Annotated in this window: 96 protein-coding genes and 4 pseudogenes (1 of these 100 running past the window's edge); 57 read left to right on the top strand and 43 right to left on the bottom strand. The window is 74.8% G+C overall.

Going from position 1 to position 113,279, the window contains the following annotated elements; all coding sequences use genetic code 11:
- From IH80_RS46850 to IH80_RS44635, 4 genes are all read left to right on the top strand, one after another.
- Positions 1 to 3,019, top strand: the 3' portion of a protein-coding gene (locus tag IH80_RS46850) for a S8 family serine peptidase (RefSeq protein WP_030959517.1). It extends 590 nt beyond the left edge of the window; the window shows 3,019 of its 3,609 coding nt (coding positions 591-3,609); the start codon falls outside the window, past its left edge; its stop codon occupies positions 3,017 to 3,019.
- Between the two features lie 291 nt (positions 3,020 to 3,310).
- Positions 3,311 to 4,129 (top strand): hypothetical protein, encoded by an 819-nt coding sequence (locus tag IH80_RS0110540; RefSeq protein ID WP_030959516.1) that lies wholly within the window; start codon positions 3,311 to 3,313, stop codon positions 4,127 to 4,129.
- 88 nt (positions 4,130 to 4,217) lie between these two features.
- Entirely contained in the window at positions 4,218 to 5,843 is a 1,626-nt protein-coding gene (locus IH80_RS40715) for a cytochrome P450 (protein WP_051809051.1), read from the top strand.
- Between the two features lie 136 nt (positions 5,844 to 5,979).
- Entirely contained in the window at positions 5,980 to 6,942 is a 963-nt protein-coding gene (locus IH80_RS44635; RefSeq protein WP_051809049.1) for a hypothetical protein, read from the top strand.
- Between the two features lie 30 nt (positions 6,943 to 6,972).
- On the opposite strand, the pseudogene IH80_RS42100 reads toward IH80_RS44635, so the two are convergent.
- Together IH80_RS42100 and IH80_RS0110520 are read right to left on the bottom strand one after the other, a co-directional pair.
- Positions 6,973 to 7,308, bottom strand: a pseudogene (locus IH80_RS42100) (gluconate transporter); the annotation flags it as partial.
- Positions 7,309 to 7,409: 101 nt separating this feature from the next.
- Positions 7,410 to 7,931, bottom strand: coding sequence for a gluconokinase (locus IH80_RS0110520; RefSeq protein WP_030959510.1), 522 nt, complete (start codon positions 7,929 to 7,931; stop codon positions 7,410 to 7,412).
- Between the two features lie 131 nt (positions 7,932 to 8,062).
- Here IH80_RS0110520 and IH80_RS0110515 point away from each other — a divergent pair, with 131 nt between their 5' ends.
- On the top strand, positions 8,063 to 8,797 hold the full coding sequence (locus IH80_RS0110515; protein WP_030959509.1) for a FadR/GntR family transcriptional regulator: 735 nt from the start codon (positions 8,063 to 8,065) through the stop codon (positions 8,795 to 8,797).
- Positions 8,798 to 8,804: 7 nt separating this feature from the next.
- Here IH80_RS0110515 and IH80_RS0110510 read toward each other — a convergent pair whose 3' ends face one another.
- A complete protein-coding gene (locus IH80_RS0110510) occupies positions 8,805 to 10,040 on the bottom strand; it encodes a hypothetical protein (protein ID WP_051809048.1) in 1,236 nt (411 codons plus the stop codon).
- An 85-nt stretch (positions 10,041 to 10,125) separates the two neighbouring features.
- Positions 10,126 to 10,254: a hypothetical protein gene (locus IH80_RS46845; RefSeq protein WP_267883517.1), complete on the bottom strand. Its 129-nt coding sequence runs from the start codon at positions 10,252 to 10,254 to the stop codon at positions 10,126 to 10,128.
- Between the two features lie 240 nt (positions 10,255 to 10,494).
- On the opposite strand from IH80_RS46845, the gene IH80_RS0110500 reads away from it, so the two are divergent.
- The gene (locus IH80_RS0110500) at positions 10,495 to 10,842 is read left to right on the top strand and encodes a hypothetical protein (protein ID WP_030959504.1); all 348 of its coding nucleotides are present in this window, start codon (positions 10,495 to 10,497) and stop codon (positions 10,840 to 10,842) included.
- A gap of 78 nt (positions 10,843 to 10,920) precedes the next feature.
- Here the strand turns inward: IH80_RS0110500 and IH80_RS0110495 are convergent, their stop codons facing one another.
- Entirely contained in the window at positions 10,921 to 11,307 is a 387-nt protein-coding gene (locus IH80_RS0110495; protein WP_030959502.1) for a VOC family protein, read from the bottom strand.
- Positions 11,308 to 11,314: 7 nt separating this feature from the next.
- Complete coding sequence (locus IH80_RS0110490) at positions 11,315 to 13,228, bottom strand: ABC transporter ATP-binding protein (RefSeq protein ID WP_030959500.1); 1,914 nt, start codon at positions 13,226 to 13,228, stop codon at positions 11,315 to 11,317.
- Between the two features lie 135 nt (positions 13,229 to 13,363).
- Between IH80_RS0110490 and IH80_RS0110485 the strand changes: the two genes are divergently transcribed.
- Positions 13,364 to 15,427: an AMP-binding protein gene (locus tag IH80_RS0110485; protein WP_030959498.1), complete on the top strand. Its 2,064-nt coding sequence runs from the start codon at positions 13,364 to 13,366 to the stop codon at positions 15,425 to 15,427.
- 39 nt (positions 15,428 to 15,466) lie between these two features.
- On the opposite strand, the gene IH80_RS46840 is transcribed toward IH80_RS0110485, so the two are convergent.
- Entirely contained in the window at positions 15,467 to 17,278 is a 1,812-nt protein-coding gene (locus tag IH80_RS46840) for a GNAT family N-acetyltransferase (RefSeq protein ID WP_051809046.1), read from the bottom strand.
- A 94-nt stretch (positions 17,279 to 17,372) separates the two neighbouring features.
- Here IH80_RS46840 and IH80_RS0110475 point away from each other — a divergent pair, with 94 nt between their 5' ends.
- Positions 17,373 to 17,795 carry a DUF350 domain-containing protein gene (locus IH80_RS0110475; protein ID WP_030959496.1) on the top strand — a complete coding sequence of 141 codons (423 nt, stop codon included), beginning with the start codon at positions 17,373 to 17,375 and terminating at the stop codon, positions 17,793 to 17,795.
- A gap of 88 nt (positions 17,796 to 17,883) precedes the next feature.
- Here IH80_RS0110475 and IH80_RS0110470 read toward each other — a convergent pair whose 3' ends face one another.
- From IH80_RS0110470 to IH80_RS0110455, 4 genes are all read right to left on the bottom strand, one after another.
- Positions 17,884 to 19,113 (bottom strand): acyltransferase family protein, encoded by a 1,230-nt coding sequence (locus IH80_RS0110470; protein ID WP_030959493.1) that lies wholly within the window; start codon positions 19,111 to 19,113, stop codon positions 17,884 to 17,886.
- Complete coding sequence (locus IH80_RS0110465) at positions 19,110 to 20,213, bottom strand: alpha/beta hydrolase (protein ID WP_030959492.1); 1,104 nt, start codon at positions 20,211 to 20,213, stop codon at positions 19,110 to 19,112. Before IH80_RS0110465 ends, IH80_RS0110470 begins: the two co-directional genes overlap by 4 nt.
- A gap of 394 nt (positions 20,214 to 20,607) precedes the next feature.
- Positions 20,608 to 21,288, bottom strand: a complete 681-nt coding sequence (locus tag IH80_RS0110460; protein ID WP_030959491.1) for a response regulator — start codon at positions 21,286 to 21,288, stop codon at positions 20,608 to 20,610.
- Positions 21,285 to 22,691 (bottom strand): sensor histidine kinase, encoded by a 1,407-nt coding sequence (locus tag IH80_RS0110455; protein WP_051809043.1) that lies wholly within the window; start codon positions 22,689 to 22,691, stop codon positions 21,285 to 21,287. The genes IH80_RS0110460 and IH80_RS0110455 overlap by 4 nt, the downstream gene beginning before the upstream one ends.
- Positions 22,692 to 22,774: 83 nt before the next feature.
- Here IH80_RS0110455 and IH80_RS0110450 point away from each other — a divergent pair, with 83 nt between their 5' ends.
- Entirely contained in the window at positions 22,775 to 23,719 is a 945-nt protein-coding gene (locus IH80_RS0110450; protein WP_030959488.1) for an AEC family transporter, read from the top strand.
- A gap of 270 nt (positions 23,720 to 23,989) precedes the next feature.
- Positions 23,990 to 24,382 carry a hypothetical protein gene (locus IH80_RS0110445; RefSeq protein ID WP_051809041.1) on the top strand — a complete coding sequence of 131 codons (393 nt, stop codon included), beginning with the start codon at positions 23,990 to 23,992 and terminating at the stop codon, positions 24,380 to 24,382.
- Here IH80_RS0110445 and IH80_RS40700 read toward each other — a convergent pair.
- Both IH80_RS40700 and IH80_RS0110435 read right to left on the bottom strand, forming a co-directional pair.
- A complete protein-coding gene (locus IH80_RS40700; protein ID WP_078906418.1) occupies positions 24,336 to 25,592 on the bottom strand; it encodes a trypsin-like peptidase domain-containing protein in 1,257 nt (418 codons plus the stop codon). The genes IH80_RS0110445 and IH80_RS40700 overlap by 47 nt on opposite strands.
- Before the next feature lie 12 nt (positions 25,593 to 25,604).
- Entirely contained in the window at positions 25,605 to 27,149 is a 1,545-nt protein-coding gene (locus IH80_RS0110435) for an FAD-binding oxidoreductase (protein ID WP_051809038.1), read from the bottom strand.
- Between the two features lie 192 nt (positions 27,150 to 27,341).
- On the opposite strand from IH80_RS0110435, the gene IH80_RS0110430 reads away from it, so the two are divergent.
- Positions 27,342 to 28,541 (top strand): cytochrome P450 family protein, encoded by a 1,200-nt coding sequence (locus tag IH80_RS0110430; protein WP_030959482.1) that lies wholly within the window; start codon positions 27,342 to 27,344, stop codon positions 28,539 to 28,541.
- Here the strand turns inward: IH80_RS0110430 and IH80_RS42090 are convergent.
- From IH80_RS42090 to IH80_RS0110415, 4 genes are all read right to left on the bottom strand, one after another.
- Positions 28,431 to 28,958, bottom strand: a complete 528-nt coding sequence (locus IH80_RS42090) for a contact-dependent growth inhibition system immunity protein (protein ID WP_158943399.1) — start codon at positions 28,956 to 28,958, stop codon at positions 28,431 to 28,433. The two genes, IH80_RS0110430 and IH80_RS42090, sit on opposite strands and share 111 nt — an antisense overlap.
- A gap of 98 nt (positions 28,959 to 29,056) precedes the next feature.
- Positions 29,057 to 29,455, bottom strand: coding sequence for a VOC family protein (locus tag IH80_RS0110425; protein ID WP_030959480.1), 399 nt, complete (start codon positions 29,453 to 29,455; stop codon positions 29,057 to 29,059).
- Between the two features lie 499 nt (positions 29,456 to 29,954).
- The gene (locus IH80_RS0110420) at positions 29,955 to 30,608 is read right to left on the bottom strand and encodes a class I SAM-dependent methyltransferase (protein ID WP_030959479.1); all 654 of its coding nucleotides are present in this window, start codon (positions 30,606 to 30,608) and stop codon (positions 29,955 to 29,957) included.
- A 33-nt stretch (positions 30,609 to 30,641) separates the two neighbouring features.
- A complete protein-coding gene (locus IH80_RS0110415; protein ID WP_030959478.1) occupies positions 30,642 to 32,156 on the bottom strand; it encodes an IucA/IucC family protein in 1,515 nt (504 codons plus the stop codon).
- Between the two features lie 130 nt (positions 32,157 to 32,286).
- On the opposite strand from IH80_RS0110415, the gene IH80_RS0110410 reads away from it, so the two are divergent.
- The 4 genes from IH80_RS0110410 (at position 32,287) to IH80_RS0110395 (ending at position 37,912) form a co-directional block, all read left to right on the top strand.
- Entirely contained in the window at positions 32,287 to 33,870 is a 1,584-nt protein-coding gene (locus IH80_RS0110410) for an IucA/IucC family protein (RefSeq protein ID WP_030959476.1), read from the top strand.
- Positions 33,871 to 34,017: 147 nt separating this feature from the next.
- Positions 34,018 to 34,797: a GntR family transcriptional regulator gene (locus IH80_RS40695; RefSeq protein ID WP_051809036.1), complete on the top strand. Its 780-nt coding sequence runs from the start codon at positions 34,018 to 34,020 to the stop codon at positions 34,795 to 34,797.
- 260 nt (positions 34,798 to 35,057) lie between these two features.
- Positions 35,058 to 36,119, top strand: coding sequence for a quaternary amine ABC transporter ATP-binding protein (locus IH80_RS0110400; protein ID WP_037879452.1), 1,062 nt, complete (start codon positions 35,058 to 35,060; stop codon positions 36,117 to 36,119).
- Positions 36,119 to 37,912: an ABC transporter permease/substrate binding protein gene (locus IH80_RS0110395; RefSeq protein WP_030959472.1), complete on the top strand. Its 1,794-nt coding sequence runs from the start codon at positions 36,119 to 36,121 to the stop codon at positions 37,910 to 37,912. The genes IH80_RS0110400 and IH80_RS0110395 overlap by 1 nt, the downstream gene beginning before the upstream one ends.
- Before the next feature lie 95 nt (positions 37,913 to 38,007).
- Here the strand turns inward: IH80_RS0110395 and IH80_RS0110390 are convergent, their stop codons facing one another.
- Positions 38,008 to 40,209, bottom strand: a complete 2,202-nt coding sequence (locus IH80_RS0110390; protein ID WP_030959471.1) for an MMPL family transporter — start codon at positions 40,207 to 40,209, stop codon at positions 38,008 to 38,010.
- Positions 40,210 to 40,478: 269 nt separating this feature from the next.
- Here IH80_RS0110390 and IH80_RS0110385 point away from each other — a divergent pair, with 269 nt between their 5' ends.
- From IH80_RS0110385 to IH80_RS0110375, 3 genes are all read left to right on the top strand, one after another.
- Positions 40,479 to 41,648, top strand: a complete 1,170-nt coding sequence (locus IH80_RS0110385) for a sensor histidine kinase (RefSeq protein WP_051809034.1) — start codon at positions 40,479 to 40,481, stop codon at positions 41,646 to 41,648.
- Positions 41,645 to 42,313 (top strand): response regulator, encoded by a 669-nt coding sequence (locus tag IH80_RS0110380; RefSeq protein WP_030959467.1) that lies wholly within the window; start codon positions 41,645 to 41,647, stop codon positions 42,311 to 42,313. Before IH80_RS0110385 ends, IH80_RS0110380 begins: the two co-directional genes overlap by 4 nt.
- Before the next feature lie 143 nt (positions 42,314 to 42,456).
- Positions 42,457 to 42,693, top strand: a complete 237-nt coding sequence (locus IH80_RS0110375) for a hypothetical protein (protein WP_030959466.1) — start codon at positions 42,457 to 42,459, stop codon at positions 42,691 to 42,693.
- Positions 42,694 to 42,821: 128 nt separating this feature from the next.
- On the opposite strand, the gene helR is transcribed toward IH80_RS0110375, so the two are convergent.
- On the bottom strand, positions 42,822 to 45,032 hold the full coding sequence (gene helR, locus IH80_RS0110370; protein WP_420708771.1) for an RNA polymerase recycling motor ATPase HelR: 2,211 nt from the start codon (positions 45,030 to 45,032) through the stop codon (positions 42,822 to 42,824).
- 491 nt (positions 45,033 to 45,523) lie between these two features.
- Between helR and IH80_RS0110365 the strand changes: the two genes are divergently transcribed.
- On the top strand, positions 45,524 to 47,953 hold the full coding sequence (locus tag IH80_RS0110365; protein WP_234432191.1) for a TIM-barrel domain-containing protein: 2,430 nt from the start codon (positions 45,524 to 45,526) through the stop codon (positions 47,951 to 47,953).
- A 3-nt stretch (positions 47,954 to 47,956) separates the two neighbouring features.
- Here the strand turns inward: IH80_RS0110365 and IH80_RS0110360 are convergent, their stop codons facing one another.
- Positions 47,957 to 48,490 (bottom strand): DUF6817 domain-containing protein, encoded by a 534-nt coding sequence (locus IH80_RS0110360; RefSeq protein WP_030959461.1) that lies wholly within the window; start codon positions 48,488 to 48,490, stop codon positions 47,957 to 47,959.
- A gap of 183 nt (positions 48,491 to 48,673) precedes the next feature.
- Here IH80_RS0110360 and IH80_RS0110355 point away from each other — a divergent pair, with 183 nt between their 5' ends.
- The 4 genes from IH80_RS0110355 (at position 48,674) to IH80_RS46830 (ending at position 52,438) form a co-directional block, all read left to right on the top strand.
- Positions 48,674 to 49,582, top strand: coding sequence for a LysR family transcriptional regulator (locus IH80_RS0110355; RefSeq protein WP_030959460.1), 909 nt, complete (start codon positions 48,674 to 48,676; stop codon positions 49,580 to 49,582).
- Between the two features lie 291 nt (positions 49,583 to 49,873).
- Positions 49,874 to 50,119, top strand: coding sequence for a DUF6158 family protein (locus IH80_RS0110350; RefSeq protein ID WP_030959459.1), 246 nt, complete (start codon positions 49,874 to 49,876; stop codon positions 50,117 to 50,119).
- A 175-nt stretch (positions 50,120 to 50,294) separates the two neighbouring features.
- Positions 50,295 to 50,876: a TetR/AcrR family transcriptional regulator gene (locus IH80_RS46835; RefSeq protein ID WP_030959458.1), complete on the top strand. Its 582-nt coding sequence runs from the start codon at positions 50,295 to 50,297 to the stop codon at positions 50,874 to 50,876.
- 38 nt (positions 50,877 to 50,914) lie between these two features.
- On the top strand, positions 50,915 to 52,438 hold the full coding sequence (locus tag IH80_RS46830; RefSeq protein WP_030959456.1) for an MFS transporter: 1,524 nt from the start codon (positions 50,915 to 50,917) through the stop codon (positions 52,436 to 52,438).
- On the opposite strand, the gene IH80_RS0110335 is transcribed toward IH80_RS46830, so the two are convergent.
- On the bottom strand, positions 52,401 to 53,777 hold the full coding sequence (locus IH80_RS0110335; protein ID WP_051809032.1) for a helix-turn-helix domain-containing protein: 1,377 nt from the start codon (positions 53,775 to 53,777) through the stop codon (positions 52,401 to 52,403). The genes IH80_RS46830 and IH80_RS0110335 overlap by 38 nt on opposite strands.
- Positions 53,778 to 54,007: 230 nt before the next feature.
- On the opposite strand from IH80_RS0110335, the gene IH80_RS0110330 reads away from it, so the two are divergent.
- Positions 54,008 to 55,309, top strand: coding sequence for a M64 family metallopeptidase (locus IH80_RS0110330; RefSeq protein WP_030959451.1), 1,302 nt, complete (start codon positions 54,008 to 54,010; stop codon positions 55,307 to 55,309).
- A 698-nt stretch (positions 55,310 to 56,007) separates the two neighbouring features.
- Here IH80_RS0110330 and IH80_RS0110320 read toward each other — a convergent pair.
- On the bottom strand, positions 56,008 to 56,595 hold the full coding sequence (locus IH80_RS0110320; protein ID WP_030959449.1) for a TIGR03086 family metal-binding protein: 588 nt from the start codon (positions 56,593 to 56,595) through the stop codon (positions 56,008 to 56,010).
- A gap of 400 nt (positions 56,596 to 56,995) precedes the next feature.
- Here IH80_RS0110320 and IH80_RS0110315 point away from each other — a divergent pair, with 400 nt between their 5' ends.
- Genes IH80_RS0110315 through IH80_RS0110305 form a run of 3 tightly spaced genes read left to right on the top strand, consistent with a single transcriptional unit; the run spans position 56,996 to position 58,606 of the window.
- Positions 56,996 to 57,460, top strand: coding sequence for a hypothetical protein (locus IH80_RS0110315; RefSeq protein WP_030959448.1), 465 nt, complete (start codon positions 56,996 to 56,998; stop codon positions 57,458 to 57,460).
- Positions 57,461 to 57,499: 39 nt separating this feature from the next.
- Entirely contained in the window at positions 57,500 to 58,162 is a 663-nt protein-coding gene (locus IH80_RS0110310; RefSeq protein WP_030959447.1) for a hypothetical protein, read from the top strand.
- Between the two features lie 9 nt (positions 58,163 to 58,171).
- A complete protein-coding gene (locus IH80_RS0110305; RefSeq protein WP_030959445.1) occupies positions 58,172 to 58,606 on the top strand; it encodes an SMI1/KNR4 family protein in 435 nt (144 codons plus the stop codon).
- 93 nt (positions 58,607 to 58,699) lie between these two features.
- Here IH80_RS0110305 and IH80_RS0110300 read toward each other — a convergent pair whose 3' ends face one another.
- Positions 58,700 to 58,888 carry a DUF6381 family protein gene (locus IH80_RS0110300; protein ID WP_030959443.1) on the bottom strand — a complete coding sequence of 63 codons (189 nt, stop codon included), beginning with the start codon at positions 58,886 to 58,888 and terminating at the stop codon, positions 58,700 to 58,702.
- A gap of 147 nt (positions 58,889 to 59,035) precedes the next feature.
- Between IH80_RS0110300 and IH80_RS0110295 the strand changes: the two genes are divergently transcribed.
- The 3 genes from IH80_RS0110295 (at position 59,036) to IH80_RS0110285 (ending at position 62,956) form a co-directional block, all read left to right on the top strand.
- Complete coding sequence (locus IH80_RS0110295) at positions 59,036 to 59,674, top strand: 2Fe-2S iron-sulfur cluster-binding protein (RefSeq protein ID WP_063757276.1); 639 nt, start codon at positions 59,036 to 59,038, stop codon at positions 59,672 to 59,674.
- Entirely contained in the window at positions 59,671 to 60,729 is a 1,059-nt protein-coding gene (locus tag IH80_RS0110290; RefSeq protein ID WP_030959440.1) for an FAD binding domain-containing protein, read from the top strand. The genes IH80_RS0110295 and IH80_RS0110290 overlap by 4 nt, the downstream gene beginning before the upstream one ends.
- A gap of 139 nt (positions 60,730 to 60,868) precedes the next feature.
- Positions 60,869 to 62,956 (top strand): xanthine dehydrogenase family protein molybdopterin-binding subunit, encoded by a 2,088-nt coding sequence (locus tag IH80_RS0110285; protein WP_030959439.1) that lies wholly within the window; start codon positions 60,869 to 60,871, stop codon positions 62,954 to 62,956.
- Between the two features lie 54 nt (positions 62,957 to 63,010).
- Here IH80_RS0110285 and IH80_RS0110280 read toward each other — a convergent pair whose 3' ends face one another.
- On the bottom strand, positions 63,011 to 63,784 hold the full coding sequence (locus IH80_RS0110280) for a glyoxalase/bleomycin resistance/extradiol dioxygenase family protein (protein WP_051809098.1): 774 nt from the start codon (positions 63,782 to 63,784) through the stop codon (positions 63,011 to 63,013).
- Positions 63,785 to 64,024: 240 nt separating this feature from the next.
- On the opposite strand from IH80_RS0110280, the gene IH80_RS0110275 reads away from it, so the two are divergent.
- Both IH80_RS0110275 and IH80_RS0110270 read left to right on the top strand, forming a co-directional pair.
- Positions 64,025 to 65,011, top strand: coding sequence for an isopenicillin N synthase family dioxygenase (locus tag IH80_RS0110275; RefSeq protein WP_030959436.1), 987 nt, complete (start codon positions 64,025 to 64,027; stop codon positions 65,009 to 65,011).
- Positions 65,012 to 65,100: 89 nt separating this feature from the next.
- On the top strand, positions 65,101 to 66,261 hold the full coding sequence (locus IH80_RS0110270; protein WP_030959435.1) for an alpha/beta hydrolase family protein: 1,161 nt from the start codon (positions 65,101 to 65,103) through the stop codon (positions 66,259 to 66,261).
- A gap of 13 nt (positions 66,262 to 66,274) precedes the next feature.
- Here IH80_RS0110270 and IH80_RS0110265 read toward each other — a convergent pair whose 3' ends face one another.
- The gene (locus IH80_RS0110265) at positions 66,275 to 67,552 is read right to left on the bottom strand and encodes a sulfite oxidase (protein ID WP_030959433.1); all 1,278 of its coding nucleotides are present in this window, start codon (positions 67,550 to 67,552) and stop codon (positions 66,275 to 66,277) included.
- Between the two features lie 151 nt (positions 67,553 to 67,703).
- Between IH80_RS0110265 and IH80_RS0110260 the strand changes: the two genes are divergently transcribed.
- Complete coding sequence (locus IH80_RS0110260; protein ID WP_030959431.1) at positions 67,704 to 68,237, top strand: GNAT family N-acetyltransferase; 534 nt, start codon at positions 67,704 to 67,706, stop codon at positions 68,235 to 68,237.
- 308 nt (positions 68,238 to 68,545) lie between these two features.
- Here the strand turns inward: IH80_RS0110260 and IH80_RS0110250 are convergent, their stop codons facing one another.
- Together IH80_RS0110250 and IH80_RS0110245 are read right to left on the bottom strand one after the other, a co-directional pair.
- A complete protein-coding gene (locus IH80_RS0110250) occupies positions 68,546 to 68,827 on the bottom strand; it encodes a hypothetical protein (RefSeq protein WP_030959429.1) in 282 nt (93 codons plus the stop codon).
- Positions 68,824 to 69,558 (bottom strand): GmrSD restriction endonuclease domain-containing protein, encoded by a 735-nt coding sequence (locus tag IH80_RS0110245; protein ID WP_234432190.1) that lies wholly within the window; start codon positions 69,556 to 69,558, stop codon positions 68,824 to 68,826. Before IH80_RS0110245 ends, IH80_RS0110250 begins: the two co-directional genes overlap by 4 nt.
- Positions 69,559 to 69,759: 201 nt before the next feature.
- On the opposite strand from IH80_RS0110245, the gene IH80_RS0110240 reads away from it, so the two are divergent.
- The 5 genes and pseudogenes from IH80_RS0110240 (at position 69,760) to IH80_RS0110220 (ending at position 82,384) form a co-directional block, all read left to right on the top strand.
- The gene (locus IH80_RS0110240) at positions 69,760 to 70,632 is read left to right on the top strand and encodes a DUF4132 domain-containing protein (RefSeq protein WP_030959426.1); all 873 of its coding nucleotides are present in this window, start codon (positions 69,760 to 69,762) and stop codon (positions 70,630 to 70,632) included.
- Positions 70,629 to 75,533: pseudogene (locus IH80_RS42075) on the top strand (DNA-binding protein); the annotation flags it as partial. The gene IH80_RS0110240 and the pseudogene IH80_RS42075, both read left to right, overlap by 4 nt.
- 34 nt (positions 75,534 to 75,567) lie before the next feature.
- On the top strand, positions 75,568 to 76,728 hold the full coding sequence (locus IH80_RS0110230) for an ATP-binding protein (RefSeq protein WP_030959422.1): 1,161 nt from the start codon (positions 75,568 to 75,570) through the stop codon (positions 76,726 to 76,728).
- Positions 76,725 to 80,477, top strand: a complete 3,753-nt coding sequence (locus IH80_RS0110225; protein ID WP_030959420.1) for a vWA domain-containing protein — start codon at positions 76,725 to 76,727, stop codon at positions 80,475 to 80,477. Before IH80_RS0110230 ends, IH80_RS0110225 begins: the two co-directional genes overlap by 4 nt.
- On the top strand, positions 80,474 to 82,384 hold the full coding sequence (locus IH80_RS0110220) for a hypothetical protein (RefSeq protein ID WP_030959419.1): 1,911 nt from the start codon (positions 80,474 to 80,476) through the stop codon (positions 82,382 to 82,384). Before IH80_RS0110225 ends, IH80_RS0110220 begins: the two co-directional genes overlap by 4 nt.
- Here IH80_RS0110220 and IH80_RS0110215 read toward each other — a convergent pair.
- Entirely contained in the window at positions 82,350 to 82,829 is a 480-nt protein-coding gene (locus tag IH80_RS0110215; RefSeq protein ID WP_030959418.1) for an HAD domain-containing protein, read from the bottom strand. The genes IH80_RS0110220 and IH80_RS0110215 overlap by 35 nt on opposite strands.
- Here IH80_RS0110215 and IH80_RS47130 point away from each other — a divergent pair.
- The 3 genes and pseudogenes from IH80_RS47130 to IH80_RS0110205 all read left to right on the top strand — a co-directional run.
- Positions 82,731 to 82,979 (top strand): annotated as a pseudogene (locus IH80_RS47130) (hypothetical protein); the annotation flags it as partial. The gene IH80_RS0110215 and the pseudogene IH80_RS47130 overlap by 99 nt on opposite strands.
- 326 nt (positions 82,980 to 83,305) lie before the next feature.
- The gene (locus tag IH80_RS45840; protein ID WP_234432189.1) at positions 83,306 to 83,599 is read left to right on the top strand and encodes an MOSC domain-containing protein; all 294 of its coding nucleotides are present in this window, start codon (positions 83,306 to 83,308) and stop codon (positions 83,597 to 83,599) included.
- Between the two features lie 60 nt (positions 83,600 to 83,659).
- Positions 83,660 to 84,319, top strand: coding sequence for a hypothetical protein (locus tag IH80_RS0110205; RefSeq protein ID WP_030959416.1), 660 nt, complete (start codon positions 83,660 to 83,662; stop codon positions 84,317 to 84,319).
- Here IH80_RS0110205 and IH80_RS0110200 read toward each other — a convergent pair.
- Positions 84,303 to 85,910, bottom strand: a complete 1,608-nt coding sequence (locus tag IH80_RS0110200; RefSeq protein WP_078906436.1) for a carboxylesterase/lipase family protein — start codon at positions 85,908 to 85,910, stop codon at positions 84,303 to 84,305. The two genes, IH80_RS0110205 and IH80_RS0110200, sit on opposite strands and share 17 nt — an antisense overlap.
- A 172-nt stretch (positions 85,911 to 86,082) precedes the next feature.
- On the opposite strand from IH80_RS0110200, the gene IH80_RS0110195 reads away from it, so the two are divergent.
- Complete coding sequence (locus tag IH80_RS0110195) at positions 86,083 to 87,135, top strand: hypothetical protein (protein WP_030959412.1); 1,053 nt, start codon at positions 86,083 to 86,085, stop codon at positions 87,133 to 87,135.
- A gap of 72 nt (positions 87,136 to 87,207) precedes the next feature.
- On the opposite strand, the gene IH80_RS0110190 is transcribed toward IH80_RS0110195, so the two are convergent.
- The 3 genes from IH80_RS0110190 to IH80_RS0110180 are packed head-to-tail and all read right to left on the bottom strand — an operon-like array spanning position 87,208 to position 89,880.
- Complete coding sequence (locus tag IH80_RS0110190) at positions 87,208 to 88,233, bottom strand: NAD(P)/FAD-dependent oxidoreductase (protein WP_030959411.1); 1,026 nt, start codon at positions 88,231 to 88,233, stop codon at positions 87,208 to 87,210.
- A complete protein-coding gene (locus IH80_RS0110185) occupies positions 88,230 to 88,817 on the bottom strand; it encodes an isoprenylcysteine carboxyl methyltransferase family protein (RefSeq protein WP_051809030.1) in 588 nt (195 codons plus the stop codon). The genes IH80_RS0110190 and IH80_RS0110185 overlap by 4 nt, the downstream gene beginning before the upstream one ends.
- 4 nt (positions 88,818 to 88,821) lie before the next feature.
- Positions 88,822 to 89,880 (bottom strand): type III polyketide synthase, encoded by a 1,059-nt coding sequence (locus IH80_RS0110180; protein ID WP_030959408.1) that lies wholly within the window; start codon positions 89,878 to 89,880, stop codon positions 88,822 to 88,824.
- Between the two features lie 220 nt (positions 89,881 to 90,100).
- Here IH80_RS0110180 and IH80_RS0110175 point away from each other — a divergent pair, with 220 nt between their 5' ends.
- Positions 90,101 to 90,862, top strand: coding sequence for a UbiA family prenyltransferase (locus IH80_RS0110175; protein ID WP_234432188.1), 762 nt, complete (start codon positions 90,101 to 90,103; stop codon positions 90,860 to 90,862).
- 61 nt (positions 90,863 to 90,923) lie between these two features.
- On the opposite strand, the gene IH80_RS0110170 is transcribed toward IH80_RS0110175, so the two are convergent.
- Together IH80_RS0110170 and IH80_RS0110165 are read right to left on the bottom strand one after the other, a co-directional pair.
- A complete protein-coding gene (locus IH80_RS0110170; protein WP_030959405.1) occupies positions 90,924 to 91,958 on the bottom strand; it encodes a PHP domain-containing protein in 1,035 nt (344 codons plus the stop codon).
- A gap of 52 nt (positions 91,959 to 92,010) precedes the next feature.
- Positions 92,011 to 92,499 carry a MarR family winged helix-turn-helix transcriptional regulator gene (locus IH80_RS0110165; RefSeq protein WP_030959404.1) on the bottom strand — a complete coding sequence of 163 codons (489 nt, stop codon included), beginning with the start codon at positions 92,497 to 92,499 and terminating at the stop codon, positions 92,011 to 92,013.
- A gap of 128 nt (positions 92,500 to 92,627) precedes the next feature.
- Between IH80_RS0110165 and IH80_RS0110160 the strand changes: the two genes are divergently transcribed.
- Positions 92,628 to 93,038, top strand: a complete 411-nt coding sequence (locus tag IH80_RS0110160) for an organic hydroperoxide resistance protein (protein WP_030959402.1) — start codon at positions 92,628 to 92,630, stop codon at positions 93,036 to 93,038.
- A gap of 95 nt (positions 93,039 to 93,133) precedes the next feature.
- The gene (locus IH80_RS0110155) at positions 93,134 to 94,774 is read left to right on the top strand and encodes an FAD-dependent monooxygenase (protein ID WP_030959400.1); all 1,641 of its coding nucleotides are present in this window, start codon (positions 93,134 to 93,136) and stop codon (positions 94,772 to 94,774) included.
- Positions 94,775 to 94,837: 63 nt separating this feature from the next.
- On the opposite strand, the gene IH80_RS0110150 is transcribed toward IH80_RS0110155, so the two are convergent.
- Entirely contained in the window at positions 94,838 to 95,203 is a 366-nt protein-coding gene (locus tag IH80_RS0110150; protein WP_030959398.1) for a DUF6204 family protein, read from the bottom strand.
- Between the two features lie 104 nt (positions 95,204 to 95,307).
- On the opposite strand from IH80_RS0110150, the gene IH80_RS0110145 reads away from it, so the two are divergent.
- From IH80_RS0110145 to IH80_RS0110135, 3 genes are all read left to right on the top strand, one after another.
- Complete coding sequence (locus tag IH80_RS0110145; protein WP_030959396.1) at positions 95,308 to 96,591, top strand: VWA domain-containing protein; 1,284 nt, start codon at positions 95,308 to 95,310, stop codon at positions 96,589 to 96,591.
- On the top strand, positions 96,591 to 97,397 hold the full coding sequence (locus tag IH80_RS0110140; RefSeq protein WP_030959395.1) for a hypothetical protein: 807 nt from the start codon (positions 96,591 to 96,593) through the stop codon (positions 97,395 to 97,397). Before IH80_RS0110145 ends, IH80_RS0110140 begins: the two co-directional genes overlap by 1 nt.
- 273 nt (positions 97,398 to 97,670) lie before the next feature.
- The gene (locus tag IH80_RS0110135; RefSeq protein ID WP_030959394.1) at positions 97,671 to 98,861 is read left to right on the top strand and encodes a S8 family peptidase; all 1,191 of its coding nucleotides are present in this window, start codon (positions 97,671 to 97,673) and stop codon (positions 98,859 to 98,861) included.
- A 52-nt stretch (positions 98,862 to 98,913) separates the two neighbouring features.
- Here IH80_RS0110135 and IH80_RS45835 read toward each other — a convergent pair whose 3' ends face one another.
- Positions 98,914 to 101,337, bottom strand: coding sequence for a D-alanyl-D-alanine carboxypeptidase family protein (locus tag IH80_RS45835; RefSeq protein WP_234432187.1), 2,424 nt, complete (start codon positions 101,335 to 101,337; stop codon positions 98,914 to 98,916).
- A 223-nt stretch (positions 101,338 to 101,560) separates the two neighbouring features.
- On the opposite strand from IH80_RS45835, the gene IH80_RS0110125 reads away from it, so the two are divergent.
- A complete protein-coding gene (locus IH80_RS0110125) occupies positions 101,561 to 102,226 on the top strand; it encodes a lysophospholipid acyltransferase family protein (RefSeq protein ID WP_030959391.1) in 666 nt (221 codons plus the stop codon).
- A gap of 28 nt (positions 102,227 to 102,254) precedes the next feature.
- Here the strand turns inward: IH80_RS0110125 and IH80_RS0110120 are convergent, their stop codons facing one another.
- Positions 102,255 to 102,686: a GNAT family N-acetyltransferase gene (locus tag IH80_RS0110120; RefSeq protein WP_030959389.1), complete on the bottom strand. Its 432-nt coding sequence runs from the start codon at positions 102,684 to 102,686 to the stop codon at positions 102,255 to 102,257.
- Between the two features lie 139 nt (positions 102,687 to 102,825).
- Here IH80_RS0110120 and IH80_RS0110115 point away from each other — a divergent pair, with 139 nt between their 5' ends.
- The 4 genes from IH80_RS0110115 (at position 102,826) to IH80_RS0110100 (ending at position 105,401) form a co-directional block, all read left to right on the top strand.
- Positions 102,826 to 103,242, top strand: coding sequence for a YciI family protein (locus tag IH80_RS0110115; protein ID WP_030959387.1), 417 nt, complete (start codon positions 102,826 to 102,828; stop codon positions 103,240 to 103,242).
- Entirely contained in the window at positions 103,242 to 104,558 is a 1,317-nt protein-coding gene (locus tag IH80_RS0110110) for an RNA polymerase sigma factor (protein ID WP_051809028.1), read from the top strand. The genes IH80_RS0110115 and IH80_RS0110110 overlap by 1 nt, the downstream gene beginning before the upstream one ends.
- 78 nt (positions 104,559 to 104,636) lie before the next feature.
- Positions 104,637 to 104,816 (top strand): hypothetical protein, encoded by a 180-nt coding sequence (locus tag IH80_RS0110105; protein WP_030959384.1) that lies wholly within the window; start codon positions 104,637 to 104,639, stop codon positions 104,814 to 104,816.
- Between the two features lie 57 nt (positions 104,817 to 104,873).
- A complete protein-coding gene (locus tag IH80_RS0110100) occupies positions 104,874 to 105,401 on the top strand; it encodes a hypothetical protein (protein WP_037879447.1) in 528 nt (175 codons plus the stop codon).
- 30 nt (positions 105,402 to 105,431) lie between these two features.
- Here the strand turns inward: IH80_RS0110100 and IH80_RS0110095 are convergent, their stop codons facing one another.
- Positions 105,432 to 106,469 carry an alpha/beta hydrolase gene (locus IH80_RS0110095; protein WP_051809025.1) on the bottom strand — a complete coding sequence of 346 codons (1,038 nt, stop codon included), beginning with the start codon at positions 106,467 to 106,469 and terminating at the stop codon, positions 105,432 to 105,434.
- An 8-nt stretch (positions 106,470 to 106,477) separates the two neighbouring features.
- Positions 106,478 to 107,989 carry an AMP-binding protein gene (locus IH80_RS0110090; RefSeq protein ID WP_234432186.1) on the bottom strand — a complete coding sequence of 504 codons (1,512 nt, stop codon included), beginning with the start codon at positions 107,987 to 107,989 and terminating at the stop codon, positions 106,478 to 106,480.
- Positions 107,990 to 108,107: 118 nt separating this feature from the next.
- On the opposite strand from IH80_RS0110090, the gene IH80_RS0110085 reads away from it, so the two are divergent.
- Both IH80_RS0110085 and IH80_RS0110080 read left to right on the top strand, forming a co-directional pair.
- Positions 108,108 to 108,845, top strand: coding sequence for a class I SAM-dependent methyltransferase (locus tag IH80_RS0110085; protein ID WP_030959379.1), 738 nt, complete (start codon positions 108,108 to 108,110; stop codon positions 108,843 to 108,845).
- 109 nt (positions 108,846 to 108,954) lie between these two features.
- Entirely contained in the window at positions 108,955 to 109,302 is a 348-nt protein-coding gene (locus IH80_RS0110080) for a rodlin (protein WP_030959377.1), read from the top strand.
- 203 nt (positions 109,303 to 109,505) lie between these two features.
- On the opposite strand, the pseudogene IH80_RS45830 reads toward IH80_RS0110080, so the two are convergent.
- Positions 109,506 to 109,719: pseudogene (locus IH80_RS45830) on the bottom strand (cyanate hydratase); the annotation flags it as partial.
- Between the two features lie 244 nt (positions 109,720 to 109,963).
- On the opposite strand from IH80_RS45830, the gene IH80_RS0110075 reads away from it, so the two are divergent.
- A complete protein-coding gene (locus IH80_RS0110075) occupies positions 109,964 to 110,251 on the top strand; it encodes a hypothetical protein (protein WP_037879445.1) in 288 nt (95 codons plus the stop codon).
- Positions 110,252 to 110,455: 204 nt separating this feature from the next.
- Complete coding sequence (locus IH80_RS0110070; protein ID WP_030959374.1) at positions 110,456 to 110,755, top strand: hypothetical protein; 300 nt, start codon at positions 110,456 to 110,458, stop codon at positions 110,753 to 110,755.
- Here IH80_RS0110070 and IH80_RS0110065 read toward each other — a convergent pair.
- The 3 genes from IH80_RS0110065 to IH80_RS0110055 form a co-directional block, all read right to left on the bottom strand.
- Positions 110,709 to 111,539: a class I SAM-dependent methyltransferase gene (locus IH80_RS0110065; protein WP_030959373.1), complete on the bottom strand. Its 831-nt coding sequence runs from the start codon at positions 111,537 to 111,539 to the stop codon at positions 110,709 to 110,711. The two genes, IH80_RS0110070 and IH80_RS0110065, sit on opposite strands and share 47 nt — an antisense overlap.
- A 108-nt stretch (positions 111,540 to 111,647) precedes the next feature.
- A complete protein-coding gene (locus IH80_RS0110060) occupies positions 111,648 to 111,878 on the bottom strand; it encodes a hypothetical protein (protein WP_030959371.1) in 231 nt (76 codons plus the stop codon).
- Between the two features lie 71 nt (positions 111,879 to 111,949).
- The gene (locus IH80_RS0110055; RefSeq protein WP_030959369.1) at positions 111,950 to 113,185 is read right to left on the bottom strand and encodes a mannosyltransferase family protein; all 1,236 of its coding nucleotides are present in this window, start codon (positions 113,183 to 113,185) and stop codon (positions 111,950 to 111,952) included.
- Between the last annotated feature and the right edge of the window lie 94 nt (positions 113,186 to 113,279).

Raw genomic sequence — 113,279 nt, 5'->3', positions numbered from 1 at the left:
GGACCGGATCGGCGTCCGCGGCGAGGGCATCGTCGTCGCCAACATCGACAGCGGCGTCGACTTCACGCACCCGGCCGTGGCCCACCAGTACCGCGGCAAGAACGCGGACGGCAGCTACTCCCACGCCTACAACTGGTTCGACCCGGCGGGCGTCTGCGCCGGCGCCGCACCGTGCGACAACAACGACCACGGCACCCACACCATGGGCACGATGGTCGGCGACGACGGCGGCGCCAACAAGATCGGTGTCGCCCCCGGCGCCCAGTGGATCGCGGCCAAGGGATGCGAGTCCAACTCCTGCTCCGAGGCCTCGCTGCTCGCCTCCGGCCAGTGGATCGTCGCCCCGACGGACCTGAACGGCCAGAACCCGCGTCCCGACCTCGCCCCCCACATCGTCAACAACTCCTGGGGCGGCACGGGCGGCGACAGCTGGTACCAGCAGATCGTCGACACGTGGCGGGCCGCCGGCATCTTCCCGGCCTTCTCCAACGGCAACGCCGGACCAGGCTGCAACACCAGCGGCTCACCCGGTGACTACGCGAGCTCCTACAGCTCCGGCGCCTTCGACATCAACAACGCCATCGCGTCCTTCTCCTCGCGGGGCGCCGGTCCCGGGGGCATCGTCAAGCCGAACATCTCCGCGCCGGGCGTGAACGTCCGCTCCTCCGTCCCCGGCGGCGCGTACGAGGCCTTCTCCGGCACCTCCATGGCTTCGCCGCACACCGCGGCCGCCGTGGCCCTGCTGTGGTCCGCCGCCCCGTCCCTCGAGGGCGACATCGCGCAGACCGAGTCGCTCCTGGACGGCACCGCCCTGGACACCGACAGCGGCCAGTGCGGTGGCAACACCGCCGACAACAACGTCTTCGGCGAGGGCCGGCTCGACGTCCTCGCCGCCGTGGACGCCGCCCCGCGCGGCGCGCTCGGCGCCCTCGGCGGCACCGTCCGCTCCGGCGGCCAGCCCCTCGCGGGCGTGAAGGTCACCGCCGACGGCCCGATCGACCGCACCGCCACCACGGCCGCCGACGGCAGCTACTCCTTCCCGGCCCTCTCGGTGGGCGAGTACACCCTGACCGCGGCCAAGTTCGGCTACGGGCAGCAGACCGCGACCGCCACCGTCACCGAGAACGCCACCGCCACCGGCGACTTCACCCTCACCCGGGCCCCCTCCGGCACGGTCACCGGAACCGTGGCCTCGGCCTCCGGCCCCGCCGCCGGGGCCGCCGTCACCATCGCGGACACCCCGGTGACCGCCACCGCCGACGCACAGGGCCGCTTCGAGGTCACCCTGCCGCACGGCACCTACCGGGTGAACGCCACCCACACCTCCCGCTGCCTCAGCCCGGGCACCGCCGAGGTCGCCGTCGGCGGAGACACCACCGTCGCGGTGAACCTGCCCGAGCGCACGGACGGCTACGGCTACGCCTGCGCCACCGCCGGCGACCGGCCGTACCTGGAGGGCAGCCGGCAGCTCGCCCTGACCGGCGACAACACCACCGAACGGGTCGACCTGCCCTTCCCGCTGCCGCTGTACGGCAAGACGTACGCCCAGGCCTGGATCGGTACCAACGGCACGGTCAGCTTCGGCGGCAACCACACCGGTGACATCAACGGCGACCTGCCGAGCACGGCCACGCCCAACGCGGCCCTCTACCCCTTCTGGGACGACCTGGTCGTCGGCGCGGCGGGCAGCGGCTCGGGCGTCTTCACCGCGGTCACCGGCACCGCCCCGCACCGCAGCTACGTGATCGAGTGGCGCGAGGTGTCCCACTGGTCGGCGCAGGCCGACAAGTTCTCCTTCTCCGCGGCGATCGGCGAGGACGGCACCGTCACGTACTCCTACAAGGGCACGGGCGGCACCGGTATCAAGGGCGGCTCCACGGCCACCGTCGGCGTGGAGAACGCCACCGGAACCGACGCCTTCAAGTACTCCTTCAACACCCCGGTCATCACGGGCGGCCTGTCCATCGCCTTCCGCACCACCAAGAGCGGCGTCGTGGCGGGCCGGGTGCTCGACGCCAATGACGGCAACGGCGTGGCGGGCGCCACGGTGACCGTGGGCACCGGCGACACCGCGGTGTCGGCGACCACGGCGGCCGACGGCGGGTACGTCGTCCAGAGCCCCTCCGGCTCGCGGAGCGTCTCCCTCGCGGCGCCGCAGTACCAGTCCGCCACGGCGACGGTGGACGTCAAGGCCGCCGACGTCACGACGGTGACGCAGTCGCTGCGCACCGGAAAGGTGACGGCGTCCCGGCCGGCGCTGGAGGTCGTGCTCCCGGCCGGCCAGCAGCGCACGCGGACCCTGGACCTCACCAACCCGGGCCTCGGCACGGCGTTCACGGTGTCCGAGGACGCGGCCTGGCTGACCGCCACACCGGCGAGCGGTGACCTGCCGACCGGCGCCAAGGTCCCGCTCACCCTCTCGGTGGACACGACCGGGCTGGCTCCCGGCACGGTCCTCACCGCCGACCTGAAGATCGCCTCGGCGAGCGGCCGCACCCCGGTCCTCACCGTCCCGGTCAAGGTCGTCGTCCCCCGCTACCAGGTCGCCCTGGACGCGGGGTCCGGCTACGGCAGCACCGACGCCCTCGGCGACGCCTGGTCCCCGGACCGCAAGTACACGGCGGGCTCGTACGGCTACCAGGGCAACGGCACCGTGCACTCCACCGGCCGCACCATCGCCGGCACGGACGAACAGCGGCTCTTCCGCAACGCCCGCGAGGGCATGTACGAGTACCGCTTCGACAACGTGCCGAACGGCACCTACACGGTGGAGCTCGGCTTCGCGGAACTCTCCTCCACCAAGCCGAACAAGCGCGTCTTCGACGTCCTGGCCGAGGGCACACAGGTCCTGCCCTCCCTCGACATCGCGCTGGAGGCGGGCACCTACACGGCCCTGACCCGCACGTACACAGTCACGGTCACGGACGGCGTCCTCAACGTCCGCTTCGTGACGCACTCCGGATTCGGCAAGCCCCTGCTGAACACCCTCCGGGTGACCGACCGGCCCGACAAGGGCTGACCGGCTGACACGGTGAGGGGGCGGGGCGCCCGCCGGCCCCGCCCCCTCCTTCCGGATCCGGGCCGGTTCCTTCCGTCCCGGGTCCGGGCCGGTTACTCCCGGATCGGGGCCCGGTGTCTTCCGGACCCGGGCCGGTTCCTCCCGCCCCGGGTCCGGGCCGGTTACTCCCGGATCCGGGCCCGGTGTCTTCCGGTCCGGGCCCGGTGCCTTCCGGCCCATTCGGGTGGCGGGAGCGGCGGATCCGCGCGACCTGCCCCGGCCCCGCGGCGCCGGTGGCTAGCGTGAACGACCATGACGCTCCTGAGCGACCAGGCAGACGCCGTCCGGGCCCTCGTGGAGTCCGCCGATCCCGGGGCGGTGTGGGCCGTCGGCGGACCGGACGGCCCACACGCCGGTTCGGACGGCGCGGACGACCTCGACGTCGGCGGCCTCACCGCCGTCCTCGCCCTGTGGCCGGCGGTCGGGACCCTCGTCGACGACGGCGCGCTGAGCCTGCACACCCCCCTGGCCGCGTACGGGGACGAGGCCGCGGCCGGCACCCCCGCCGGAACCACCGCCCACCAGCTCCTCACGCAGCCCGGCGGCACGGCCGCCCTCACCCGCCTCGTCGAACACCTCTCCGGCAGCACCCTCGCCGAACTCGCGGCGGTACGCGTCTGGAGCCCGCTGGGCATGACCCGCACCCGCCTTGCCGACGGCACCCTCCGCGCGCCGCTCGCCGACCTCGTCCTCTTCCTGCGGAACCTCCTGCACCCGGGCGGCCCCGGCGGGCCCGGTGGTCCGGCCGACCCGAGCGCTCCCGCTGCTCGCGGCGACGCGTGCGGCTCCGCACCCCTCACCCGCGCCTGGACGGCCGAGTCCCTCCGCATCCGCACGGGCGAACTCACCCCCGCCCGCGGGCTCCTCTGGCACCCCGCGCCCCACGGCGTCTGGACGCACCACGCCCCGGCCGAGCCGGGCCCCGCCGTCTGGATCTCCCCGCGCCACCACCGCTGGGCCGTCCTCGTCCCCGCCGCCCGCAGCACGCTGCGCACCACCTTCCGCGAGGCCGTCTTCACCCCGGCCGCATCCGTGCGGAGCAGCCGGCCGGACGGGATCCCCCGGGCGTAGCGCTCGGAGCGCGCACTGCGCGGGCGGGACGTACGGTGATGCCGATGTCACCGGCCGTTGTCGTCGTTCCCGTCGCGGAGGTACACGGATGCGTACGGTCCAAGGGGCCGCCCTCGACGGGCTCAAGGCCCGGGTACGGGCCCTCGCGGAACGGACCGGGCTGCCGGTACGGTCCACGCGGGGCGAACCGCGGACACCCGGCGGACCGGCGGTCCGGCCGCGCCCCGCGCAGCGACCGGCCCGCACGCCCCGGGGCCACGTGCCCCTCGCGGACCCCGGACCGGCCGCGCAGCCGCCGGGCACGGACAGCCCCGCCCGGCGGGCATCCATGAGCACCCCGTTCCGACGGCAGCCCGCCGCGCCCGCCCGTACCGCCGCCCTTATGGCGCCCGCCGCGTCCCCCGCGGCCGCGACCACCGTGTTCGCCGCCCTCGGCGCCCTGCTCTCCGGCACCGGACGGCCGCGCACCATCCGCCGGCGGCCCGACGACGTGCGCGCCTCCGCCTCCGCCGCCGCCCTGCGCGCCCTGCGCGCACGCCACGGGGACGCGCCCGCACTCGTACGCACCCGGTCCGGGAAGACACTCCTGGTCCTGCTCGACCCGCGGGACCTGCGCCGCTTCTACGCCGAGCCGGTCACCGTCCTCGCGGCCGACCCGCCGCGCAAGTGCCGGGGCCTGAGCACGCACGAGCCCGACCACGAGGGGGACGGCACCGGCTGCGCCCGCGGTGAACACCGCGCCGAGCGGCGGCGGATGAACGCCGACGTGCTGGCCCCGGGACAGCCCGTGCACCCTGCGGCCGGGCCGATCCTCACGGTCGTGTCGGAAGAGGCCCGGCACCTGACCGCCGCGGGGACCCTCGAACTCGCCCGCGCCCGGCACGCCGCGAGCCGGGCCGCCCGTCGGATCGTGCTCGGCGACCCGGCCGCCGAGGACGACGAGCTCGCCGGATGGCTCACCCAACTGCGCGCCGAGGACAAGCGGCTGCGCGGCGGCCCGAGGCGCGCCGCGCGCTCGGTCCACGACAAGGCCCGCGCCCGCATCCGGGAGTACGTCCGCCGCGCGGGCGAGGACACCCTCGCCGCCCGCGCCGCCCGCCTGGCCGACCCTGCCGGTACCGACGGCGCAGCCGATCCCGGCGACGAGTCCCGCCTCTGGCTCCTGGCCATGGACGCCGTGCCCGACACCCTGCTGCGCACCCTGCTCCTGCTCGGCGCGCACCCCTGCGAACAGGACGCCGCCGCGGCCGAAGCGGCCGCCGAGGTCGCCGCCGGTCCGGCCCGCGGCGAACTGCCCAGGCTGCGGGCCTGTGTCCGGGAATCGCTGCGCCTGTACCCGGTGGTGCCCGACCTGATCCGCGTCACCCGCGCCGAGACCGAATGGCGGGGCGTACGCCACCCGGCCGGCACCTCGGTGCTCCTGCCCGCCGCGTTCCACCAGCGCGACCCCGAGCGGGTACCGGCCGCCCACGTCTTCGTACCGGGCCGCTGGAAGAACCCGGGTGCCGACCAGGACATCCGGATGGCGCCCTTCAGCCACGGCCGCGGCCGCTGCCCCGGCGACCAGCTGGGACTGATGATCACCGCCGCCTTCTGCGCCGAGGTGCTGCGCGGCCACCGGATCACCGCCACCCGGCCGGTCCTGGACCCCGTAGGACCCCTGCCCGTGACGCTCGACCCGCACGGCGTCCGGCTCACCCTCACCCGCCGCTGACGACGTCGCACCGCCGCCGCCGCAGCCGGAGCTGGAGCCGGAGCCGGCCGCACAGGTCCCGCCCGGCTCCACCCGCCCCACCCGTCCCGCCTGCTCCGTACGCCTTCAGATCCCTGCCGAAACCCACGAGGAACCCATGTCCGACGCCGCGACCTCCGCGTCCACCGCCCCGGACGCCGACCAGATCGACGCACCCTGCCGCGCACTTGCCGAGGCCGCCGACGCGGTCGGCGAGGCCGCCCGCTACGCCTCCGGCCTGGCCTTCGGCGCCCGCCTGCCCGCGGCGGCGCTCGCCCGGGGCGGCCGCAGCAGACGCGGCTGGCGCACCCTGCTGCGCACCCTCACCGACCCGGCGGGCCTCGGCTGGGCGGCGCGCGGGCGGGGCGCGGCCCGCGCCGGGCGGCTCGCCGGGGTGCTGGCCGGCCGGGAGAGCCTCGCCATCAGCATCGCCGTCTGCGGACTGAAGGCCAGGATCCGGGCCGCGAGCGCCGGCCGCCCCGAACTCCTGGAGGACCCCGGCTCCGCGGCGGTCCTGCGGGCCGCCGCAGCCGGCCGCCAGGCCGAGGCCGTCCGGCTGTTCCGCGACATCGTGCGCGAGCGGGGCGACGAGCACGCGTTCTCCCTGCTGGCACCGTCGTTCGCCGACATCCTCGCCTGGAACGCCCTCACCGACGCCAACCCCTTCAACGACCACGCCGGCTGGCAGGTCGCCACCTGCCGGGCCGAGCCGGCACCACCGCTCCTCGGCCTCGGAGCCGCCCTGCGGGCCTTCTGCGACCGCGGCCCCGGCCTGCCCGTTCGGCCCCCGGCGGGACCGGCACCCGATCGTGGTGCCGTCCGGCGCCGTGCGACGGCCGGGCCGCCCCAGCGGCCCCGTCCGCTCCGGCCGGCGCCGTGGCCCGCGGGCGGCAACCTCCGCGACCATGCGGCCGCGCTGCGCGCGCACGCGGTCCGGCTGCGCGGGGCCGCGGCCTGGTCGCCGGGATGGCAGGGCCGGGAGACCGCGGCACTGCGCGCCGAGGTCGAGCACCTCGCGGCGCGCTGTGCGACGGCGGCGGGCGGTCTGGCCCTCGCCGCCGCCCAACTGCAGGACCCGTGACGGCTGCAGGACCGCGGTCGGCAGGAACCAGAGCACGAGGGACAGCAGGAGGACGCAGCCCAGGCCGACCACCGAGATGACCGTCTCCATGACGGACCAGGTCTTCACGGTCTGCCCGACGGTCATCCCGAAGCACTCCTTGACCAGCCAGAAACCGGCGTCGTTGACGTGGCTGAAGAAGAGCGAGCCGGCGCCGACGGAGAGGACCAGCAGCGAGGTCCCGGTGGTGACCGTGTCCGCGGCGAGCGGGGCCACCAGACCGGCCGCCGAGATGGTGGCCACGGTCGCCGAGCCCGTGGCCGGCCGGATCGCCACGGCGATCAACCAGGCCAGGAGCAGGGTCGGGACGGCCCAGTCCTTCGACAGGTGGCGATCCCGAGCTGCGTGTTGCCCGAGGAGGTGATCGGCCCGGTGCCGGCGGCGGCCGCCAGGGCCGGGAGGCTGAGACTGGTCACGGTGACGTTGCCTCAGTTCTCGGAGGTGATGAGCCGGCGCAGTGCGGCCAGGGCCCGTTCGGTGACGTCCTCCGGGGGACCGGAAACGTCGATCTCAACCCCGAGCTCGTCGTCCTGGAGCGGCTCCAGCGCGGCGAACTGCGATTCCAGCAGGGTGGTGGGCATGAAGTGGCCCCGGCGTGCCGCCATCCGCTCCTCGACCAGCGGGCGTTCACCGGTGAGGTGTACGAACACGGCCCGGGGGGCCGCGGCGCGCAGCCGGTCGCGGTAGACGCGCTTGAGCGAGGACGCCGCGATCACGCCTCCGCAGGTCCCGGCCCGGTTGCGGATCCACTCGCCGACGGCGTCCAGCCAGGGCCACCGGTCCGCGTCGTCCAGGGGATGGCCGGCCGCCATCTTGGCGACGTTGGCCGCCGGGTGGAAGGCGTCGCCCTCCGCGTAGGGAAGGCCGAGCCGTTCCGCGAGCAGCCGGCCCACGGTCGTCTTGCCCGTGCCGGCCACGCCCATCACCACAATGACGCGCTGGGTGCTCACGTCTACCTCGCTGTCCTCGTCGACATCGGTTCGTGCGGCACCACTGAAGCCCATTAAGTACTACGTATTCAAGACCCCGGTCGAAAACATCACATCTTTTACCCGAGGAGGCGTCACCGTACCCTTGCGCCATGACCACCGAAGGCGCCGGAGGCGGTACCGCAAGCACCGCCGGCCAGGGGCTCCACTCCCACGTACTGGACACCATCGGCCTCGCGATCGCCGCCGGGGAGTATCCGCCGGGCAGCGTCCTGCGCACGGACGAGATCGCCGAACGCTTCGACGCCTCGCGCACGGTGGTCCGCGAGGTCGTCCGGGTCCTGGAGTCGATGCACCTGGTCGAGTCCCGCCGCCGGGTCGGCGTCACGGTGCGGCCGACCGGCGCGTGGAACGTCTACGACCCGCGGGTGATCCGCTGGCGGCTGGCCGGCCCCGACCGGCCCCGGCAGCTGCGCTCCCTCACCGTGCTGCGTTCCGCCGTCGAACCGGTGGCGGCCGGGCTCGCCGCGACCCTGGCCACGCCGCAGCACTGCGCCGACCTCACCGCCGCGGCCCTCGGCATGGTCCGCACCTCGCGCGGCCACCGGCTCGAGGACTACCTGCACCACGACATCGCCTTCCACCGGGTCGTGCTGAACGCCTCCGGGAACGAGATGTTCGCCCGGCTCGGGGACGTCGTCGCCGAGGTCCTGACGGGGCGTACCGAACACGAGGTGATGTTCCACGACCCCGACCCCGCCGCCGTCACCCTGCACGTCCAGGTGGCTGAGGTGGTGCGCGAGGGGGACGCCGCCCGCGCCGAGGCGCTGACCCGGCGGATTGCGGTGGGCGCGCTGGAGGAACTGGACGTCCTCCTGGCCCCCTGAGCCGCGGTCACCCGCAGCCGCAGCCGCCGCACCCCCCACCACCGCAGCCGCCTCCGCAGCCGCCCGCCGGGGTGTCGGAGCCCCGGGACTCCTTGCGCCGCCGTTCCTCCTCCGCCCGCCGTTCCCGGTCGCGCCGCTCCTGCTCCCGCACGGTGCGTCGGAACGAATGGTCCGACGGGCTCCAGGGGCGCAGCCCGTGGCGGCGGCGCGCGAGCAGCGGGGCGGCGGTGACGTGCGCCACGAGCCGGGTGTCGCCCTCGTATACGGCGCATTCGACGACGACTTCGGCCCCCTCGTACACGGGCCCGTACAGGACTGCCTCGACCGGTTCGGTACCGCGGTGGACGTCGCGGTGCGTGGTGCGCAGGGTGTGCTCGGTGGCCGTCAGCAGCAGCCGCTGCCCGGCGCGGGAGTTCCGGGACAGCGCCGAGTACGCGATGAGCGGCGTACCCGTGCGGCCGACGGCGTCCGGGTACAGCCAGACGTGGCCCGACGGGGCGGACCGTACGCCCACCAGCAGCGCGGGCTGCGGCCCGGCGTGCAGGCGCCGCGCCGCCAGGCGGCGGCCCACGCCCCGGCCGAGCAGCGCCGAACCGGCGACCAGCAGGGCGCCGGCGAACACCCACGGGCCGGACGGGGCGTACGGGTCCGGGCCCGCGTCCGTCTCCACGAGGACCCGGGCCCCCGCGGCGCAGCACAGGGAGCCGAGCACGATGCCCGCCAGCCCGCGGCGCCGGTGTGCCGCCGGGAGCGGGGACGGCAGCGCGAACCGGGCCGGTCCGGCCGCGTCGAGGGACAGCCGGCGCTGGCGGCGGCGGGCGCGCAGGCGCAGCAACGCCCCGGTGAACGCCCACGCACAGCCGACGACGGCCAGGGTCCGGCCGGTCCTGCCCGCGGCGCTCGGGACGCGGGTCGCGGCGAGGGCGGCGTCCGCGGCGAGGAGGGGAGCGGAGGCGACGACGGCCGCGGGCAGGTACCGGAACCACACGGGCAGGGCGGCCAGCAGGACGACGAAGGCGTAACCGCGCAGGCCGCCGCCCTGGTCGGCGGCCCGCGTGCCGTTCCAGGCGGTCAGTACGAGGGAGAGGGCGAGGAGGAGGCCGAGGAGCCGGGCTCCGGCGACGGGTGCGAAGGCGGCCGGGACCCGCGCGCCGAGCCAGCGCCGGGCGTCGTCGGTGTCCCAGAACCGGACCGCGCCCTCGGGTGTCGACGCCTCGGGCAGGTGCTTGACGAAGTCGGTCACGGCGCCAGTATGGGATCGCCGTGCCGGGCCCAGAAGGGGCGGCCGCGGCACGGAATCGCTACGGCCGCTTGCGCGGGCGGCGGGCTCAGGCGTCGAGCCCGGCCGGCTCCGTCCCGGCGAGGCGGTCCCGCTCCGCCACGACGTCGATTCCGGGGATCAGGTCGTCCTGGACCGTGAACTCCACTACCGGGAACAGCCGTCCGGGCGGAGCCATCGCGCGTCCGACCGTGTCGCCCACCAGAGCCGGCTGCGTGGACCGCGCCCGCCGCATCGCGCCCCATGGCCCCCTTGGCGCCCGGGAGTCCTCGCAACAGGACGCGCGCGAGCGCGGCCCGCCGCGTAGTGGATCTTCAAAATGCGTCACGGGGAGGTCACTTCGGCATAATGACCGCGAACGGCAGAAGCAGTGGAGACGCCGGGGCACCTGGTGGTCCGGCAGGAGAGGGAGCCCCCGATGGACGTGCAGCACTTCGAGCGGATCACCGCTTTCATCGAGGCGCGGCTCACCCCGCTGTTCGACGAGGCGACGGGCAGCGAGCACGGCTTCGCGATGGACGACACCTCCCGTGCGCTGCGCGCACTGCGCAACTCCGTCCTGGAGGCCTCGGCCGTCAAGGGCCTCATCGAGAAGCGGGAATCCGCCGAACCGGCAACGCGCCGCGTCATCGACCAGTCCGTGGAGCACAACTGGGACGTGCTGCGCGGCATCGCCCGCCAGTGGGAGGACCACGACGACTTCCGCCACGAGTTCAAGCACCACGCCTGGGAGCTCGACCACCACCACGCCGCAGCGGAGGCCTGAGCCCCAGGGACGCCGCCGCACGGTGCTCCCCGCACCGCGCGGCGCCCCCCGCGCGCCGGCGGCCGAAGCCGCCGGACGTCACGCGGCGGGTTCCGCCGATGTGCGCGGCGTCGTCTGCTGGACCGCCCAGCCGTTGCCGTCCGGGTCCGAGAAGTAGACGAAGGAGCCCCACGGCAGGTCCTGGATCTCCGTCACCTCGACCCCCCGGCCGCGCAGGTCCTCGTACGCCTCCTCGATGTCGGTCACGACGACCTGCATGTTGTCGAGGGATCCCGGGGTCATCCGGGTGAGGCCCCGGCCGATCGCGATCGAGCAGGCCGACCCCGGCGGGGTCAGCTGCACGAAGCGGATGTCCTCGCTGACGGTGACGTCGTGGTCGGCGTTGAAGCCGAGCTTCTCGTAGAAGGCCTTGGCCCGGTCCACATCGGTGACGGGGACGGCGACGAGTTCCAGTTTGATGTCCATCACAGCATCATGAGCCCCGCACCGGTGCCACGCCGTCGGATTCCGTACCGGCGGGCGTGTCCGCCGGGGCGAACTGCGTGCGGTACAGCTCCTCGTAGCGGCCGCCCGCCGCCAGCAGAGCGGTGTGCGTGCCCCGTTCCACGATCCGGCCGTCCTCGACCACCAGGATCAGGTCCGCCGCCTGCACCGTCGACAGCCGGTGCGCGATCACCACCGCCGTCCGGCCCGCCAGGGCCTCGCCCAGGGCCTCCTGCACCGCCGCCTCCGAGGTCGAGTCCAGGTGCGCGGTGGCCTCGTCGAGGACCACGACCCGTTGCCGGGCCAGCAGCAGCCGGGCGATCGTCAGCCGCTGCCGCTCGCCGCCCGACAGCCGGTAGCCGCGCTCCCCGACCACCGTGTCCAGACCGTCCGGCAGCGAGGCGACCAGACCGTCCAGCCGGGACCGGCGCAGGGCCTCCCAGATCTCCTCCTCGGTGGCTTCCGGCCGGGCCAGCAGCAGGTTCGCCCGGACCGACTCGTGGAAGAGGTGTCCGTCCTGGGTGACCATGCCGAGCGTCTCGCGGATCGAGTCGGCGGTCAGGTCGCGTACGTCGATCCCGCCGAGCCGGACCGCGCCGGCGTCGGCGTCGTACAGCCGCGGCAGCAACTGCGCGATGGTCGACTTGCCGGCGCCGGACGAGCCCACCAGGGCGATCATCTGCCCCGGTTCGGCGCGGAAGGACACCTCGTGCAGGACCTGCGTACCGCCCCGGGCATCGAGGGCGGCGACCTCCTCCAGGGAGGCGAGCGAGACCTTGTCGGCGGCCGGGTAGCCGAAGGACACCCGGTCGAACTCCACGGTCACCGGCCCCTCCGGCACCCGGCGGGCGTCCGGCTTCTGCGCGATGAGGGGCTGCAGGTCGAGGATCTCGAAGACCCGCTCGAAGCTCACCATCGCGCTCATCACCTCGACGCGGGCCCCGGCGAGCGCGGTCAGCGGGGCGTACAGCCGGGTCAGGAGCAGGGCCAGGGCGACGACGGAACCGGCGTCCAGGGTCCCGCGCAGCGCGTAGTAACCGCCGAGGCCGTAGACCAGAGCGAGGGCCAGCGCCGAGACCAGGGTGAGGGCCGTGATGAAGGCCGACTGGGCCATCGCCGTACGGATCCCGATGTCCCGTACGCGCGCCGCCCGGACCGCGAACTCCGCGGACTCGTCGGCGGGCCGCCCGAACAGCTTGACCAGCGTCGCGCCCGGAGCCGAGAACCGCTCGGTCATCTGCGTGCCCATCGCGGCGTTCAGCGCCGAGGCCTCCCGTTGCATCGCCGCCATCCGCGCACCCATCCGGCGGGCCGGCAGGACGAACACGGGCAGCAGCACCAGCGCCAGCAGCGTGATCTGCCAGGAGATGCTCAGCATCACCGTGAGGGTCAGCAACAGCGTCACGGTGTTCGCGACCACTCCCGACAGGGTGTTGGCGAAGGCCCGCTGCGCGCCGATGACGTCGTTGTTGAGGCGGCTGACGAGGGCGCCGGTTCGGGTCCGGGTGAAGAAGGCGACCGGCATCCGCTGCACGTGGTCGAAGACCGCCGTCCGCAGATCCAGGATCAGCCCCTCGCCGAGCGTGGCGGAGAGCCGGCGGGCCAGCAGCCCGAGTCCGGCCTCCGCGAGCGCGATCAGCGCGATCAGCAGGGCGAGCCGGGTCACCACCCCGCCGTCCCGGCCGTCCACGATGGCGGTGACGACCCGGCTGGCGAGCACCGGCGTGGCCACCGCCAGCAGGGCGGTCACCACGCTCAGCAGCAGGAAGGAGACGAGCCCGCGGCGGTGCGGGCGGGCGAAGGCGGCCACGCGGCGCAGACCCGCGCGGGAGAGCGGGCGACGGTCCTGCTGGGCGTTGATCGCGCTGTGCAGCGATGTCCAAGCGGTGACTTCCATGTCCATGACCCGAACGCTAGGACCTCGACCAAGCTTGAGGTCAAGGATTCGGCTCCGGACCCCTCGACCGGAGCAACTGCGGTCGACGGAAGGTGACTTCGGGGCTCCTCCGGTGTCGGTGCCCGGTGGCATCATCGGTCCATGACGCAGGGATCCGAGTCCGTCCGGTTCACCGAGGACACCACCGATACCGTCCTGCTCCACTTCGAACGCTGGGCGCGGGACACGCCCGAGGCCCCCGCCCTCATCGCCGCGCCGAAGTACCAGCTCCCGTACGGGGTGCTCGACGCCCGCGCCAACCGGCTGGCGCACCACCTGCTGGCCCGAGGCCTGCCACCCGGCGGCCTCGTCGCCATCGGCACCACCCGGCACGACGAACGCCTCGTCGGTGTCCTCGCCGTCCTCAAAGCCGGCGGGGTCTACGCCGTCGTCGACGCCGAGACGCCCCGCACCGGCCGGCAACAGCTCGCCGCGCTCCAGCCCTTGGACCCCTTCGCCCTGCTCACCCACTCGCCCCACCGGGCCGCCCTCGACACCGCGACGGGCCTGCGCACGATCCGGACCGACGACGACGCCACCGAGATCGCCGCCCGGCCCGGCTACGCACCGGACCTCGCGGAGGCGGCGGACGGCCGCCCCACGCCGGTCGCCGGCGGCGCGGCCGTCCTGTTCACGGCGAGCGCCCGACCGCGCCCCGTGCCCGTCGGCCACGCCGTGCTGCTCGCCGCCCACGCGGGATGGACCGAGCTGGCCCGGCCGACCCCGCAGGACCGGCACCTCATCACCGCCCGCCCGGACGTCACCGCCTTCGCCGCCGGCTGGACCCGGGTCCTGTGCACCGGCGGCGCCCTCGTCCTGCCCCCGGACGCCTCCTGGCGCACCGGGCACCCGCACCAGATCCGCACGGCCGTCGAGGCCCAGAAGGTCACCGTCCTGCACACCGATCCCGCCGGTATCGCCGCGCTGGTGGTCGACGGCCCCCGGCCCGCCGCCGCGGCCGACCGCAGGACCGGCCCCCGGCCGTTGCGCTCGCTGCGGCTGGCCACCGTCACCGGCGACCGCCTCCACCTCGACGAACTGGACGCCCTGCACACCCGGTTGCGTCCCGGCGTACGGATCCTCGACGTCTACGGCCTCACCGAGACCGCCGGATCGGGCACCTGCTTCGAACTCCGCGACCTGCCCGCGCCCGTCGCCGAACCGGAACGGCTCTGCCTGCTCGGCACCCCCTTCGCCGGATGCCAGGTCCACGTGCGGGGCGGGGAGATACACCTCACCCCGCCCGGCGGCGGTGACGCGATACCCACCGGCGACCTCGGCGTGCTCCGTCCCGACGGCCTGCTGGAGTACGCGGGCCGGCTCCGGGACCGGATCTCCGTCCGGGGCGGCTCCTTCGACCCCCACTCCGTCGAGTCGGCGATCCGCACCCACCCGGGCATCGGCGCCGCCCTCGTCGCGGCGGTCGACAAGGACGGGGAGCAGCGGCTCGTCGCCTACGTGGCCCCGCCGCCCGGCGACCCGGCCTGGGACGCCTCCGTGCCGCTGCCCGAGATCCACGGCCTGCGCAACCACCTGTCCGGTACCGTCCTGAAGGAGCAGTCGCCGACCATCCTCGTCCGGCTCCGGGCCCTGCCGCGGGGGCGGGGCGGCCAGGAGGACCGCTCGGCCCTGCCGCTGCCCACGCAACCCGTCTCCGAGCGGCCCGCCGTCCACGGGAGCAAGTTCGCCCGGGCTGCCGCCGGCACCGGCGACCCGGACGGCGGGCGCGTCATCGCCGCCGGCTGCCTGACCGTCGTCCTCTCCTTCCTCGCCTTCGCCCTGACCGACGTCGTGTGGCCCGGCTCCACCGATCTCTCCGCCGTGCCCGGCCCGTGGGCGGCCCTGTTCTTCCTGCTCTACCTCGCCGAAAGCCTGTCCTTCGGAGCGGGCCTCGCGTTCCTGTTCACCGGATACCGGCTGATGGCGCGCCGGGAACGCGGCCGGCCCCCGGGCCGCATCAGGGCCGTCCACCTCGCCGCGAGCTACCTGCTGCTCGCCTGGTGGCCGCAGGACAACGCCTACCGGCTGGCGGCCAAACAGGACTGGCCCCTCCAGGCCCTCCTCGTCTACGCCTTCAACATCCCCCTGATGATCGCGGGCCTCATCGTGGCCGTCCACCTGGCCCGCAGGCCGGACTCGCCCTTCGACTACGAGGACAGGACCTGACCCGACCCCCTCACCGGGGTACCGCACCCGGCGGTCCGGTCAGCGTTCGGCGGCCGACGGGGCGTCGAACAGGGCGCCGACAGCCGCCGCCCGGGACCGGACCAGGGCCTCGGCCGCGTCCAGGGTCTCCGGGCTGTGCGCGGCCACCAGGACCCCCAGCCAGGGCGCCGGATCGAAGGCGCCCGTCGGGATCGCGGGCACGAACACCGCCCCGATCTCCGCGCACGCCCGGGCCAGGTCCGCGCACAGCTCGTCCGCCTGCGCCTCGGGCAGCCGCGCGCCGAGCTCCACCCGGTCGGCGATCCGTACGAGGTGACCCGCGCCCCGCAGCGCGTCGAGCCGGGCCGCCACCATGAAGGCGATCGCCGGCCCGGTCAGCCGCAGGTTCGTCTCGGTCGGCGCGAGTCGCCCCTCGGCGTCCACGACGAAGTCCACGTCGAACCAGCCCCGGTAGCCGGACGCCGCCAGCTCCCGGCCCACCGCCGCACCGAAGGCGAGCAGCGGCTCCTCCGCCCACTCCGGCACCGCTCCGGGGCCCACCGTGGCCCCCCGGTAGGCACCCTCCGTCACGTCCATCAGCGCCGCGCCGACCTCGTGCACCGCACCGCCCCGGTCCACGAAACCGTCGTACGTCAGGTCCCGGACGGCCCCCGGATCCGTCGGCCCCTCGACGAACTCCTCCACCAGCAGCGGCCCCCGCGGCAGCCGCCGCAGGACGGCGCGGGCGCCGCCCTCGGCCCGGACCTGTCCGGCCGTGACCACGGTGGTGCCCGAACCCCCGACCCCGTGCTCCGATTTCAGAACGGTGGCCTTCCCCGCCCGCGCCCGTGCGGCCAGCAGCCGCGCGGCCGCCCACCGGGTGGCGGCCCGTACCTGCGAGGGGAGCACGACCCCGGGATGCCCGCCGCCCGCCAGGATCCGCTCGAACAGGCCGTGCGCCGCGGCCTTCGACTCGTAGCGCAGCTCCCCGGGCCGCCACGGACGCCCCGTCAGCAGACCGAACGGCCGGGTGAGCCCCCACGGTACGAGCGGCTCCCCGGCCCCTGTCAGCCGCGCGGCGAGCGCCGGCCGGGCCCGTACCGCGTCGGCGAGCCCGGACCCCCGCTCCACCAGGCCGTCGTACACCTCCACCCCGGTCCAGCCCAGCTGCCGGCAGACCAGGTCGGTCCAGCCGCCGGGCACTGCCCGGGGCAGGACCAGGGCGGACGGGAGGGGGCTGTAGAAGGCGGCCAGGCAGGAGTAGTGGTGCGCGGCTGCCTGCTCCCGGTCGAGGGAGGAGTCGGCGAACTGCGCGTTGAACTCGGCGACGTTCCCGACGTGCACGGCCCGCCCGCCGCCCGTCCAGGCACGTGCCCAGCCGGCGAGCGGGGCCGGGGCCGCCTCGAACCGCACCAGGGACCCCGGCCGCCCGGCCGCCGTCGCGGCCGGCCCGGGCGTCGCGCTCCGCCCGGCTGGCGGCACCGCGACCGCGCCCATCGCCCGGTAGAAGCCGGCCGCGTGCGGATCCGAGTCGATGACCAGCCTGCGCACCCCCTGCTCCACGGCCCGCCGCAGCACGTCCCGGTACAGGAGCCGTCCCACGCCCGTCCCGATGGCGGCGGGTTCCACGAAGAGCAGCCCCAGCGTCGCCAGCGGGGCGGCGCCCTCCAGGGAGGCGACCCCGAGGACCGCCCCCTGCGGGTCCTCGGCGACCACGATCCTGCGCGCCGTCACCTCGTCGGGCCGGATCCGCAGTTCCGCAGCGCACGCGGCCAGGAATCCGGCGTCGTACCCCCAGTGCGCCTTGGACCGCATCACCAGCCCGGTCAGGGCCTCCGCCTCGGCCGCCCGCGCGGCCCTGACCTCTACCATTCGCCGACCTCCCCATGGTCTGCGGGAGGGCCGTGCGATAGATTCGGCCTCCCCACGGCAGGTATTTTCCCACCCATCGGAGACAGGCTTCTCAATGAGCGACATCATCAACGGACTTGGCCGCACCAGCGCCTACGGCGCCCTGGGCCTGGTCCTGCTGATCCTCGGCATCGTCCTCGTGGACGTGCTGACGCCCGGGAAGCTCCCGAAGCAGATCTGGGAGGAGCGCAACCGCAATGCGGCCCTCTTCCTCAGCTCCGCTCTCCTGGGCATCGGCGGCATCGTCTTCACCTCGATCTGGACCACCTACGACGACTTCGGCAAGGGCCTGGCGTCGACGGCGGCCTTCGGGCTCCTCGGCCTGATCCTGATGGCACTGGCCTTCCTGGTGCTCGACCTGGTGACGCCGGGCAAGCTCGGCGCCATAGTGGTCGACCCGCAGCCCCACCCGGCGGTCTGGGTCTCCTGCGCCTGCAACCTCGCCGTCGCCGCCATCGTCGCCGCCTCGATCGCCTGACGCACCGGCACCCGTACGCGCCGAGAGCGCCGCTCCGTCAGGGGAGCGGCGCTCTCGGCGTACCCGGCCCCTCCGCGGGCACCACGGGCTATGCCAGGCCCAGGGCGAACGCCCCGAAGCCCACCGCCAGCAGCCCCGCCACCGCACGCCGCACCGCTCCCGCCCGGCGGCCCTCCACCGGCGGTGCCTCGAACCGCCGCGCGTACCGGGCGATCCCCACCAGCAGCGCCGCGAACACCGGCATCCACGCCACCCGCGCCGCGACCCAGGCCAGGCTGTCGGGTGCGGTCGTCAGCCCGGCCACCCCACCCGCGAACGAGGCGGGCACGGCCGCGGCCAGCATGGCCGTCTGGTGCCAGCACAGGATCGTCATCGCGCACAGGTTGATCACCACCACCGGGGCCCACAGCGCCGGCCGGTCCAGCAGCCGCGCCAGCCGGTCCCGCAGCAGGATCGCCGCACCCGACTGCGCCGCGGCCAGGGCGAGCACCAGCAGCGACGGCGGGTGAGAGTTGGTCCGGGCCGCACCCGGCACCCCCACCATCGACGCCGGATAGTGGAACACCACCAGCAGCGCCGCGAACAGCAGCGCCCCGCCGGCCAGCAGCAGCCAGGCCCCGCGGCGGCCGATCCGGCGCTCGCCCCAGGCCACGCCCAGCTGGTACGCGAACAGCCAGCCCGGCAGGATGTTCAGCAGCGCCAGCCAGGACGGCACGGACTCCGCGAGCGGCCCGTAGCGCAGGAGGTCCACCACCGCGACCGAGGCGAGCAGCGGGGCCGCCGCCCAGCCGCCGAACCGCCGCGCGGCCCGCACGCAGTACGGGGTCAGGGCGGTGACCACCACGTACACCCCGACGAACCACAACGGCTGGACGACCAGCTTCGCGCCGGTCCGCAGCGACGCCTCCGGCACCCCGGCCGCGTGCAGCACCGGCGCGGCCAGCGCCCACACCGCCGTCACCCCGAGCACGGGCCGCCCGAGGCGTACGACCCGGCCCTTCAGCCACGCGCCCGCCGACCCCGGCCGGCGCCGGTAGGAGAGCGCCGAGGCGTAGCCGCCGACGAGGAAGAAGACGCCCAGCATCTGGAGCACCCAGCCGGCCGGTGCCAGGGCGCCGAGGGACGACAGCGGACTGGCGTTGTGCAGACCGCCGTCGGCGTCGAGCGTGAAGCCGCCGAGCAGCCAGTGGCCGGTCGGTACGGCCAGCAGCGCCAGCGCGCGCAGCCCGTCGACCGCCCGGTCGCGATGGGCGGGAGTCCGCCGGTCGATCCGCTCGGCGGCTTCGCGCAGCGGGGCCAGGACGGTGGACGCGCTCATCGGGCCTCTCCCTTCGCGATCGCGGCGAACGCCGCGAGGGACTGCGTACCGGGGGCGAAGTAGCCCGTGTGGCCCCGTACGTCGGCGGCGGGCACCCGGCGGGCGCCGAACGCCGCGGAAGTGGGGTCGGCGCCGTGACCGAGCCCGGCGAAGCTGACGTTCGGGACGTCCGCGATCCAGTCCGAGGGGCCCCGGGCGGCCCAGACGCGCGCCCCGGTGCGCAGGCCGTCCGCGGTGTCCGCCCGCATGCCGGGAGACCCGAGAGCGACGAGGTCGGTCGCGTCGGTGTGCCGGGCCGCCAGTCCGCAGACCACGGAGCCGTAGCTGTGGCAGAACAGCACCGGGTCGGCCGCGCCGGCCGCGTCGAGGCCGGCGGTGAAGCGCGCCAGGCGGGTCGCCCCGGCCGCGGCCAGCCGACCGTCGGCGGCATCGAGGCCGACGCCGACCGGAGTGGTGTACCCGGTCCACGCGATGACGGCCACCGGCTCGCCGGGCGCCGGGCCCGCGGCCACCGGCCCACCGGCCACGGCGCCTTCGGCCGCCGGGCCGCCGGTCGCCGCGCGCAGCGCCCGGGCCATTCCGGCCGGGCCGGAGTGCGGCGTGCGCCGGGAGTCGTACGAGGCGGCGTCGTTGTCGTTGCCGGGCACGATCACCGCCACGTGCGCGGCGTGCTCCAGGTCCCCGAAGACCTCGGCGACCTGGCCCCGGCCGCGCGGGTCGAAGGCCAGGATCCGCCGGTCCGGCGCGGCCAGGGACGCGTACCGCGCCTCACCCGTGGCGGCGACGGCGAGCCGGTTGGCCTCATACCGCAGGGGCAGGGGCGCCCCGTCGAGGTTGCCCACCACCAGCGGGTGGGACCGTACGAGCGCCGCGCGGTGCGCGTCGTCCAGCCCGGCGAAGAACCGGGCCACCTCGGACGGCTCCGCCGTCGCCGGATCGGGCAGCGTCCGGCCGTACGCCGTGTCGGCCCGCCAGGCCGCGGTCCCCGGCGGCGGCCCGGTGACGGCCGCCTGGCTCCCGCTCGAGGCCCATCCGGCGGTCCCCCCGACGACGGCCACCGCCAGCGCGGCCGTGACCAGCGTCCTTCCGAAGCGGCGCATGCCCCTTCTCCTCTCCTCGTGACGAGGGGGAAGGTAGGAAGACGGCACCACCGCGGACGTCGGACCGTGGAGCCAAGTCCGGTGTCATACCCCGGTAGGGGGTGGAGGAGGACCCCCGTCATCCGTGAGCCCGCCGAGGGGAAATGCCGCCGCGGGGCCACCGGACCGCCCTGACCGCGTACGGATCCCGCTGCTACGACGAGTGGCGTCGAGGAGTACCTGCTCGTCGACCTCGATACCGGAGCTCTGCTCCGCCGGGCCGACGTCCGGCCGGACCGCGGCCGACGGCCGGGGGTGCTGCTGCGCGGCGCCGGCCCGGCGGACGCTCCCGCCGGCCTTCCGCCGACCACCGCCGCTGCGGTCCGGACCGGCCGCCCCTGGCCGGTCCGTCGGCTCAGGCGGTGTCGCCCGGGCGTACCAGCCCGGCCTCGTAGGCGAAGATGACGGCCTGGGCCCGGTCCCGCAGGTCGAGTTTGGCCAGCACCCGCCCTAGGTGCGTCTTCACCGTCTGCTCCGCCAGCACCAGATGGGCCGCGATCTCCTGGTTCGACAGCCCGCGCGCGATCAGCTCCAGCACCTCGGTCTCGCGCGGCGTCAGACCGTTCAGCCGCAGCGCCGGGTCCTTGCGCGGCGCCGGCCGCTGCTGGACGAAGTCCGCGATCAGGCGCCGCGTCACCGAAGGTGCCAGCAGCGCCTCGCCCGAGGCGACGACCCGCACCGCAGCGATCAGGTCCGCCGGAGGGGCGTCCTTGAGCAGGAAGCCCGATGCCCCGGCGCGCAGCGCCTCGTACACGTAGTCGTCGATGTCGAAGGTGGTCAGCATCAGCACCCGAGGCCGGTGCACCACGCCGGGCGGCGGGCCGAGGATCTCCCGGGCCGCCGTCAGCCCGTCCATCTCGGGCATCCGTACGTCCATCAGCACCACGTCGGGATGCGTGGAGCGGGCCACCTGCACCCCCTGGCGCCCGTCGGGCGCCTCGCCCACCACGTCGATGTCGGCCTGCGCGGACAGCAGCGCGGCGAATCCCGCCCGCACCATGGCCTGGTCGTCGACGATGACCACGCGGATGGTCAACTGCGCTCCTCGTTGGTGTCGTTCGTGCCGTGCGGATCGCCGGCCGCGCCGCCGGAGTCCAGCGGCAGGCGCGCGGCGACCCGGAACCCCCCGTCGGGCAGCGGCCCGGTGTCCAGCGTTCCGCCGGTCAACCGTACGCGCTCCCGCATCCCCACGAGACCGTGCCCCGTGCCCGGACCGTCCGGCTCCACCACCGCGTCCCGGGCCGCCGGACCGTTCACGACCAGGACCAGCACCTCGTCGTCGTCGACCGTCACCGAGACCCGGGTGGGTGCGCCCGGAGCGTGCCGCACCACGTTGGCGAGCGCCTCCTGCACGATCCGGTACGCCGACAGGTCCACCGCGGGCGGCGCGGCCTCCGCGGCGTCGGCCGCCAGCGACAGCACCACCGGCTGCCCGGCCCGTACGGTCGCCTCCACCAGTTGCTGGAGCCGGCCGATCCCCGGCTGCGGAGCCCGTACGCCACCGGCACCGCCGTCGCCCGCGCCGTCACCCGCTCCGTCCGGGGCCCGCAGGACGGTCAGCAGCCGCCGCATCTCGCCGAGGGACTCCCGGGCACTGGCCGCGATCGCCGCGAACTCCTCCCGCACCGGCTCCGGCATGCCCGGCAGCCGGTAGGGCGCGGAATCGGCCTGCACGGTGATCACCGACATGTGGTGGGCCACCACGTCGTGCAACTCGCGCGCGATGCGGGCGCGTTCCTCCAGCAGGGTGCGCCGGGACCGCTCGGCCTCGCTGATGCTCTCCTGCTCGGCGATCCGCTGACGGGCGTCGCCCAGCCCTCGCAGCGCGCCCGTCAGGGCCAGCACGACGCCACCGAGCACGAAGAGCAGAGCGGCGGTGTTCATGGTGTCCGCGGGCTGGAAGAAGCCCAGCACCGCACCGAGCGCGCCGGTCACCAGCCACACCGCGACCAGGGTCCGGACGGACTCGCGCAGCCCCAGGCAGGCCATCAGCACCAGGTTGCCTACGATGACCATCGGCGTCCACGGCCAGGGGTGTCCGGCCACCTTGTCGGCCTGGGTCAGCAGGATCGCCCCGACGGTGTTCGCGACCGTGACGAGCAGCCACGCGGGCACCGGCCGCGTCACCGCCAGGAGCAGCGGCACGGTCTGCGCCACCCCGAGCGACCCCGACCAGCCGCCGTCCATCCCGTAGTCGTCTGCCAGCACCGCGATGGTCGTCGGCAGCAGGGAGACCACGAAGAGGCCGACCACGACGTACGGGAGCGCCCGCTGCCAGGCCTTGGGAGCCTGGGCGAACAGGGGCTGGGCCGCAGCGGCGGGAGTGCGCAGGGCCGCGGCGAGCTGTGCCGGGGGGCGGGGCTGCGGGGTGCCGGCCGTGCGGGCGGCGCCCTTGGCCGGGGTCCGTCCTCCGGTCCGTTCGCGGGCTTCGTCGCTCATGATCGCACCAGCCTATGCTCCGCCGGGCCCGCACGGGCCCAGGGGTAGGGTGCACACCAGTCGATCATGGGGGAGATGTTCGCATGGGCGGGGCGGCCGCGCTGGAGAAGCTGGTGCCGGTGCTGCTGGCCTTCGGCGGCGGGGTCCTCCTCGCACGCCGCAAGGTGGTTCCGGCCGAGGCCTCCAAGGCCTTCTCCGACTACGCGTTCCTCTTCGCCGTGCCCTGCTACCTCTTCGGCAACATCTACGCCAGCGACCTCGCGGCCCTGTTCGACCGGCGGGCGATCGGCGGATACGCCGCGGCCGCGGCGGTCGCCGTGGCCGTCGTCGCCGTGGCGGCGGTCGCCCGGGGCCTGCGGGAGCCCCGCGAGGTGGCACTGCGCGTGATGGCCGGAGTCCAGGTGAACACCGCCTACTTCGCCGTCCCCGTGTTCATCACCGTCTTCGGGACGGCCGCGCCGATCTTCCCGATCCTGCTCTTCCAGGTCTGCGTGCTCTCCCTGGTCGTCATCGCCCTCATGGAGCTGGGCCGCGCCGGCCCCGGCGGCGGCCGGGGCCGGCGCCTGTCCCGGGCGGTCGGGGCCTCGCTCGTCACTCCGCTGGTCCTCGCCTGCAACGCGGGGATCCTGCTCAACCTGCTCTCGGTGCGGGTCCCCGCCGTCGTCCTGGACGGAGCCGCCTTCGTCGGCGACAGCGCCTCGCCGGTGGCCCTGTTCGCCCTCGGCCTCCACCTCGGCGGCGTCGGCCTCCACCTGCGGGGCACCACGCGCGAGGAGGTGGCCCTCATCGGCTTCAAGTGCCTGGTGTTCCCGCTGCTGACCTGGGTGGTGTGCGGGCTGTTCTTCGGTGTGCGGGGCGACTGGCTGGCGTACCTCGTGCTGATCGCCGCGATGCCGACCCCGCAGAACCTGTTCATCTTCGCCCAGCGCTACGACGTCGGCGTCGACCTCTCCGCCGCGGTCGTGATCAAGACCTCGCTCGTCTCGCTGCTGCTGCTGCCGCTCTGGCTGCAGACGGTCGCCACCTGAGCAGCCGCCCCCTCGGCGGGCGCCGGCCCGGCGGGCCGACGTCGGCGTCTGGCGCCGCCGTGGCCGCCGCCGTGCGACCGTTTCCGAGCGGCAGCGTCAGGACGACCACCCCGCCGGGGCCGGTCGCAGGTCCGTGCGCGTCCCGTTCCTGCCCCCGGCGTGGCCGACGTCGGAGCCGCACGGCCCTGGTCGGGCGGACGGCAGAGCCGGACGCGGGGACCCGCATCAACGCTCACGTACCCCCGGGCGGGACCGGCTCGTTGAACCGGCATGGAACTGCCGACCATCGCGGCGCCGGGCGTCGGGGAACGGGCCGACGCCGCGGCCGATGCCGCCTGCCACCTCTACGACACCGTCGCACCCTGGGGGCCCGGAGCACCCGGAGGGTGGAGCCGGACCGCCGCCGAGGACGCCGCGGAGGCGATCGAGACCACCGCTTACGCCCTCGCGACCGCGGCCCCGGGCGCCGAGGTCGTCCTGGCGCCCGTCCACGCGGCCCTGGCCGACCTGCGCCGCCGCCTCGGCCTCGCCCCCGCCGAGCCGCTGACCGGCGACGGGCTCCCGGCGACCCCGCGGACGGTGGGCAACCCGCGCCGGACCCGGTGGGTACGGGCCCTCACGGCGCCTTCGCCCCGGCAACCGCCTTCTCGTACAACTTTCTGATGTCCGCGCCGAAGTACGAGCTGTAGGAGACGTCGGGCTTGTCCCCGCCCGTCTTCCAGCCGCCGATCACGCCCACCACGTCGCCGGTCCCGGTGCGGCCGTCCAGGCGGAGCAGGAACGGGCCCCCGCTGGTGCCGCCCGGGTAGCCGGTGCAGGCGATGCGCAGGAACGAGCCCGGGATCCGGGAGTCGGTGCTGGTGTACTTCGTCGTCCGGTTCACGCACAGGCGCGGCCGTGCGGCGGCGGACGGGTGCCCGATCAGCGTGGCCCGCGCGTGTGCATAACCGGCTCCGGTGACCAGTCGGTTGCCGCCCACCACGTCCTGGACGCGGAACCCCTTCGGGCCGGGCCCGACCTGCGCGAAGGCCACGTCGAGGGCGGCCGCGCGGTTCACGCCCTGGGTGCGGTAGCGCTGGTCGATCCAGATCTTGGAGCGTCCGGCCGCGGTGCGCAGGACCGGGAACATGCCGAACGGCCGCGGCTTGGCCCGCGTGTACTGCGGTACGAAGGCCACCTGCTGGGTGTCCGCGCCGGTCAGGCAGTGGGCGGCGCTGATGATGAGGTTGCGGCCGGGGGAGGCGACCACGCTCGCGGTGCAGAAGTAGGAGCCGCCGCCCTTGACGAGGAACATCCGGCCGACGACCGGGAGACCGCCGAAGTCCTGCCCGACGCCGGGGCCGGCGGCGGGAATCCGGGGGAGGGCCGGACGTACGGGGGCGGGCGCCGGGAGGGTGACCGGCGTCGGGAGGGTGACGGGCGTCGGCGTGGGCGTGGGCGTGGGCGTCGGTGCGGTGGGGGCGGCGGACGGGGAAGGAGTCGCGTCCGGGCCCGGGTCCACGGGGCGGACCGGCTCGTCCGGCTCGTCCGGCCCGCCGGTTCCTCCCGGCTCACCCGCCTCGTCCGGCGGCGGGAGAGGTGGTACGGGTGCCCAGGGATCTGGGGGATCCAAGGGATCCACGGGGGCCACGGGATCGACGGGCGGTACCGGGGCGACCGGGTCCTGCGGTGCCGCGGCCCGCCGCTCCGGAGGGCCGGGCGGCAGCGGGCGGGCCGAGGCCATCCGCTCGGGCGTCCAGAAGGACTCCGCCTCGCGCGTGCCCCAGCGGCCCGCGGCCACCGGAACCGCGCCCCCCGCCTCGGCCACGGGCAGCGGCCCCGCGGACACCAGCAGGGCGGCCGCCGCCGCGGCCACCGTCAACGTACGTCGCATGCCGGACACTCCCTAAACGGCTTGGGGGAAACGGAAGAGCCGGTCCGGATCGTGGGTACGCCGGACCTCCTCCAGCCGGGCGAGGTTCGGGCCGTAATAGGCCTCGCGCCAGCCGCTGAGCTTCGGGTCGATGTAGTTCTGGTACGCGCGGCCGCTCGCCCAGGGACGCAGGTCCTGCCACAGCCCGTCGAGCCAGGCCTCGTGCCGGGCCACGTCGGCGGCCGGCGCGGATTCGGGCCAGTGGACGAGGTACTGGCCGAGGAAGGCGCTGTCGCGGTGCACGAAGGCGGTGTCGCCGGCCGCGACCCGGTTGACGGCACCGCCGCAGACCCCGTCGAACTGCACCACGCCGAGCCCGCCCCGGGGAGCCTCGGCCCCGTACCGCCGGACGGCGTCCAGGACGGCGTCGATCGCCGCGTCCGGCAGTCCCGCACCGGCCCAGAAGTCGGAGCGGGCGGCGTAGGAGTCCCTGCCGAGCCGTCCCCGCGGGTCCCGGCCCGGCAGCGTGCCCGGCAGCCGGCACTCCGCGGCGCTCAGGTCCAGGCACCCGGACATGGCCCGCAGGGTGTCGCCGTGGCTGCGTACGACGATCCAGCTGTCCCGGGGCGCGGCGCCGACCAGGTCGGACAGCCGTGTCAACTGCCGTTCCAGTTCCGGGCGCCCGTCGAGGCACACCACCCGGAGCGAAGGCACCGTGGCGGCCGTGTCGCCGGGCCCGGGGAAACGCCCGGGTCCGGGGCCGGCCTCGACGGTGAACTCCACCTGGCTCCAGAACGGGTCCGGCAGCCCGGTCAGCCAGCGCTGCCAGCCGCGCAGGACGTCCGCAGAACCGGCGGCCGGCCAGTGCAGTTCGGCGAAGGCGCAGTCGCCGACCGTGTGCGTCCGGAAGCGGAACTCGGTCACCACACCGAAGTTGCCGCCGCCACCGCCGCGCAGGGCCCAGAAGAGATCGGGGTCCCGGTCGGCGGAGACCTCTCGGACGGTCCCGTCGGCGGTGACCGCCTGCGCCCCGGTCAGCCGGTCCGCGGTGGTGCCGTACGCCCGCGAGGCCAGGCCGAGCCCGCCGCCCAGCGTGAGGCCCGCGATGCCGACGGAGGGACACAGCCCGGTAGGGACGGACAGGCCCCGCCCGGCGAGGGCAGCGTGCACGTCACCGAGCCGGGCGCCCGCGCCGATACGGACGCCGTCCCCCTCGACCGTCACCGCGGCCATCGCCCCGGTGTCGAGGACCAGGGCGCCGGCCCGCGTGGACCAGCCGGCGTAGCTGTGCCCGCCGCCGCGGGGCACCACGGCCACGGCTTCGCGCCGGGCGAAGTCCAGGCAGACGGCGACGTCCCCCGCATGCGCGGGATAGGCGACCGCGGCCGGCACGACGGCGTCGTAGCGGGGCTGGAACAGCCTCCCGGCCTCCGGGTGGTCGCGGTCCCCGGGAAGCACCAGCCGCCCGTCGATCCCGCGTGCCAGCGCGCCGTAGTCCGGGCCCCGGGCCGCCGCGCCGACGGTGGCGAGGACGGCCGCGGCCGCACCGCCGAGGACCTGGCGCCGATCGAGGCTCATACCTCCTTCCTGCCACCGTCCCTCCGGATCCCCGTGCAGGCGGGTCCCACGCGCACCGCGCTGACCCCCGAACGGCGCATTGCCCAAGGGGTTCGACTCGTCCTGTGGAAGGACCGCGGCGGCGGGCATCCGGCCCCGCGACCACGCCCGAACCGGCCCCCGCCCGGCGAACCGCCGCCGTACGCTGCCCCCATGACTCTTGTGGATCTCACCGCGCACGCCGAGGAGTTCAACGCCGACCCGTATCCCTTCTACGAGGCCCTGCGCGCCTCCGGCCCCGTCCACCGGCTGGTGCTGGGCGGCGAACGCGCATGGCTCGTCGTCGGCCACCAGGAGGCCAGAGAGGCCCTCAGCCACCCGGGCCTGTCGAAGAACTGGCTCGGATCGGAGCCGTACGAGGTCACGCAGGTCCACGCCGTCGCCAGGAACATGCTGGACACGGACCCGCCGCACCACACCCGGCTACGGCGCCTGGTGGCCCGCGAGTTCACCACCCGCCGCGTCGAGGCCCTGCGCCCCCGCGTGCAGCAGATCACCGACGGACTGCTGGACGCGATGGAGGCCCTGCCCGAACGCCGGGCCGACCTGATCCGCTCCTTCGCCGTACCACTGCCCATGACCCTGATCTGCGAGCTGCTGGGCGTGCCCGACCTGGACCGGGCCCGGTTCCGCTACTGGTCGGGCGAGATCGTCGCCCCCCTCGACGGCGTCGGCGCGGACCCCCGGGTCCTGCAGGAGATGACCGCGTACCTCTCCGAACTCGTCGCGGCCAAGGCCGGGGCACGGGGCGACGACCTGCTCAGCGCACTCATCCGCACCCGGGACGAGGACGGCGACCGGCTCTCCCCGGACGAACTGATCGGGATGGCCTTCCTGCTGCTGGTCGCGGGCCACGAGACCACCGTCAACCTGATCGGCAACGGCGTACGGGCCCTGCTCGGGCACCCGGACCAGCTCGCCGCGCTGCGCGCCGACCCCGACGGGCTGATCGGCGGTGCGGTGGAGGAGATGCTGCGCTACGACGGCCCGGTGCAGCACGCCACGTACCGCTTCGCCGACACCGATCTGGAACTGGGCGGTGTCCCCATCGAGGCCGGGTCCTCCGTCATGGTCGCCCTCGCCGCGGCCGACCGTGATCCGGCGCGCTTCACCGGGCCGGGCCCCGGGCCGGAGGAGTTCGACATCCGCCGCACCGGCCCGGGCCATCTGGCCTTCGGCCACGGCATCCACCACTGCCTCGGCGCGCCGCTCGCCCGGCTGGAGGGCCGCATTGCCGTCCGCTCACTGCTGGAACGTTTCCCCACCCTGGCCGAGGATCCGGACGCGGGACCGCCCGACTGGCTCCCGGGCACCCTGATGCGCGGCGTGACGAAGCTCCCCCTGCGCTGGTGACCCCGCGCGGCGGAACCAGCCCCGCGCGGCGGAGCGTGCCGGGTCCGCGTCACTCCCACGCGGCAGTTCCCGTACCGCCGCCCCGGGCAGCCCCGCGGCGACGCCGCGCAGCCGCCGCCTCCAGCTCCGGGAGCGGGCCGCCCGGGCCCCCTCGGTGACCGTGACGCTCGCGAGCAGCAGGTCCCCCGCGGAGAAGGAGCCGTCCAGCAGCGGTTGTTCGGCCGACAGGCGCACCGCGAGGAGGACGAACGGGAGCGCCCCCTGCTGCGCGGGGACGGGGCGCAGGTCGGCGGGCCGCACTGCGCCGAGCGGGACCCGGCGCAGGCCGTGCACCGTGCGGGCCAGCCGGGTCGCGTCGGCGGGCGCGGCCTCCCGGCGCGGCGGGGCGAGCTCGCCGAGCGTGCGGTCGAGGTGCAGCGGACGGTCCGTGGGTGCCCTTGTCGGCCCGGTTCGCGTGGAGGTGGAGGGCCGCTCCCAGCCGTACGGCTCACGGACGGTCGGGCCGCCCCACGTCCTCAGGGGGTCGGTGGGGCCAGCGGTTCGAGGCGGCGGCGGAGGAGACAGAACTCGTTGCCCTCCGGGTCGGACAGGACGTGCCAGTCCTCCGTGCCGTCCTGGCCGATGTCGACGGGCCGGGCGCCGAGGGCGAGCAGTCGTTCCAGCTCGGCGGCCTGGTCCCGGTCGGTGGCGTTGACGTCGATGTGCAGGCGCAGCTTGCCGGTCCGCGGGGCGCCTCCGGGGCTCAGGACGAGCGTGGGCTGCGGGCCGCCGAAGCCCGCGTCGGGCGGCCCGATCTCGATGCTGCCGTCGTCCTCGCGGCCGAGTTCGACGTAGCCGAGGACCTTGCTCCAGAACTCGGCGAGCCGTTCCGGCTCGGCACAGTCCAGGACCAGCTCACTGATGCGGCATGCCATGCCGGTCAGTCTACGGAACGAGTTCTGGCTGCACGGGGAGATGCAGACGATGTCCGGGGACGCCACGAACGCGAGCCTCGACCACCTCGGCCGCCTCGACACCGGGGTATCACCGCCCCCCTCAGGCCCCCATGCCGACCCGGGAACCCGACACCCCCGGCGTCCTGGTCACCCGCATCGATCCCGCCGCGATCCGGACCGCACTCCAACAGGCGTCATGAAAGCGGAGTTCCAGCGCAGCGCCGACACCACCAGCCTCAGTCTCCTCGACGACACCTGGGGACCTCCCCCGGGCCCGGTACGACGCCCGGTACGCCGACGAGGCTGATCTTGGCCGTCGGCGAACCGCCGAGGCCAGGGCCTCCGTCGAACGACCCGGCGCCGGGAACGTGCTCGCCCCCTGCCGCCCGCTGGGTTCGCTCACCCACCCGTCCTGAGGCCCCCCGCCCGGCCGATCCCCGAGCCGCCCGACCGGGCGGTGGCCCGGCCCGGTACGCCGTCAGCCCTTGCGGGCCAGCAGGAAGCCCTGCTGCGAGCCCTCGTGCGGGGTCGGCCCGCGGAGCAGGCGGGCCGCCTCGGCCAGTCCGGCCCCGGCCAGCAGGGCGGCGATCCGGTCGGGCGGTATCCGGTACACGTCGAGGTCCACGGGGTGCCCGTACGCGTGGTCCAGCCGGACCCGTTCGTCCCCGGCCTCGAAGGCGACCAGGGCGTGACCGCCCGGCGCCAGCACCCGGGCGAACTCCGCGAACACGCCGGGCAGTTCCGACGGCGGCGTGTGCACGGTCGAGTACCAGGCGAGGACCCCGCCCAGCACTCCGTCGGCCACGTCCAGCGCGGCCATCGACCCCACCTCGAACCGCAGCCCCGGATACGTACGGCGGGCCACCGCCACCATGGCCGGGGACAGGTCCACCCCGAAGGTCCGTACGCCGAGGCCGTCCAGATGCGCCGTCACCCGGCCCGGCCCGCAGCCCAGGTCGGCCACCGCCCGGCCGGGACCGCCCTGTTCTCCGCGCACGCACTCGGCGAAGGCGCCCAGCATGGCCCGGTCCAGCGGCTTCCCGGCCAGATCCGTGCCCAGCAGCCGCGCACAGTCGACGGCGACGGCGTCGTAGGACGCACGGACGGAGTGCAGGTACGAGGAAGCTGTCATGCCCCTGAACAGTAGCCCGCCCGGCGCTCCGGATCATCCTCCGGCCAGCGGATTGGGCAGCTCCGCCCACTGGTCGCCCGGGACGCCCGGGCTCAGCCGCATGAGGGTGAGCGCCTTCGTGGGCAGCCGGCCCGTCAGCAGGGCCTCGGTGTCGGCGGTGGACGGCAGGGCGGTCACCTCCGCGAGGGCTTCGGCGAAGGCTCCGGACGAGCCCGCGGTGGCGCCGAGCGCGCCCGTCAGCAGGGACCCGAAGAGCTTGCGGCGCAGGACCGTCACGTCGTCCGTGACCAGCCTGCCCGACAGCGGCGGCACCGGCAGCCCGTGCGCCCGCAGCCGGGCCGGGCTGATCCGGATGTCGGCGAGGTCGCGGTAGACCAGCCGCAGCGGCTCGCCGGCGGGGGAGAGGACGACCAGGAGGTTCTGCCCGTGGGCCTCCAGGGCCACCCCGAGCTCCAGTACCCGCAGGCACACCCCCAGGGCGAGGCGGGCGAACCGCGTCCGCCAGGCCGCCGAACGGGCCGGCGGGTACGAGGCCAGCGCGGCCACCGGCAGCACCCGCTCACCGGCGGCGGCGTCCGCGTACACCTCCGGCGGCTCGCGCAGCACGGCCGCGAGGTCCGGGCTGTGCGCGGTGGCGGCGCCCAGGGTGCGGGTGATGTGCAGCCGCCCGTCGAGCCGCTCGGCGAGGCCCTGGGCGAAGGCGGACACGGCCGCCGCGGTCTCGATGGAGTAGACCGAGATGTCCCGGACGGAGGAGGTCAGCCGGGCGCTGAGCGCGGTCTTCACGTGCGCGCCGCCGTCGTCGGGCGCCAGCGTGCGCAGGGCCATCAGCGGGTGCGCCGCGAAACCGGTCCGCACCCGATCGTGCTTGAGCACGTGCGCCGCCTGCCACGGGTGCACGGGGACCAGGATCCGCCCGGCGTCACGCAGCCGCGCCGGCCAGTCGCCGGTGACCAGGCACTCCTCCGCGCGTACGGAGACCAGGCCGAGTTCCACCACGGGCCGGTGCTCGGGCGCGTACGCCAGCTCCTCGGCGACCGAGAAACCGGGCCGGGAACGGCAGTTGGGGTGGTACGGATGGCCGTCGACCACCCGCTGCTCCCACTCCCACGCGGCCCGCGCCGGGTGGTCCTCCCCGGCGGGCGGCTGTCCGGCGCGGGAGAGGGCGAGAGAGGCCGTACTGGCGTCCAGCTCGACGGCGAAGTCCTCCCCGTGCGGGACCCCGAGGGCCCTGACGAGCTGCCCGGCCCGGCGATGGGCCCGCCCGTCGAGCAGCAGTTCGTCCACGTAGGGCCGCGTCGCGTACGGGTCCGCGGGCGGGCCCTCCAGCCGCCCGCCGCCCGCCAGCAGCAGCGCCAGACCGTCCGGCGTCGCCTCCCGGCCCACGACCCACGGCAGGGGTTCGACGGCCAGGGCCCGCCACAGCCGGGTGAGCACGGCCGCCCGGGATCCGGTCAGCGCGGCGGTGTACGGGGTGGCGAGCGCGGGCCGTACGGCGGCCAGTCCGGCGGCGACGGCTTCTTCGGCCGCGGAGGGGGGAAGGTGCATGCTGGGCTCCGCCTTCGGAATGTCGCTTCGAGTTCCGCTTCGAATGTGGCTTCACGGGATGATCAAGTAATCATTGCGGATACCGACGATCACGGCTGGTGGTTCCCCCCGCGGACCTCCTGCCCACCGGATGGACCGAATGGAACCAGTGGACCTCAACGCCGCCGCAGACGCGTACGCCGCAGCCCCGCTCCTGAACTGCCTGCTCCGGGAGGCGGCCGACCCGGCGGGGCCGGACGGCCCCGCCGGGTCGGCCGTCCACCGGCTGCGGGGCAGCGGGCGGCTGCTCCGGGTGCGCGGCGGCCGCCGGCCGGAGCGCCCCGAACTGCGGACCGCCAACGGCTGGCACCCCCTCAGCCACACCGAACTGGTCAAACTCGTCTCCGACGAGCTCGGCCGGTTCACCGGTGTCACCAACGACGAACTCCCCGTCGAGATCACCGACAGCCGCGACGCGCTCGTCGCGCTGCTGGCCGCCCGCGCCGCCGCCGAGCCCCCGGCGGACCCGTACATGCTCTCCGAGCAGTCCCTGGTGACGGGCCACCCGCACCACCCCGCCCCCAAGGCCCGCGGCGGTGCGCCGGCCGGCAGCTGGCTGCCGTACGCGCCCGAGGCACACGCCCGCTTCCCGCTGGTTTTCCTGGGCGTGCGCGAGGACCAGGGCGCCGAGGAGGGCGGGCGGGCGGTCGCCGAGGCGATCGACTCCCTCGCCGGCCTCCTCGACGGGCCGCGCCCGCCCGCGGGCTACCGGCTGCTGCCCGCCCACCCCTGGCAGCTCGACCTGGTGGCGGACCGGCCCGCGGTGCGCGAGGCGTTCGCCGACCGGCGACTCCTGCGGCTGGGCGAGAGCCGGCGGCCGGTCTGGCCCACCGCGTCCATCCGGACCGTCCACGTTCCCGGTGCTGCTCCCGTTCCCGGTGCCGCTCCCGCGGCGGACCTCTTCGTGAAGTTCAGCCTCGACGTGCGGATCACCAACGACGTGCGCCGCCTGTGGCGGCACGACCTGCTCGCGCTGCGCCGCGCCGACGCGGCCGTCGAGGCCGGCTTCGCCGCACTGCGCGCGACCGGCTCGGACGCGGCCTGGCTCGCCGACCGCGGCTACCGCACCGCCGCCTTCGCGTTCGAGGAACTCGCGGTCCTGGTCCGGGACGGACTGCGCGCCCACACCCTGCCCGGGGCCACCCCGCTGCTCGCCGCCGCGCTCGCCGAGGGCGCTCCCGGGAGCCCCCGGGCGGGTGCCGCCGACCCCCTCGCGTGGTGGCGGGCGTACCTGCTCCAGGTCGTGCCACCGGTACTCGAACTCTTCGCCCGGCACGGTGTCGTGCTGGAGGCCCACCTCCAGAACACCCTCGTCGCGGTCGACGCGGCGGGCATGCCCGTGCAGGCCCTCTTCCGGGACGCGGAGGGGGTCAAGCTCCTGCCGGACGTGTCGCGGGCGGATGCCTGGGAGCGCCTGGTGTACTGCCTGGTGGTCAACAACCTGTCCGGGATCGCGGGCGCGCTGGCCGATCGGTATCCGGACATCTCGCCGCTCCTGTGGCCGGCCGTACGGGAGGAGTTGCTGCGCTACGCGGCCCGGCGCGGGCTCCCCGAGATCGCCGCGCTCCTGGCCGCCCCCGCGCTGCCCGCGAAGACCAACCTGCTGCTGCGCTGGACCCGGGCCGACGGCGCGGACGCCCGCTACCGTCCGCTGCCGAACCCCCTGCGCGGGTAGGCGGGAGGCGTCCCCGTCAGGGCCCGGGGTGGGGAACCGGCCAAGCTGGGCGGGCTGCCCCGATCTCCTCTCACCCAGAGGTATAGACCAATGCTAGGTTGGTCGGGCAGACCGCGCAGTCCTTGACCACCCGTCAGAGGAGAAGCCATGCCCTCCCCTTCGCGGGGCGGCGGCCCGGCCGCCATGCCCAAGTACCATCGGATCGCCGCAGCGTTGCGCCGCGATCTCGAGCGCGCCGCGCACACCCCCGGCGGGAGACTGCCCTCCGAACGCAGTCTGGCCGCCCGCTACCAGGTCAACCGGCAGACCATCAGGGCCGCCCTCCAGCGCCTGCGGGAGGACGGCCTGGTCGTGACCGGGCGCCGCGGCTCCCGCCCCGCCGTCACTGCCGAGGTCGTTCCCGCCGCGGCCGACCCGGTCGCCTTCGGGCCGGCGTCCCCGGCGCCCGCCCTCACCCGTAGCTGGGTCACGGTGGTCACCGTCCCGCCCTCGCTCGCCGTGCCGCTCGGCATGACCGGCGGGGACCGCACCCTGGTCCATCACCACCGCGAGCGGGGACGGACCGGTGAGACGCTCCGGCACGCCGTCACGTACTTCAGCCCGGACGCCGTCGCCCGCAGCCCCGAACTCGCTGCGTGCCGCAGCCGGGCGGGGCGGGCCCAGGACCAGGACCAGGACCTGACGCCCCTCCGGGACTGGCTGGAGCGGGCCGCGGCGGGCGGCCGGGTCGCCGAGACCATCACCATGACCCGTACCACCCGCCCGCCCGCCTCCGCCTCCGCCTGCGGCCTGACCGTGCGCCGCACCGTGCACGCCCCGTCCGGTCTCCTGCTGGCCGTCACCGACCTGGCCTTCCCCACCTGGGACCACCTGACCTTCCACCGTGACCGCCGTCACCCCGCCACCACCGCGTTCCACATCGGTTAGCGCCCGTCCGTACCCCGTGCCGCGGTGCCCGCCACACCGCGCACGGGTCCGGGCCCGGCCGCACCACCGCGTCCCCGCGTGAGGTGGACCACTCGTGCGTTTGCCGGAGCGAACGCCGGGCATCGGCGCAGCTGGAGCGGAACCTCGCCCTCCGCGCACCGTGCCGGAGACGGGGCGCACGCGGGCGGATCCCGTCCCGCTCCACGGCCGCGCCGTCCCGACCCGCGCGCGCCGTACCCGGTACGACCCGCGAGGTGTATGTGTCCACGCTCCAGGCCGAGCACGTCTACAAGGTGTTCGGCAACCGGCCCGACGACGCCGTGCGCGCACTCGAAGGCGGCGGCGACCGCGCCGAGCTGCGCGCCGACGGAGCCACGGCCGCGGTCATCGACGTCTCCTTCGAGGTCGATCCCGGCCAGATCTTCGTCGTGATGGGGCTGTCGGGATCCGGCAAGTCCACTCTGCTGCGCATGCTGAACGGCCTGCTCGAACCCACCGCGGGACGCATCCTCTTCGACGGCCAGGACCTCACCGCGCTCAGCGCGCGCGAGCTGCGCCGCGTGCGGTCCACGAAGATCTCCATGGTCTTCCAGCACTTCGCCCTCTTCCCGCACCGCAACGTCCTGGAGAACGCCGGCTACGGGCTGGAGGTGCAGGGCGTCCCCCGCGCCGACCGCGAGCGCCGGGCCGCGGAGGCACTGGCCCTGTGCGGGCTCGAAGGCTGGGAGATGGCCTGGCCCGACGAGCTCTCCGGCGGCATGCAGCAGAGAGTGGGCCTCGCACGGGCCCTGGCCACGGACGCCGACCTCCTGCTGATGGACGAGTCCTTCAGCGCGCTGGACCCGCTCATCCGCCGCGACATGCAGGACCAGCTCCTCGAACTCCAGCGCACCCTGAAGAAGACCATCGTCTTCATCACCCACGACCTCAACGAGGCCATGCGCCTCGGCGACGGCATCGCCGTCATGCGCGACGGCCGCGTCGTCCAGCAGGGCACCGCCGAGGACATCCTCACCCGCCCCGCCGACGACTACGTCGCCTCCTTCGTCCAGGACGTCGACCGCTCCCGCGTGCTGACCGCCGACGCCGTGATGACGACGACCCGTCCGCACCGCCCCGGTGCGGACTCCTGCGGCTGCCCGACCGTCACCGCCGACACCCCGCTCGCCGACCTGTGCGCGATCAGCGCGCGCGTCCCCCACCCGGTCACCGTGACCGGCACCGACGGCGCCGTCGTCGGCTCCGTGCCCCAGGACCGTCTCGTCGCCTTCATCGGCGACGAGCAGCGGGCCCCTGTGCGCTGCGCGGAGGTGGCCGCCTGATGCCCCGCATGCCCCTCGGCGCCTGGGTCGACAGCGGAGTCGACTTCCTCCAGAGTCGGCTGTCCTGGCTGTTCGACGCCATCAGCGCACTCGTGACCGGGCTCTACGACGGCCTCGTCGCCGTGCTCTCCGCGCCCGCCCCGCTGCTGTTCGCGGGCATCCTCGCCGTCGCGGCCTGGTGGCTGCGCGGCCTGCTCGCGGGCCTGCTCGCCCTCGCCGGTTTCGCACTCGTCGACTCCGTCGGGCTCTGGTCCGACGCCATGTCCACGCTGTCGCTGGTCCTGGTCGCCACCCTCGTCACGCTGGTGTTCGCGATCCCGCTGGGCATCTGGGCGGCCCGGTCCGACCGGGTCAGTGCCGTCCTGCGGCCGGTCCTCGACTTCATGCAGACCATGCCGGCCATGGTCTACCTCATCCCCGGCATCATCTTCTTCGGGGTCGGCGTGGTGCCCGGCATCATCGCGACGATCGTCTTCTCCCTGCCGCCGGGCGTACGGATGACCGAACTCGGCATCCGCCAGGTCGACGCCGAACTCGTCGAGGCCGCCGAGGCCTTCGGCACCACCCCGCGCGACACCCTCGTGCGCGTCCAGCTGCCGCTGGCCCTGCCCACCCTCATGGCGGGCGTCAACCAGGTCATCATGCTCGGCCTGTCCATGGTCGTCATCGCCGGCATGGTCGGCGGCGGCGGACTCGGCGGCGCCGTCTACCGTGCCATCGGCAACGTCGACATCGGCCTCGGCTTCGAGGCGGGCCTCTCCATCGTCATCCTCGCCATGTACCTCGACCGGATGACCGGAGCCCTCGGCCGCCAGGTCTCCCCGCTGGGCCGGCGCACCCTCGCCAGGACCCGGGCGGCCGTCACCGGCGCCGCCCGCGTGTGGAACCACCGCCCCCGGCCCGCGTACGCCGTCACCGGCGCCGTCGTGCTGGCCCTGGTCGCGGGCGGCCTGAGCGCCTTCGGCGGCTCCGGCGGCGAGGACGGACCGGAGGGCGCCGAGAACATCGGCAAGGGCCGCACCGTGTCCATCGGCTACATCCCGTGGGACGAGGGCATCGCCTCCACCTTCCTCTGGAAGGAACTCCTGGAACGGCGCGGCTTCGAGGTCGACACCCGCCAGCTGGAGGCGGGCGCGCTCTACACCGGTCTGGCCGGCGGCGGCCTCGACTTCCAGACCGACGCCTGGCTGCCCGTCACCCACGCCCAGTACTGGGAGAAGTACGGCAACAAGCTGGAGGACCTCGGCTCCTGGTACGCCCCGACCTCCATCGAGCTCGCCGTGCCCTCGTACGTGAAGGACGTCCGCTCGCTCGCCGACCTCAAGGGCAAGGCCGGGCAGTTCAAGGGCCGCATCATCGGCATCGAGCCGAGCGCCGGCGCCATGGCCCTCCTGAAGGACAAGGTCATGGAGGAGTACGGACTGGAGGGCGAGTACCAGGTCGTCGACGGCTCCACACCCGGCATGCTCGCCGAGCTCAAGCGCGCCTACGACAAGAAGGAGCCGGTGGTCACCGTCCTGTGGTCGCCGCACTGGGCGTACTCCTCCTACGAGCTGACCAAGCTGGAGGACCCCAAGGGCGTCTGGGGCAAGGGCGACGGCATCCACACCCTGGCCCGCAAGGGCTTCGCCGACGACGAGCCCGAGGTGGCCGCCTGGCTGCGCGACTTCAAGCTCACCGAGGAACAGCTCACGGGCCTGGAGGCACGGATCCAGCAGACCGGCAAGGGCAAGGAGCAGCAGGCGGTCCGCGCCTGGCTCCAGGAGCACCCCGAGGTCGGCGCGCTGACCTGACACGCGGCACACCGTGAGGAGCGGCGCAGGCGCCGGGCGCGCGGATCCCGTACGGGAACCCGCGCGCCCGGCGCCTGCACGCGCACCGGCCCGGCTCAGGGCACCAGCACGCGTTCCGGTGCCCCGGCCCCCGGGGCCGGCAGGGGTTCCGCCGGCCGCGGTCGCAAGGGCCACCAGAGGGACCGCCCCAGGAGCACCGCGCACGCCGGCACCAGGACGATCGACAGGACGAAGGCGGAGAGCAGGATCCCTAGCGCCGTCGCGAAGCCGATCTGCTGCGTGGCCGCGACCGGGTTGACCGCCAGGCTGCCGAACGAGGCGGCGAGCACCAGCCCGGCCGTCGCCACGGCCGGAACGGTGTGCCGCACCGCCCGGGCCACCGCCTCCCGGGCCGGACCGGGCCGCTCCATCTCCTCCCGGATCCGGTCGGTCACCAGGATGTTGTAGTCGGTGCCCAGCGCGACCACGAACAGGAACAGCACCAGCGGCAGCGTGAACGCCACCCCGGGCTGGTCCAGGCCGTGCTGGAAGACGAGCGCCGCGGCACCCAGCGTGGCCGCGAACCCCAGCCCCACCGTGAGCATCAGGATCAGCGGGGCGAGCAGGCTGCGCAGCAGCAGGAAGAGGATGAGCGCGATCAGGGCCGCCGCAACCGGGAACACCAGGCGAAGGTCCTCGCCCACGGCCGTCGAGACATCGGCGAACACCGCCGCGGTACCGCCCACATGCGCCTCGGTGCCGGCCGGCTTGTGCGCCGACACCGTGTCACGGACCGGGCCCGACGCCAGGTCGCGGGCCTCCTGGCCGTTCGGGTCCGCGTTCGGGAACAGGTCGATGCGCGCCGCCAGCCGGTCCTCGCTCAGCACCGTCGGGGCGACCTGCCCCACCCCCTTCACCCGGGCGAGCGTTGCGGAGAGGGCGTCGGTCCGGCCGGTGGTGAGCGGGGCGCCGTCCGACGCGGTCACGTAGACGCTGATCGGGTCCGACACCCCGGCTGGCATCGCCCTGGAGATCTCGGCGGCGGTGGCCGCTGCGGCCGTACGCTCACCGTCCGCGCCGCCGGACCCGTAGTCCATCCGTATGCCGGCCGTGCCCGCGGCGAGCGCGCCCAGCAGCACCACGGAGCCGAGGGCCGCCGTGAGGGGCCGCTTGACCAGCCAGGTGCTCAGCCGTCCGGCCGAGCCGCCGCTGCCCTCGCGCTGGTGGGCCCGCGAGGGCCAGAACATCCTGCGCCCGGTGACGGCGAGCAGGGCCGGCATGAAGGTGAGGCTGCCGAACAGCATCACCAGCACGGACACCGCGATGGCCGGACCGAGCACGCGGAACTGCCCGAAGGAGGCCACTCCGAGCGTGGCGAACGCCGCGACGATAGTGAGCGCCGCCGAGGTCACGGCCGTACCCACGCGGCCCGACACCTCGGCCGCGGCGGCCCGCCCCGGCTGCCCGGGCTGCCGGCGCAGCTGCTCGCGGAACCGGAACAGCAGGAACAGGAAGTAGTCGATGCCGATGCCGACCAGGACGACGCTGATCAGCTGCGGGGTGGAGGGGTCGAGGGTGACCCCGGTCAGCAGCGCTACGCCGACCACCGTACCCGTCGCGGCGCCGCCGATGACGGACACGACGATCAGCGGGAGCAGCGCGGCGAGCACGCTGCGGAACACCAGCACGTGCAGCAGCACGATCACGCCGAGCATCACGATGCCGATCACCCGTGCCCGGGTCTCCTCGGCGTCGATGCCGTCCACGGTGGTGGCGAGCCCGCCCGTGTAGCCGGTCCGGAACCCGGCCTCGGCGAACCCGGCCCGGGACTGCTCGCGGAAGGCCCGGTAGGTGTCCTGGAGCCCGGGGTCCTGGGGGTTGCCCTTCAGCTCAACGGACAACAGCCGGAAGGTGCGGTCGGGAGCCGTCATGGCCGGGGCGACCCTCGGGGTCTGCGAGTGGTCCCGGGCGAACGGCGTCTCCTCCTCGGGCTTCGGCATGGCCACCCGGTGCCGGCTCAGCTGCGCGGCCTCCTCGTCGATGTGCCGTTCGTCGGCACCGCTCAGCGGCCCGCCGTCCGACCGGGCGACCAGCACGGTCAGCGTGTTGGCGTCCGGCTTCACCCCGAACCGCTCCTCGGCGACCTTCAGGGCCGCCGCCGAGTCGTAGGAAGGGGGCAGGAAATCGCCGGTGCTGCTCTGGGTGGCGCGGAAGACGAGCGCCTGCCCGGCGATCGTCAGGGCGATGCCGAGCACGGCCCACAGGGCGATCACCTTCCACGGATTCCTCGTCGAGAACCCGGTCAGGGCGCGGATCACGTGACTCCTCAGGTCGATGGGGCGGACCGGGGTTCCCGGCCCGACTCCAGACCATCAGCCGGGGGCCGCGCGATCGTCGGCGTACGGGAGGAAACGCACCCGGGAGCAGGGTCCGTGCCGCAGTCCCGACCAGGACCCTGGTCCTGGTCCGCGACCGGTCCCCGGGACGACGGCGCCGGCCGGCCGGACTGTCAGAATGGAACGACAGGAACCGGCACGAACCGTCCCCGCACCGTGGGGAGCAGGCCGGCGGGGGAGGACCGTCAAGGATGAACAGGGGCGCCGACCGGCTGCGCTGGACGCGCAACGACGCACTGGTGGCCATCGGGGCCGCCGCCGTGGACCTGCTCGGCTTCTCGGTCGGCACCCGCACCGAGGGCATGACTCTCACCCTGTCCGCCGTCTGCGCACTCATGGCCGCCGCCGCGTGCCTGCTGGCCCGCCGCAGCCGGCCCGTCCCGGTGCTCGCCGCGGTGCTGCTCCTGGGGATCGTGCCCAACGTCGCGATCCCGGACGTCACACCGCACTTCCCGGCAGGCCTCGCCGTCGCCCTCTACTCGGTGGTCCGGTTCTGCCAGCCCGTCGTCGCCGCGGCGGCCGTCGCCCTGACCGTCCCGCTGGCCTCGGCGGGCCAAGGCGCGACGCCGGTCCCCTCCGGCTGGTCCCTCGTCGCCAACGCGGCGGCCGCGGCCCTGGTCGCCGGCGCGGCCCTGGTCATCAACCGCTGGCAGCGGGAGGTCGCGGCCAACCAGGCCCTCCAGGCCGAGCGCGCGGTCGCCGAGGAACGCCGCCGCATCGCCCGGGAACTCCACGACATCGTCGCCCACCACATCACCGCCATGCAGCTGATGGCGGGCGGCGCCCGGGCCAACCTGGCCCACGACACCGAGGCGGCCCGCGGGGCCCTCGTCACCCTGGAGGACTCCGGCCGCATCGCCCTGCGCGAGATGCGGCAACTCCTCGACGTCCTACGGGCCGGAGACGAACCGGACGAAACACCTCCGGCGCCCCAGCCCGGTGCCGCCGACCTGGAGCGCATCGTCACCGAGTCGCGCCTGGCCGGAACGGAGACGGAGTTCACCGTCGACGGACCCGTCCGCCCCCTGCCGCCCAGCGTCGGCCTCACCCTCTTCCGCATCGTGCAGGAGGCGCTGACCAACACCCGCAAGCACGCGGGGCGGGCGCGGGCCGAGGTACGGCTGACCTACCGCCCCGACGAGGTCTCGGTGGAGGTCTGCGACGACGGGGCCGGTGCCCCGCCGCCGCTCGCCCGGCCCGCCACGGGCACCGGGTACGGTCTGATCGGAATGCACGAACGCGTAGCCCTCCAGGGCGGAACCATGGAGGCGGCCGCACGCGACGGCGGCGGATTCCGGGTGGCGGCACGCCTCCCTGTCCCGGCCGGGCGGGGCGGCGAGGGAGGGGAACCACACCGATGATCCGTGTGCTCATAGCCGACGACCAGCCGCTGGTCCGGCGGGGACTCGCCCTGATCCTCGGCCCGGACCCGGAGTTCGAGGTGGTGGGGGAAGCCGAGGACGGTGCCCGCGCCATCGCCCTCGCCCACGAACTGCGGCCCGACGTGGTCGTCATGGACATCCGGATGCCCGTCCTCGACGGCGTCCGGGCCACCGAGGAGCTGGCCCGCACCCTCCCCGAGGTCCGCGTCCTGGCGCTCAGCACCTTCGACATGGACGAGTACGTGGTGGCCGCCCTGCGCGCCGGGGCGTACGGCTTCCTCCCGAAGGACGTCTCCCCGGAGGAACTCGGCGCCGCGGTCCGCATCGTGCACGGCGGCGAGGCGGCCGTCGCACCCCGGCTGCTCACCCGGCTGCTCTCCGCCTACGTACGGACCCCCGCGCCGGCCCGCCCGGCCGCCGCCGCGGTCCCGCCCGACATGACCCCGCGCGAGCGGGAGATCTGGCAGCTCCTGGCCACCGGTCTCGACAACGCGGAGATCGCCGCGGAACTGGAGATCAGCGTCTCCACGGTCAAGAACCACATCACCGGCATCTTCGGCAAGCTGGGCGTCCGGGACCGCGCCCAGGCGGTGATCGCGGCCTACGAATCGGGCCTGGTGGAAGCCGGTTGCGGGAGCGGTTGATCACGAAGTGCCCGCAAGAGGACCGGAATCCCCCTGGTGACCGTACCTCTGACCAGCCGGAACACTGGATGATTCGCCCGTGCGGACGAGGCCCGGGCCATGGCACAGTGCGATCGGTCCAACCGCACGATCAGGGAGCCTCCATGCGCGATCCGCACGTCACGCCGCTCGCGGCCGCCCCCGCGTGCCCGCCGGAGCCCGGCCCGCTGCCCTGCTGCCCGCAGTGTGCCGGGGTGCCGGAACGCATCTCCTGGCGCCAGCTCCCGGGACAGCCCGTGCTGTTGGACTTCGAGCCCTGCGGCCACCGCTGGAGCACCCCGGCGCCGCCCGTCCTCGCGGTCACCCCGCCACGGGCGCACGGTCACGCCGACGCCGGCTGAAACGGCGCCGGCGCGTCCGGCCAGCTGGTGGACACCTGCACGATCCGGTCGCCGTCGACCGCGACGCCCGTCTTCGTCAGGCGAGCCGTCGGAGCCCGTGGGGCTGGCGGCGAACGCCGCCCCCACCCTCAGGAGCTGGTGAGGACGACGAGCTGCCGGGTCGCGCGGGTCATCGCGACGTAGCGGTCGACCGCCCCCTCGACGCCCTCACCGAACCGGTCCGGGTCGACGAGCACCACCAGGTCGAATTCGAGCCCCTTCGACAGCGTCGGCGTCAGTGACCGGACCCGGGGCGTCGGCCGGAAGGCGGGATCGCCGATGACGCACGCGATCCCGTCGTCGTGCGCGGCGAGCCACGTGTCCAGGACCGACTGCAGGTCGGCGACGGATCCGTGCGCGACGGGGATGCCGCTGCTGCGGATCGACGTCGGCACGTTGGCGTCGGGGAGCGCCGCACGGATGGCCGGCTCGGCCGCCGTCATGACCTCCTCCGGCGTGCGGTAGTTGATGCTGAGCGAGGCCACCGTGATCCGGTCCAGGCCGACGCGTTCGAGCCGTTCCCGCCAGGGCTCCGTGAACCCGTGCCGGGCCTGGGCCCGGTCGCCGACGATCGTGAAGCTCCGCGACGGGCAGCGGGCCAGCAGCATCTGCCATTCGGCGTCGGTCAGTTCCTGGGCCTCGTCCACGATGACGTGGGCGAACGGGCCGGCCAGGAGGTCCGGCTCGGCGCCCGGCAGCACGCTCTCGTCGATCAGGCTGTCCTGGAGGTCCCGGCCGTGCAGCATCCCCATCGCACCTTCGCTCTCGTCGATGACGACGTTCTGCAGCAGGCTGTCGATGGCGTCGGCCCGGCGGGCGCGCTCGGCGGCGACGGCGGCGGCGTGCCGTCGGGCACAGACCGAGGCCTCGGCGTCGCCGAGCCGCTGCCGGGCCGCGTCCAGGAGCGGCAGGTCGGACACCGTCCAGGCCTGGGCGTCGGCCCGCTGCAGCCTGGCCACGTCCTCGGGGCCCAGCCAGGGCGCGCACTTGCGCAGGTAGGCGGGGACCGACCACAGGTCACCGACGAGGTCGGTGGCCTCCAGCATCGGCCACGCCCGGTCGAGGGTCCTGATCAGCTCCCGGTCCTGCAGCAGTGAGCGCCGCAGCAGTTCGGGCGGGACGTCGTGCCCGTCGCCGCCGTCCTCGTGCCTGTCCATGAGGACGGCGAGCAGTTCCTCCCGGATCTGGTCGCGGGCCTCGTTGTGCGGGGTCCCCGGTTCCACCGCCTCGAACGCCGCCGCCCAGTCGTCGGCGCTCAGCCAGACGTCGGACCAGTGGCTGGAGACCGTCATCCCGCGGGTGGGCGGCTCCTCGTAGATGCGGACGGCCGCGTCGACCGCTCTGACCAGGTCTGCGGACGACTTCAGCCGGGCCACCTCGGGGTCGCGCTCCTCCGTCGCTCCGGCGCCCTCCGCCACGAGGTCGCGCAGTGTGCAGGTCCGGACGCCCTCCTCGCCGAGGCTCGGCAGCACGTCGGCGACGTAGGCCAGGTAGGGCTGGTGCGGGCCGACGAACAGGACGCCGCCGCGGCGGTGGCCGAGACGGGGGTCGGAGTAGAGCAGGTGGGCCGCGCGGTGCAGGGCGACGACGGTCTTGCCGGTACCGGGGCCGCCGTCGACGACGAGGGCGCCGCGGGACCCCGCCCGGATGACGGCGTCCTGGTCGGCCTGGATGGTGGAGAGGACGTCGCGCATCCGGGCGGAGCGGTTGCCGCCGAGGCTCGCGATGAACGCGGACTGGTCGTCGAGCGCGGCGTGCCCTTCGAGGGCGTCGGCGCTGAAGACCTCGTCCCAGTAGTCGCTGATCCTGCCCCCGTTCCAGCGGTACCTGCGCCGGCTCGCCACGCCCATCGGGCTGGCGTGGGTCGCCGCGAAGAACGGCTCGGCCGCGGGGGAGCGCCAGTCGAGCAGCAGCCTGCGGCCCGTGCTGTCGGTGAGGCCGAGCCGTCCCACGTACACGGGTTCGTCACCGTCGGCAGGGACGATGCGTCCCAGGCACAGATCCAGGCCGAAGCGGCGCAGGGTGCGGAGGCGGGCGGTCAGGCGGTGGATCTCGGCGTCCCGGTCCATCGCCTCCCGGCCGATGCCGCCGGGTGCCCGGCGGGTGGCGTCGAGGCGGTCGGAGAGTTCTGCGATCGACTGCGCGAGGCTCTCCGAGATGGCCGCGAAATGCCGCTCGTCGTCGTCGATCAGGGCCGGGTCGGCCTTGGGGGAGAGGTGGTCGGGAAGGTCGAACGCGCTGCGGGCCCGCGGCGCGTCCACGACGGGCTCGACGTCACCGCGCAATTCGTGAACCGGCAAAAACGCATGCACTTCGTGGATCTCCCATTTCTGCAGCTTCTGGCTTCGGTCCGCGATTTTGCCCCAGCATGAGGGCCTTGCCGCAAGCCCCCCGGTGCGCTATAAGTTGAGAGTGGCAAGGAGTGGGTTTTTCCTCCTTGCCTTTCTCGTCCCCTCCGGACGTACTCCTCTCCCGCGCATCGACGACCGGCGTGTACGGCGCTTCCGTCGGCCGCAAGCGTCTCCCGTGATGTGCTCGCCCTCCCGGTCGCCAGCGGCTTTCGCGTGCCGATAGGTACCTGTCGGTTGTTCAAAGGTGCGCGGTTCACGGCCAGTTCGAACAGCATCCTTCAAAGATGGGCCACCGAGGCGCTATCTTGCCGGGTGCATGCCAAAGAGCTGTGTCCGTTCTCCGGACCCGCACGAGGAGCTGCCCCATGAGACTGCCCAGCATCCGCAGGAGCCGACGGGCCCGCTTGTCCGGAGGGGCCCGCTTATCGGGACGGGCCCCTTTGTCCGGACGGGCCCGCCTGTCCGGGCGGGCCCGCACGCAGCGGCGGAGGCGCCTGCGTGCCCCGTGCGCCGCCCTGCTCGCCGCCGCCCTCACCGTCGTGGGTCTGGCCGCCGCCGGACCGCTCGTCGCACCCGCCACCGCGGCCCCCTCCGGGGCCGCCGCCACAGCGGGCGACGTCACCGGCGTCACCCGGTCCGGGAACACCTTCACGGTCACGACCTCCAGCGGCGCCCGGGCCCGCGTGGTCGTCGCCCGCGCCGACATCTTCCGCCTCTGGCTCTCGCCCGCCGGAACCTTCACCGACGACCCGGCCGGCTCCGACCTCGCCGTCACCACCGACTTCGGCTCCGTGCCCACGACACACACCGACGCCGGCACGTACCACCGGATCACGACGGGCTCCCTGTCGATCCGGGTCAACAAGCGGCCGCTGCGCTTCTCCGTCTACCGCGCGGACGACACCACCCCCGTCTGGCAGGAGACCCGGCCCACGAGCTGGACCGGCAACCGCACCACGCAGTACCTCGCCCGCGGCGCGGACGAGCAGTTCTACGGCACCGGCCTGCGCCTCGGCGCATGGGCGCTGCGCGACAGGACGGTCCCCATCGCCATCGACAACAAGTGGCGCGAGAACGACAACGCCAGCCCCGCCCCCTTCTACATGTCCACCAACGGCTACGGCGTGATGCGCAACACCTGGGCGCCGGGCTCCTACGGATTCAACGCCCCCACCACCCTCACCCACGACGAGAAGCGCTTCGACGCCTGGTACTTCACCGGCGATTCCCTGAAATCCGTGCTCGACGCCTACACCGACGTCAGCGGAAAGCCGTTCATGGCGCCGATGTGGGGATTCGAACTCGGCAACGCCGACTGTTTCAACGCCTCCAACCCCGACTACCAGGGCGACCACGACCGTCCCCGCCACCGGACCACGCCCGACGTCGTCGGCTACGCCGCCGACGCCCGCGCCGCCGACATGCCCTCGGGCTGGTTCCTGCCCAACGACGGCTACGGCTGCGGCTACACCGCGCCCCTGAAACAGACCGTCGACGCCCTGCGGGCCAAGGGCTTCCAGACCGGCCTGTGGACCTCGACCGGCCTCGGTTCCATCGCCGACGAGGTGGGCACCGCCGGCAGCCGCGCCGTGAAGACCGACGTGGCATGGATCGGCAGCGGGTACAAGTACGCCTTCGACGGCGTACGGCAGGCCGTCGAAGGCATCGAGAAGAACTCCGACGCCCGCCGCTTCGTCTGGACCGTCGACGGCTGGGCGGGCACCCAGCGCAACGCCGTCGTGTGGACCGGCGACACCTACGGCACCTGGGACGACATGCGCTGGCACGTCCCCGCCATCACCGGCGCGGGCCTCTCCGCGCTCAACTACGCCGCCGGCGACGTCGACGGGATCTTCGGCGGCAGCCCGAAGACGTACACCCGCGACCTCCAGTGGAAGGCCTTCACCCCCGCCTTCATGACCATGTCGGGCTGGGGCGCCGTCAACCCCGCCGCCGGCTACCACGACAAGCAGCCCTGGCGTTTCGCCGAGCCGTACCTCTCCATCAACCGCAAGTACCTGCAGCTGAAGATGCGTCTGATGCCCTACCTCTACACGATGAGCCGCGTCGCCCACGAGACGGGCGTGCCCAGCACCCGGGCCATGGTCCTGGAATACCCCGACGACCCGGTGGCCCGCGGCAACGCCACCAGCGGACAGTTCATGGCGGGCGACTCCCTCCTCGTCGCGCCCGTCGTGTCCGACACCACGGTCCGGGACGGCATCCACCTGCCCGCCGGCACCTGGACGGACTACTGGACGGGCCGCACCTACGCGGGCCCCGGCCGCCTCGACGGATACCGGGCGCCCCTGGACACCCTCCCGCTGTTCGTCAAGGGCGGCGGCATCGTGCCGATGTGGCCGCAGATGAACCACACGGGGGAGAAGCCGGTCTCCACCCTCACCTACGACATCCACCCGCGCGGCGCCTCCTCCTTCAGCCTCTACGAGGACGACGGCCGCACCCGCGCCCACGAGTCCGGCGCCTACGCCCGCCAGCGTGTCGACGTCACCGCCCCCACGTCCGGCACCGGCACGGTCACCGTCTCCGTGGGCGCCCCCACCGGCGGCTACGCCGGCAAACCGGCCTCCCGCGGCTACGAATTCACCCTCCACGTGGCCTCCGCGCCCACCGCCCTCACGGTGGACGGAGTCGCTGTGCCGCGCCTGACCTCCAAGGCCGCCTACGACTCCGCGACGACCGGCTGGTTCTTCGACCCGGCCGACCGCTCCGGGATCCTCTGGGCCAAGACCGGTGCGAAGGCGGGCGCGTTCACGCTCTCGGCCACCGGCGCCGCCGTCCCCGCCGCCGAACCCCTGCCCTCGGTCCCGACCGCCGTACCCCCGGCCCGGGACGCCGCCGCCCGCTGATTCCTACCCGTCGCCGAGCACGGCCCGGCACTCCCGCCGGGCCGGCTCGCTCAGCAGCCCCCGCCACCGACCGAACAGCGACCGCAGATCGCCGCCCCACGCCTCCCGGAACACCGGATCGATCCGCGCCAGATCGAGTTCGTTGGCCGCCGACAGCTCGGCCAGGTCCCGCCGTGCCCGCTCCGTGGGGCAGTGGACCCGGCCCGTGAACCGGTCCCGGAAGGCCGCGCCGGCGCGGGGGAGCGTCGGATACGTGGCCGCCCGGTCGCAGGCGGCGTACAGGTACACGAGCGACTCGGCCTCGTCGCCGATCACCTCGGCCAGGTCCGCCCGCCGGGCGAGCGGCAGCAGGGCGGTGGGAAACCCGTCGGTGCCGTAGAACGCGTGGCACAACCCCGCCCGCTGCAGGGCCGGCCCGGCACCCCAGGACGCGAGCAGGTCCCGTACGCGCTCCAGGTGCAGCAGGAGCGTTCCGCCCGGGTGGGCCACCTCCTGCGCACCGAGCTCCCGCAGCCATGCGACGGCGCGGTCCGACATGGAACCTCCCCGGGGTCGTGGGGGGTGGGTCGGCACCCGTCCGCACCGTTCGCCGGGGGTCCGGACCCCGTGGCGAAGGCGGGGACGGGTTGCCGCCCGGGCCCTGCACCGATCTTGATCCGCCGCGAAACCCAAGTCAATCCTCCGGTTTGCTCCCCATATCCAAGCAATATCTTGGGTCTCATGACCCTCGACGATCTCCGCGTGTTCGTGGCCGTCTGCCGCGCCGGCAGCCTCAGCGCCGTCGCGCGCGACCTCGGCTGCACCCAGTCCGCCGTCAGCCAGCACGTCCGCCGCCTCGAGAAGCAGACCGGCACCAGCCTCCTGGAGCGCCACGCCCGCGGCGTCGTGCCGACCGAGGCCGGCCGTATCGTCCAGGCGGCCGCCGCCGACGGCATCGCCGGCCTGGACGGTGCCCTGCGCCGCGTGGAGGACCTCGTACGGGGCGGGGGCGGCACCGTGCGCGTCACCACCGGTGCGACGACCGTCCGGCACTTCATGTCCGAGGCGGTCGTCTCCTTCCGCCGCGGCCACCCCGGGGTGAGGCTGGAGTTCCAGACCGAGAACTCCAGCCGCAGCTGCTTCGACGCCCTCGCCGCCGGCGACCTCGACCTCGCCTGGATCACCATCGGCGCCCCCGTGCGGGGCATCGAGCAGCGCCCGGTCATGGAACTGCCCTGGGTGCTCGCGGTCGGCGCCGACGACCCCCTGGCCGGCCGCACCGGTCTCACCCCCGCCGACCTGGCCGACGTCCGCCACATCCGGCTGCCGCAGAACTCCGCCTCCCGGGCCCACCTCGACGCCGCCCTCGCCGAGTCCGGCATCCACGTGCGCTCCGACACCAGCGCGGCCGACTGGGACACCGCCCTGCTGCTCGCCGAACTGGGCCTGGGGCACGCCGTCGTGCCCGCGCTGCCCGGCTGGCAGGTCCCCGGCACCGACGGCCCGCTGCGCCTCGTACCCATCCCCGCCCTGCCGCCGCTCGCCGTCGGCTGGGCCGTTCGCCGCTGGGCCGCCCTCGCCCCGCCGGCCCTGGCCTTCGCCGACGAGGTCGCCCGCAGCTGCCGGGCGCGCGCCGCCGGGCAGCAGTGACGCCGCGACCGGGCGACGGCGGCCCGCGCCGCCAGGGCCACCAGCGACGGGCCGTGCTGGACCTGCGTGACGCTCACCCCGAGGTCGTGGCTCAGGTGGTGCGTGACGAGGTCCGCACCGACGTCGATCAGCCGTTCCCGAAGGGATCTGCCCTGGTCCATGAGGCCTTGTCCACCGGCAGGCGCAGCCCGTGTCTACTCGCTCTGACCGGGGCCGCCGCCGCTGGTGAGGACGTGTGGCGCGGGGCGGAGGATGATGGACGGACGGGGGCCCGAGGAGGAGGTGCGTGCCATGACGGAGCACGACGGCGGTCCGTCGGCGCGGAAGCTTGAGGAGGGCCGGCTGCTCAAGGAGCTGGAGGCCATCCACCGCACGCGCCACGAGACCCTGCTGCACGGGTCCGACGACGCCCTGGTCACCCATACGAAGCGGATGAACGAGCTGGAGCACGAGTACGTGCGCCGCCATCCGCAGCGCGCCCAGACCGCTTCCCGCACCCGCTCGGGTGCCCGGGCCCGCACCGACAGCGAGGGCTGACGCCCCACCCGATGAGATCCGGCCCGGCGGCGCCGTGGCCGGATGCGGGCCCGGCAGTGCCGTGCCCCGCAGCGGGGCCTTCGCACGCTGTCCGCCTCCGACCCGGTCATCGTTGTGGGGCGCCTTTGCCTCGAATGAGACAATCTTGTATCGTCCGAGGCGAAGGAGGCTCGCCATGGTGCACGAAGTAGAACTGCTCGACGGCGCGGCCCGCGTCCTCGCCGGAGACCACAGCGCCTCGATGGTGCAGATCGCCGCCGGAATCGGGACCAGCCGCGCCACGCTCAGCCGTCGCTACGCCACCCGCGAGGCCCTGCTGAAAGCAGTCGCGGTCCGGGCCATCGAGGTCGTCGACGGCTGCCTGGCCCCGCTCGACCTGGCGCAGAACGCCGACGCCGACGCCTTCGACGCGGCACTCGAGGAACTGGTCGTCGCCCTGATGCCCGCCGCCCACCTCTACGGCTTCACCTCACGTGACGCCACCGTGCTCGCGGATCCCGCGTTCCGGGCGGGCGTGGACCGCCAGGACCAGCGGGCCCTCGCCTTCTTCGCCCTCGGCCAGCGGCTGGGGCGGTTGCGCGCCGACCTCCCGCCGTACTGGATCTGGTACTCCCTCTGGGGACTCCTCGACGCCGCCGCCGAAGGCGTACGGGACGGGCACCTCGCCCCCCGCCAGATCGGGCACCTGGTCCTGACCTCCTTCCTCAGCGGGACGCGGCCCCCCGTGCGGCCCCCCGCCGGCACCCCCGAACCCTGAACCACCCGTCACCGCGCACAGACCTCGAACGGAACCCCATGCACACCCCCACGCCGGACCCCCGACGGTGGATCGTCCTGGCGATCCTCTCCGGCAGCCTCCTGCTCATCTCCATGGACACCACGATCCTCAACGTGGCCTTCCCCTCCCTCGTCGGCGACCTGCAACCCGGCGCCGTACAGCAGCTCTGGATCATCGACATCTACGCCCTCGCCCTGTCCGGACTGCTGGTCACCGCGGGTGCGCTCGGTGACCGCTGGGGACGCAAGCGGCTCCTGATGGCGGGCTTCGGCATCTTCTCGGCGGCCTCGCTCACAGCCGTGTTCGCCACCGATGCCTGGCACCTGATCGCGGCCCGCGCCCTGCTCGGCATCGGCGGCGCGGCCATCATGCCGGCCACCGTCTCGATCCTGCGCACCGTCTTCACCGACGCCAAGGAGCGCGCCTTCGCCCTCGCCGTCTGGGCGGCCGTCTTCGGCGGCGGCATGGCCTTCGGACCGGTCGTCGGCGGCCTCCTCGTCCAGGACCACGGCTGGCACTCCGCCTTCCTGCTCAACCTGCCCGTCGCCGCCGTCATCGTCGCGGCCGGCCTGCGCTACCTGCCCGAATCGCGCTCCCCGCGCGGCACCGGCCGCTGGGACTGGTGGGGCGTCGGGCAGTCCGTCGTGGGCATGCTCGCCCTCGCGGGCGGCATCAAGCAGCTCGGCAAGAGCGGTGTGGCCGACCCCCTGCCCTGGGCGCTGCTCCTCGTCGCGGCCGTCGCGCTGACCGTCTTCGTCCGCCGTCAGGCACGGCTGGACAACCCCCTGCTGCAGGTGCGGCTGTTCGCCGAGCCCGCGTTCAGCGTCGCGGCCACCGCGATCTTCCTGCCGATGGTGGGCATGGGCGCGATCCTGTTCCTGGTCACCCAGTGGTTCCAGTACGGCGAGGGCTACACCCCGCTGGAGGCCGGACTGCGCCTGCTGCCGGCCCCGCTGGCCCTGATCGCCGCCTCCATGGTCGCCCCCTGGCTGATGCAGCGCTTCGCGATCCGCCACGTGCTCGGCGCCGGACTCGTCGTCCTGGCCGCGGGCATGGCACTGCCGTGGACCCTCCAGCAGTTCACCGATCTCGGCTACCCGGCCTTCGCGGCCGCCCTGACCGTCATGGGCCTCGGCGCCGGCATCGCGACCACCGTGGCCTCGGTGACGCTGGTCTCCGCCGCGCCCGCCGCCGAGGTCTCCAGCGCCGCCGCCATCGAAGAGACCTGCTACGAGCTCGGCTCCGCCATGGGCGTCGCCGTGCTCGGCTCCACCGCGGCCGCGCTCTACCGGGGCAACCTGCCCGCCCTCGACCTGGACGGCCCCACCGCGGCCGCCGCCCGGGATTCCGTCGGCGAGGCCGCGCACATCGCCGACCGGCTGGGCGGCGCCGTCGGCCAGGCCCTGCTCGACACCGCCTCGCACGCCTACACCCTCGCCATCACCCCGGCGTTCCTCATGGCCGGCGGCCTGGCCGTCACCGCGGCGGCCACGACCTGGACGCTCATTCCGCGCGATCTGCGGCCCACCGAGAACCACTGACCCGGGCGGACCGGACCACGACCGCGGGCGCCGGGCCCAGGGTGGTGGTGCCCGGCGCCGCCCGGTGCCCCAGACCCGTGCGGTACGCGTCCATGGCCGCCTCCACCCGGCCCGTACGCCGCAGCAGATCGCCCAGCAGCCGGCACAGGTCGGCGAGGTCGCCCCTCGCCCCGCTGCGCTCCAGCAGGGCCAGCGCCTGGACGTAGTGCTCCTCGGCGGATTCCGTCTCACCGCGCTCCTCGGCCATCAGGCCGAGGAGCCGGTGCGCGCCGCCCGCGTGCACGGCGCCGTGGCTGTTGCCCAGCTCCAGCAGCGCCGCGAGCAGCTCCGCGGCCTCCTCCTGCCGGCCCAGCCGGCGCAGTACGTCCGCCAGCTCGACCTCCACCTGGGCCGTGTAGAGACCGGCCCGCCGGGCCGACAGCATGTCCCGGGCCGTGCGCAGCTCCTGTTCGGCCGACCCGAGTTCACCGTTCTGCGCCAGAACGTAGCCGCGCATCCAGTGGCAGTGCGCCAGATCCGTGCTCAGCTGCAAGTGGGCGTAGATGGCCTGCGCCTTGGCCAGGGAGGCGTCGGCTTCGGCCATCCGGCCCTCGGCGAGGAAGGTCCGGGCCACCTGCCGGTGCATCCCCGCCACCAATGCCGGATCACTGACCTGCGGCGCCAGGGCCAGCGCCAGCTCGGCCGAACGGGCGGCGCGCGCGTGGGCGCCCATGTCCATGTACGGGCCGATCACCGCGGCGTGCAGCAGGACGAGCGCGTCGGGGTCGGCCAGCCCGCTCGCCCCCAGCTCGTCGATGGCGGACTCCAGCAGGTAGCAGGCGTAGCGCAGCTCGCCCGCGAGCAGGTGCGCCACCGCCCGGCCGCGCACGGGCCGGGCCCGGCGCGTCAGCGGCTCGTCGGCCAGGAGCCGCTCCGCCTCCTCGAAGTGGCCGATCGCGTCCGGTAGTTCACCGGCCTCGAGGGCGCACTCGCCGAGCCCGAGGCGAGCCTGCGCCTGCTCGGGGACGAGCCCGAGCTCTTCCGCCTCGGCGAGCAGCCGGCGGTAGAGCGAGGCGGCCTCCTCGGCGGCGCCCGTGGCGAGCGTGCGCTGCGCGTCGGTGAGGGCGAGCCGCAGCTCGGTGGCCAGATGGGCGGGGCGGCCGGTGGCCAGCTCCTCGTACGAGGTGCCCAGGCGGGCGGCGAGGAAGCGCAGCGCGGTCTCGGAGGGGCGCACCTTGCCCGACTCCAGGGTGGAGACGTAGGCCGCGGTGTAGGAGGGGTGTGCCAGCTGCTTCTGGGTCAGACCGCGTTCGGCCCGCATGCGCTGGACCCTGCGGCCGATCTCGCCCGGTTCGTCCATGGAATCCCCCCTGGTTGCTCGAACTCCCCAGTATTCAACCGGAGTACGCCATTGCGCACCTCTCGCGCGACGCCTAGTTTAAGCAGCCGGTTCAGTGTGTTTATCAAACTGCTTAACTTCCTTTCCCGGGGGAGGACTTCATGGATCCGGTCAGAGGCACGGTCAGACGTCCGGCGCGCCGCCCGGCGCGGCGGCAAGGGGCACGTCCGGCGTTGCGCGCGGCGCTCGCGATGGTCTGCGCGACCGCCGCGCTGGTCGCCGCGGGTCCGGCCGGTGCGGCGGACGCGCCCTCCCCGACCCGGGTGGAGGTCGAGATCCCCGGGCCCGAACAGGGCGGCGACGCCGGGTCCGGGCACGCTCTGGTGCCGACGGCCGGCGGCCCGGCGCAGCACGCGGGCCGGCTCACCGAGGCCGAGCGTTCGGCCGACGGCGAGGTCACCAAGATGATCGACAACGGCTCCACCGCGGACCGCCTCGACGTCGTCGTCATCGGCGACGGCTACACCGCGGCCGAACTGCCACGGTTCCGCGCGGACGCCGCACAGAAGTGGGCCGAGGTGGCGGCCGTCGAGCCCTACACCACCTACCGTGGCCTCTTCAACGTGTGGACCGTCGACGCGGTCTCCCGCGAATCGGGCGTCTCCGGCGACCCCGACCCGGCGACCGTGCGCGACACCGCCCTCGGCTCGTACTTCTGGTGCGGGGACATCGAGCGGCTGCTCTGCATCGACCAGCCCAAGGTCGACGCGTACGTGGCGAAGGCGCCGGAGGCCGACCTCGTCATCGTCCTGGCCAACAGCGCCAAGTACGGGGGAGCGGGCTACAACGAGCCCAGCGCCACCCTCGGCTACGAGGGGATATCGACCGCCTCGGCGGGCCACCCGAAGTCCGGCCAGGTCGCCATCCACGAGACCGGCCACTCGCTGGGCAAGCTCGCCGACGAGTACTTCTACCCGGGCGTGCCGGACTACGAGAAGTACACCGGGCCCGAACCCGCCGAGTCCAACAGCTCCGGCCTGACGGCCGAGCGGATGGCCGCGCAGCGGGCCAAGTGGTACCGGTGGCTGGGCGAGGAGTCGCCCGACGGCGGCACGGTCGGGGCGTACGAGGGCGGCAACTACTACGTGACGGGGCTGTACCGGCCCACCGACAGCTCCCTCATGCGCGTCCTGGGCAAGCCCTTCAACCTGCCCGGCGTGGAATCGATGATCGCGGGCTTCTACCAGCACGCGCGGATCGCCACCGCGCTCACTCCGACGGACCGGACCCTGCGGATGCGCCACACCGCGAAGGTGGCCGTCCCCCGGCTGTCCGGGGCGGACGGCCGGCAGCTCGTGGTCCGCTGGTACCTGGACGGCCGTGAGCTCAGGCGGTTGGAGGGGCGCACCGAGGTGTCGGTGGCGGAGCTGTGGCTGTTCGACCTGCGGACCCACCGCCTGTCCGTGACGGCCGAGGACCGCACTCCGTCGGTCCGCGACCCGAAGACCGCCCGCACCCTGCGTTCCACGGTGGAATGGAAGGTCCGGCTCTGAGTCGTCGCCGGACGCCGGTCGAGCCTGGCCGGGTGAACGTGTTCCACGGCCGTGACGGCCGGCACCCGGAGATGACCAACGGCGGCACGGCGGTGTTCGTGGACGTCCTGGTGCCCGCGGTGTCGGCGCCGGCCCGGGAGACGTGGACCGTCCGCTTCGCCGCCCTGCTGACCCTCCCTCCGGGACCGGAACGTGATGGGGCGTCGCAGGGTGGTCGGCTTCGACCTGGCCGGCCTCGACCGGGGGGACAGCCCGCAGGAGCCGGCCGCCGCCTAGTGCTGTGACCGGAAGGGTTCACCGGGTCGCGACGCCCGGCACGGCACCTCGCCGCGTTGTCGGACCGCGCACGTACGTCCGGTACGAGCCGCGGCCCTCCGCCTTGCGATGCACCGCACCGGACGCCGCGACCCGGCAAACCTTTCCGGTCACAGCACTAGGACTTCCTGCTGCGCGTCCTGGACCCGGCGGTGTCCCGCCACCGCTGGGAGGAGCTGACGTACGAACCGGCCCGGGCCGAGGGCTGCCGGCGCACGTACCGGGCGATGGTGGAGGAGTTCGACCCGCGACCGCCACGGGGGCGCAGGCCCGCGGACGCGTTCTGCCCGGGCCGCACGAGGCCGCGGCGGCCTCGTGCGTACGTCACCGGGTGCTGGACGCCCTGCCGTTCTGGGAGGAGTGCGTCTTCTGCACGGAGGGCGTCAGCGCGGTGACCGGGACCAGCGGGGGTCCCGCCCGGTGAACGCGAGGAGCTTCTCCGCGCGGCCCGCGCCCTCCGGGAGGACCAGCGCCGGCGCGTACTTGCCGAAGGAGTCGCGGACGAAGTCGACGATCCGCGCCGCGATGTCCTCCAGCCCCTCGGCGATCTCCTCGGTCAGCGGCAGGTCCTGACCGGTGGCCCGGGCGATGTCCCAGGCGTGGATCGCGGCGTCGAGCGCCGCGGCGGCGGCGCCGGTACCGGCCGGCATGGGCCCCATCGGGGTGGGCACGCTCTCCTCGTCCCTCTTCGACTCCCACGCCGCGGCGGCCGCCTCCAGGACCGCCGTCAGCTCCGCGACCGGGTCGTCGGCCGTCGCGTCCGCGGGCTCGAACGGGTCGGTCGCGGGTGCGACGCCCGTGATCTGCATGACCAGCGCCTGCTGGTCCAGACGTGCGTGGTTCAGCACCTGACGCACCGTCCACTCCGAGCAGGGCGTCGGATCCCCCCAGGCGTCGGCGGGAACGCCCCGCACGGCGGCGAGCAGGTAGTCGTGCGCGTCAGCGAGCAGCTTGAAACCGTCGGCGGTCATCGGTCGCCCTCCCGTGGTCCCGGCATCGGACCGTCACCATAGTTCGGCGGCGCACCGGCCGTCCCGTCTTTCGCTTCCGTCAACTGCGCTGCGCCGTCCGGCCGGAGGGGCCCACGAACTCGGCGAAGCCGGCCGCACCCGCAGGAAGACCGTCCTCTCCGTGGCCTGACGCCCCGCCACCCCGCTCCCGGGGGGGCTCGGCTCCCGAGGCGCCGGTCCGCTCCGGCTCCTCGGGAGCAGCCGCGCGCGTACCTCCCCGGCCCACCCGCGCCTGCGGGCAGCGCGTACGGTCACCGGTACCGACTCGGCCGGAGGGCCGCGGCTCCCGGCCGCGGCCCCCTGGGCCGGGCGCGACCCCGCGCGACCATCCGCTCGCCTTCCGAAGGGACGACCACCCGCCATGTGGGCCTCGATCATCGCGGTGCTCGGCACTCTCGCCGGCGCCCTGACCGCCGGACTCCTCCAGCACCGCGCGGCGCACACCGCACGCGCCGAACAGCGCGCCGACGGCCACCGCCAGGACCGGCTCGCGGCCGTCACCGAGTTCGCGGCCGCCCTGGACGCGCACCGCTCGGCGCTCTTCCACCGGGAGCGGCTGGCCCTGACGCAGGCCGGCACCGAGTACGAGCTGGAGGCCCGGACGAGGTCCCACGACACGCGGGCGGCGATCACCGCGCCCCACGTCCGGCTCCAGGTCCTGGTCCCCGAACTGGCGGGCCCCGCCCAGCAGGCCGCGGACGCCACGTACGCGATGCGCCGTGCCACCCGTCGCAGCGACCTGGACACGCTGCGGCGTGCGGCCAAGGAAGCAGCCGGGGCCTTCGTCGCGGCGGCCGCCGCACTGCTGCACCCGGACCACCGCTGACCGGCGGCGGCTCCTGCGCGCACGGGGCAGGATGGGGCCGTGAGCTTCACCGTGCACGCCCGCCGCGTCCGAGACGAGAGCCTGAGCCCCGCCCGCCGCGGCGCGGCCCTGAGCAGCGCCGTCGTCCTGTACCGCCCGTTCGGATTCACCTGGACCCACGCCTACCTGAGCCTGTTCGGGGACACGCGCCGGGACCCGCGTGCCATGGTGACGGCCCTGGAGGTGCTGGAGCGCAGCAGGACCGCGCGCACGGCCGAATGGGCAGAGTTCTCCCGCCGCCGGACCACGGAGAAGCACGAGGCGCACCGGCGTACGCCGTCGGCGGCCGACCGCGCCTGGGCGGCGGCCCCCCGATGGCCGGGGCCGGACCTGCACCACGCCCACCGGGCGATGGTGCTGCGGTGGTCGTGCCTGCCCACGCCCACGGCGGCCGAGCTGCGTCGTGAGGGGCTGACCGAACTGGAACGGGCCGTCACGGCACAGGTCGACGCCTACCTGGCGACGGACCGGCCGGACCCCGGGGCGGCGGCGGTCCTGGGCGGGCTGCTGCCCCGGCTGCGCGAGGCCGCGGCCCGTACCCGGGGCGGAGGGACGGGGAGCAGGGCGGCAGCGCGTGCCCACCAGTTGCGGATGATGGCCGAACTCGTCCACTGGGACCGCGGACCGGAGCCGGCGGAGCCCACGGGGTCTGCGCGGTCGTAGGCTGCCCGCATGTGGAAAGAGGCCGCCCGTGGGGCGGACGGAGATGCCGGGTTCGGTGAGCCCGTCGGTGCGGACGCGGTGGCCGACGCGGAGCGACGGCTCGGGGAACCGCTGCCCGCCGCACTGGTGAGTCTGCTCGGGGAGTGCGACGGCGTCGTCGGACACGACGGGACCGACACGGTCTGGCCGCTGGAGCAGATCGTCGTGCAGAACCTCTTCTTCCGGTCGGATCCCGACTTCGCCCGGCTGTACATGCCGTTCGACGCCCTGCTCTTCTTCGGCGACAACGGGGGCGGCGACCAGTTCGCCTTCGTCCGCACTCCCGAACGCGAGGACGTCTTCGTGTGGGAGCACGAGGACGACAGCCGGCGGTGGGTCGCCCGGGACCTGCGGGACTACCTCGGACGGTCCCTGGGCGGCGGCGGGGACGACTGGTACCGGTAGCGCCCCGCGGTACCGCACGGCGGCCGGCGGCCGCCGCGACGGGGATCGCGGCGGACACCGGCCGGTGCGCGCCCAAACGCGGGAAGGCGCGGGCTACATGGGGTCCATGCCCCGGTCGTCCATGCGGCTCTCCTGCTCGCTCTGCTCCTGGAGGCGGCGGGCCTTCTCCTTCAGCCGGTGGCGCTCCTCCGGGTCCGTGGACCGTTCGGCGGCCTCGTTCAGCTCCTTGGCCTTCGTGCGCATCTGCTGCGACCGGCCCCGTGACTCGCCTGAAACGCTCATGATCGCTCCTTGGATCTGTGGGGGGAGAGCGGGCGGATTCAGCGAACCAGCCCTGCCGTACACCCGCATCTCGAACCGTCACCGAAGGTGATCCGCCGCGAACGGCCTCCCGCGGATGCCGGATCCCGGGTCTTCGGAGAACCTGTGGTGGTGAGCCGAACCGACCCCGCCGAGGACGCGGCACCCGCCACCGGCAGCCCCGTCACGTTGCGCGTCAACGGCAGGGAACACACCCTGCGGACCGACCACCGCGTCACCCTCCTCGACCTCCTGCGGGAGCACCTGCACCTCACCGGGCCGAAGAAGGGATGCGACCACGGCCAGTGCGGTGCCTGCACGGTGCTCCTCGACGGGCGGCGGGCCAACAGCTGCCTGCTGCTCGCGGTCGCCCACGACGGCGCGGAGGTCATCACCGTGGAGGGCCTCGCCGCCACCGCCCCCGGCGGCGGCCCGCACCCGCTCCAGCGGGCCTTCCTGCGGCGCGACGCCTTCCAGTGCGGCTTCTGCACACCCGGCCAGCTGTGCTCCGCCGTCGGGGCGCTCGCCGAGGCCGCCGCGGGCCACCCCTCGGCCGTCACCCCGGCAGAGGGCCTCGCCGAGCCCGGACGCCCGGTGGAGCCGACCGCGCCGGAGATCAGGGAACGGCTCAGCGGCAACCTGTGCCGGTGCGGCGCCTACCCGGCCATCGTCCGGGCCGTGGCCGACACGGTGGCCGACGGCGAGGCCGGGCCCGGCGCCGACGCCGTGGCCGCAGCCGCACCCTCGTCCGGAGGGGGCACCGTATGAAGCCCTTCGGATACGTCCGGGCCGGCAGCCTGCGCGAGGCGGCCGCGGCCTACGCCGCCCACCCTGACCCCCGCTACCTCGGTGGCGGCACCAACCTCGTGGACCTCATGAAGCTCGGCGTCGAGAACCCGGCCACCCTCATCGACGTCTCCCGGCTGCCGCTGGACGCCGTCGAGGAGCGGCCCGGGGGCGGCCTGCGCATCGGAGCCACCGCCCGCAACAGCGACGTGGCCGCCCATCCCCTCGTACGGACCCGCCACCCCCTCGTCTCCCGTGCCCTGCTCGCCGGGGCGTCCGGGCAGCTGCGCAACATCGCCACCATCGGCGGGAATCTGCTCCAGCGCACCCGCTGCCCGTACTTCCAGGACGTCTCCAAGGCGTGCAACAAACGGCTGCCGGGCACCGGGTGCGCCGCCCGGGAGGGCGTTCACCGCGAGCACGCCGTCCTCGGGTACTCCGCGCACTGCATCGCCACCCACCCCTCGGACCTGGCCGTGGCCCTCGCCGCACTCGACGCCGACATCGAGCTGTACGGCGGGGACAGCGGCGACGGCATGGAGGGCAGCGGCGGCATCGAGGGCAGCGGCGGGACCGACGGCATCCGGACCGTCGCCGCCACCGACTTCCACCGGCTGCCCGGCGACCACCCCGAGCGGGACACCGTCATCCGCCCGGGGGAGATCGTCACCGCCGTGCTCCTGCCCGCCCCGGCACCCGGCGCCGTCTCCCTCTACCGCAAGGTCCGCGACCGGGCCTCCTACGCCTTCGCGCTGGCCTCCGTCGCCGCGGTCCTCGACCTCGACCCGGCCACCGGCCGAGTCCGGCACGTCGCCCTCGCCCTCGGCGGCCTCGCCCACCGGCCCTGGCGGGCGACCACGGCCGAACGGGCACTGACCGGGGCCGTCCCCGACACCGACACCGTCCGGCGGGCCGTCGACGCCGAACTCGACGAGGCCCGGCCCCTGCGCGACAACGCCCACAAGGTCGTCCTCGCCCGCAACCTCGCCCGTGACGTGCTCACCACGCTCGCCACGACCGCCCGCCGGGCACCGTAGAGCGCCGCCGGTCACCCGCCGCCGGTCACCTTTCCGCCGGTGACCCCGCCGCCGGTCACCCCTCCGCCAGCGACCCCGCCGCCGGTCACCTCTCCGCCGGTCACCCCGTCCGGCGGTCACACCCCGACAGGAGCAGGCCATGCCCCCGCACACCGCCCTCGGCACCGCCACCGTCCGCGCGGAGGGCCCGGACAAGCTCAGCGGCGCCGCGCGCTACGCCGCCGACCACACCCCGCCCGGCTGCGCCTACGCCCTCCCCGTCCCCGCCACCGTCCCGCACGGCCGCGTCACCGCCGTGGACACCGCCGAGGCCCTGCGCCTGCCCGGCGTCCTCGCCGTCCTCACCCCGTACGACGCACCCCGCCTGGGCCCCTCCGACGACGCCACGCTCCAGGTCCTCCAGGACACCGCCGTCCCGCACCGCGGCTGGTACGTGGCCCTCGCGGTCGCCGACACCCCGGAGGGCGCACGAGCCGCAGCCGAAGCCGTACGCGTCGACTACGCCGTCGAGCCGCACGACGTACTCCTGCGCGAGGACCATCCCGGCGCCCGCACCCCCGAGGAGGCGGGTGCGTTCCCCGCCCACCGCGAACGCGGCGACCCCGACGCGGCGCTCGCCGCCGCCCCCGTACGGATCGAACGCACCTACACCGTGCCGCCGTTGCACAACCACCCGATGGAGCCGCACGCGGCCACGGCCCTCTGGGACGCCGCCACCGGCCGGCTGACCGTGTACGACTCCAGCCAGGGGGCGGGCACCGTCCGCACCGCGCTCGCGTCCCTCTTCGACCTGCCGGCGGAACACGTCACCGTCGTCTCCGAACACGTCGGCGGCGGCTTCGGCTGCAAGGGCACCCCGCGTCCGCACGTGGTCCTGGCGGTCATGGCCGCCCGGCACACCGGACGTCCCGTCAAGCTCGTCCTGCCGCGCCGCCACCTGCCGACGACGGTCGGGCACCGCGCTCCCACGGTGCAGCGGATCGGCCTGGGCGCGCGCCGCGACGGCACTCTCACCGCCTACACGCACACGGTCACCACCCACACCTCCCGCGTGGAGGAGTTCGTCGAACCGGCCGCCGTCCCGGGCCGCGTCATGTACGCCGTCCCCGACAGCCGCACCACCCACCGCGTCGTCGCCCTCGACGTCCCCACTCCCTCCTGGATGCGGGCCCCCGGAGAGACACCCGGCATGTACGCCCTGGAGTCGGCCATGGACGAACTGGCCGACGAGCTCGGCATGGACCCGATCGAGCTGCGGATCCGCAACGAGCCCGAGGTCGAGCCGGACAGCGGGCGCCCGTTCAGCAGCCGCCACCTCGTCGAGTGCCTGCGCGAGGGGGCGGAGCGGTTCGGCTGGGCCGCCCTGCGCACCCCGCGCCGGGACGGGCCGCTGCTGGGCGGGGTGGGGGTGGCCGCCGCCACCTACCCGGTCTGGGTCGCCCCCTCCTCCGCCAGGGCCCACGCCCGGCCCGACGGCAGCTACCTCGTCGAGATCGACGCCACCGACCTCGGGACCGGCGCCCGCACCGTCCTGACCCAGGTGGCCGCCGACGCCCTGGGCGTCCCGCTCGCGTCCGTGACGGCCGCCATCGGCAGCAGCGGCCTGCCGGCCGCGGTGCTGGCGGGCGGCTCCGCCGGCACGGCCTCCTGGGGCTGGGCGGTCCACGACGCCTGCACCGCGCTGGCCGCCGCCCTGGCCCGCCACCGGGGGCCGCTGCCGCCCGAAGGGCTGTCGGCCTCCGCCGACACCACCGAGCCGGCGAAGCGGAAGCCCCCGTACGCGCGCCACGCCTTCGGCGCGCACTTCGCAGAGGTCCGGGTCGACACCGTCACCGGGGAGGTGCGCGTGCGCCGCATGCTCGGCGTGTACGCGGCCGGCCGCATCCTGAACCCGACGACCGCGCGTTCCCAGTTCGTCGGCGGCATGATCATGGGCCTGGGCATGGCCCTGACCGAGCACAGCTCCCTCGACCCCGTCCACGGCGACTTCGTCGAGTGCGACCTCGCGTCCTACCACGTGCCCGTGCACGCCGACGTGCCCGACATCGAGGCGCACTGGATCGACGAGGACGACCCCCACCTGAACCCGACGGGCGGCAAGGGCATCGGCGAGATCGGCACCGTCGGGGTGGCGGCCGCGATCGGCAACGCCGTCAGCCACGCCACGGGGCGCAGGCTGCGCGAGCTGCCCCTCACCCCGGACCGCGTCCTGGCCGCCCTCGGCTGACCGGCGCCGCCCCGCGCCCCGGCCCGGCGTGCCCGGTCACCGGCCCGCGCCCGGTCAGTACAGGCCCGGCCGGGCCAGGTCCTCCTCCGAGTCCGCCCCGAGTGCGGTGGTGAGGGTGAAGAGCGCTCCGTCGGGGTCGCGGAGCGTCACCCACCGCTCCGCGGCGTTCGAGGTGATGTCCGAGACCATGCGCCCGCCCAGCATGACGGCCGCCTCGATCGCGGGCCGGAGCCTGGGCACCCGGAAGTGGACGTGCCAGCGCGGCCGGGTGTGCGGGGAGAAGGCGGCGAGTTCGACGGGACCGCTGTTCAGGCGGGCCACCGGCTCGCCGTTCTGCCGCAGGACGACCTGGTCCTCCTCGTAGGAGACCGTGCAGCAGCCCGGCCGGTCGGTGGCCCACTCCAGTACCGCTCCGTAGAACATCGCCGCGTCGAGGGCGTTGCGGGTGCGCAGTTCCAGCCAGGCCGGCAGCGGACCCTTGCCGGCCCGCCAGTCCGCGGCCACGTCGCCCTCCCAGATCCCGAAGACCGCTCCGTCGGGGTCGGCGACGAGCGCCGCGCGGCCCCAGGACTCGAAGGAGACCGGCCCGACCGCGATGGTGCCCGTCCGCTCCCGGATGCGGTCCACCGCCACGTCGGCGTCGTCCACGGCGAAGTACGGGGTCCACGCCGCGGCGACCCCCAGATCCGCGGCCAGCGCGCCGATGCCCGCCACCGGGACCCGGTCGAGGAAGGCCACCGAGAACGCCTCGCCGAGGCGGGCCGGCCGGAACCGCCAGCCGGCCACGGCACGGTAGAACCGCTGGGCCGTCTCCAGGTCGCGCGTCATCAGGCTCACCCAGCACGGCGCCCCGAAGACCTCCCGTGTCGAAATCTCCACCGCACGCTCCGTCCCTGAGGCACTCGTCGTTCCATTCTGGTCCCTGTCGTGACGATTCACGCGTTCCGCACGCGCCGATGCGCACACAAAGTGGCCGAGAATCACGTTCCGTGTCGATCCCGCCCGGTCGGACACGGCGCTAGCCTCGGTCCAGGACACCACCGCGCAGCGTCGGAAGGCAGGTCTCCCATGGCCGGATCCCAGGTTCCCGTGATCGATCTCGAGCCGTGGCGGTCCGGTGGCCCGCAGGAACGGGCCCGTACGGCGGCCCGCGTCGACGAGGCCCTGCGCGCGGCCGGATTCCTGCTCGTGACCGGCCACGGCGTGGACCCCGCGCTGCCGGCCAGGATCCGGGAGACGGCCCGTGCCTTCTTCCGGCTGCCGGCCGGCCTGAAGGAGCCGTACGCCGTCACCGTCGGCGGCCGGGGCTGGCTGGGCCCCGGGGCGGAGGCCAACAGCTACGCGGAGGGCACGGCCTCGCCGCCCGACCTCAAGGAGTCCTGGTCCTTCGCGGCCGACGAACCGACCGGGGACCCGTCCGTGGACGCCGAGTGGTTCCGGCCCAACACCTGGCCGGCCGAGGTGCCGGAGCTGCGGCCGGCGGTGACGGAATACCTGACCCGGATGCGGGCCCTCTCCGACGAACTGCTGGAACTCCTCGCCACCGCCCTCGGACTCGACGACGACCACTTCACACGCCACACCGGACACCCCACCTGGGGGTTCAACCTCAACTGGTACCCGGGCACCGAGACCGTCGGCACACCCCTGCCGGGCCAGTTCCGCATCGGCGCCCACACCGACTTCGGAACGGTCACCGTCCTCGACCGCCAGCTCGGCTCGGGCGGCCTCCAGATCCACACCGACGCCGACGGCTGGCAGGACGCGCCCTACGATCCGACCGCGCTCACGGTCAACATCGGTGACCTGATGGCCCGCTGGACCGGTGACCGCTGGCGGGCCGGCCGCCACCGCGTGCTGCCCCCGCCCGCCGACGCCCCCGCCGAGGAACTGATCTCGCTCGTCTACTTCTACGAGTGCGACGCGCACACCCGGGTGGAATCCCTCCCCGCCCCCATCGGCACGGTGCTGCACGATCCCGTCGACTCACACACGTACCTGCGGGAGAAGCTCCAGGCCATCACCGTCCCCGCGGGTATTCATACTTCGGAGTGAGACGGGGCCCGCACCCCTCCCCGGGGCGTACGGCCGGATCCACCGGCAAGGTGACGACCCGCCGGGCCGCAGTGCATAGCGTCGTCGCCATGAACCGACGCCGAACCGCCGCAGCCGCCGCCTTACTCGCCCTGCTCATGCCGCTCCCGCTCGCCGCCGCCGGCACCGCCGTCGCGGCGGACGCCCCGATGGCGGCCGAGCGCAGCCGCACCGCCGTCGAACTCCCGCGTGCCACCGGCCCGTTCGCGGTCGGCCGCGAGGACCTCCACCTGGTGGACCGCAGCCGCACCGACCCCTGGGCCGGCTCCGGACCACGCGAACTGATGGTCACCATGCGCTACCCGGCGCGGCGCGGCACCGGCAGCACGGCCCGCTACCTCACCCGCGAGGAGGCCCGCCTGCTCCTCGTCGACAAGGGACTGGACCAGGCCATTCCCGTCGAGACCCTGACCGGTACGGCGAGCGCCTCCCGGACCGGCGCCCGCCCCGTCGCCGGCCGGTACCCGCTGGTCGTCCTCTCGCCGGGCTTCACCGTCCACCGGGCCACCCTCACCGCGCTCGCCGAGGACCTGGCCTCCCGCGGCTACGTCGTCGCCGCGGTCGACCACGCGTACGAGAGCGTCGGCACCGCCTTCCCCGGTGGCCGCGTCCTCACCTGCCTGGCCTGCGACAAGGCCCGGGAGACCGGCATGCAGGCGGTCAGCGACCACCGTGCCCGCGACGTGTCCTTCCTCCTGGACCGCCTCACCGGACCCCACCCCGTCTGGCGCCACGCCGGCATCGTCGACCGCAGCCGCATCGCCATGGCGGGCCACTCCATCGGCGGCGCCTCGGCGATCGCCGCGATGGCGACCGACCCGAGGATCCGGGCCGGAGTGAACATGGACGGCGGCAACGCCACCCCCGTACCCGCCACCGGACTCGGCGGACGTCCCTTCCTGCTCCTCGGAGCCCAGGGCCGCGGCCCCGGGGGCAACGCGAGCTGGGACCGGGACTGGCCGCAGCTCGACGGCTGGAAGCGCTGGATCACCTTCGACGGGTCGGGCCACTTCACCTTCAGCGACTTCCCCGCCATCGGCGAGCAGCTGGGCCTGAACGACCCCGAGGCCCCGCTGCCCGGCGCCCGTTCCGTCGAACTGACCCGCCGCTACGTCGGTGCCTTCCTCGACCGGCACCTGCGCGGCGAGCCCCGGCCCGTCCTGGACGGCCCCTCCGCCGACGCACCGGAGGTCCGCTTCCACACCCCGTAGGCGCAGGGGAGGGTCAGACCACCGTGACCGGGTGACGCACCACCGCGTCGAAGAGATAGCCCTGCGTGTTGTGGACCGCCGTCTCCGGCTGGGTGCGTCCCGTTCCGTCGCTCGCCCGGGCCAGCAGCGCGGTCGCGCCCGTCGTCCGCGGCGTCCACGGCACCGACCAGCGCACCCAGCCGCCGCGCCGCGGGGAGTCGTGCATCCGGGCCCGCCGCCAGTGGCCGCCGCCGTCCGTACTGACCTCGACCCGGGTCACCGGGGCCGCGGCGGACCACGAACGGCCCGTCAGCAGCCGGGTCCGGTGCACGGGAACGGTGGCGCCCAGCTCCAGTTCGAAGGCGCTCTTGAGGGTCTGCCGGGTGAGCGGGGGGCCGCCGTCCGCCGGATGCCCCGGCCCGAACATCCGGTACATGTCGGTGTTCCACGGCGAGTACAGCGCCTCGCCGCTCACCTCGATGTCACCGACCCACTTGATCGACGAGATGCCCACCCAGTCCGGTACCACCAGACGGACCGGGCCGCCGTGGTCCGGTGGCAGCGGGCGCCCGTTCATCTCGTAGGCGAGCAGGACGTCGTCCAGGGCCTTCGTCACCGGCAGCGGGCGCCGTACCCGCCCCAGGCTGACCCCGTTCGCCACCACCTCGTCGTCCAGTCCCCGCGGCAGGACGTCGACCGCGCCCCGGGTCACGCCCGCCAGCCGCAGGACGTCCGACAGCCGTGCCCCCCGCCAGTGCGCGACACCGATCGCGCCCAGCGTCCAGGCGGTCCCGGTGACCGGCTGGCCCTGCTGCGTGGCGTAGAAGCTGCGGCCGTTGCCCGCGCACTCGATGAACAGCGTCCGCTCCACCGCCCGCAGGGCGCGCAGCCGCTCGTACGAGAACTCCACCGGGCCGCCCGCGAGCCCGTCGCCCCACACCTTCAGCCGCCAGGTGCCCGCGTCGATCCGCGGGGTGGAGGTGTGGTTGCGGACGAAGAACCGGTCGATCGGGGTCAGCGGGCCCGTGCCCCGCAATGCGGCGAAGTTCGTCTCTGCGTTCGTCCCGCGGATCGTGAACAGCTCCGGCGGGAGAGGTTTGACGATGCCCGGCGCGGCGTCCGACCCCACGGCCGCCGTGGCGGCGGAGGCCGTACCGCTCGCCGCCACCCCCAGGGATCCGGCCGCGGCCCCCACCGCGAACAGCTTCAACAGGTCGCGGCGGTCCACCCCGGCGGAGCGGGCACGGCCGCGGGCCCACTGCCGCAGGCGCGTGCGGTCGTAGTGGCTCTCGTCCGACAGATCGAGCGGCATGGCAGGGTCACTCCTTGGTCGAGGTTCCCGACGGACCGTAGGGGTCCGGGGCGAACCGCGGAAAGCTTCCCCGGCGGATGGCCACGAACCCGCAACACCGCCGCAACGGCCGATTACCGCTGGTCCGGCGAATTTCGGCAGGATGTGGGGCATGACCGAGATCCGTACCCCCCGACTCCTCCTCCGCCTCTGGACCGACGACGACCTCGTCCCCCTCTCGGAGATCAACGCCGACCCGGAGGTGATGCGCTGGATCGGCGACGGCTCCACCCTCGGCCTCGACGAGACGGCCGAGGAGATCGAGCGCTGGGAGGAGGAGTGGGACGAGGAGGGCTTCGGCCTCTTCGCCGTCGAACTCCTCGGCTCCGGAGAACTCATCGGGGCCGTCGGCCTCTCGGTGCTCGAGGGCATGCCGGAGGCCCGGGCCGACGTCCAGATCAGCTGGCGCCTCGGCCGCCAGTACTGGGGCCAGGGCTACGCCTCCGAAGCCGCCCACGCCACCTTGGAGTTCGCCCTCCAGGACCGCGGCCTGGACCGCGTCGTCGCCGTCAACCGGCTCGGCGACGCCGCCTCCGAGAACGTGATCCGCAAGCTGGACATGGCGCGGGAACGCGAGACCACCGACCCCCGGTACGGCCACGCCGTACACGTCCACGGCATCGACCTCACGCAGTACGAGGCCTGACCGGACCTCGGCCGTCCCGCATCGGCCGATCGGACGACCCGGAGGTCGTCCGGACCGCCCGCCCGGTCCGTCCACCGGGCGGACCGGCCACCGGCCGCGGCCCAGCCGCTGCCGGCGTCCGCGCCGGCCCTGCAGGGGCTGCTTCGAGCGGCGCCGGCAGGTCCGGTACCAGGTCGAAGAAGTGGACCGACAGGACGAGACCCCGTTCGTCGGTCCACACACCCGGTTCCCGCTCGGTGAAGCCGGTGAGGTCCATGTCGGTGATCGCAGTCATGGCCGACACCATCGCGCTTCCGCCGGGTGCGGGCTCAGGCGGGTCCGGCGCCGGGGGCCTCGGCCGCGCCGCCGGCCCGGACCGCGGCGAGGGCCGCCGCGTGCAGGGCGGCCGGGGCGCCGCGGTGGGGCCTGGGGCTGCCGGTGAGCGTGTACCACTCGTCGGCGTCCTCGTACTGGACGTCGAAGCGGACCAGCCCGTCGGCGGTCGCGGTGGTGCGCAGGGTGAGCGGGCCGGTGATGACGCCGACCTCGTCGGTCATGGCGCCGCCCGGGCCGGCGAGCACCTCGTCCTGCCACTGGTCCGCCCCGGTCATGAGGCGCAGGTGTCCAGCATCGTCGTGAGCATCTTCTTCTCCGGTTCGGTGACGGTCAGCTCGTACGCGGCTTTGACGGTGGTCCAGGCCCGCCCGTACTGGCACCAGCTCGAACGGTCCGGCGGCTGCCACAGGTCGGGGCTCTGGTCGCCCTTCGACCGGTTGGAGGACGCGGTGACCGCCAGCAGCTGGGGGTGGGTCAGGTCGTTGGCGAAGGTCTTGCGCCGGGCGGCGTCCCAGCCGGACGCGCCGGAGCGCCAGCCCTCGGCGAGCGGTACGACGTGGTCGATGTCCATCTTCGCCGCGTCGGTGACGACCGCCCCGTCGTACAGGCTCTTCCAGCTACCGGACACGGCCCGGCATTCGCCGTCCTGCATCACGTCGATGCCGTCCCGGCGCAGAACCGTCTCGCGGGTGTCGCACTTGCCGCCCTGCTCCGCCCAGTGCGTGAACTTCGCCCGGCTGTAGCCGGCCATCGTGCCCACCGCAGCCACCTTCAGCGCGGCCAACTGCGTGCGGGCCACGGCGGTGGTGACCATGCCGGGCAGCACGTCCCCGGCAGCGGGCGCCCCGGCCGGCGGCGCGGCCTGCGAGGCCGACGGCTTCGGCTTCGCGTCCCCGCCGCCCGGCGAGCGCGGGCCGCCCGGACCCTCCGGACCGGAGCATCCGGCCCCGGCCGCCAGCAGCAGCACCGCCAGCAGCACACCCCGTACGCGTATCTGACGTCCCATAACCCCACCCCGAGCCGGTACCGCTGCGCCACTGTCCGCCAAAGACTACCCAGAACCGGACATTCAACCTACGGAGGCCCCTCCGGCGGGCGTTGTCAGTGGCCCTCGCTAGTCTCCCGGCATACCGCAGCTCAGGGGGGTTCGCTCCCCCTGTCAGGGCTGCGCGGAACCACGTACGGACAGGCGGAGGGGCACAGTCTGATGGCATGGCTGGCGGCGGGCGAGGGGTACGAGATCGCCCTGGTGGAGGGGCGGGTGGCGGCGAGGTCCGTCTCCGGCAGGGCAGCGGGACGGCAGTTGAAGACGCTGCCCAAGGCGCTGAAGGACCATCCCGAGGTGGACCGGCTGCGCCGGCTCGCCGAATGGCTCGACCGGCACGCGGCGGCCTGCGTCGCCCAGGTCGACAGCTGGATGGTGTCCTCGCTGCCCGTGCCGACCGAACTGCTCGCCCGGGTCTGGCCCGACGAGGCCTGGCAGAACGCCCTGCGCGACCTGGCCGTCGTCGGCGACGACCCCGACGAGGTCGGCTTCCTGCGGGACGCCACCGCCGACGGCGAGCTGAAGGTGGTCAACCTCGACGGCGAGACCGTACGGCTCTCCCCGCGCACGGTGACCCTGCCCCACCCCGTGCTGCTGCCCGACCTGGACGACGTACGGGAGTTCGCGGCCGAGCTGGGCATCGTCCAGCAGGTCGAGCAGATCCACCGCGCCACCTGGCTCAAGCCCGACGAGGTCTCCGCCACCGCCACCGAGGTCCGCGACTACGCGGGCGGGGTCTTCCCCACCCGCTTCAGCCTCGCCGCCCGCGCGACCGCCCTCGGCTACCGGGTCTCCGGCGGCTACGCCACCTGCAAGGTCCGCGACGCGGGAACCGGCTCCGGAACCGAGGCCGCGGTGTGGATCGGCGAGCCCTACTACGACGACGAGACCACCACCGGCGCCCTGAGCTGGCACGACGAGGACGGCCGGGCGGTACGGCTGACGAACGTCGGCCCGGTGGCCTGGTCCGAAGGAATGCGAATGGCCGCGGCACTGTACGCCGGGCGCAAGATCGAGGAGGGCGGGGACGCATGAGCAAGAACCTGAGAGACACCGGGACGACCGAGACCGAACTGCTGCTGCAGGCCGGCGCCGTCCTCCCGAACGGCACCACCGGCGCCGGAGCCGACGCCGTCGACCTGACCGCCCGCACCTACCGGCACCCGGGCCTCGACGAGGACCGCGTCGTCGTCCGGCTCGCCCCCGCCGAACTCGGGGCGGCCGAGGATCTCGCCGCCGGCTTCCTGGGCCTCGTGCGCGACGAGGGCGAACCGCCCGTCGTCGGCCTGAGCCGCCGCCAGGCACTCGGCTTCCCCGAATGGGTCCTCGTCCACCACCCCGAGGACGGCCACCACGCCCTCGCCGTCGTCCCCGAGCTCGACCGGATCGCCCGCCAGGCCAAGACCAAGCCCAAGGCCGCGCTCGACGCCTGCCTCGAACTGGCCGACCGCCTCGCCGCCTCCGTTCCGCACTTCCTGCCCCTCTTCCACGAGCAGGCCGCACGCGTCTTCCTCGCCGTCGAGAACACCACCTACGCCGCCCAGCTGTTCGGCCGCGCCCGCACCGCCGAGGCCCAGCACGGCCTGCCCGTCGACGAGGACCGCCTCGACTCCGTCTTCCTCGAGTTCGCCCTGGCCGGCGCCCTGCCCGTCAAGGTCCTCGCCGGGTACGGCAAGGCACTGGCCGTCCGCGTCAGCCCCACCGAGGCCTACGAGCGCTTCCGCCGCCTGTGCGTACGCCGCACCGCTGGCGGCCTGCCGCCCTCCGCGCAGGCCGCCGTCGAACTGCGCCGCCTCGCCCGCACCGCGGGCCTGACCGGCACCGAACCCGAGCAGGACTACCTCGCCGAACTTCTGCCCCTGCCCGCCACCCTGCGCGCCGCACTCGGCTGGTGGAAGGCACACCGCGGTGCCCTCGTCGCGCTCGCCCGCCGCGTCCCCGCCGTACGCGGCACGCTCCTCGGACTGACCCCGCCCGGCGGTGACGGCGAGCTCACCGACCTGTGGCTGGAGGTCCTGGAGGAGTCCGGCGCCACCGCCGGACTGGCCGACGGGAGCCTGCCCGACGAAGAGCGCTGCGCCGACGGCACCGCGGGCTGGCTCGAACGCTTCCACAGCGCCCGCCACTCCGGCTGGGGCCGGCGCCCCACCCTGCCCGTCCTCCTCGACCTCGTCGAGCGTTGCGCCCCGCAGCTGCGCACCGAACTCGCCCGGCCCGAACGGGAGACCGGCCTGAAGGTCGGCGTCCAGGACGCCGACCTCCTCGACCTGCTGCTCAGCCTCGACATCCCGGTCATCACGCCTGACGAATCCCAGACGCGCCACCGCCACGACACGCTGAACCTGTCCGACTGGTCCGGTCGCGACGAACGCCGTGACCTGGCCGCGGTCGCCGCGGACCCCCGGTTCAAGCCCGCCTTCCGCCGGGCGCTGAACGGCATCGGCAGCGGCGGGGCCGACATCGTCCGCCACGTCGCCGCCTCCGGCGCCCGCCCGCTGCTGGCCGAATGGATGGCCGAGGTCGCCCGCGCCTCCGTCGCCGCCGGCCTGCCCGGCGTACCCGACGCCATCGAGCGGCTGACCTGGCTGCCCGTCGAAGCCCTCGCGCTCGCCCCCGAGGACGTCGCCGCCGCGGCCGCCGCCGACCTCGGGGAGACCCTCGCCCGCACGCTGCGCGGCGGCCTCTTCGAGGAACTGGCCTGGCCCGCCTGGGAGAAGGCAGTCGCCGAACTGACCCCGGGCAAGGACCGCAACGGCCTCACCATCGTCGAGGCCTGGCCGTACCTGATCGTCGCCAACTCCGCCGAGGTCCGCGTCATCGACGCCGACTCGACCGTCCTCACGCACGACCTGCGCGTGCCGCCCGGCTCCCACCGCCGCATGGGATTCCACTACGTCGACGGAGAACTGCTCGTCTTCTGGTCCGACTGGAGCGCCAACCGCGTCGAGGGCTACTGGCACTCCTCTCCCGGCACCGTCCTCACCCTGGACACCGACCGCAACTACTGGTCCCTGCGCAGCGACAACATCTCCCTGCAGCTCCCCGGCGGCGGGCGCACCACCGGCGGCGGCGTCCTGCACAGCGGTGACACCCGGCTGCCCGACGAGCGGCCGCTGCTCTCCGACGGCACCTCCTACTGGGTGTGGCGGCAGCGCGACCAGGACAACGACAGCGGGTGGCTGGAGTACGACCCGGTGAGCGGGGCCCACGGACGGTCCTCCATGCCCGCGTTCTTCACCGACGCCCTCAAGGAGTACGGCGGGAAGCCCCACTCCGGGTGGGCCAGCCGGCTGCTGCCCACGCCCACCGTGGAAGGGTCCGTACTCGGCGCACCCGTCGACGGCCTCCTCGGCTGGCACGCCGTACGCCTCCCCGACCACGGCTGGGTCGCCACCGACACCGGCGGACGCACCGTCACCGTCCCCGAGGGCGGGGACAAGCCGGTCGCGGCCCTCGCCTTCCCGGGCGACGACCGCCCGCGCGCCCTCTCGCACAGCTGGCGCGAACTGACCCTCACCGACCCCGACGGCGTCGTCACGGCACAGACCCGCAACGACCGCCGCGACACCCCCTTCAGCACGGGCAGCGTCGACCTCCCGCCGCTCTCCCACTGGTACGCACTGCGCCCCCGCGACCCCCGGGGCTCGGCCGCACTGCGCACGGCCGACCGTGAGACCGTCGGGGCGCTCCTCAAGGCAGCCGCGGCCGTGGCGAAGGCCGCCGACCTGCCGGACGTCGTGAGCGCGGCCCTGCCCCAGGTCACCGACCCGCAGCTGATCGGCGGCATCGTCGAGGTCCTGCGGTTCGCCCTCGTCCAGCAGAAGGCACTGGACAGGATCTCGGCCCGCCTCGACGCCGACACCGCACCCGCCGAGGAGCGCGAGCTCGGCCCCGCCGACCGGCTGCTGGGCGCCGCACTGAGCGGCCTCCTCGACTACAACCACTACCGCTACAACGACGACAGCGACGGGACGCACCGCACCCTGAGCCTCCTCGGCGCCGCCCGCACCGCGACCGACGCCGCCGGCGTCCCCGGGCTGCTCCACTTCGACACCCCCGCCCTGCCGTACTTCACCTTCAGCTGGACACCGCTGCTCGACCAGCCCGCGGCCGCCGCCTACCGGGCCGTCGCCGCGACCACCACCGACGAGCAGCGGGCGGCCCTCCTCACCGTGCTCGGCGAGGTGGACACCCTGGGGATGGCCTCGGCACAGGGCTCGGCCGACAGCTGGCGCCAGGTCGTGGTCCACCTTGGACACGCCCACCTGACCGGCCCCGATGGCCTCGACCGCAACCGCTACCACCGCAGCCTGCTGCCGCTGGGCGGCGGAGCCGTCCTCGCCGTGACCGAGCAGGGCGACTCCGTCCCCGACGGCCACGAGTTCGGCGCCCTCCTGCACGACCCCACCGGCCGCTTCACCGTCCCCGGCCCCTACACGGTGCGCCGCGCGACACCCCTCGGCGACCCCGACCGCGACCCGGGCTGGCTGACCGCTTTCCTGGGCACGGCCGCCGAGCACGGTCCGGTGCCCTTCCGCCCGGAGGCCGCGGAGGAGTTCTCCCGGCTCACCGGGGTCTCCGGCGCCCTGGCCCGCCTGCTGATCGCGGGACTCCCGCACATCGACGGCTACGGGCGCAACTTCCTGCCCGCGGAGGTGCGCACCGCCCTCGGGGTCAAGGCCACCGACGCCGCCTACGCCCGTGACGAGCTCAAGAGCCTCGCCTCGGAGGTCCGGCGCGACGTCGTGGCGGCCCTGCTGCCCGCCGACCCGGCCCGCCTGTGGAGCGAGGGACCCGACGTGGCGGCCGCCGCGGAGGTGTGGAACCGGCGCGTCGGCCGGCGTACGCCCGTACCCGACTGGCTGGCCACGGAGGCTGCGCGCGCCGTCCGCGGCGGATGGCCCGCGCACCGGGTACTGGCCGCACTGCTCGACCCGGCCGCCTCGAACGAGCTCTCGGTCGACGTGCCGTGGACGGTCAAGGGCGACCACGTGGAGCCCGGCGAGCCCGCCACCGGCCCCTTCACCGCGCAGGTCCTGACCTCGACCCTGGCCATGAGCGCATGGCTGGCCCACCGGCTGCCGGCCGGAGACCCCGTACGAGCGGCCCTGCCGCCCGCGCTCACCGCCGTACGGCAGCGGCTCGCCGCGCCCGGACTGCTCCTGGAGATCGGCCACTACACCAGCCTCCCCAACTTCCGGAAGGTGGCCGGCACCCCCACCGAGACCGGCGAGGGCTACGAGCGCTACGGCGCGGTCGTCATGGCCACGCACGACGACCAGCCCAAGCCCGCGGTGCGCACGGCGCTCCTGGACTCCACCGGCTCCGACCCCTACCTGCCGGCGCTGCGCGGCGACGACCAGCAGCCCCTCGCGGCCGAGACGGCCCTGCGGACCGCCCACGACCCGCGGTTCGCCGCGCTGCTCGCCGACCCGGGCGCCCCCGCGGCCGGCGAGACCGACGTGGACGGCACGTGGTGGCCGCAGGACCCGAGCCGTTCGGTCCCCGAACTGGTCGAGGAGGTGAGCGCCGAGCACGGACTCGGCGCCGACGCGGCCGCCCTGTACCTGGCCCTGCTGGCCATGCCCGACCCCACCGACCGCAACACCGCCCGGTGGACGGGCTGGAAGCCGGCCCGGCTCAAGGCCGCCCGTGCCGAACTGGCCGCCACCGACCTGGTGGTGTCGGCCGACCGCAGCAGGGCGGGGCGCTCGCTCTTCCTGCCCGGCGGGTGGGCCGACATGCCCGCCCCGGCGCTGCCGGTGGAGCAGTGGAAGCTGCCGATGTACGGCCTCACCCCCGGCAGCCGGCCGCTGCTGGGCGTCCTTGCACCGGCCGAACCGGCCGCCGAGCTCTACCGCCGGGCCTGGCAGCGGGTCTGCGAGGGCGACGTCCCGCGCTTCCAGGAGCTCAAGGTGAAGCGCACCCGCCCCCGCCCACCACCACTTCGTCCACGCACAGAGGAACCAGATGACCGCCACCGCACCATCCGCACCCGCCGCCGCCCGGCAGGTGCTCCCCGCCGAGGAACGGTACGCCGAGGAACTCGCCTTCCTCGCCGCCCACGACACCGGCCCCCGGCCGCCCGGCTGGGCGCTGACCCCGCGGGCCGTCGTCACCTTCGTCTGCGGCAGCGACGGCACCGAACTGGCCCTGCCTAAGCGCCGCGCCGGCCTTCCGGCCAAGCTGGCCATCGCCCCCAAGTTCGTCGGCGAACGCGCCCTGGTGGAGCGCTGCGTCGTCACCCTCGCCGGGGAGCGCGGCCTGCTCCTCACGGGCGAGCCCGGCACCGCCAAGTCGATGCTGTCCGAACTGCTCGCCGCCGCCGTCTGCGGCACCAGCTCCCTCACCGTGCAGGGCACCGCCGGCACGACCGAGGACGCCTTCCGCTACGGCTGGAACTACGCGCTCCTGCTCGCGCAGGGCCCCACCCCGCAGGCCCTGGTCGACTCCCCGGTGCTCTCCGCCATGCGCACCGGGCGGGTGGTCCGCGTGGAGGAGATCACCCGCTGCCTGCCCGAGGTGCAGGACGCGCTGGTGTCGATCCTCTCCGACCGGCGGGTCAGTGTGCCCGAACTGACTGCCACCGAGGACGCGGTGGTCTCCGCGGCCCCCGGCTTCACCGTCATCGCCACCGCGAACCTGCGCGACCGCGGTGTCTCCGAGATGTCCGCCGCCCTCAAGCGGCGCTTCAACTTCGAGACCGTCGCCCCGATCGCCGACGCCGACGCGGAGGCCACGCTGATCCGCCGCCAGGCCGTCGCCGCCGTCCAGCGGGCCGGCGCCGCATTCGGCGTGGACGATGCCGTGCTCGACGCGCTCGTCACCGTCTTCCGCGACCTGCGCTCGGGCCGCTCCGCCGAGGGCTGGGACGTCGAACGCCCCGGCACGGTCATGTCCACCGCCGAAGCGGTGCAGGTGGCGGCCTCGCTGGGCGTCGCCGCCGCGTACCTCCCGGACGGGGACGTGCTGGACCTGCTGCCGGGGCACCTGCTGGGCGTCGTACGCAAGGACGACCCGGCCGACCACGGAAGGCTGCTGGGGTACTGGGACGGCCCCGTCCGGCGCCGCGCCGAGGACGGCTCGGCGATGTGGCGCCGCCTCTGGGACCTGCGCGGGAGCCTGCGTTGACGCACAACGACCCGCGGGCCGCGGTCGACGCGCTCGCCGCGGCCCGCGAGCCCTACCTGATCGGGGTGCGGCACCACAGCCCCGCGCTGGCCGCGGTGGTGCCCGCCCTGCTGGACGCCTCCGGCGCGGACGTCGTCTGCGTCGAGCTCCCGGTGGACTTCCAGCCGTGGCTGGAGCACCTGGCCGACCCGGAGACCGTCGCCCCCGTCGCCCTCGCGGGCACCGGCGAGGACGGCCGCCTGGCGTTCTACCCGTTCGCGGACTTCTCCCCGGAACTGGCGGCCATCCGCTGGGCCCGCCGGTCGGGCGCGGCCGTCCTGTGCTGCGACCTCCCGCTGTCCGACCCCGGCTGGACCCCCGGCCCCCTCGTGCCCCACCCGTCCCCGCCCACGGACGGGCCGACGGCCCGCGCGGCGCACACCACGTCGAGCCCGGCCTCCGGCACGGCCGGAGCCGCACCTGCGGCCGCTGCGCCGGAACCCGACACGGCCACGCCCGCAGAGGCGTCCGACGGCAGCGTGCCGGTGGCGGACGCCGCCGCGGGCGGCGCCCCGCGGCGCGCCGGCAGCTTCGCCGAGGGGCTCACCGCCGCCGGTACGGGCCGCGACGGCGACGACCTGTGGGACCGCGCCGTCGAGGTCCTGGCACCGGGCTGCTCCCCGGAGGCCGTACGCCGGGCCGCGCTCGGCGTCGGCTGGGCCCTGCGCGAGGACGGGCCCGTCCCGGACCGTGACCTCGCCCGTGAGGCGCACATGCGTGCCGTCATCTCCGGCGCCGCCACCGGCGGCCACCGAGTGGCCGCCGTCATCGGCTCCTTCCACGCCCCCGCCCTCCTCACGCCGCCGGGCGCCGCCGACGGCTCCGCCACGGGTCGGGTCCGGGACGAGGCCGTCGGCACCGGGCCGGCCCCGGCCGCGCAGCAGGGGCGGCTTCCCCGCACCACCGGCACCTCCGCGGCCGCCCCGGGAGGACCCGCGGCCGTCACCTCCTTCGTGCCGTACTCCTTCGACCTGCTCGACTCCCGCTCCGGCTACCCCGCCGGCATCCGCGACCCGCTCTGGCAGCAGGCCGTCCTCGGAGCCGGCGGCGACCCCGAACGGCTCCGGGAGGCCGCCTCCGTGGCCGTCACCGGGCTCTGCCGGGAACTCCGCAGGGCCGGACACACCGCCGGCACCGGCGAGGCCGCCGAAACCCTGCGGCTCGCCTGCGACCTCGCCGTCCTGCGCGGGCTCCCCGCGCCCGGCCGCGGCGAACTCCTGGAGGCCGTCGCCACCGTCCTCGGCCAGGGCGAACCCCTGGGCCGTGGCCGGGCCCTGGCCCAGGCCCTCGAAGCGGTGCTCGTCGGCACCGCCCGCGGGCGGATCACCCCGCACGCCCCCCGCTCCGGCCTCGGCCCCTCCGTCGAGGCCGAACTCGCCGAGCTCCGCCTGCCGTGCCCGGAAGACCCCGCGCCGCGCGAGGTCCGCCTCGACCCGCTGCGCTCCCCCCTCGACGGCCGTCGCGAGGTCCTCCTCCAGCGCCTCCTCGTCTGCGGTGCCTCCTACGGCGAGCCCCTCACCGTCGCCGCGACCGGCGACGGCACCGCCCTCGGCACCAAGTGGCGGCTGTCCTGGACGCCTTCCGTCCCGGCCCGGCTCGACCTCACGGGCGTACGCGGCGTCACCGCCGCCCAGGCGGCGGCCGGGACGCTCAGCGAGACCGCCCGACGAGCCGCCGCCGAAGGCGGGCCGACCCCGGCGCAGATCCTCGCCGGGCTGGCCGCCGCCGCACGGTGCGACCTGCCCGAACTGGTCGACGTACGCCTCCACGAGGCGGCCACCGCCCTGCCGCGGACCGCGACCCTGCCCGAACTCCTCGACGCCCTCGACCTTCTGGAGGCCCTGCACCGAGGCCACCTCCCCGGCACCTCAGCCGGGTCCCGCGCCGCGTGCGCCGCGCTCACCGGCGAACTCCTCGAGGCCGCCGTACGCTCCCTGCCCGGCCTCGCCGGCAGCGAGGACCCGGCCGACGCCGCCGCCCTCGTGGCCCTCGCCGACCGCGCCGCCGCCCACCACCTGGGCCTGCGCACGGACGACGCGCTCGCCTCCCTGGCCGCTTCGGCGTCCCCGCTGATGCAGGGCGCCGCCCTGGCCGTACGGGTCCTCCTCGACCTCGACCCGGCCGAGGCGCTCGGCGATCGCGCCGCCGGATGGATCGACAGCGCCGGCACCCCCGACAGCCGACGCGGGCTGACCCGACGGCTCGCCGGACTCCTCACCGCCGCGGGCCCGTTGCTGCAGTCCTCCCCGGCCGCCCTCACCCCGCTCCTGGACCGCGTCGAGCACCTCGCCGACCAGGACTTCCTCGACCGTCTCCCCGCCCTGCGCGGCGGCTTCGACGCCCTCGCGCCGGCCGCCCGCGACCGGCTGCTGGACACCGTCACCGACCGCCTCGGCGACCGCCTCGACCTCGCCCTCGACGCCCCGCCCGCCCTGCTCGCCCTCTGGGCCGCCGCCGACGCCGCCGGGCTCGCCGCACTCGAGGCCCTCCCGCTGCCCCAGCAGCGGGAACCGGTCGGGGCCGCGGACCAGGCCCCGGCCGCCCCCGACGCACCGCCCGCGCGGACGGACGGGTCCGACGAGCGCCGGCTCGCCCCGGCCGACCGCTGGCGGCTGCTGCTCGGCCGCGAACGCGACCGGCTCCCGGCCGGCGCCCGCCGCTATGCCCACGCCCTCGACGAGCTGTACGGCACGGGGCGGGGCGAAGGAGCCGGCGACCTCGGAACCGGTCAGGGACCGGGCCGCGGCGGCGGCCGGGAGGCCTCCTTCCCGACCGCCCGCGAATGGTCGCAGGAGCTCGAGGCACTGTTCGGCGCGGACGTACGGGAGGAGGTGCTGGCCGGTGCGGCCGAAGCCGGCCGCACCGACGTGCTCGCCCAGCTCGACCCGGAGGCCGTGCGGCCCTCCGTGGAACTGCTGAGCTCCGTACTGTCCCTCGCCGGCGGACTGCCGGAGGCACAACTCGCCCGGCTGCGCCCCCTGGTGCGGCGGCTGGTCGACGAACTCGCCAAGGAGCTCGCCACGCGGCTGAGACCGGCGCTGTCCGGTCTCAGCACCCCGCGTCCCACCCGGCGCCCGGGCGGCCGGCTCGACCTCGCCCGCACCCTGCGGGCCAACCTCGCGCACGCCCGCCGACGGCCCGACGGCACGGTGGTCGTCGTACCGGAGCGGCCCGTCTTCAGCACCCGGGCGAGCCGCGAGGCCGACTGGCGGCTCGTCCTGGTCGTCGACGTGTCCGGCTCCATGGAGGCCTCCGTGATCTGGTCGGCCCTGACCGCGGCCGTACTGGGCGGCGTCCCCACCCTGTCCACCCACTTCCTCGCGTTCTCCACCCAGGTCGTGGACCTCACCGACCGCGTCGACGACCCGCTCTCGCTGCTGCTGGAGGTGCGCGTGGGCGGCGGCACGCACATCGCCGCCGGTCTCGCCCACGCCCGCTCCCTGATCACCGTCCCGAGCCGCACCCTCGTCGTCGTGGTCAGCGACTTCGAGGAGGGCGGCCCGATCGCCGGACTGCTCGGCGAGGTCCGCGCACTGGCCGCCTCCGGCGCCCATCTGCTGGGCTGCGCCGCGCTCGACGACACGGGGAACCCCCGGTACTCGGTCCCGGTCGCGCGGCAACTCGTCGCGGCCGGCATGCCCGTGGCCGCCCTCAGTCCACTCGCCCTCGCCCGATGGGTGGGCGACCGCCTCCGTGGGGAGTCCCGTTGAGCACCGAACTGCCGCCCGTCGCACCCGAGGTGCTCGCCGAGGCGGTCGAGAGCCTCACCGCACGGCTGCGCAAGAAGCTGGACGACGCCACCGCCGGCTGCGCGGACACCGCCGTCCACCAACCCGACGGAAGCGTCACCTTCCGGTTCGGCGAGGACGCCCTCGTCACCCTGCGGCCCGGTCCGACGGGGACGGTCACCGAGGCCGGACAGGCCGGCTGCACCTGCCTGCTGGCACCCCGCTGCCTGCACCGGGCCGCGGCTCTGGGCGCGGCCCCGCTCGCGGACGCGGCCCCGCCGGAGCCGGAGCCGGAGCCGGCACCGGAGCCGACCGAGGCCGTGCCGGGGGAGACGCAACACACGGCACCGGTCGACGCCGGAGCCGGAGCCGGAGCGGCCCCGGCCGTGTCCGCCGACCCCGCAGAGCCCGTTCCGGCGCTCACCGCTGCCCAGCTCGGCGCCGCGGCCGCGCTCTGGCACGCCGCGGCCGAGGCCCTGGCGGCCGGTGTCACCGCCGGGGGAGCCGTCGTCCAGGCCGAACTGCTGCGCGCCGCGCACACCGCCCGCCTGGCGGGGCTGCCCCGCGCGGAAGCGGCCGCCCTACGGGTCGTACGCGGGCTGCGCGCCGCCCGTGAACGCCGCACCGCACACCGCCTGGGCGACCTCACCGGATCCTTCCGCGAACTCCTGCACACCGCCGGGGTACTGGCCTCCGGTGCGGCCGACGCGGCCCTGACCGGCACCTCCCGGCGCGCCTACACGGCCGGCGGCAGCCTCCAGGTGCACGGCCTGTGCCGTGAGCCCGTGCTCTCCGCCACCGGTTACGGCGGGGTCGTCACCCACCTGCTGGCCCCCGACGGCTCGCGCTACTCGATCTCGGACGTCCGGCCGGGAGGTCTGGCCCGTGCCCGCGGGGCCGGACGGGCCTCCGTCGCCCTCGGCGGTGCCACCCTCGACCACGCCGGGCTCGCCCGGGGCGGCCTGCGCATCGTCGGCGCGACGGTCTCCGCGGAGGGCCGGCTCGGTGCCGGACGCGGGGTCAAGGCGACCCCGCTGCCCGGGGCCGCGTGGGCCGACGGGCCCGCGGCCCCGCTCTTCGCGGGGCCCGCCGCCGAGGCCGTCGCCGCGCTGCTGGCGGACCCGGCCCATGCGGCCGACGCCGAAACCGCCCTGATCGGCTGCGACGTCGTGGTCGTCGGCGCGGCCGGCGATCACCTCCTCGTCCACGAGGCACGCCCGGACGCACCCCTGCTGCGGCTGCTGCCCGCGCACCCGCACCCGGAGCTGCCACACACCGAGAACCTGCGGCGCATCGCCTCGTACCCCGGACTGCACCTGCGCGTCCTGGGCCGTCCCGATCTCGACCGCGCCGCCACGCTGCGCCCGGTGGCCGTCGGCCCGGTGCCGGACGAGCCGTACACGCTGCAGCTGCCCGAGGAGTGGCTGGGCCGGGCCGACCTCGGCTACGACCGGCTCCAGGGCTCGCACTTCCCGCCGCCGGACACCGCTCCCGAGCCCGCTGCCGGGGCCGGGCCCGGACCGGTGGCCGAGGCCCCGGACCCGCTCGCCGACTCCCCGCTGTGGCGGGTGCGCCGCCTCCTGGAGACCGGTGTCGCAGGCGGCCGCCGCGCGGTCGCCGAGGCGGCCCGCGGTGCGGCGCCGCAGACCGCGTTCGGCCCGCTGCGCCGGGCCGGACTCAGCGCGGCGGCCGACCTGGCCGCCGCCCTGGCGGCCGAGGCCGACCGGCGCCCGCGGGACGCCTTCGGCCGGCTCGCCGACCCGTCGCCCGACGGCTACGCCTGGGCCTGGCTGGCCGCGGCCACCCACCTGGCGGCGGCGGAGCGTTCCCTGGTCGCCGCCTCGTGGACGGCGGCTACACCGAGCGGAGCCACTCCCGCAGTGCGGTGAAGTCCCCGACGGTCAGGCCCCGGCCCGGGTCTACGCGGTGCAACAGGGCCGGGCCCGGGTGGCGTTCGGCCACCCGGGCCCGGTCGGCGTCGGTGATCTCGTCATCGATCCACACGAAGGGCCGTCCGCCCGCGTGGCGCAGGAGGGCCGGGGTCTTCCAGTGGACGCCGCCCCGTCCGTCCTCCTCGGAAGGCTCCGGCCAGTCCACCACGGGCAGTTCCGGCAGCCCGAGGCGAGGCGCGACGCACTCGTTGGCCTCCGTCATCCAGGTCGTCGCCCACCACAGTTCGCACGGCAGCCCCGCCAGCAGCGGCCCGAGCGCGGGGTCCACGCGGGCGAGCAGGGGGTGGGGGCCGTCACCGGGCGGGTACGGGCCCGCCCCGAAGGGGATGAGCGGTCCGTCGACATCGAGGTAGAGGAGGGGAAGGGCCGTGGAGCTGGTCATGCCCTCACGGTAGCCCTGCCCGCCGGGAGGCGGGACAGGTGTACTCACGTCACGGCGGTGGCGGACGAGGTGGGCGTGATAGAGCGGCTGTGGCGGTACCCGATCAAGTCGACCGGGGGTGAACTGCTGCAGAGCGCGCAGGTGGACCTGCGGGGCCTGGTGGGCGACCGGCTGTACGCCGTGCGCGACGGCGACGGCAGGTTCGGCTCGGGCAAGAACACCCGGCGCTTCCGGCGGATGGACGGGCTGCTGCACCTGAGCTCCCGGTGCGCCGGCGGAGCCGGGGAACCGCCGGAACTGCTCGACAGCGACGGCCGCGCGGTGGCCGATCCCACGGCCCACCTGCGCACCCACCTCGGCCGTGACGATGTCGAACTGGCCGGGGAGGGCGCGGTGTCGCACTTCGACCAGCTACCGGTCAGCGTCCTGCCACGGCCACGCTCGACTGGGTCCGCCGCGCGGTACTGGACGTGCCCGTGGACGAGCGCCGGTTCCGGCCGAACGTCCTCGTGCGGACACCGCCCGGTACCCCGGCCTTCGTCGAGGACGAGTGGATCGGCCGCGAGGCCCGCCTGGGCGCCGGCGTGCGCATCGGCTTCCTGCGCTCCAGCGAGCGCTGTGTGATGACCAACCAGGCCCAGCAGGACCTTCCCCACGCACCGGCGGTCCTCAAGGCGATCGCCACCGCCCACGACAACCGGATCGACGCGCTCGCCACGGTCCTCACCCCGGGGACGGTCCGGGTGGGCGATCCCCTCGTACTCGGCTGAGGAGCCGGAGGGAACCACCGTCCCCGCGGGCGCCTCTTGAAGGCCGAAGGGGGGAGGACCATGGCGAAGACAGCGGTGGCCGTGACCGGGCGCGTGGTGGTGGCGGGGCTCCTGTGCGCCGTGCTGGCGGGGTGCGGGACCACACGGGCGGGGCAGGCCGCGCAGCCGGCCGGGGCGCCCGCGTCCGCTCCGGCCGACTGCGATCGGGACGTGACGACGGACGAAGGGCCGGGCGGGTACGCCGGGCCGCCGACCGACGAGGACACCGGAGCCCCCGCCGGTCCGCCGACGGACGAGCAGACCGGCGCCCACGCCGGGCCGCCGACCGACGAGGACACCGGAGCGCCTGCCGGTCCGCCGACGGACGAGCAGACCGGCGCCCACGCCGGGCCGCCCACCGACGGCGGCACGGGCAACGGCGGCGGTCCCTGCGGTCCGGCCGACTGGTTCGACATGACCCGCGACTTCACGGCCTACCGGCTCGAGCACAGCACCGCGCAGGACCACGCGGTGTCGGTCACCGAGACCCGGGTCCGCAAGGTCCGGTCGGTGGGCGAGGCGCGGATCACCTTCTCCACCCGGCAGGTGGGCAAGGGCGCGGCGGAGGACGCCCGCCGCATCGCCGCCGTGTTCACCGCATGGCGCCGCGAGGTCTACGGCGACCACGGCACCCTGACCCTCCGCACGGCCGAGCACGAGGTCGTCACCCAGCCGTGGTGACCCCCGGCCACCGCGCGTCCCAGAACGCGCAGTGGTGTTCGGCCCGGCCGTCCACCGTACGGATCCCACCCGTGCCCGGAGCCAGCGACAGCACCCGCGCCGCCGCCCCCAGCAGCGGCCAGCGCGGGGCACCGGGCGCAGCGGGAACGCCGGTCCGCGCGAACGCCGTCCAGTAGCCGGTCATCCGGTCCGCGAGCCGCTGCTGCGCCCCGCTCAGCGGGGTGATCGTGAACAGGTACGGCAGTTCGAAGCCGTGGGCCGCGCCCCACGGCAGCCCCGGCACCGGGGGCAGCCCGGTGAAGTCCGGCGCGTCGCGGTCGCTGAACCGGTAGCCGTACGCCGGTGCGTACCGCCGCAGCGCCGCGCCGTCCCGCAGCGTCGGGCAGACGAACGACGCGTCGGTCAGCAGGGTTGCCCAGGCGATCGCCGGTGTCGGGTACGCCGACACCGGGTAGGCGGCCTCCACGGCACGGGCCGTCTCCCCGCCGAAGGACCGCTGCATTCGGGCCCGGTAGGCGCTCTCGTCGCCGATCGGGTACGCCCCCAGCGTCTGCGCGAGGAAGAGCCGGATCTCGTCCCGGGTGGTGCCCTGCACCACCGGCACCCGGTGGAACCGTCCCGACTCCAACGCCCGCCGCGGTTCCATCGGCAGGGCGGCGTCGCCGTAGGGCACCAGGGAGAACCGCTGCATCAGGTCGGCGGTCGCGAGGGTACGGGCGTCCAGCGCGCGCAGGCAGTCCAGCACGCCCGGGGGCCGGCCGCAGCCGAGCCGGGCCGCAGCCCGGGCGCCCTCCTCGGCCGTGCGCCGCGCGGGCACGAAGGGCTCGTACGTCCCGAGGCCCGGCAGCAGCGCCGACGGCGGTGTCGTGGTCGAGCACGATCCGCTCTGCACGATCGCCCTGTGGAACAGTCCGGCGGAGGCGGGCGAAGTCAGGTGCGCGCAGACGCTCAGCGCCCCCGCGGACTCGCCGAAGACGGTGACGTTGCCCGGGTCCCCGCCGAACCGCTCCGCATTGGTCCGTACCCACCGCAGCGCCGCCCGCTGGTCCGCCAGGGCGAAGCCCGGAGCCCCGCCGAGCTCCGGATGGCCGAACAGGCCGAAGACGCCCAGCCGGTAGTTGACCGTCACCACCACCACGTCACCCCGGACGGCCTGCCGCTCCGGCCGGTAGGCGTCGCCGGAGCCGCTGAAGAAGCCGCCGCCGTGGAACCACACCATGACCGGCCGGAGACTTTGCCGAGCCCCGGTCGTGCGACCCGCCGGAGCGGTCACGTTGAGGTACAGGCAGTCCTCGGACCCGACCGGCCCCCCGGGCGCGAGCACGGGCAGCTGCACGCAGCGGGAACCGGGCGCACCGGCGTCCCGTACGCCCTCCCAGCGGCGCGCGGGCTCCGGCAGCCGCCAGCGCCGCGGACCGGTCGGAGGAGCCGCGAAGGGAATGCCCTCGAAGGTGCTGTACGCGCCGTGCGTCCGGCCGCGCACCCGCCCGCGGTCGGTGTCCACGACCGGTGCCGGCGGACCGGCCGCCGCCCCCGCGAGCAGCAGTACGAGCGGCAGCAGCAGGGCGCACCGGCGTCGGACCCCTCGCATGTCGGACACGGGCCTCGTCTCCTCCGGGCCCGGGCGGGGACCCCCGTTTGCCCGCCCCGAATGGCGCAGTGGGCGGAAGTGGCACTCAATGTAACAAAGCGTGCGCTTCCCATGACGCACGATGACCGGCGCGCGATTGCGTAGACCCGCGCGTCGGCGAACGGAGCTTTCGATGAATGACCCCATCACTCTCGCGGCGACGCAACACGAGGACCGCCACGGGACCCCCGACGACACCGCCCCCGACACCCCCGCAGTCCCCGGCGCCTCGGACGTCCCCGCCACCGGGGACGATCCTGCCGTTCCGGACGACGGCGACGCGCCGAACACCCTGCGGATGCGGACCCTCCTGGAGACGGCAGCCACCTGCCGTCCGGTGGAGGAGGTCACCGCGCTGGTGAGCCTCCTCAAGGAGGACGGCCGGCTGCCCGACGCCGGCCAGGAGGCGCTGCGCGCGGCCGCCGTGACCCGGCCCGTGCAGGACGTACAACGGATGGTCACCCTGCTGGGTGAGGCCCCCCACGAGGTCGGCGAGGCGGACATCACGCTGCGTGCCGCCGCCGTCGGACGGTCCATCGAGGACGTCGCCCTGCTGGTGAACATCCTCGGCAAGGACGCGACCGGCGAGCCGGAGCAGCAGCGCCGCACCGGGCCCGCCGCGGCGGCCGCACCGGCCGCGGAGTCGCACCCGCAGCCGCCCCGGGAGCGGTTCGAACCCCCGTCGCGGGAGCGGTTCGAACCCCCGTCGCGGGAGCGGTTCGAGCCCCCGTACCGGGAGCTGCACGACACGTCCCACCGGCCGAAGTCCCGGCGGCCGGCTCCCGTCGAGGGGCCGGACCGCACTGCGGCACTGCGGCACGTGCTGCGCTGGCCCGTGGCGATCGCCCTGCTGGTCAGCGGCGCCCTGCACCTGCCGCAGGACCTGACGGCCCTGCCGCCCGGGAACGCCCTCGGTCTCCTGCCCCTGCTGGTCACCGTGGTGTGCCTGGGCGTCGGGGCGCTGGTGGCGCTGCGCGACACCACGGTGGTGTGGCGGGCCGGCGCGGCCGCTGCCCTGGGCGTGGTCGCCCTGCACGTCGTCGGCGGCTCGCTGGCCTTCGACCCGCTGGCCGGCACCGTGGGTGACCCCCCGGCCTGGGCGGGTGCCGCCGTGATGCTGTGCGCGGCAACCGGCGCGGTCCTCGCCGGACTGGCACTGAGGAACCGTCAGGAGAATTCGGCCTGACCCGCGGCCGCGAGCGCCGCAGCGGCACCCCGCGCCCCGCGCGCGGGGTGCCGCTCCGTTCGCGCGTCTCCCTCAGGCGAGCAGGTTGACCGCCCCCGTGAACACGCGGGGCAGCCGGGCGGCCAGCGGGACGATCCGGGGCGCGAGGCGCGGCCGCCGCCGCGCCCACAGCAGCGCCTCGGTGAGGGCGCGGTAGCTGCGCGACAGGTCCCGCCAGGCCTGCTCGTAGGCCTGCGGCCGGCCCGCCCGTACGCAGCGCACCAGTTCGCCCGCGGCGGTCACGGCCAGGGTGAGGCCCTCACCGGTCAGGGCGTCCACGTACCCCGCGGCGTCCCCGACGAACAGCACCCGCCCCGCGACGCGTACGCGTGCCCCCTGGCGCAGCGGTCCGGCGCCGCGCACCGGGGTGTCGGCGCGCCCGGCCAGCCGGTCCGCCAGATGAGGGAAGTGGGCGAGCTGTTCGTCGAAGGGCGCCTGGTCGGTGGTGAGGACCGCCACGCCGATCCGGTCGGGTGCCAGTGGGGTGACGTAGGCCTCGCACCGGGCCGACCAGTGCACCTCGACCAGGTCGCTCCACGGTGCGACGGCGTAGTGGCGGCGCAGCCCGTAGCGGGCCGGCCGGCGCGGGGTGGCGGGCGCCGACAGGCCGAGTCCGCGCCGGACGGGGGAGTGCAGGCCGTCCGCGGCGACGAGGTAGCGGGCGGAGAGGCCGGCCGCGGTGACGTGGTCGACGCCCTGGCGCACCTGGTCGACGCGCTGCGGCAGGACCTGTACGCCGAGCTGCGCAGCCCGTTCGGCGAGTGCGGCCTGGAGGGACGTGCGGCGGGCGCCGAGGCCCGGCCCCGACCGGAAGAGCCCCTCCGCCCGCAGGCCGCTCCCGCCGTCGACGTAGCGGATCCCGCGGAACGGCTGCCCGGTGACGGACACGCCCAGCTCGTCGAGGCGGCGTACCGCCCCGGGCATCAGGCCCTCCCCGCAGGCCTTGTCGATGGGGGTGGGCCGAGGCTCCAGCACCACGGTCTCCAGACCGGCGAGGGCTCCGTGGATGGCGGTCGCCAGGCCGGCCGGACCGCCGCCCGCGATCAGCAGGTCGATCATGACGGCGCGCCGGCCGACGGGACGGAGGCGGGTGCCCGCAGCCGCCCGACGTCCGTCAGGGCGGCGTCTTCGCAGCCGATCCGTACGCGCAGCAGCACCAGGTTGAGCACCGTGAAGCCCAGGGCGGTCACCCAGGCGGAGTGCACCAGCGGCAGGGCGGCCCCTTCCGCGACCACCGCCACGTAGTTGGGGTGGCGCAGCACCCGGTACGGGCCCCGCTCCACCAGCGGGAGGCCGGGAACGACCAGCACCCGGGTGTTCCAGCGCGGCCCGAGGGTGGCGATGCACCACCAGCGCAGCGCCTGGGCGGCGGCGACGACGGCGAGGGCCGACCAGCCGAGCAGGGGGACGAACGGCCGTCCGGCCGCCCAGGGTTCGACCGCGCAGCCCACGAGCAGCGCGGTGTGCAGGGCGACCATGGCCGGGTAGTGGCCGCGTCCGTACTCGCGGCCGCCGCGTGCCAGGCTCCAGGCGGTGTGGCGCCGCGCGGTGACGAGCTCGGCGAGCCGTTCGGCGACGACGAGGCAGATGAGCAGCAGGTACGGGGTCAGGGAGGGGGTGGACGTCAGGGAGGTCAGGGTCATGGGTTCACCAGCGCAGGAGGACGAGTTCGGAGGCGAAGCCGGGTCCGAAGGCGAGCATCAGACCGACGGACCCGGGGGGCGGTCCGGCGCAGCGGACGCCTTCCAGGATGTGCAGGACGGAGGCGGAGGAGAGGTTGCCCACGGCGGCCAGCGAACGCCGGCTCGCGGCGAACGCCGACTCCGGCAGCGCCAGCGCGTCCGAGAGCGCGTCGAGGATCTTCGGGCCGCCGGGATGGCAGATCCAGGCGTCGACGTCCGCGGGCTTGAGGTCGTGGGCGGCCAGGAAGCTCTCCACCTCCTCGGCCACGTGCAGCCGCGCCAGGTCGGGGAGTTCACGGCCGAGCACCATGCGCATGCCCCAGTGGCCGATGTCCCAGCCCAGGAGGTGTTCGGTGCCCGGGTAGAGGCGGCTGCGCGCGGCGACGACCTCGGGGCCGGGGGCCGTCGCGTACAGGGGATGGTCGCGGCCCACCGCCACCAGGGCGCCCGCGCCGTCGCCGAAGAGGGCACCGGCCACCAGGTTCGCCATCGAGGAGTCGGTGGACTGGAGGGTGAGCGAGCAGAGTTCGGTGGACAGCAGGACGCCCGCGTGGCCGGGCCGGCCCGTGAGCATCTGGTGGAGATGGCCCACGCCGGCGGCCCCGGCGGCGCACCCGAGACCGAAGAGCGGCACCCGCCGTACGTCGGGACGCAGTCCGGCACGGGCGGCGAGGCGGGCCTCCAGCGAGGGCGTCGCGAGCCCGGTCACGGTGGTCGACATGATCAGATCGACCTCAGGGGCGGCCAGGCCGGCGTCGGCGAGCGCGCGCTCCAGGACCCGGGCTCCGAGGCCGAGAGCCGTTTCCAGGAAGAGGGCGTTGGTCGTGCCGAAGTCGTTCGCGGGCCCGTAGCGCTCCAGCGGGAGCGCGAGATGGCGGCTCTCCACGCGCACCGAGGCGTGGACCCGGCGCAGCAGCGCGGTGTCGGCGCCGGGCGGGAGGAAGCGGGCGAGCGCCTCTGTGATCTCGGCCTGCGGATGGCGATGGGGCGGGAACACGCTGCGCACTGCCAGAACACGTGTCATTGAGTCACCATAGGAAACAACTGACACTTCGTTATGAATCATCTGATTCGGGCGCGGCGCCGCATAGCGTGTCGCCGTGCCCGTGCGAACCACGCAGATCCCCGAGAGTGCCGACAGCGCCGGGAGCGCCGATGGTGCCGGGAGTGCCGGAAGCGGCGCCCCCGCCCGTGCCGGACGTGCCCTCGCAGGCCTGGCGGCGGCGTGTCATCCGCTGCCCGCCGTGGCCGTGACGCTCTTCACCGCGGTCCTCGCGCTCGCGGCGGGGCACGGTCCGCCCGGGACGGCCCTCCTCGCGGGGGCGGTGGCCGCCGGCCAGGTGTCGGTGGGCTGGTGCAACGACCGCACCGACCTGCGGCGCGACCTGGCCACGGGTCGACGGGACAAGCCCCTGGTCGCCGGTACGGCCTCGCCCGCCGCCGTGGCGTGGGCGGCCGCTCTCGCGCTCCTGCTGTGCGTGCCGCTGTCGTTGGCGGTGGGGACCCTGGCCGGCGCCGTGCACCTGGTGGGTGTGGTGGCCGCCTGGGGGTACAACCTCCGGCTGAAGGGCACGGTCGTCTCCTGGGCCCCGTACGCCGTGGCGTTCGGCCTGCTGCCGGCCTTCGTCACCCTCGGGCTGCCCGGCGCGCCTTGGCCGCCGCCCTGGCTGACGGCGGCCGCGGCGCTGCTCGGTGCGGGCGCCCACTTCGCCAATGTCCTGCCCGACATCGAGGGCGACCTGGCCACCGGGGTGGCCGGGCTGCCGCAGCGCCTCGGTGCCCGGCGGTCGGCGGCGCTGGCCGGGCTGCTCGTCCTGGCCTCGGCAGCGGCCCTCGTCGCGGGCCCGCCGGGCCGGGTGACCGGGTACGGCTGGGTGCTGCTGGGCGCGACGGCCACGGCGCTGCTCCTCGCGTCCCGCAGGCCGGCGGGCAGACTCCCGTTCCGGACGGTGATGGCGGTGGCCGGAGCCGACGTGATCCTGCTGGTCGCCGAACTCGGGCCCTGAGGCCACGCCATCGGGGAGCTGTGCAGGCCGGATGCCCAGGCCCCTTCGCCGGCCGTCGGCCTCAGGGCGCCTGACGGGTGCGGGTCCAGGTCAGGAGCGCTGCGGCCGGCCAGGTGTTGATGACGCGTTCCGTCGGGACACCGCATTCCGCGGCTCGTTCGCAGCCGAGGATCTGCCAGTCCAGCTGGCCCGGGGCGTGGGCGTCCGTGTCGATCGCGAAGAAGGCCCCGGCCGCCACGGCCAGCCGCAGCAGCCGCCTCGGCGGATCCAGCCGTTCGGGCCGGCTGTTGATCTCCACGGCGGTACCGGCCTCCGCGCAGGCCGCGAACACCGCCTCGGCGTCGAACTGCGACTCCGGCCGGCCGCGGCCGGTGACCAGCCGCCCCGTGCAGTGGCCGAGGACGTCCATCAGCGGATTGCGCACGGCCGCCAGCATCCGCCGGGTCATCGCGGGCGCGTCCATCCGCAGTTTCGAGTGCACGGAGCCGACGACGAGATCGAGCCGTTCCAGCAGCTCCGGCTCCTGATCGAGCGCCCCGTCGTCCAGGATGTCGCACTCGATCCCGGTGAGGAGCCGGAACGGCGCCCAGTCGTCGTTGAGGGCCGCCACCACGTCCAGCTGCTCGCGCAGCCGGTCCGGGGAGAGGCCCCGGGCGACCGTCAGCCGCGGCGAGTGGTCGGTCAGCACGGCCCACTCGTGGCCCAGACCCGCCGCCGTCCGTCCCATCGCCTCGATCGGGCTGCCGCCGTCCGACCAGTCCGAGTGCAGGTGGCAGTCCCCGCGCAGCGCCGCCCGCAGCGCGGCGGCCGCGGGCGAGGCCGGGGGACCTTCGGGGAGTGCGGCCGCCTCGTCCTCCAGGGCCTGCAGGTAGGCCGGCACCCCGCCGGCGAGGGCCTCCCGCACGACCGCCGCCGTCTTGGGACCGAGGCCCTTCACGGCCTCCAGGGAGCCGGCGGCGGCCCGCTCGGCCACCTCCGCCCCGCCCATGCGCACGACGACGGCGGACGCGGTCCGGAAGGCCCGCACCCGGTAGGTGGGTGCCTGTGCGCGCTCCAGCAGGAACGCGATCCGGTCGAGCGCCGCAACCGGGTCCATCGGCCACCTCCTGCCGTTACGGGGTGGCCCCAGTGTCCGTCGCGGACGGCGGCTACGCCTCCCGCGCCTCCTCCAGGGGTACGGCGGCGTCCAGCGCGGCGGTGAGTCGGCTCAGGCGCGCCTGCAGGTCGACGACCTCGGCCAGCTCGAACCCGGTGGCCGCGGCGATCCGCCGGGGCACCTCCACCGCGCGGGCGCGCAGCGCCGCGCCCTCCTCGGTCAGCCCGGCACGCACGGAGCGCTCGTCCTGCGCGCTGCGCTCGCGGCGGACCAGGCCGGCCGCCTCCAGCCGCTTGAGCAGGGGGGACAGGGTGCCCGAGTCCAGCCGGAGGTGCTGCCCGATCTCCTTGACCGGCAGCTCGCCGTGCTCCCACAGCACCAGCATCACCAGATACTGCGGGTACGTGACCCCCAGGTCCTTGAGAACCACGCGGTAGAGGCTGCCGAAAGCGCGGCCGGCCGCGTTCAGCGCGAAGCAGATCTGGCCGTCGAGACGCAGGAAGTCCTGGTCGGAGGGGGTCCCGGTGGGCTGCTCGGTCATGGCGGCCAGTGTACCCGGCCAGGCCTTGGAGGGCATTGAGTTGTGCACAACTTAATTGCGTGCTCTACTGGTGGGGCGCGGTCGACCACCGGCCGCCGCCACGGTTCACTTCTGCGAGAGGAACTCTCATGGACGCGCTCTACACCGCTGTCGCCACCGCCAACGGCCGCGAGGGCCGCACCGTCAGCTCCGACGGCCAGCTCGACCTCGCCCTGGCCATGCCTCCGGCGCTGGGCGGCAACGGGCAGGGCACCAACCCCGAGCAGCTCTTCGCCGCCGGCTACGCCGCCTGCTTCGCCAGTGCGCTCGGTCTCGTCGGCCGCCAGGCCAAGGCGGACACCAGTGACGTCTCGGTCACCGCGGAGGTCTCCATCGGCAAGGACGGCGCCGGCTTCGGCCTCGGGGTCACCCTCCGCATCGAGCTCCCGGAATCCCTGGCCGGGGAGACGGGCGCCCTCCTGGTGAAGCAGGCCCACGAGGTCTGCCCGTACTCCCGCGCCACCCGCGGCAACATCCAGGTCGACATCGTCGTCGAGTAACGAGGACCGGGCGGAGATGCCGGACGCCCGGCGGGCGGCCACCATGGAGTCGGACCGAGACCGACTCCGACGGGGCCGCACGCCGGGAGCTGCCAGTGGCGCACAGCAACACGACGGACGTACTGGTCGTCGGCGCCGGCCCCATCGGACTGACCGCCGCCGCGGAACTCCGCCGACGCGGCGTGACCTGCCGGATCGTCGACCGGCTCCCCGCCCGCCTGCCCTTCGCGAAGGCCGTCGGCATCCAGCCGCGGACCCTGGAGATCTGGGACCGCATGGGCACGGTCCGCGCCGTCCTGGACGCGGCCGTCCCCATGCGCGGCCAGCTCACCTACGTCAACGGCGCAGAGCGGCCCCGCATCGACCTCGTCCTGCCGCCCGAAGTGCCCTACCGCTTCGCGGCGCTGCCCCAGTACGAGACCGAACGCATCCTCGACGAGCACCTGGGCCGCTGGGGCACCGCCGTCGAACGCGGCACCGAACTGGTGTCGTTCAGCCAGGACGCCGACGGCGTCACCAGCCGCCTGCGCACCCCCTCCGGCGCCGAGGAGGAACTGCGCACCCGGTACCTGGTGGGCTGCGACGGCGCCCACAGCACCGTCCGCAAGGGACTGGGCCTCGCCTTCGAGGGCGGGGCCTTCCCCGAGGAGTACATGCTCGCCGACGTCGAGGCCGACTGGGACCTGCCGTACGGCTACTCCCTGCGTGCCATGCACCTGGACGGCGCGGGCGCCGTCGACGACGTACTGGTGTGCATCCCGCTGCCGGGCCGCGGCCGCTACCGGATGTCCATGAAGGTGCCGCCCGAACTGTCCACCGCGGAGCAGGCCGCGGCCGCCGCGGACGGTGTGGCCCACGGCCTCCAGGGCGGCCGGACCCCGCAACTGGCCGACATCCAGACCGTCCTGGACCGGCTCTCACCGACACCCACGACCGCCTCCCACATCCGCTGGTCATCGGTGTTCCGCATCAGCCACCGGATCGTGGACCGGTACGGCCACGGCCGGGTCTTCATCGCGGGCGACGCCGCGCACATCCACCCGCCGACCGGCGCCCAGGGCATGAACACCGGCATCCAGGACGCCTGGAATCTGGCGTGGAAGCTCGCCCTGGCCGTCGAGGGCGCCGCCCACCCCGGCCTGCTCCCCAGCTACGACGCCGAGCGCAGGCCCGTCGGCGAGGAGGTCGTCGGCCGCACGGTCCGCCACGCCTCCGCTCAGGGCGTCCAGTCCGACTCCGAGGACGCGGACACCCTGATCCTGCGCGAGGCCCAGCTGCTCGTCGGCTACCGCGGCAGCCCCGTCGTCGACCCGCCCGGCCGGGGCCCCGGACCCCGCCCCGGCGACCGGGCCCCGGACTGCACGGGACTCACCTCGCCGATCGCCGCCGTCCCGCTGCGCCTCGGCGACCTCCTGCGCGAGCGCGAACACGTCCTGCTGCTGTACGGGACCGGCCTCGACGAACTCGCCCGGACGGCACGGGAGTCCTCCGGCGGCCGGGTCGGGACGTGCGTCGTCCTGCCCGCCGGTACCCCGCCCGACACCCCGGCGGGCCCGGCCGTCCTGCCGACCTATCACGACACCGCCGGCGAGTTCGCCCGGATCTACGCCGCCGACGCGCCGACCGCGTTCGTCGTCCGCCCGGACGGATACCTCGGCGCCCGGCTCTCCCCGCCGACCCCGCAGCAACTGGCGGCCCACCTCGCGACCGTCTTCGCCCCGCTCACCGGGACCTGACCGGGTAGGCGCCGCCCCCCCGGACGGCGCCGTGCCCCGGCGCCGCGGCCGGTACCCGTCCCGTCAGGCTTCCGAGCGGGCCCGCGCGGCCTCCCGGCGCTGCCGCTTGCCCAGCGGAGCCAGCGACAGGTCCTGGGCCTGCGAGCGCAACTGCCTGAAGCCGTAACCGCGTTCCGTCAGCCAGCTCTCCGCGGCGAGTTCCGCGCGGGCCGTCGCGTCGAGGATGTCCTCCTCCGCCTCGCCCGAATCCAGGAAACGGAAGGTGAAGAAGGGACGGGCCGCCAGGTCGTACGTGAGGTGTCCCTCGGCGGTGAACTCCGCGCGCAGCATGTCGTGCTCGGGCGCCGCCGCGAGCAGCTCGGCCCTCTGGCCGTCGGTCAGGCCGTCGAACGCGCCGCGGACGGTGATGCGGAAGGTACGGGTGCTCATCCGGGCAGCCTAGGCCGGGTGCTCCGTCCCGCGCATCCGGATATCCACCGGTCCGCCCGGCCCGTGTTTTTGGATTGCCGGACGATCCTCAATACGATCCGGCGATGATCACAAGAAAACGGCTTGCGGCCCGGGCCTGCGGCCTGTTCGCCGCACTGGCCGTCGGCCTCTTCCCGGCGAGCGCCACGGCCGCCGACGAACCGACGGCGAAGGAACCCCCCAAGGTCGACCTGGTCCTGGACGTCAGCGGCTCCATGCGGGCCAACGACATCGACGGCCAGTCCCGGATGGCCGCCGCGAAGCAGGCTTTCAACGAGGTCATCGACGCCGTGCCCGCCGAAGTCCGGCTCGGCATACGGACCCTGGGCGCCGACTACGCGGGTGACGACCGCACCCTCGGCTGCAAGGACACCAAGCAGCTCTACAAGGTCGGACCCCTCGACCGGACCGAGGCCAAGACCGCCGTCGCGACGCTCGCCCCGACCGGCTGGACGCCGATCGGACCGGCCCTGCTCGGCGCCGCCCAGGACCTCGAGGGCGGCAACGCCACCAAGCGGATCGTCCTCATCACGGACGGCGAGGACACCTGCGCCCCGCTCGACCCGTGCGAAGTGGCCCGCGACATCGCCGCCAAGGGCATCCACCTGGTCATCGACACCCTCGGCCTGGTCCCGGACGCGAAGACCCGCGCCCAGCTGACCTGCATCGCCGAGGCCACCGGCGGTACGTACACCTCCGTCCAGCACAAGGCCGAACTCTCCGGCAGGGTCCGCCAACTCGTCGACCGGGCCGCCGACCCGGTCGTCAACCCCGTGGCGACCGAGGGCGCGAAGCAGTGCGCGGGCGCCCCGCAGCTGAAGGCCGGCCTCTACAGCGACCGCGAGACCTTCGGCGAGCACCGCTGGTACCGGGTGGACGTCCTCCCGGGCCAGGAGCTGCGCGCCTCGGTGAGCATCGGCGCCGACCGGGCCGTCAACAACGACTACGGCGTCCTGCTGCGTGCCACGACCGTCCACGGGCGGGAGATCGTACGCGGCTCGGAGGCCGGCGACGGGCGTACCGACGTCCTCTCCACCGGCCTGCGCTACCCCAAGGCCGAGGCCGACGACTCCGACTCGGACTCGGACGCGAAGCCCGCTGCGGAGACCGTCTGCCTCCAGGTCAGCAACTCCTTCTCCGCGCCCGCGTCCGTCAAGACCACCCCCGGCATGCCCGTCGAGCTGACCATCGACCTGGTGGACGGTCCCGACGACACCTCCGACGCCGCGGCCTTCGGCCTCGGGCGCGGCTGGTGGACGCTGGCCGTGCTGGTGCTGGCCGGACTGCTGGCAGGCCTGGTGTGGGGATGGATCTCGCGCTGGCGCATCTCCGTCTGGAGGACCAACTGATGCGTACCGTACGCACACTGACCGCGGGCCTGCTCGCGGCGGCCGCCGCCCTCGCGGTGGCCGGTACGGCCGCCGGCACCGCCTCCGCGGACACCCCGTCGCCGAGCGCCACCGCCGGCAAGGGCGGTGCCGGGGCGGAGGCCGCCCCGACCGAGGCGGGCACGAGCTTCCGCACCGCCGCCCCGTTCCGGCCCGGCCAGAAGGCCACGGCGGGCGCCTCCAGCGGCGACTACCTGTACTGGGTGCTTCCGGTCGACGCCCAGCAGCGGGTCACGGTCAAGGCCAACGTCACCCTGCCCGAGTCGGCCGCCCGGCACGGCACCTCGACGTGGCAGCTCGACGTGTACGACGGCCTGCGCCGCCGACAGGCCTGCACCTACGGCGCCCAGAGCCGGGCGGCGGCCAGGGAGGCCGCCTCCGTCGAACTGTCCTGCACCCTGCGCACGGTCCGCGCCGGTGCGGAGCCGTGGGCCAATGACCCGCTGCCGGGCAGCTACTACGTCCGGCTGACGGTCGTGGACCTGCCGGAGGAGGACCTGGGTCTGCCGGTACGCGCCACGGTCGAGGCCGACGTACAGGAGGAGGGAGGCGCTTTCGCGGTGGACGGGTCCCTGGCCAAGCCGCTGGTCGCCGGGACGGTGACCGGCTCCCTGCGCGAGCCGGAGGACGGCTGGTCCGGCGGCTGGTGGTCGGACCGCTGGCTCTGGACCGCGGCCGGCGGGGTGCTCGGCGCCCTCGCGGGCATCTTCGGGTACTCCCTGACGCGCGGCACGGGCCGCCCCTCCCGGGTGCCGCCCGGCGCCTGACCCCGCTCCCCGGTCGGCCGCCCGCCGGCCGCCCGTAGGCCGCCCGGCGGGTGGCCGCGGCGAGGTGGTCACGGCGGGATGGTCGCGGAGGCGGTCACGGTCCCGGCCGTGACCGCCCTGCCCGCGCCGCGTGCGGCGGCGGGCACTGGGCCATGCGGGGACGGGCCGCTCAAGGCCTCCCGGGCCCCGTCCGAAGGAGAGGGAGGCCGCGACCGAGCACCGGCACGGACGCGGCCTCCTCCTGACGACCGCCTCTTCCCGGGGAGTACCTCCATGCGACTGCTCGCACGTCTGACCGCCGCGGCCCTGATCGTGACGGCCCCCGCCCTGGCCGGCGCCGCGGCTGCGGACGTACCCGAACCCGTACGGGCACCGCTCCTCATGCCCGCCGCGGCCGTTCCCGGCAAGTACATCGTCAGCCTCGACGAAGGCGTGGACGCCACCGGCCTCGCGGAAGGGCTGGGGCTGGAGCCCACCTTCGTGTACGGGGCCGCGATGAACGGCTTCGCGGTGTCCCTCACCCCGCAGCAGCTCGAAGACGTCCGTACGGCCCGGGGCGTCCGCTCGGTGGAGGCGGACGCGGAGGTCTCCGCCCCGCCGACACCGGCCGGCCCCGCCGCCCTCTCCGCCGCCGGGCTGCCCGCCCCGGCCTGGGGCCTGGACCGGATCGACCAGCGGACCCTGCCGCTCGACGGCGACTTCACCACCGCGGGCGACGGCGCCGGGGTGACCGCCTACATCCTCGACACCGGGATCGACTTCGCCCACCCCGAGTTCGAGGGCCGGGCCGAGCCCGGCTTCGACGCCGTCGGGGACGGCGGTGACGGCCAGGACTGCGAGGGCCACGGCACGCACGTCGCGGGCACCGTCGGCGGCCGGACGTACGGGGTCGCACGCGCCGTACGCCTGGTCAGCGTCCGCGTACTGGGCTGCGACGGCCGGGGCGAGTACTCGGCGGTCGTCGCCGGACTGGACTGGGTGGCGCAGAACGCCAGGCAGCCCGCCGTCCTGAACGTCTCCCTGGGCGGGAGCCGCTCCGACACCGTGAACAGGGCCGCGACAGCCGTCGCCGAGGCCGGCACCCTGCCCGTCGTCGCGGCGGGCAACTCCTCGGCCGACGCCTGCACGGTCTCCCCGGCCTCGGCGGACCGGGTGCTGACGGTGGCCGCGAGCAACCGGCGCGACGAGCAGTCCGGGTTCTCCAACCGCGGCGAGTGCGTCGAGATCTCCGCCCCCGGCGAGCAGATCGACTCGGCGTTGCTCGGCGGTGACACCGTCACCCTGAACGGTACGTCCATGGCCGCTCCGCACGTCACCGGAACGGCAGCCCTCTACAAGGCCGCCCACCCGGCGGCCACCCCCGAGGAGGTGGCCGACCGGCTCGTGGAGACGTCCACCGGGGACCTCCTGACCGGCACCGGTACCGGCACCCCCAACCGGCTGCTGTTCACGAACGGCCTCTGAACCTGTTCTCCACCCAGGTCGTCCGGGTCCGGGCCGGCGGGCACGGCACGGCTCAGCCGAGGCGCGTGAGCCTGGTACCGAACGAGGGCTCGGCCAGGGCTCCCTTGACGGCGACCGGGACGCTCTTGGCGCCCTCGCCCTCACCCACCGTCAGCACACCGACCTCCGCGCCGTCCTTCGCGGTGTGCGGCAGCGGCGACGCACCGGCCTTCAGCGACAGCTTGAACTGCTGGCCCGGCACGCTGATCACGTTCAGGTCCTTGACGGCCACGAGCGGGGTGCGCCCGCCGAGCCCGTCGTCCACGTACCCGACGACGTCGCCCTTGCGGACGAGCGGGGTGGACGCGAGGGCCGCCCGCACCGATTCGATGATCTTCTTGCTGTTCGCCTTCACCAGGGCCAGGCTGTTGAGGGCGTCCTTGTCGGGGGCGGGCGCGCGCTGCTCCATCAACGAGCCGACGACCAGCTTGGTCTCGTCACCGACCGTCTTGTAGGACGCCCACACGAAGGTTCCGCCGGCGGGTGTGCTGGAGCCGGTCTTGATGCCGCGGAGGCTCAGGCTCGAGTCCGTGAGCAAGTGGTTGTTGTTGACGAGCTTCTCACCGAGGCCCGCGACGGGTGCCTCGGGCAGGGCGACGATCGCGCGGAACGCCTCGTCCTTCATCACCGCCTCAGCGAGCTTCAGCTGGTCGGTGGCGGTGCTGACGGTGCCCGCGTCCAGACCGCTCGGGTCGGTGTACGTCGTGTCCTTCATCCCGAGGTCCCGGGCGGCGGCGTTCATCTTCTCGACGAACGCGGCCTCGGAGTCGGTGCCCGTGTCCCAGCGCGCCAGCAGGCGGGCGACGTTGTTGCCCGAGGGGATCATGAGCATCTTCAGCATGTCCTGCTGGCTGAACTTCGAGCCGGCGGTGAGGCCCGTGATCCGGGACTCGTGCTCGGAGTTGCCGTCGGCCACGGCCTTCGCGTCGACCGTGATGTCCGGACCGGCCTCGGCCCTGCGCAGCGGGTGGTTCTTGAGGATCACGTAGGCCGTCATGATCTTGGCGACGCTGGCCGTCGGGACGGGCTTCTGCTCCCCGAAGGTGGCGATGTCGCCGAAGCCGACGACGCGAACGGCGCCCTGGCCCTTGGCGGGCCACGGTATCGAGACCTGTCCGTCGACGGTGTGGTCGGTCTCGGCGGCGACGAGCCGGGGGTCGGGCAGGGGCCGCAGCATCTGGCCGCCGATGCAGGCACCGACGAGCAGCAGCAGGATCGGCGTCCACACCTTGACGCGCCGCAGCACGGTCCGGCGCGGGGTCTCCGCCGGGGCAGGGGTGTTGGTGAGTTCGGCCAGCAGGTCCAGCGGGGGCAGGGGCTGCGGAACGGGAGCCTGCGGCCGCGCCGGGGGCTGGGGGCGCGCGGTGACGGGCGGCGCGGCGTCGGGGTCCTTGAGTGCGACGAACCGGCTCGTCCGCTCGGGAGCCGGATCCGGTTCCGTAGCCCGGTCCGAGTCCTCCTCCCGGCCCGCGGCCCAGGAGGGCACCTTCCGAGCGCCGTCCTCGGACCGGGGCCCGGGCTTCGGCTCGGCGGTCGTCTTGGGCCCGGGCGTCGCGGTGCCGGGCACGCGCAGGACCTGCGTCCGCGAGTTCTCTGCCTCGGGCTCGGCCTCGGCCTCGGCCTTCGGCTCGGCCTTCGGCTCGGCGGTCCCCTTCGGCTCAGTCACCTTGGGCTCGGGTACGCGCAGGACCTGGGTCCGCGAATCCTTCGCCTCGCCCTCGGGCTCCTGCTTGGTGGGCCCCTTGGTCTCGGCCTCGGGCTCCGGCTCTGCGGTCTTCTTGGGCTCCGGCTCGGCGGTCTTCTCGGGCTCCGGTGCTGCGGTAGCGGGGACACGCAGGAGCTGGGTGCGCGAGTTCTCGGCCTCGGCCTCCGCTTCGGCCTCGGCTTCGGGCTTCGGCTTGGCGGTCGCCTTGCGGTCGGGCACGCGCAGGACCTGGGTGCGCGAGTCCTCGGCGTCGGCCGTGGGCTCGGGGTCGCTGTCCGGCTCGTCGGTGTCGGGTGCGGCGGGAGCCTCCGACGGGGTCTGCGCTGCCCGTTCCTCGGATGTGGGCCCGGTGCTGTCCGGCTGTGGTTCCTCGGCGTCCGCCCCCGCAGCGTCACCCTCCGCTCGGCTTTCCGCAGGCGCCTCGGTGTCGGCCGGAGAGTCCTGCGCAGCTTCGGCCGCGGGCTGCGCACCGGCGTCCTCCGGCTCCTCCGCCCCGGTCGGTCCGGGCTCCGAAGGGCCCGAAGAGCGCCGGGAGTCTTCGGTCTCCGTCTCCGTCTCCGTTTCCGTCTCCGTCTCCGCGTCCGTGCCGGTCTCCGTGGCCGTGCCCGTGTCCGTGTCCGCGGACTCCGGCCCTGCGGGCGACGCCGCCTTCTCGGGTTCCTCCCCCGTGACGGTGGTTCCCTCGCGCTTCGGGTCGTCCGAGGAACCGCCCGTCACCGTTACCGCCTTCATCCCAGCCCCGCCTTGCCGCTCACACTGTGCAGATACCGTGCGGCGAGGCCCTGAGAGGGCCCCGCCACACTGCTAGATGCGGGCCGCGCACCACGCGTTCCCACGGACCGATCTTGTGACCGTTCGGTCATATTCGGTGAGTACGGCTACTCATGACCGCCCCGTCCGCCCCGCCGACGATGGACCGCAACACCACCGCCCGCACCATCGAACGGGGCCGTCCATGCTCAGCCGAATCGCCGCCGCCCTGGTCCCCGCCTTCGGGCGGCTGACCGTCACCGCCGACCCCGGTGCCCGGCCCGCCACCGGTTCCATCCTCGTGGCCAACCACACCTCCCTCGCCGACCCCGCCGTCGTGGTCGCGGCGCTGCGCCGGCACGGGATCGAGCCGGTCATCCTGGCCACCGCCGGACTGTGGCGGGTACCGCTGCTCGGGCCGGCTCTGCGGCGCGAGGGGCACATCGCCGTGCACCGCGGGACCGCCCGCGCCGCGGACTCCCTCGACGCCGCCGCCGTCGCCCTCGCCTCGGGCCGCAGCGTGCTGCTCTACGGCGAGGGTGGGCTGCCGACGCGCCGCGACGCGGGGGAGTCCGCTCCGGGGCCCTTCCGCAGCGGCCTGGCCCGTCTCGCCGCCGCGACCGGAGCCCCCGTCGTGCCGGTGGGCCAGGCCGGCTCCCGCCGTCTGTGCTCGGGCAGTGGCGCCAAGCAGCTCGCCGGGGTCTTCACGGCGCCGCTGCGCCGACCCTGCCTCCACGTGCACATCGGTTCGCCGCTGCACCTCCCCGACCGGGTGCCGGAGGCGACCGACCGCGCCCGTGAGGCCGTCACCGCGGCCTGGCGCACCGCCGCGTCCGCCGTGGGGGAGGGCGCCTGCGCGGCGGCGGCATGACGGCTCGGCCGGTGACCGTGAACTTCCCTCACAGGAGCGGCTTCTCGAAGCTGAAGGCGGTCACGGCCATCCGCTCACGGAAGTAGAAGCGGTGCGCGTCGGTCCGCTGGGTGCCGGAGTCCAGGGTCAGGGCGGTGCACCGGGCGGCCCGGGCGTGCTCTTCCAGGTGCGCGAGCAGCGCGTGGCCCACACCGGTGGAACGGGACGCGGCCGAGGTGACCAGATCGTCGACGTAGAGCTTGCGCACCATGGACGTGGTGGCGACGAGGCGCCAGCCCGCCGCGCCCACGCACACCCCGTCCGTGTCGTAGGCCGCCGTGAAGCGCAGTCCCTGGCCCTGCCCCTCCGCGAGGACCGAGAGGAAGAGCTCCTCGGTGAGGTGGGGACGCAGTTCGAGCAGCACGGGAAGCAGGTCGGCGGTGAGCCGGGCGTCACCGGTCTCCAGGTCGATGATCTTCATGCGGGCAGCGTAACCGGCCGCACCGGGGCGGCGATCTCGCGCGGTTCCGGCCGACGTGTCGAAATGGGAGGGACGGCTCCGACGTCCCCTGCGAGAGGCTCCCGATCCAGGAGCCCGCGACCAGAAGGAGTGGCACTCCATGAAGTACATGCTGATGGTTCTCGGCAGTCAGGCGGACTACGACGCCATGGGCGGCCGGGCGAGCAGCGGCAACCCCGCGTGGTCGGAGGCGGAGCTGAAGGCGATGTTCGACTACATGAGTGCCCTGAACGACGACCTCGCCGAGTCGGGCGAATGGGTCGACGGACAGGGACTCACCGAACCCCGTCAGGCCCGGCTGGTGACCGCGGGCGCCGACGGAGCACCGGTGGTCTCCGACGGGCCGTACGGCGAGGCCAAGGAGGTGCTGGCCGGCTACTGGATCGTCGACGTCCCCGACTTCGCCAGGGCCGCAGAGATCGCCGCCCGGGCCCACGCCTGCCCGGTCCCGGAGGGGGCACCCAACTACCCGGTCGTCGTCCGGCCCGTCGATTCCGTCTCGGGCACCGAAATGTGATGACGCCTTCCACCCCGCCCGGCCCCTCCGCCGCCGGACCCGCCAGCGAGGACCTGCTGCGCCGGCTGGTGCCGCAGGTCCTCGGCGCGCTCGTCCGGCGCTACGGACACTTCGACGCCGCGGAGGACGCGGTCCAGGAGGCCCTGCTCGCCGCGGCCCGGCAGTGGCCGGAAGAGGGCCGCCCCCGCAATCCGCGCGGCTGGCTGATCCGCGTGGCCTCCCGAAGGCTCACCGACCAGCTGCGCAGCGAGGACGCGCGCAGGCGACGCGAGGAGACGGCCGCGGCGCTGACCCCGCGGGACGAGTTCGTGGCGCCGCCGCCGGGGGAGGGCCGTGCCCCCGCCGAGGACGACACCCTCGCCCTGCTCTTCCTCTGCTGCAGCGCCGATCTGCCCGCCGCCGGCCGGATCGCCCTCACCCTGCGGGCCGTGGGCGGCCTCACCACGGCGGAGATCGCCCGGGCCCTCCTCGTCCCCGAGGCCACCATGGCGCAGCGCATCAGTCGAGCGAAACGGCGTATCAAGACCTCCCCGTCGCCCTTCCGTACCTCGGAGCGGGAACAGGGACGGGAACAGGAACGCGAACAGCAGGGGAAGCAGGAACGACAACGTGCGGCGCGGCTGGCCGACGTGCTCCACGTGCTCTACCTCATCTTCAACGAGGGGTACACGGCCAGCTCCGGCCGGGACCTGCAACGTGCCGACCTCGCCGCCGAGGCGATCCGCCTCACCCGCGCCGTCCACGCCCTGCTCCCGGACGATGGCGAGGTGGCCGGGCTGCTCGCCCTGATGCTGCTCACCGACGCCCGGCGCGCCGCCCGTACCGGGCCGGACGGCAGCCTGATCCCCCTGGCGGAGCAGGACCGTACCCTCTGGGACCGCGCCGCCGTCACCGAAGGGGTCGACCTGGTCAGCGACGCCCTCACCCGCACCCCGCTCGGCCCGTACCAGCTGCGCGCCGCGATCGCCGCCGTCCACGACGAGGCGGCGAGCGACGAGGACACCGACTGGGCGGAGATCCTCGCCCTCTACGAGGTGCTCATCCGGCTGGTGCCCGGCCCTGTGGAACGCCTGGGCCACGCGGTGGCCGTGGCCATGGTGCACGGACCGCGCCGGGCCCTGGACCTGCTCGCCGCGCTGGACGACGACGACCACCTCGCCGGTCACCACCGCCTCGAAGCCGTACGGGCCCACCTGCTGGAGAAGGCGGGCGACCGGGCGGCGGCCCGCGCCGCCTACGCGAAGGCCGCCGGCCTCACCCTCAGCGCCCCCGAACGCCGCTACCTCCGGTCCCGGGCCGCCCGGATCCCGGAATGATTCCGTCACGGCGGGCACCGGCGTCCGTATGCCGGACACCGTCCACGGTTGTCGGACCCCGGCCCTACTCTTGATCACGTGAGCCCGACCCCTGACGACTGCGCCCCCGGACGCTCCCTCGCCGAGATCAACGCCGACATCCGCTGTCTCTTCGCGCGCGCCGAAGGCCGCCTCTCCGACACGGAGCGCATCCGCCACGCCGCACTGCTCCAGGAATGGGCCACGGCCGTGCGGGCCTCGGTGGTCCCGGCCGCATAGGCGGCATCCGTGCAGGCCCCCCGGGGCGTGGCCCGCGGGTCCTGCGATCATCGCGTCGTGACGAGAACACCTGATCCGCGCCCCGACGAAGCCATCCTCGAGGGCCTGAGGTCCGCCTTCCCCGCAGAAAAGCGCGAGCCGGCCCTCGGATACCCGGCCGTCGAGGCGTGGGAGGCGGCGAACGGGGTGACGCTGCCGGAGCCGTACCGGTCGTTCGTCGCCGAGATCAGCAACGGGTCCGGCCCGGGCCCGCTCGACGGCGGGCTGCAACCCCTGGGGGAACTGCCCGCGTGCTGGTCCGGTGCGGAGCCGCGGCGACCGGACGCGGAGTTCCCGCTGGAGGCGGAGTGGATCTGGGAGGACGCCGAGTCCGTCGACGACGATGAGGACGCCCGGATCGACGCGGTGTTCTCCGACGGGTCGGTCGTGCTCTCGGCCCAGGACACCCAGTCGTTCTGGCTGCTGGTGACCACGGGTCCGCAGCGCGGCCGGGTGTGGCTGGTCGCGGACGTGGGCGCCAGCCCCGTCCCCGACGGCGAGCCCGTGGGATTCGCGGAGTGGGTACGGGACAGGCGGGCCGGCTGACGGTCCGTCGGCGCGGCGGGCACGGGCCGCTCAGGCGGCGCCGGGCGCCGGCCGGGCGAGGAGGCGCCGGAGCCAGCGGGTGCGGGCCTCGCGGGCGTCCCGGCTGATGGCCGCGTCCGGTGCGAAGGTGTCGAAGCCGTGGAACGCACCCGGCCACACGTGCAGTTCGGCCTGGCCGCCCGCCTGCCAGATCGCGTTGGCGTAGGCCACGTCCTCGTCCCTGAACGTCTCCGCCGACCCGACGTCGATATAGGCCGGGGGCAGCCCGGACAGATCCGTGGCCCGCGCGGGTGCCGCGTACGGCGGCACGTCCGCGGTCCCGTACAGGTCGCCCAGCAGCGCCCGCCACGCCGTCGCGTTGGAGGTCCGGTCCCAGACGTCGACGCCGGCCATCTGGTGGCTGGAGGCGGTCGCGCCGCGGTCGTCGAGCATGGGGCACAGGAGCAGTTGGCCGATGGGCGTGGGCCCGCCCCGGTCGCGGGTGAGCAGGGCGAGCGCGGCGGCGAGGCCGCCACCGGCGCTCTTCCCGCCGATGACGAGACGTTCCGGGTCGACGCCCAGGTCGGTCGCGTGCGCGGCCGCCCAGGTGAAGCCGGCGTAGCAGTCCTCCACCGGTCCGGGATGCCGTACCCGGGGCGCCAGCCGGTACTCGACGGAGATCACGGCCATCCCCAGGGGGAGGGCCCATTCGCGGAGCAACTGCGGGAGCACGGACGGGGCGTTGCCCACGATCATGCCGCCTCCGTGCAGGTAGTACAGCAGGGGAAGCGGCCCGCCGAGGCCGGCGGGGCGCGCGCTCAGCAGGGTGACGTCGGGCTCGCCGGGCGGCCCCGGCACGCACCACTCGTCGACCTCGAACCGGCCGCCGTCCCGGAGCTCCTCCACGGTCGGCCGCGGCCGCACGGCGGCGTCCCGCTCCTGCCGGGCGGCGAGGTTCTCAGCAGTGAACGGCCCCGCGGCCACCCCGTCCCCCGACGCGGCCAGTGCCGTCGCGAGTTCGCCGTCCACCGAGGGCGGCGCACAACGGCCCCCTGCTCCGGAACCGGCCCGGTTTCCCGCGAGATCCATACCCACAGTCAACCACCCGCCGCCCGCCCGCCGGCTGCGGCCGCCGCGCGGGCCCGCAGCCGGCGTTTGTCCGGCTTCCCCCGGGGGGTGAGGGGGATCTCCCGTACCCAGAACACGGTCGTGGGCCGGTGGGCCGGGGCCAGGGACCGTTCGACCAGGTCGCAGGCCTCGTCGGCCGCCGCGGCGCCCGGTGCGCAGCCCGCCGTCGGGACCAGGAAGGCGCACACCTCCTCCCCGGTGGCGTCGCTGTGCCTGCCCACCACCGCGGCCTGTGCCACCGCGGGATGCCGGGCCAGCGCCGCCTCGACCGGCATGCAGTACACGTTGTCCCCGTCGACCATCACCACGTCCACGGCCCGGTCGTCGAGGTACAGGTAGCCGTCCGCGTCGAAGTGCCCGAGGTCCCCGGTGCGCAGCCAGCCGTCACGCAGCACCAGGGCCGTCGTCCCGGGACGGCCCCAGTAGCCGGACATCATGGCCGCCGACCGGGTCCACACCTCGCCCGTGCGTCCGGCCGGTACCACCCCGCCCCGCTCGTCGCGGACCTCGGCCTCCACTCCCTCGACGGGCCGTCCGACCGACCCCAGCAGCTCCGGCCGCCCACCCACCGCGGCATCGTGATCGGCCGGGGTCAGCCGGCAGATCACCCCGGCCTCGTTCGTGCCGTAACCCTGCCGCCACCGTCCGCCCCAGCGCGTCACCGCCTCCCGCAGCCGTTCCGGATGGACCGGTGAGTCCCCGTACGAGACCACCTCCAGCCCCGGCACCCCGTGGGCGGTCACCGGATCGTCCAGCAGCCGGTACACCATCGACGTCGTCAGGTACGTGGACACCGGCCCCAGCCGCCGGCAGGCCGCCGCGAACTCCCGCGTCCCGAAGGGCTCGAGGATCTCGACCCTGCCGCCGGCCCGGAACTGCTCCAGGCAGCGGCCCCCGGACCGCTGCGCGAGCGAGGTCACCGACAGGTAGTCGGTCTTCGCCCAGCCCGCAGGCCGTACGGAGTTCCGCGCGGCCATCGCACCGAAGGTCGAGGCCACCCCCTTGGGCCGTCCCGTCGTCCCGCCGGTGTACGTCACCCGCGCCACGTCCTCGTCCCGCGCCCCCACCGGCACCGGCGCGGCCGGGCGCCGGCCGGCCCGCCGGACCGCCTCGTCCAGGCCCAGCCGGGGCGCGCCCGTAGCGGGCACCGGCACGTCGTGCAGCACCAGGTCCGGCCGGCAGTCCCGCAGGACGAAGTCCAGCCCGTACAGTGCCGGTCCGGTGACGACCTGCGTCAGCCGCGCACCCAGCAGGTGCGCGGCGATCCGTACCAGCAGCACCTCCGGCCGGTTCGCGCCCGCCACGCAGGCCAGCCCCGAACCGCGCCCGATCCCCGACTCGGCCAGCACCGCGGCGAGCCGCCGGGCCACATCGAGCACGTCCCGGAAGGACAGCACGACCGGGCCGGATCCGAGCGCGGGGCGCCCGCCGTTCCTCTCGAACGCCTCGACCAGCTCCGTGACATACCGCGCGGCCACCATGTGCGATCCGCCTCTCCCCGTACCGAGGGTGATCGTACGGTCCACCCCTGTCGCGCGGGCCCCCACCACACCGGCGGCCCACTCCACGGAAGTCCGGCCCAGCGGCATCATGGGCGGCATGACGACCGAATCCCGTGCTCGTTCATTCAGCTCCGCGGCGGCGCGCTACGCCGCGAACCGCCCCTCGTATCCGCCCGAACTCTTCGACACGCTGGCGGAACTGGCCGGCTTTCCCCTGGCCGGCGCCCGAATCGCCGACGTCGGAGCGGGTACGGGAATCGCCACGTCCCTGCTGGAGGCGCGCGGCGCCCGCGTGGTCGGGGTGGAACCGGGCGAGGGCATGGCCGCCGAGTTCCGGCGCCGCAACCCCCGCACCCCGCTGGTCCGCGCGGACGGCAACAGGCTGCCGCTGTCCTCCGGATGCCTGGACCTGCTGACCTACGCGCAGTCCTGGCACTGGACGGATCCGGACCGCGCCGTCCCCGAGGCGCTGCGGGTACTGAGGCCCGGCGGCGCACTCGCCATCTGGCACAACGACCCCGACGTCACGGTCGGCTGGATCGCGGAGCAGCAGGCGCGCATCGAGGCCCGGTTCGGGCCCGGCTGGTACATCAACGAAGGGGCCCGTCCACAGGACGGGCTGCGGTTCACCGGCCGTCACCTGTCGTGGTCGCGCCGGGTCCCGCTCGACACGCACCTGGCCAAACTGTCCACGCATTCCCTCTTCCTGGTCGGCGAGCCCGGGACGGACGGCTTCCTGACGGACGAACGGGCCCTGCTGATGCGGCGCTTCCCCGACGGCTGGGTGGAGGAGCACTACGTGGTCGAGCTGAACGTGGCGGTCCGGGAAGGGTGACCAGGGGCGAGGGGATGCCGCCGATCGGGTGAAGCGCCGGAACCCGCCGTCGCCCCGTCCGTTGATCAAGGCGCTACTCCCATGCACTCGTGCGACACAAGGACCCCTGATGCTCAAGAAGATTATGGCCACCGCCGCCGCCACCGCTTCCCTCGTCGGCGCGGGCGCCGCCGTGGCCGCCCCGGCCATGGCCATCGGGAACGACAACGGTGTCAACACCGTCAACGGCAACGGTGCCCAGCAGATCTACGGCAACCAGAAGACCCACGGCGACCAGAGCCCGCAGCTCGGCCTGGTCCAGGGCACGCTGAACAAGCCCTGCATCATCAACGTCCTGTCCAACCCGCAGAACCAGCAGTGCACCGAGAACTCCACCCAGGCCAAGGGCGACGAGCCGCTCTCGCACATCCTGGACAACATCCCGGTCCTCTCGGGCAACGTCTCGGCCGGCAGCTGACGAGTTCCCTCGTACGAGCCGGGGCCTCCGACGCCTGCGCGAGTGCCCACGGGGCCCCGGCTTGTTCCACCCGGATCCGCCGATCCGACCTTCGAACGGCGCGCGGCGGCCGCACGGCCGCCGACGTGGGCACCGACCTCCCCACCACAGAGCCTCCGCCCGGCCGGGCCGGAGGCTCTGTCGCGATGGGCCCGCCGAAGCCGTCAGAAGGGCCTGGTCGGCAGGTACTTCCCGTCCAGCGTGATGACGGCGCATCTCGTGGAAACGGTAGACGGTCGGATCCGTCGGGACGCCGCCCGGGACCGATCCGCGGGTCGGGATGGTCCGCAGCAGGCGTACCGCGTCCTCGTCCAGGTCCAGCAGCCCGCCGACCACCGTCGCGGAGGACTGCGGAAGGGCGTGCCGGCCCAGCAGGGCACCATGACCACCCCCACCTCCGGCCGGTCACCCTCGACCCCGCCCTGCCCTCCCGCCGCACCGTCACCCTGCTGCGGCGGGAGAACGCGTACGAGAGTGCCGCGTCCCGCGCCTTGACCGCACTGCCCCCCTGGTCCGCACCCGCGGCCACCCCGGTCCCGAGTGACCGCGGTGATCGCGGTGCGGCGCCGCGACGCGACGTGTGAACCGGCCGGGAGACGCGCCATCCGGTAGCTTCGGTTCCATGACCACTGAGCCACAGAGCTTCGAGATCCTGGTGGTGCCCGAGCACATCGAGAACCTCCGTGGGGCCTCCCCGGCGGACCGCGCCCTGAGGTCGGCCGTGGTCGAGGCGACCGGCGAGCAGGGGGCCTCCGGCTATCCCCGCTACCGGGGGCAGGGCGTGGAGGCCGACATCGACCCCGCCACGCGCACCATCGAGGCCCTGCTGATCGACGGCGCGGAGCTGGACTACGGGCTGATCGCCATGGTCGCCCCCGAGGACCGGGGCCGGGGCGGCCGGCGTACGTAGCGGGCTGCGGCAGGGGAGCAATCCGGGTGCCGCGTCCCCGCCCGAACGGCAGGCGTCCGGCCCGGACCCCGCGGTGCGGGGCCCTCGCCGGAGAGCCGTGGACGACCCCGGTGGAGGACGACGACGGCGGCCCCGAGGCCCTCGTCGCCCTGCGCCAAGGCGGGCTTCAGCCCGTCACTGCGCTGCCGGATCACCGACCGCAAGATGCACTACGACCTCATCGCGGCCGGCCGCGCGGTCGCGCTCAGCCGGCCCACGACCCCGACGGCCGAGGGCACCGTGATGCTCCCGCTCGTCGGCAGCCCCGTCACCGGACGCATCCGCCTCGCCTGGAACCGCTCGGTACTCTCGGCTGGCCAGGCGCAGCAGCTCTGCGGGGCGGCGGCCCGCGCCTACCTGGCCGACGTCGACAACAACCGCTTCCACCGGGCCGGGTGCGGTGGGGCGGCGGGTGGCGTCAGCTCCTCCGGTGGGCGGTCAGCAGCAGGTACTCCCACTCCATGACGCCGTCCGTGGTGTGTTCCGCGGCCAGCGCGTCGAGCGCCGCGTCCAGCGCCGCGACCTTCTCCGGATCGTCGCCCACCGCGCGGTACACGGCGATGGTCGGCCCGTAGCACGCCTTGAAGAACTCCCTGAAGTCCGGCGGGTTCTTGAAGAGGGTCACCGGGACCGTCCGGCGGCGGGCGACGACATCGGTGACTGCGTCGCCGAGCAGCTCGTGGACGTACTCCTCGTTCCCCCACAGCGGCGGCGGCTGCGCACCGGGCGGGGGCGGCGGGGCGTACGGCTTCATCGCCGCGAACAGCCGTCCGACGAAGCCCTCCGGGGTCCAGCTGATCAGGCCGACCGTCCCGCCGGCCCGGCACACGCGCAGCATCTCGTCGGCGGCGGTGCGGTGGTGCGGGGCGAACATGATGCCGATGCAGGACATGACGACGTCGAACTCGCCGTCCGCGAAGGGCAGCGCCTCGGCGTCCGCCTCCCGCCACTCCAGCTGCGCGCCCTGTACGGCGGCCAGGTGCCGTCCGACCTCCAGCAGTTCGGGGGTCAGGTCGGACGCCACGACGTCCGCCCCGGCCAGCGCGGCCGGGATGGCGGCATTGCCGGAGCCCGCCGCGATGTCGAGGACCCGGTCACCGATCTGGATCCCGCACTCCTTCACCAGCAGCGGCCCCAGCGGGGCGACGACGTGGGAGGCCACCGACGGGTAGTCGCCCATGGCCCACATCGCTCGGTGCTTGGCCTTCAGGCTGTGGTCGGCCTGCTGCGCCTCGTTCGCATCGGTCATGACAGCCGTCCTCCAGCGCTCGAAGCGGTCCTCCCCCGAGACTAGGGACATTCGGGCGGACCGGCCCGCCGGCGGGGCCACCCGGGTGCCGGCGCCCCGCCGGCCGGGTCAGTCGCGAGCCGTGAGGCCGCCGAAGTCGCGCGCGAAGCCTTCCCGGAAGCCGGGTCGCTCCAGCGCGTCCTCGAAGGCCCGTGCGGCGCGGGCGAGCGCGGTCGCGTTCTCCTGGGCGGCGGTGAGTTCGGCGAGGTACGCGCGCAGGCTCAGTCCGCGGTCGGCGGCGAGCACGGCGAGCCGGTCGCGCACATCGGTGTCGACCTCGACGGTGGTGGTGTCGGCCATCCTCCGAGTATGCGCGTCCGGCGACCGGCCGGGGGCCCGTTCGCCCGGCCGGTACCCCGCGGTCCGGCCCGCTATCCGGCCCAGCGTCCGGTGAGGAAGGTGATGGCCACCGTGGTGCACAGCGGCCCGGCGACGTAGAGGTAGGCGCTCCGCACCCGGGGGCGGCGCAGGCTCCAGCCGGCCAGGGCGATCCACAGCGGCCACCACAGCAGGGTGGAACGGGGCACGGAGGTGTACCAGTAGGAGGTGCCCAGCGCCCACAGGGTGAGGGCGATGTAGAGCGCCTCGGGCCAGCGGCGGCCCCGTACCAGCACGGCCAGCAGGACCACGCCGGTCACCATCGCCAGGAGCTCCGCCTGCCACATCAGGGCGTAGCCCGTGGGCTGGGTGTGCCCGAAGGCGGCCGTCCAGGTGTGGGACCAGGCCTCCCACGGCAGGTGGAAATCCCGGTACCAGCCGCGTTCCTGGGAGTGTTTCCAGGCCATCCAGTCCCCGGTCCACACATGCAGGTACCAGCTGTGGAGCAGTGGCGGGAGGGCCGGCAGCAACAGCCAGGGGGCGGTGCGCCAGGCGGCCCGGGTCCGGGCGGTCAGGAGGAAGTGGAGGGCGAGCGCGGCCGCGAGGAACAGTCCCGTGACCCGCACCGAGCAGGCCAGGCAGGTGAGGACGGAGGCGGCGGCCCAGTTCCGGCGCTGCGCCGCCAGCCAGGCGGGCAGGGCCAGCGCGAGGAAGAGCGACTCCGTGTAGCCGGCGGCGAGGAACACGGCACACGGCGAGACCAGCAGGAAGGCCACCGCGCGCCGGCCGGCTTCGTGGTCGCCCAGCCGGTTGCGGGCGATGCGGGCGAGGGCCAGGACGGCGACGCCTCCCGCGACGAAGGAGATCAGCGCTCCGGAGGCCGCCCAGGAGGGGACGACCGTGTGCACGGCGCGCAGGACCAGCGGGAAGCCGGGCAGGAAGGCCTCCCGGTTGTCCCAGCCGACGGTCCAGGGGCCGGTGGCGTCGGGGAAGTAGCCGTCCTTGGCTATGCGGAAGTAGAACGCCCAGTCCCAGCGCTGCCAGGGCGCGAGCAGCGACCCGGGCCGGTGGCTGTCGCCGCCGTCGGGGAACAGCCAACCGACGGCGCCCGCGGTGGCCCAGATGCCGACGCGGGTCAGCAGGTAGAGCCACAGCACCTCGCGGTCGGCCGGCCCGAGCCGGCGCAGAGCCGGGAGCGAGCGGCGGGGGCGAGGGGCGGCAGGACGGTCCGCGGGGGCGGGCCGCGAGCGGGGGGCCGGGGCCGGTCGGTGCGGGGCTGAAACGGACATGAGGGGATCTCCTGGCCGGCTGCGGGTGTGCGGAACCGCCGGCCGGGGTTTCCGGGCCGGTGTCCGCGGGCGGCGATGGGGGTGGGGTGAAGGC

This window comes from Streptomyces sp. NRRL S-378 (genome assembly GCF_000720645.1).
Lineage (GTDB): Bacteria > Actinomycetota > Actinomycetes > Streptomycetales > Streptomycetaceae > Streptomyces.
This window is presented reverse-complemented; position numbering and strand designations above follow the sequence as displayed.

Bases quoted from the DNA above. Each gene is read 5' to 3' on its own strand.
- IH80_RS0110540 (WP_030959516.1), top strand. From the start codon at position 3,311: ATGACGCTCCTGAGCGACCAGGCAGACGCCGTCCGGGCCCTCGTGGAG.
- IH80_RS40715 (WP_051809051.1), top strand. From the start codon at position 4,218: ATGCGTACGGTCCAAGGGGCCGCCCTCGACGGGCTCAAGGCCCGGGTA.
- IH80_RS44635 (WP_051809049.1), top strand. From the start codon at position 5,980: ATGTCCGACGCCGCGACCTCCGCGTCCACCGCCCCGGACGCCGACCAG.
- IH80_RS0110515 (WP_030959509.1), top strand. From the start codon at position 8,063: ATGACCACCGAAGGCGCCGGAGGCGGTACCGCAAGCACCGCCGGCCAG.
- IH80_RS46845 (WP_267883517.1), bottom strand. From the start codon at position 10,254: ATGGCTCCGCCCGGACGGCTGTTCCCGGTAGTGGAGTTCACGGTCCAG.
- IH80_RS0110500 (WP_030959504.1), top strand. From the start codon at position 10,495: ATGGACGTGCAGCACTTCGAGCGGATCACCGCTTTCATCGAGGCGCGG.
- IH80_RS0110495 (WP_030959502.1), bottom strand. From the start codon at position 11,307: ATGGACATCAAACTGGAACTCGTCGCCGTCCCCGTCACCGATGTGGAC.
- IH80_RS0110490 (WP_030959500.1), bottom strand. From the start codon at position 13,228: ATGGACATGGAAGTCACCGCTTGGACATCGCTGCACAGCGCGATCAAC.
- IH80_RS0110485 (WP_030959498.1), top strand. From the start codon at position 13,364: ATGACGCAGGGATCCGAGTCCGTCCGGTTCACCGAGGACACCACCGAT.
- IH80_RS46840 (WP_051809046.1), bottom strand. From the start codon at position 17,278: ATGGTAGAGGTCAGGGCCGCGCGGGCGGCCGAGGCGGAGGCCCTGACC.
- IH80_RS0110475 (WP_030959496.1), top strand. From the start codon at position 17,373: ATGAGCGACATCATCAACGGACTTGGCCGCACCAGCGCCTACGGCGCC.
- IH80_RS0110470 (WP_030959493.1), bottom strand. From the start codon at position 19,113: ATGAGCGCGTCCACCGTCCTGGCCCCGCTGCGCGAAGCCGCCGAGCGG.
- IH80_RS0110465 (WP_030959492.1), bottom strand. From the start codon at position 20,213: ATGCGCCGCTTCGGAAGGACGCTGGTCACGGCCGCGCTGGCGGTGGCC.
- IH80_RS0110455 (WP_051809043.1), bottom strand. From the start codon at position 22,691: ATGAGCGACGAAGCCCGCGAACGGACCGGAGGACGGACCCCGGCCAAG.
- IH80_RS0110450 (WP_030959488.1), top strand. From the start codon at position 22,775: ATGGGCGGGGCGGCCGCGCTGGAGAAGCTGGTGCCGGTGCTGCTGGCC.
- IH80_RS0110445 (WP_051809041.1), top strand. From the start codon at position 23,990: ATGGAACTGCCGACCATCGCGGCGCCGGGCGTCGGGGAACGGGCCGAC.
- IH80_RS40700 (WP_078906418.1), bottom strand. From the start codon at position 25,592: ATGCGACGTACGTTGACGGTGGCCGCGGCGGCGGCCGCCCTGCTGGTG.
- IH80_RS0110435 (WP_051809038.1), bottom strand. From the start codon at position 27,149: ATGAGCCTCGATCGGCGCCAGGTCCTCGGCGGTGCGGCCGCGGCCGTC.
- IH80_RS0110430 (WP_030959482.1), top strand. From the start codon at position 27,342: ATGACTCTTGTGGATCTCACCGCGCACGCCGAGGAGTTCAACGCCGAC.
- IH80_RS0110425 (WP_030959480.1), bottom strand. From the start codon at position 29,455: ATGGCATGCCGCATCAGTGAGCTGGTCCTGGACTGTGCCGAGCCGGAA.
- IH80_RS0110420 (WP_030959479.1), bottom strand. From the start codon at position 30,608: ATGACAGCTTCCTCGTACCTGCACTCCGTCCGTGCGTCCTACGACGCC.
- IH80_RS0110415 (WP_030959478.1), bottom strand. From the start codon at position 32,156: ATGCACCTTCCCCCCTCCGCGGCCGAAGAAGCCGTCGCCGCCGGACTG.
- IH80_RS0110410 (WP_030959476.1), top strand. From the start codon at position 32,287: ATGGACCGAATGGAACCAGTGGACCTCAACGCCGCCGCAGACGCGTAC.
- IH80_RS40695 (WP_051809036.1), top strand. From the start codon at position 34,018: ATGCCCTCCCCTTCGCGGGGCGGCGGCCCGGCCGCCATGCCCAAGTAC.
- IH80_RS0110395 (WP_030959472.1), top strand. From the start codon at position 36,119: ATGCCCCGCATGCCCCTCGGCGCCTGGGTCGACAGCGGAGTCGACTTC.
- IH80_RS0110385 (WP_051809034.1), top strand. From the start codon at position 40,479: ATGAACAGGGGCGCCGACCGGCTGCGCTGGACGCGCAACGACGCACTG.
- IH80_RS0110380 (WP_030959467.1), top strand. From the start codon at position 41,645: ATGATCCGTGTGCTCATAGCCGACGACCAGCCGCTGGTCCGGCGGGGA.
- IH80_RS0110375 (WP_030959466.1), top strand. From the start codon at position 42,457: ATGCGCGATCCGCACGTCACGCCGCTCGCGGCCGCCCCCGCGTGCCCG.
- IH80_RS0110360 (WP_030959461.1), bottom strand. From the start codon at position 48,490: ATGTCGGACCGCGCCGTCGCATGGCTGCGGGAGCTCGGTGCGCAGGAG.
- IH80_RS0110355 (WP_030959460.1), top strand. From the start codon at position 48,674: ATGACCCTCGACGATCTCCGCGTGTTCGTGGCCGTCTGCCGCGCCGGC.
- IH80_RS0110350 (WP_030959459.1), top strand. From the start codon at position 49,874: ATGACGGAGCACGACGGCGGTCCGTCGGCGCGGAAGCTTGAGGAGGGC.
- IH80_RS46835 (WP_030959458.1), top strand. From the start codon at position 50,295: ATGGTGCACGAAGTAGAACTGCTCGACGGCGCGGCCCGCGTCCTCGCC.
- IH80_RS46830 (WP_030959456.1), top strand. From the start codon at position 50,915: ATGCACACCCCCACGCCGGACCCCCGACGGTGGATCGTCCTGGCGATC.
- IH80_RS0110335 (WP_051809032.1), bottom strand. From the start codon at position 53,777: ATGGACGAACCGGGCGAGATCGGCCGCAGGGTCCAGCGCATGCGGGCC.
- IH80_RS0110330 (WP_030959451.1), top strand. From the start codon at position 54,008: ATGGTCTGCGCGACCGCCGCGCTGGTCGCCGCGGGTCCGGCCGGTGCG.
- IH80_RS0110320 (WP_030959449.1), bottom strand. From the start codon at position 56,595: ATGACCGCCGACGGTTTCAAGCTGCTCGCTGACGCGCACGACTACCTG.
- IH80_RS0110315 (WP_030959448.1), top strand. From the start codon at position 56,996: ATGTGGGCCTCGATCATCGCGGTGCTCGGCACTCTCGCCGGCGCCCTG.
- IH80_RS0110305 (WP_030959445.1), top strand. From the start codon at position 58,172: ATGTGGAAAGAGGCCGCCCGTGGGGCGGACGGAGATGCCGGGTTCGGT.
- IH80_RS0110300 (WP_030959443.1), bottom strand. From the start codon at position 58,888: ATGAGCGTTTCAGGCGAGTCACGGGGCCGGTCGCAGCAGATGCGCACG.
- IH80_RS0110290 (WP_030959440.1), top strand. From the start codon at position 59,671: ATGAAGCCCTTCGGATACGTCCGGGCCGGCAGCCTGCGCGAGGCGGCC.
- IH80_RS0110285 (WP_030959439.1), top strand. From the start codon at position 60,869: ATGCCCCCGCACACCGCCCTCGGCACCGCCACCGTCCGCGCGGAGGGC.
- IH80_RS0110280 (WP_051809098.1), bottom strand. From the start codon at position 63,784: ATGACGCGCGACCTGGAGACGGCCCAGCGGTTCTACCGTGCCGTGGCC.
- IH80_RS0110275 (WP_030959436.1), top strand. From the start codon at position 64,025: ATGGCCGGATCCCAGGTTCCCGTGATCGATCTCGAGCCGTGGCGGTCC.
- IH80_RS0110270 (WP_030959435.1), top strand. From the start codon at position 65,101: ATGAACCGACGCCGAACCGCCGCAGCCGCCGCCTTACTCGCCCTGCTC.
- IH80_RS0110265 (WP_030959433.1), bottom strand. From the start codon at position 67,552: ATGCCGCTCGATCTGTCGGACGAGAGCCACTACGACCGCACGCGCCTG.
- IH80_RS0110260 (WP_030959431.1), top strand. From the start codon at position 67,704: ATGACCGAGATCCGTACCCCCCGACTCCTCCTCCGCCTCTGGACCGAC.
- IH80_RS0110250 (WP_030959429.1), bottom strand. From the start codon at position 68,827: ATGACCGGGGCGGACCAGTGGCAGGACGAGGTGCTCGCCGGCCCGGGC.
- IH80_RS0110245 (WP_234432190.1), bottom strand. From the start codon at position 69,558: ATGGGACGTCAGATACGCGTACGGGGTGTGCTGCTGGCGGTGCTGCTG.
- IH80_RS0110240 (WP_030959426.1), top strand. From the start codon at position 69,760: ATGGCATGGCTGGCGGCGGGCGAGGGGTACGAGATCGCCCTGGTGGAG.
- IH80_RS0110230 (WP_030959422.1), top strand. From the start codon at position 75,568: ATGACCGCCACCGCACCATCCGCACCCGCCGCCGCCCGGCAGGTGCTC.
- IH80_RS0110215 (WP_030959418.1), bottom strand. From the start codon at position 82,829: ATGACCAGCTCCACGGCCCTTCCCCTCCTCTACCTCGATGTCGACGGA.
- IH80_RS0110205 (WP_030959416.1), top strand. From the start codon at position 83,660: ATGGCGAAGACAGCGGTGGCCGTGACCGGGCGCGTGGTGGTGGCGGGG.
- IH80_RS0110200 (WP_078906436.1), bottom strand. From the start codon at position 85,910: ATGCGAGGGGTCCGACGCCGGTGCGCCCTGCTGCTGCCGCTCGTACTG.
- IH80_RS0110195 (WP_030959412.1), top strand. From the start codon at position 86,083: ATGAATGACCCCATCACTCTCGCGGCGACGCAACACGAGGACCGCCAC.
- IH80_RS0110190 (WP_030959411.1), bottom strand. From the start codon at position 88,233: ATGATCGACCTGCTGATCGCGGGCGGCGGTCCGGCCGGCCTGGCGACC.
- IH80_RS0110185 (WP_051809030.1), bottom strand. From the start codon at position 88,817: ATGACCCTGACCTCCCTGACGTCCACCCCCTCCCTGACCCCGTACCTG.
- IH80_RS0110180 (WP_030959408.1), bottom strand. From the start codon at position 89,880: ATGACACGTGTTCTGGCAGTGCGCAGCGTGTTCCCGCCCCATCGCCAT.
- IH80_RS0110170 (WP_030959405.1), bottom strand. From the start codon at position 91,958: ATGGACCCGGTTGCGGCGCTCGACCGGATCGCGTTCCTGCTGGAGCGC.
- IH80_RS0110165 (WP_030959404.1), bottom strand. From the start codon at position 92,499: ATGACCGAGCAGCCCACCGGGACCCCCTCCGACCAGGACTTCCTGCGT.
- IH80_RS0110160 (WP_030959402.1), top strand. From the start codon at position 92,628: ATGGACGCGCTCTACACCGCTGTCGCCACCGCCAACGGCCGCGAGGGC.
- IH80_RS0110150 (WP_030959398.1), bottom strand. From the start codon at position 95,203: ATGAGCACCCGTACCTTCCGCATCACCGTCCGCGGCGCGTTCGACGGC.
- IH80_RS0110145 (WP_030959396.1), top strand. From the start codon at position 95,308: ATGATCACAAGAAAACGGCTTGCGGCCCGGGCCTGCGGCCTGTTCGCC.
- IH80_RS0110140 (WP_030959395.1), top strand. From the start codon at position 96,591: ATGCGTACCGTACGCACACTGACCGCGGGCCTGCTCGCGGCGGCCGCC.
- IH80_RS0110135 (WP_030959394.1), top strand. From the start codon at position 97,671: ATGCGACTGCTCGCACGTCTGACCGCCGCGGCCCTGATCGTGACGGCC.
- IH80_RS45835 (WP_234432187.1), bottom strand. From the start codon at position 101,337: ATGAAGGCGGTAACGGTGACGGGCGGTTCCTCGGACGACCCGAAGCGC.
- IH80_RS0110125 (WP_030959391.1), top strand. From the start codon at position 101,561: ATGCTCAGCCGAATCGCCGCCGCCCTGGTCCCCGCCTTCGGGCGGCTG.
- IH80_RS0110120 (WP_030959389.1), bottom strand. From the start codon at position 102,686: ATGAAGATCATCGACCTGGAGACCGGTGACGCCCGGCTCACCGCCGAC.
- IH80_RS0110115 (WP_030959387.1), top strand. From the start codon at position 102,826: ATGAAGTACATGCTGATGGTTCTCGGCAGTCAGGCGGACTACGACGCC.
- IH80_RS0110110 (WP_051809028.1), top strand. From the start codon at position 103,242: ATGACGCCTTCCACCCCGCCCGGCCCCTCCGCCGCCGGACCCGCCAGC.
- IH80_RS0110095 (WP_051809025.1), bottom strand. From the start codon at position 106,469: ATGGATCTCGCGGGAAACCGGGCCGGTTCCGGAGCAGGGGGCCGTTGT.
- IH80_RS0110090 (WP_234432186.1), bottom strand. From the start codon at position 107,989: ATGGTGGCCGCGCGGTATGTCACGGAGCTGGTCGAGGCGTTCGAGAGG.
- IH80_RS0110085 (WP_030959379.1), top strand. From the start codon at position 108,108: ATGACGACCGAATCCCGTGCTCGTTCATTCAGCTCCGCGGCGGCGCGC.
- IH80_RS0110080 (WP_030959377.1), top strand. From the start codon at position 108,955: ATGCTCAAGAAGATTATGGCCACCGCCGCCGCCACCGCTTCCCTCGTC.
- IH80_RS0110075 (WP_037879445.1), top strand. From the start codon at position 109,964: ATGACCACTGAGCCACAGAGCTTCGAGATCCTGGTGGTGCCCGAGCAC.
- IH80_RS0110070 (WP_030959374.1), top strand. From the start codon at position 110,456: ATGCACTACGACCTCATCGCGGCCGGCCGCGCGGTCGCGCTCAGCCGG.
- IH80_RS0110065 (WP_030959373.1), bottom strand. From the start codon at position 111,539: ATGACCGATGCGAACGAGGCGCAGCAGGCCGACCACAGCCTGAAGGCC.
- IH80_RS0110060 (WP_030959371.1), bottom strand. From the start codon at position 111,878: ATGGCCGACACCACCACCGTCGAGGTCGACACCGATGTGCGCGACCGG.
- IH80_RS0110055 (WP_030959369.1), bottom strand. From the start codon at position 113,185: ATGTCCGTTTCAGCCCCGCACCGACCGGCCCCGGCCCCCCGCTCGCGG.